Below are 115,343 nucleotides of genomic sequence, written 5' to 3' on the forward strand. Positions count from 1 at the left end.
TTGTTGAAGATAAATATAGCCTGTTGAGGTTTCTCAACAGGCTGCGGCCGGATCCGTGATCCGGCCTTATTTTTTTTGTCGCAGAAAGCCGGGCAGGCTTTACAATCCTTCCGTTCTTGGGCACAATAAGGACTAGTTTGCAGATGGAGGACGAAGAAGATGCGCTTACGTGGGAGAAAAGGAATCCGGGAAACGATTGAGGAACAAAAGGATCTTGTTGTGCTGGACGCCGGTCCATTGAAGGGGAAGTGGCATACTTTCTTTGGTAACGACCGGCCGATTTATGTTGAGCTCGGGATGGGTAAAGGCAAGTTCATCAGTGAAATGAGCGGAAAATATCCGGAAATTAATTTTATTGGCGTGGATATGTACGATGAGCTGATCCGCCGCGCCAGCGAGAAGGCCCGCCGCGTATGGGAAGACAAGGGAGAGGCTTCCCCGCCGAACCTTGCGCTGCTCAGAGCTAATATCGAGTTTATTGAAACCATGTTCGAGCCTGGTGAAATCGAGCGGATTTTCCTGAACTTCAGCGACCCTTGGCCGAAGAGCAAGCATGCCAGAAGACGGCTGACGCACCATCGGTTCCTTGAAAAATACAAGGAGCTCCTGAATGAACGGGGAGAAATACATTTCAAGACCGACTCGAGGTCGCTGTTCGAGTTCTCGCTTAACAGCTTCGCCGATATGGAGATCGTTCTCCGTAATATTTCCCTGGATCTTCATAAAGATGGGTTGCGGGAGGACCTGGTTCTGACGGAATACGAATCGAAGTTTGTCGAGAGGGGAATGAACATACACCGGCTGGAAGCGGTTATTGGAGAGGAAGCTCTAAGGATCCACAGGGAGAACAAAGCGGCCGAGCTCGCCGGCATAGGCGGAGCAGCAGCCGCTGAAGATGAAGACGTTGATACGGATACGGATGAAACGGAATAGATTAAGAAATGAGATTGTCATGAACGTATAAGCTGGTGGAGCCGCTGCTTGATACCTGACAACCTGTGCGCTCTCAGGGCAGCCAGCCGATATAGGATGTCCCAAGCGCTGTGGCGGTGCCAAGCAGTCCGCCGACAGCAACGTCTGACGGATAATGCAGCCCCAGGTACATGCGGGACCAGGCGACAGACGTGCCGATGATAAAAGCCAGCGGCAGGAGCAGGGGCATCAGGCTTGCCTCAGCCATCAGCAAAGGAATCATCCAGGCGAAGACAGCCGTTGTGTGACCGGACGGAAACGAAGGGTCAACCAGCGGCTTTCTGCCTATATTGACCTTCTCGAGCTTCTGATAAGGCCTGAGCCGTTTGAATTTGCGTTTTACGATGAAGACGGGAATATGGCTGATTGCGACCGCTGCTAGGCTCTGCCAGCCTGCGGTATTCCATGGGGACGGCGCAAGCAGTCCCAGCAGCAAGGCGGTCACAAGCGTAAAGGTTGCTCCGCCCATATGCGTTATGGTGCCAAGCCATCTTCCAAGCCAGGTATTAACCGAAGCGTTCATTGAGCGGCGGTTCGCCCAGAACAGCATCCGTTGCTCGCCGGTTTGCAGCAGGTGGCGGATTCGCTCCATTAATGTCCCCCCGATATTATTCTTCATGGTCACCTCCATTATAGCCGGCATGTGTTCTCGCCATGTTAACGCCGAATTAAGCGATTTACAAGCCCCGTTTCTAAATCGTATTCAGATGCCATGGCTTCATTATGCAGAGGGCGCAATTTACAAATCTTTATGATCTATTCACCGGAATTTGATCTGCCTCTAACACATACCCATTACAATACGATAGAAAATGGCTTAGGGTTGCGGACGGCTGTGCTTGTCTGAACAACCGAAGCGAGGGAGGCGACAGGCATGCGATTGGCGTTGTTCACCGACACCTTCGAGCCGGATGTGAATGGTGTAGCGCGGACACTGGGCAGATGGACCGATTATTTACGCAGGCAGGGCGTCCAAGTCAAGGTGTTCGCTCCTGATCCTGTGAGCAGATCCGAAACGTCACCTTCCCACCAGGTAGAGAGATTTATCAGTCTGCCTTTCTTCCTTTACCCCGAATGCCGGCTGGCGCTTCCTAATCCTATACATCTTCGCAAAACGCTTGCATCATTCCAGCCTACCCTAATTCATGTCGCCACGCCTTTTAATATGGGGCTGTGCGGCATTCACTACGCCAAGAAGCATGATATCCCTCTTGTAGCATCATACCATACTCATTTCGACCGCTACCTGCCGTTTTATAATCTGCAGTGGATGGTTAAGATGTTATGGAGATATATGAACTGGTTTCATCAAGACTGCCGCAAAATTTTTGTTCCATCCCGATCGACGCTGAATGACCTGCTTGACAAAGGCTGGCCTGCTGATAAGCTCGAAATATGGAGCAGGGGCATGGATACACGGTCCTTTCATCCCAATGTTAACCGGAAGGCATGGCTTGAGAGCCACGGGATTGATGCCGACCGGTTCCTCGTTATGTATGCCGGAAGGCTTGCACCCGAGAAAAATGTCGGTACTGCTTTGGAAGCCTTCGCGGCTTTCCGCGCTAACACCAATGCAGATGCCCAGATGGTTGTGGCAGGTGACGGTCCTGCTGCCGAAGCCCTCAAGGAAAGATGCGAGCAGGAGCAGCTGCCGGTTAAATTCCTTGGCTTCCTGAAGGGCCCGGAATTGCAGCAGTGGTATGCCTCTGCCGATACCTTCCTGTTCCCGTCGCCTACAGAGACCTTCGGCAACGTTGTCCTAGAGGCCATGGCATGCGGTGCACCCGTAATCGTGGCTGATGCCGGAGGTGTTACCGATACCGTGGAGCACATGGTTAACGGTATCCGCTGCCCGGCGGACCAGCCGGCTGCCTTTTCGGCGGCACTGTCGGAGCTATATCATAACCGTGCGCTCCGGCTAAGTCTAGCGGCCAGAGGCCGTGCGTACAGCCTACGCCAGTCCTGGGATTCTATATTTTCTAGGCTGCTGGCCCAGTGCAGGCAGGTGGAAGCGGGTGGAGGAAGTTCAGTATTTTGTCACATTGGCAAGTAACTTTTTTGGGGGCTAATTCGTCTAACTGGGTAAAGAATCTAAAAAGCTCAAAAAAGCGTTTAATTGGTGCAAACAACACCAAAAAGGGATTGCTAGCCGTTAGTATAGAGAGATAGCTGACGCTACCTGCTTCAAGCTGACGCTGCTGCGGTTATGCGGCTTTTGACAAAACGGCGGATTCCATGGAAAATCAGAAGGGCCGTATGGAAATATAGAGAAATAGCTGCCGCCGTTTGGACAAAAAGAGCAATACAAAACAGAGAGAATAAAAAATGGGGTCTCAAGGGGGCACAACCGAATATGGTCAATGTTTTTCTAGTTATAGCACAGATTGCGATGGCGTTTGTTGGTGTGTATCAATTCGCGATATCAATGTTCGGCATCGCAAAGCGAAAGCTTCGCAAGGAGCATGCGCCAGCCAAATCCTTTGCCGTGCTGGTAGCGGCGCACAATGAGGAAGAGGTAGTCGGCGCGCTGATTGAAAACCTGCAGAAGCTGGACTATCCGCAGGAGCTGTTTGATATTTTTGTCATCTGTGATAACTGTACGGACGGAACGGCAGAAGTCGTGCGCAGCTACGGCGTGCATGCATGCGTCAGACAGAATCCGCATTTGCGCGGCAAGGGCCATGCAATTGAATGGATGCTCAAGGAGCTCTGGAGCATGCCGAAATCCTATGATGCTGTTGTTATGTTTGATGCAGATAACCTGGTTAACCGCGATTTTCTTAAGCTGATGAACAACGATCTTTGCGAAGGACATCAGGTCATCCAGGGTTACCTGGACACGAAGAACCCTTCGGATTCCTGGATAACAGCGGCATATGGCATTACCTACTGGTACTGTAACCGTCTGTGGCAGCTGTCCCGGACCAACCTTCGCATGGCGAACTTCCTGGGCGGCACGGGCATGTGCTTTGAAGCGAAGCTGCTGAAGGAAATGGGCTGGGGAGCCACGAGTCTGGTGGAAGACCTGGAATTTACGATGCGCTGCATCAAACGGGGCATTAACCCCGTACTGAATTACGACGCGAAAGTGTATGATGAGAAGCCGCTCACGTTCCAGGCTTCGGCCCGTCAGCGCCTGCGCTGGATGCAGGGGCATTTCAATGTTGCCCGCCGTTTCTTCTTTCCGCTGCTATGGCAGAGCATCAAGGAACGGAACTTTATCAAGTTTGACGCAGCACTCTACTCGGTAACGGTATATAATGTGCTGATCGGATTTGTGGCAACTATACTGCTCTGGGCGGACAACCTGATTCCTGCCGATAACGTGTTTGTCTCCATCTATGAGTATTTACCGTCATGGATCATGTTCATCGCGATCTTCGCGGCACTGATTCAGTTCCCGCTGGCGCTTGGCCTCGAGAAGGTGAAGAACTGGAAAATGTACGCTCATTTGTTCACACTTCCGTTCTTCCTGCTGTCTTGGTGGCCGATCACGTTTTATGCGTTCTTCACGCAGAACAACAAGCAGTGGAGCCACACGAAGCATACGCGGGTTATCCGGCTTGAGGAAGTGCAGAGCAAGCAGGTATCCTAATATAAAAGTGTTGACTTTCTTTTGGGATGCTGGTAATCTATATCAGTACGTGATGAGATACTCTTCATCAGCACAAGCAGAAGCGCCCCGCTTCTCACCTACCCGGCCTTGCCGGATGGTTTGCTAGGATTCGAAGAGGCCGACACAATCTGTTTTTACAGATTGAATGCCTAACTACGATGATTGGTAATGGAATGCGGGCCGGATGCGGCTCGCATTTTTTTATTTTAAGTGAGACAGGGTAATAGGTTGAGGAATGTGCTCAAACCATTTTTGGAGGTGGAGAACTATTAGCAGAGATCATCAGATTAATGACGAGATCCGGGCAAGAGAAGTACGCCTGGTGGGTCCGGAGGGCGAGCAGATCGGTATCAAGCCGATCCGCGAAGCGCTGCAGATGGCTATCGACGCGAACATGGACCTTGTCAATGTAGCTCCGACGGCCAAGCCGCCGGTATGCCGGATTATGGACTACGGTAAATTCCGCTACGAACAGCAGAAGAAAGAGAAGGAAGCACGCAAGAACCAGAAGATCGTCGATCTGAAGGAAGTTTGGTTCCGTGCTAACATCGAGGAGCATGACTATCAGGTGAAATTCCGCAATGTCGTGAAATTCCTCGGTGAGGGCGACAAGGTGAAGGCATCGGTCCGCTTCCGCGGCCGTGAGATCACTCATGCGTCCATCGGCCAGCGTATCCTGGACCGTCTGTCCAAGGAAGTCGCCGATATCTGTACAGTTGAACGTGCACCGAAGCTGGAAGGCCGGAGCATGATCATGATTTTGGCGCCGAAGAACAACGCCTAGTATTGACAAGAAAGCCAATGAAGATGGAGGATCATTCAAATGCCAAAGATGAAAACACATAGCAGCTTGAAGGACCGTTTCAAAATTACCGGAACTGGTAAAGTGAAACGTTACAAAGCATACAGAAACCACCTGCTTTCCGGTAAATCCGGACGTCAGAAGCGCGTTCTGGCTAACCAGCCGCTGATGGCAGCTGGCGACGTAGCTCGTCTGAAGCAAGGTCTTGCACAAATTAAATAATTTCGTTATTTGCACGTATATAGCAGATTCCACAGGAGGGTTTACACATGGCAAGAGTTAAAGGCGGTTTCGTCCGCACACGTCGTCGGAAAAGAATTTTGAAGCTGGCGAAAGGTTATTTCGGTTCCAAACATAGACTGTTTAAAACTGCAAAAGAGCAAGTGATGAAGTCCTTGCTGTACGCATACCGTGACCGCCGTCAGCGGAAGCGTGATTTCCGCAAGCTGTGGATTACGCGTATCAACGCTGCAGCACGCCAGAACGGCCTGTCCTACAGCAAATTCATGTACGGCCTCAAGCTTGCGGGCGTTGAAGTAAACCGCAAGATGCTGGCTGACCTGGCAGTGAACGATTCGAACGCGTTCAACTCGCTGGCCGGTATCGCCAAAGAAAAGATCAACAACGCTTCTTAATTGAAGCGCTGACCAATACAAGAAGAGATTGCCTTGCACTGAGCAGGGCAGTCTCTTCTTTTTGTTTCGGCTGTGCCTCTAATCTGTCTATCTTACCGCCCGATAGTAGAACAGGGGGCAGAGGTACAAGAAAATAACCTTATTCCCGAATAGCCTGTAACATTCGAGGATAAGGAGGTTGCAGGCATGGCTAAAGTAAGTGTGAAGCAGGTGCGAAGCCTGGTGGGTAAAGATATCGTCACCGTCTTGAGCAGCGGAGCGAAGGTGAGCGGCAGACTGGAGAGGGTTGATCGCGGCCGCTTATACGTTATACCGGCCGGAAAAGGCAAGAAAGTGCGGGTAAAGGCGCTTCTTCCGCTTCTGCTGTATGATCTGCTGGCTATAGGTGCCCAGCCATACGGCGGGGCCGGATATGGTTATGGCGCCTATGGCGGATATCCGAATGCTTACGCCGGTTACCCGTATGGCGGCGGTGCACTGCCTTACGGCGGTTATCCATATGGCGGGGCAGTTCATCCGCTGTATCCCTATTCCTATTAATTAGCGGGCAGTAAGCTGGCAGCCAGCTCGGCAAGCGCTGGCAGGGTCTTGGCCAGCTCGAAGCAGGCGAGCTGAGGGTGATAGCGGATGGTCTGATAACCAAGCTTGTCGTAAAAACGGTGAGCACGCTCATTCCCGAAGTCGACAAGCAGTCTGGCTGTCCGGCAGCCCTCTGCAATACCGTAAGCTTCGCCGATGACCATCAGCTTTCTGCCGATCTGTCTTCCTTGGCTGGCTGCGCTGACTGCCAGCATATCAACATGCAAAGTATCATTCACTGCAACGATGTGAATAAAGGCATCCGGCATTTCCGGTCGACCTTTACTGCACGAGACATAGCACTTGCCTTCCGACAGCCTCGCAGCCAGCTCGGCGTCAGTTGGAATATTCTTCTTTTGGACCGTGTGGGACAGCGGAATGAGCTCATTACGTATAAGTCTGGCAACAGCTGTGAAATCCTTGCCGGGCTGATAAGCTCGGATCACAAGGCATCCCCCCTAGTCAGTAATCTTGTTGGCTGAACAAAATGCAGGTTATGATATACTATGTAGCTGCTGGCGGGCTTGCGCGGATTAGGATGTATAACTTTTTGAAACAGTGCGGATATTATCCTTGACGAACATACAGGCAGAGCTTATAATTATTCACAAGCAACTATATTGATATCGGCAATGATGAGGACGAAGTGTTAAGGGCTCTTTTGCTCAGAGAGTGGACGGAACCTGCTGAGACCGTCACCAAAATCCCTTTTCTACGAGCTCACCTCGGAGCTGTTTTCCTGAAAAGCTGTCCGCCTATTAGGGAAAATCGCAAGGCATGCGTTACGATGCCAAAGGTAAGGACGTTTTGCGTGCACGCCGTTCTTATCCTGCTGAGGTTATGCATTGCGAGATGTATAACAAATTTGGGTGGTACCACGGAAGCGATAACCTTTCGTCCCTCAACACAGTGATGTGTTAGGGATGGAAGGTTTTTTTGTTGTTTATAACTTAGCTTGCTTTAGAGGAATGGCTTTACGATACGAAAGGAGGATGACTATGAGTGCGCAAGGTGCAACACTACGGTCAAAACAAGAAATCATGGAGAGGCTGTCGAAGCCCGAGGTCATAACCGGCTCGGAAATTTTGCTGCGGAGTCTCGTGCTGGAGGGCGCGGAATGCGTATTCGGTTATCCTGGTGGCGCTGTTCTCTATATATATGATGCCATGCATGGCTTCTCGGATTTTAATCATCTTCTGACCCGCCACGAGCAGGGGGCAATTCATGCGGCTGACGGCTATGCGCGTGCAAGCGGTAAGGTCGGCGTCTGTATCGCTACCTCGGGCCCGGGAGCAACCAACCTGGTTACGGGTATCGCGACTGCTTTTATGGATTCCGTGCCGCTGGTCGTTATTACGGGTAATGTGGTACAGAGTGCAATCGGAACGGATGCGTTCCAGGAAGCGGATATTATCGGTATTACGATGCCGATTACGAAGCATAGCTACCTGGTGCGTGATGCGGCTGAGCTGCCAAGAATTATTCATGAGGCATTCCATATCGCGAACACGGGACGCAAGGGACCTGTTCTGATTGATATTCCGAAGGACGTCTCCGCTGCAACGACTATGTTCCAGCCTGTTAATGAGGTTAGTATCCGCGGCTATAATCCAACGGTTCAGCCGAATTTGAAGCAGGTTGACAAAATGGTTAAGGCTATTGCGGAAGCAGAGCGTCCGGTTATTCTCGCAGGAGGCGGAGTTGTATACTCCGGAGGGCATGAAGGGCTGCTGGAATTTGTAACGAAGACAGAGATCCCGGTTACAACCACACTGCTTGGCTTGGGTGCTTTCCCGAGCGGTCACGAGCTGTGGATGGGGATGCCAGGTATGCACGGAACCTTCACGGCCAACAAGGCGATTCAGGCCTCGGACCTGCTGATCAACATCGGCGCCCGCTTCGATGACCGGGTAACGATGAAGCTTCAGGGCTTCGCCCCTCATGCGAAGATCGTTCATATAGATATTGACCCGGCGGAAATCGGCAAGAACGTACCGACCGATATTCCAATTGTTGGCGATATCAAGACTGTTCTGGAGCTGGCCAACCAGTCAGCCAAACGGGCGGACAAGGCGGACGCATGGCGCGCTCAGGTTCAGCAGTGGAAGAAGGACGTGCCGCTCAGCTATGTAGATTCCGATGCCGAGCTTAAGCCGCAGTGGGTTATTGAAATGATTCACGAAACGACCAAAGGGGAAGCCATAGTCACAACGGATGTCGGACAGCATCAAATGTGGGCCGCGCAGTATTACCGGTTTAACCAGCCGCGTTCCTGGATCACCTCGGGCGGTCTAGGTACGATGGGCTTCGGATTCCCGTCGGCAATCGGCGCACAGATGGCTCAGCCCGACCGGACGGTTGTATCCATTAATGGAGACGGCGGCATGCAGATGTGTGCCCAGGAGCTGGCGATCTGCTCCATTAACAACATCCCGGTTAAGGTCGCTATTATTAATAACCAGGTGCTTGGCATGGTCCGCCAGTGGCAGGAAATCATCTACGACAACCGCTATAGTCATATCGATCTTGCTGGCAGCCCTGATTTCGTCAAGCTTGCGGAAGCTTATGGGGTAAAAGCGTTCCGTGCTTCCAATAAGGAAGAGGCACGCACAGCGTGGGAAGCGGCTCTTCAGCATGATGGACCTGCTGTCGTCGAGTTTGTCGTCCGCAAGGGCGAGAATGTGTATCCGATGGTAACTCAAGGGAACACAATCGATGAGATGATACTGGGGGATGCATAAATATGAAGAAGCATACGATCGCAGTTCTTGTGAACGACCAGCCCGGCGTTCTGCAGCGTGTATCCGGCTTGTTCGGACGCCGCGGCTTTAATATTGAGAGCATTACGGTAGGAACCAGTGAAGAAGAGGGTCTCTCCCGTATGGTCATTGTGACACACGGAGATGACAAAACCCTTGAGCAGATCAGCAAGCAGCTGTATAAGCTGATTGATGTCATCAAGGTAGTGGATCTGAGTGCAAATCCGATGGTAGCCCGCGAGCTTGCCCTTATTAAGGTGACAGCGGAGCCGGCGGCACGACCTGAAATTCTGGGAGTTGTAGAAACCTTCCGTGCGGCTGTCGTCGATATTGGCACCAGCACGATGATGGTTCAGGTGGTTGGCGACACAGATAAGATTGATGCCATGGTCGAACTCCTCAAGCCTTATGGCATCAAGGAGCTGTCCCGAACAGGCGTGACGGCGATGACGCGGGGAAATGCGGCCATCCGTTAACAGGACGGATCCAAAAGCAGCATGCGTTGGGGTTGTGGCTCTGCTGCACAGCTCCAACGATATATTCATAGACTCGTAGACTTGCTTGCTTCAACGCTGTAAACTATAAATGTTTAGCCGCAAGCTTGGAAATAGTGTAAGATAGAACAAACAGATAACGGCTTGTCTTCTTGAAGCGGACGCTAAGCCGTACATAACAACTGGATGAATCCCGTTTTGAGCGGGTGCTCCAGCGGGGGATAACGGGCTGACTGCTGGCACGCTGCTCCCCCTCTCGATCACCCGTTCAAAAGGGTTTAAACTAAAGGAGGCTTTTATTCTCATGGCAGTTAAATTATTTTACGAAAAAGATGCGGACCTCGGCGTTCTGCAAAACAAAACGATCGCAGTAATCGGATACGGAAGCCAGGGCCATGCCCAGGCGCAAAACCTGCGTGACAGCGGACTTAAAGTCGTTATCGGTCTTCGCGCCGGCAAATCCGCCGACAAGGCGAAGAACGACGGATTCGAAGTTCTGCCAGTAGCAGAAGCGGTAAAAGGTGCGGATGTAATCCAAATCCTGATGCCGGATGAAACCCAAGCTAAGGTTTATAAGGAAGAGATTGAGCCTAACCTGAAGAAGGGTGCAGCTCTTATGTTCTCCCACGGCTTTAATGTTCATTATGGACAAATCGTACCTAGCAAGGACACGGACGTTCTGCTGGTAGCGCCAAAATCGCCGGGTCACATGGTTCGCCGCACGTATGTAGAAGGCTTCGGCGTACCTGGACTGATCGCAATCGAGCAGGACGCAACAGGCAATGCTCAAGCAATCGGTCTTGCTTATGCAAAGGGCATCGGCTGTACACGTGCAGGTGTTATCGAAACGTCCTTCCGTGAAGAAACCGAAACCGATCTGTTCGGTGAGCAGGCAGTTCTCTGCGGCGGTGCCAGTGCACTGGTTAAAGCCGGTTTCGAAACCCTGGTTGAAGCCGGTTATGCACCGGAGATGGCTTACTTCGAATGTCTGCATGAGCTGAAGCTGATTGTTGACATGATGTACGAAGGCGGCCTCGCTTCCATGCGTGATTCGATCTCCAACACAGCGGAGTATGGTGACTATGTAACGGGACCTCGCGTTGTGACAGAAGAGACCAAGAAAGAGATGAAGCGTGTTCTGGATGATATCCAATCCGGCCGTTTCGCACGCGATTTTATCCTGGAGAACCAGTCCAACAAGGCCATGATGACGGCTACCCGCCGTCGTGAAGCCGAGCACCCAATCGAACAGGTTGGCAGCCAGCTTCGTGAACTGATGCACTGGATTAAGAAGTAATTAACCGGACAGCTGACTGCCGGCTGAACACATAGTAACGCGATCAATCCCGGAGCGGCGGATGACAGCGCATCAAGCTTGTTACAGAGCCTGGTACCGCTGCGCCTGCTGGTCCGGGATGTCCGCTTTTTAAGGGGTCGCCCAACGTTTCATCCACAGCCACTCGGGAGGTGTTATTCATGCGTAAAATTTATATCTTCGATACCACACTGCGTGACGGGGAGCAATCGCCGGGTGTGAACTTGAACAAGAAAGAGAAGGTTGAAATCGCACTTCAGCTCGAGAAGCTGGGCATTGACCGGATTGAAGCCGGTTTTCCGGCTGCCTCCCCCGGAGATTTGGAGGGAGTCAGTGCGGTAGCGCGTGCGGTCAAGAATGCCACGATTATCGGTCTGTCCAGATCCCGGATTCCTGACATTGATGCGGTAAGGGAGGCGCTGAAGGATGCGCAGGACCCGTGCATTCACCTGTTCCTCGCCACCTCGCCTATCCACCGCAAGCACAAGCTGCGGATGGAGAAGCAGCAGGTTCTGGAAACCGCAGAGGCGGCAATCCGCTATGCCAAGCAGTATTTCAGCAAGATCGAATTCTCGCCTGAGGACGCCGGCCGTACCGAGCTTGATTTTCTGTGCGAAGTGACGGATATGGCTATCCGTGCAGGCGCTTCGGTGGTGAATATTCCGGATACGGTCGGCTACATGACACCAGCTGAGTTCGGCAATATTTTCAAAACACTCAAAACCAATGTACCGAATATCGAATCGATTCAGCTGAGCGCACACTGCCATGATGATCTGGGACTGGCAACAGCGAACGCGCTGGCGGCCATTCAGAACGGGGCAGATCAGATTGAAGGTACGATCAACGGTATTGGAGAGCGTGCAGGCAATACAGCTATCGAGGAGGTAGCCCTTGCCCTTGCGACCCGTTCGGAGTATTACCAGGCCCAAACGACGCTTAATCTGAAGGAGATTGCCAAGACCAGCCGCCTTGTGAGCAAGCTGACTGGTATGGTGGTGCCTGGAAACAAGGCGATTGTAGGCGCGAATGCTTTTGCGCATGAATCAGGTATTCACCAGGACGGGATGCTCAAGGAGAAGACGACTTACGAAATTATTTCTCCAGAGACGATCGGTCTTGTAGAATCGAAGCTTGTACTCGGCAAGCACTCTGGGCGGCATGCTTTCAGGGAGAAGCTGATTGATCTGGGCTATGATTTGGGTGAGGAAGAGCTGAATGCGGCATTTGCCAAGTTCAAGGATCTGGCGGATAAGAAGAAGACCGTCGGAGACGAAGACATCAGGGCCATGCTTGAAGAGAAGCTCGTGGATACACCTGAAGTATATACGCTGGAGCAGATTCAGGTCCATTACGGCAACCAGTCCGTGCCTCATGCCACGGTGTCCATAGCTGTTGCAGGAGCGGGCGTGAAGGAAGACCGCGCCGAAGGCAACGGCTCTGTTGATGCAATCTATAATGCGATTGATAAGGTGACAGGCGAAGCGGTAGAGCTTGAAGACTATTCCATTAAATCGGTCACCCACGGCAAGGATGCTCTCGGCGAGGTGCATGTTGTGCTTAAACAAAATGGCGTAACGGCTTCCGGGCGCGGCGTACGGACCGATATTCTGGAGGCGAGCGCACGGGCTTACGTGGATGCCCTTAACCGGCTGATCGATAAGAGGAACTCACCTGGACGACGGGATAATATGAGCCTGATCTAGACTTATTATGAGGGAGTGTAAGTACACGATGGCAGAAGTGAAAAAAATCGCAGTTATTGCCGGGGACGGAATAGGCCCTGAGGTTGTTGAAGAAGCGATCAAGGTAATGAAGAAGACGGAAGAGCTGTATGGCCTCAGCTTTGAATTCGAGCATGGTCTCTTTGGCGGCATTGCTATTGATGAGAAAGGTACGCCGCTGCCGGAAGAGACACTCGACATCTGTAAGCGTGCGGACGCCGTTCTGCTTGGTGCCGTAGGGGGGCCAAAGTGGGACAGCAATCCAAAGGAGCTTCGTCCGGAGACAGGTCTGCTTGGTATCCGTAAAGCACTGGGTCTGTTCTCGAACATCCGCCCGGCGACGATCTTTGACTGCCTGAAGGAAGCTTCGACCCTCAAGCCTGAAGTGCTGGAAGGTACTGATTTGATTGTAGTGCGTGAGCTGACCGGTGGCATTTACTTCGGTGAGAAGTTCCGCCGTGAGGGAGAGCAGGGCGAGGAGGCAGTTGACACTTGTGTATACAATGCGGTCGAAATTGAGCGTATTGTACGCCAGGCGTTCGAGATTGCGCAAAAACGCCGCAAGAAGCTGGCTTCTGTCGATAAAGCCAACGTTCTGGAAACCTCCCGCCTCTGGCGTGAGGTCGTAAACCGGATTGCACCTGAGTACCCGGATGTAGAGCTTGAGCATGTGCTTGTGGACAACTGTGCGATGCAGCTGCTTCGCCGTCCGTCCAGCTTTGATGTTATCGTAACGGAGAATATGTTCGGTGACATTCTATCTGATGAAGCGGCGATGCTGACCGGTTCGATCGGCATGCTGTCATCCGCTTCGCTTGGAGAAGGCGCATTCGGCTTGTATGAGCCGGTACACGGTTCTGCCCCTGACATTGCAGGTCAGGGAATTGCAAACCCGATCGCTACTATCCTTTCCGTAGCATTGATGTATCGCCTGACCTTTGGTTATGAGGAAGCGGCGGCTTCCATTGAAGAGGCTGTCAAGGCTGTGCTTGATGCCGGTCACCGGACGGGCGATATCGCAGTGGATAAGAGCCAGGCTATCGGAACAACTGCGATGGGCGATCTGATCGTTGCGGCAATGAAATAAGAAATCTGCAGTGTTAAAGGCTGTCCGCAGGAAGCTGTTCCTGTTGGACGGCCTTTTTGTCTGCCTGCTGCCGGGGTAATGAATATTTATAAAGCAGGTTGGATACAGCTTGAATTAAATCGGGAATGCGCAAGCAGGAATTTAACCTCCTGTACTCGAATAGAGTATCGTATGTTTCGTTTCAATCCGGACTGGTTAATAGTATGGAGGTGACGTATATGAGCTTCTGCTGTGGAGCAAGCATGATCGGTACGAATGGCACATTAAAGCATTACCGGACACATATTCATAACGTTCCGATTCTGCTGTGCCCGGTATGTCATCGTGTTGATATTCATTATCTTGTTGAAAGCGAATATGAGATACTAGCGGAATATGCACATGGAGACGGCGCCCCGGAAGTAGATTTCCACGATTATGTGGATCAGGAAGGCTTGGAACTGCTTGAGAACTGCGTTAACCATGAGAACGAGGATCCCATGGAGGTCGTTAAAAGCCAGATTGACATGGCACTTGATCTGATGAGCGTAGCCAAGCAGCTTGGTGATGCGCAGTGGGAGGATCAGCTCAAGCAAAGGCTTGGGGTTCTCAGCCGCCGGCGAAGCCGTTTAAAGCAGCGCCGTCCTTCCGAAAAGTATTGATTTAACCGGGACAACCATGCTGACATGGGTAATAGATGCCTCCTGCGGGAGGCTTTTCTCGTTTATTGACGGTTTTGCAGTCTGCAGCCTGATTTTTATAATTCTGGTACCCCCGAATCAGTGCTGCAGCTGACGAATGTATATAAGAGGTGGAGCGGTTGTTACTCCTTATGATAAAACGCTTTTTCGTAAAAAGTGCCAGCACGAAAGCCGCGGAACGGGCGCATCTTTCTCCTGAATCCATTGTGGAGCGGATCAGATTGGGAGAAGCAGGCCTGCGAGACACCTTTATTGCGGATTACCGGCCTTATATAGCCAAGGTTACCAGTAAGTTTTGCAAACGATATATTGATCCGGAGAAGGACGATGAGTTCAGTATTGCAATGATTGCTTTTAATGAAGCGATTGAACAATTCTCACCCGAGTCAGGCCGTTCTTTTCTGGGCTTTGCCGAGACGGTGGTCAGGCGCAGACTGATCGATCATCTTCGAAAGGAACAGCGTCACCGGATGTCTGTACCCATAAGCGCATTCGAGAAGCCGGAAGAGGAAGAAAGCACCGTTAACCCTATTGAGGTCTCTATGGCCATTGAGCAATATGAGCAGGAGCGTCAACGTGAACGGCTGCAATTTGAAATTGAAGCATTCAGCAAGTACTTGAAGACGTATGATATTACGTTTGCAGATCTGGCCGATAAATCACCGAAGCATGCCGATTCGAGAAGCACGCTGTACCGTATTGGGCGTTTAGTGGCCTCTGATGAGGGATTATTTGGAATGCTTGAAGCAAAGCGCAAGCTGCCGGTGAAGGAGCTGCTTGACATCTGCGGTGTCTCCCGAAAAACCATCGAGCGCAACCGGAAATTTATTATAGCGGCGGCGCTTATTGTTAACGGAAATTTTCCGCATTTGCAGGCTTATTTAAAGCTGCCGGAAAGCCTGCCGCTGCAGGGGGCCAAGGAAGAGGAATATGCGGAAGGAGTAGGATCATGAGGCGCGGCATAGTAGTTGAAGTAAATCCACGATACAGCATCGTGCTTACTCCTGATGGGGAATACAGGAAGGTTCCGGCAGGAAAATACCAGGTTGGTGAGGAGATCAGCCTGCAGGCGGCGAGAAGAAGGAGAAGCAGAGGGGCACTTTGGTACAGTGCGGCAGCAGTGATGGTTATTATGGTCCTGATCATACCTAATCTCTGGCCCGCCGCTTCCGCTGAACCGGCCGTCTACGTCACCATGGATATTAACCCGAGCGTTGAATTGGGGATAAGCCTGCAGGGGAAGGTTGTCTCGCTGAACGGACTGAACGAAGACGGCCGGCGGATTATAGACGGTATGTCGTACGAAGGGCAGCCAGTGCAGCAGGTTACCGCTTCTATCATGAAGCGTGTACGCGATCTGAAGTATCTGTCGGATACGGATAATACGGTGCTGATAACGGGTATAGCGGTTGAGGGCAGGGACGGCGGACAAGTTGAGGAGGAGCTGACAAGCCTTGTTGACTTGGCAGTGAGGGCTGCTGCTGGTGATTCACAAGGGGGGACTGAACCCGGGATAACAGATGTGCAGGTCACCCGGCTGATGGCGCCTGAAGAGCTGAGGGATGCTTCCATTGAAAGTGGACTGAGTCCTGGTAAATTGGCGGTATTCCTGCTTGCTGAAGCTAACGGTTATCCACTTGATCTGACGGATCTGAAGGAGAAATCCATCTCTCAGATCGTGACGGGGCTTGGCGGCTTGGATAAGGTTGTAGGCGGCGATACGGACGGCAGCCACCATCTTAATGACTTGAGAAAACTGCTGTCCCTTCCCAAGCATGATAACGGGACTACTCCTGACCCGGAAAATCCTGAAGCTGTTGTGAATTCATTGGAAGAAAGCATCGATGAGACGGGGAAACAGCAACCGGACAGGGCATTGGATCAGGAGAAGCGGGATAAGAAGGATAAGAAGGAAGATAGTAACAGTAGAGAAAATAGAGACAAGAAAGAGGGTCAAGCCAGTGGGGCGGGCCCCGGCAGTAAGACTGCAGAAGACATAGAGCCGAATGAGACTGGCAAGGCAGCCAAGGCTGAGAAGGAAGCGAAGGCCCAGAAGGAAGAAAAGACAAGCAGGGATGCCGGCAAGATGAGGTCAGAACAAACCGGCAAGTCAAGTCAGTTGACTAATTCAGGCAGCAACGGCAATACGGATAATGCGGTGGATAATACTCAGGACAAACAGAGTAAAGCAGCTGGCGCAATGGGGAAAACGGGACAGACAGGCAATGAGGGACCCGGGAACCCGGAGGATGAGGAAGAGGCCGGCAGCAGCAGCAAGGTGGTATCCCCCGGCCCTCCAGGCAAGGAGGCCCGGGAAGGGAAGGAGGCTGATGCCGGCAGTCCTTCTTCCTCTGCTAAGCCAGAATCAGCCCCTGCGGAACAGAAGGCCGGTCAGGGAGAAACCAAGAAACAAAACCAGAATGGAAAGGAGAGCACCAACTCTAATATGAGCAGCGAAACTGCTCCGTCTCCAGCTGTGCCATCCGGGTCATCGTCAGCTGGCGAGGCAGACAGCTCTACCTCAACTATAGGTCCTGCTGGAGCGGGCGGCAGCCCAGGCAGCGCCAAGGAGCCCGCGGGTAAAGCTAAGATGGAAGGCAAGGGCAGGGATAGATGAGAATCGTGGTTATGAGCAGCTCCAGCGCTTGTATGTGCACGTCAGCATGACAAGCGCTGCTGCATGTTATCAGATACTGCCGTACCTCTTCCCTTTTTACCCTAATCGACAGGGTTATAAGACTTTTAGCACAAAGCCTGTCTTATTACTTCTCGATTCCCGCCTGTTCGACAAAGTCTCCCATTGACACTATATCTCATCCCTAACTATGATTATATTATGTCTATTTGAAACCGTTGAGAAAACGCTTGCAGAAGCGGAGGCGAAAGCAGTTGGAAACATTCCTTATCACCAAGCCTTCTGATGCCATACGTGCGAGGCAGCGTGTACGGGAGATGGCCAGAACGCTCGGATTCGGGCTTGTAGACCAGACGAAGATCGCTTTCACGGTCTCGGAATTTGCCTTAAAGCTGATATCTAGGGCTGATCAGTGTCGCATGAATCTTGATTATGCAGGCAAAGAAGAAGGAAAGACAGGTATTGAAGTGAGATTGTATGAACAGTACCGGTCCCGCGAGAATGTGGATGCCGATTGGGCTGCTCAGCTGGTAGACGACTTGGACGTGAACCGTAATTGTTCGGATGAGACATTTATCACGTTTCGCAAATGGCGGACTCCTGCACTCGCACATGAATCTATCATGTCTTCTCCTGTTTTTGCAGCAGGGGAGGAGCAATAAAATGCAGGCAATCCGCAAGCGGTATTTTCCGGCACTCGCGGAATACATACGCAACGGCAATGAGGCTTCTCTCTATGAGGCAACAGAGCTCGGCAAGATGCTGCATGGCATCCATCCGGAGGAAATCGTCGCCTTGCATGAGGAGACCATGCAGACGCTGGTTTCTAACGTAGAATCGGAGGAAGCACTGGAGCTGTACAACCGCTCGTTTATCTTCTTGATTGAATTAATGGTAGCCTACCGCTTTCGGGTACAGCCTGATGAACCGGAGGACAAGCGTTATTCGGATATGCGCGAGATGCTGTTTCGCTCTCACCTTTCATTCCAGAGTGTTAAGAGCAAGTATGAGAATGTGCTTCAGCATATGGATAGCGGAATCGCCCTGTTCGACAGTGAGGGACTGCTGTCCTTCATAAATCTGCAAATGGCTAAAATTCTCGATATACCAAGAAAAATGCTGCTGGGCTGCAGCCTGAAGGAAATTTTGTATCATCCGCAGCTGCGTAAGAGCGTGAAACGGATGATTATCAGGGTCTGCAAGGAAATGATGCTGCAACGCAGCCGGTATTATGAAATTCAAGACTCGGCGGGCCGGCATTTGCTAATTACGATTACCTACGGTGACCAGCTTGATGGCGACTATTTGATCAGTGTGAAGGACGTATCGGAGTACAAGCAGATTGAACAGACCGCTTATCAGAACGATAAGCTAGCCATGCTGGGGAAGATTGCCGCCGCAATCGCCCACGAAATCCGCAATCCGCTGACTTCCATCCGCGGGTTCATTCAGCTCCTGCGTCCCCATCTGATGCAGCTCGGCAAGGAGGAATATGCTCGCATTATTCTGGCCGAGATCGACAGGGCTAATGATATTATTTATGAATTTCTCAATTCATCGAAGCCTTCCGCACCCATGGCACAAGAGGTCAGAATTGCATCCCTTCTCAAGGAAGTGATCCTTCTGTCGGAGAGCGAGGCGCTAATGCGCGGATGCCAGCTGCAGTTCGAAACCAGCGATGAATCCCTCTGTGTGTCCATAGATGTCAAGCAGATTAAGCAAGTCATCCTGAATTTGGTCAAGAATGCGATGGATGCTATTGGAGAATTGAACGGGGAGCGGCCGGGACTTATCACCATCAAGACATTGCGGAATGAGCAGTTTGTAGAGATCTCGATTCGTGATAACGGAAGGGGCATGGATCGGTTGACGATGAACAAGCTGTTCGACCCCTTTTTCACAACGAAGGAAGCGGGTACAGGGCTGGGGCTGTCGGTCAGCTACCGGATCATCCGCAATCATGGCGGCACAATCCGGGTTGACAGCACCCTCGGTGAGGGAACGGAATTTAATATCTATTTGCCATTGGTGTTATAAATGATTAGAATCGGGATAGAGTCCGATTCTTTTTTTTGCGGCCAGCGGCCGCTGAGGAAGAGCGGATTAATCAGCCCTGCATGCTTGGCGTGTAATAGAAGGAGGACTTACATATATGATTCAATTTCGAGTGGAACCGTCAGCTGTCCATGCATTGGAGGCAGATGTCGTTATTCGTCTGGTAGATGCCAGCACGTTAAAAACCGGTACATTACAAGCGATACCTGGCCTGCCGGCTGTTTTGGACCAGGCTGTGGGCTCATATGTGAATAACGGGCTTTTTAAAGCGGAGCCGGGAGATGTACAGGTTATTCCCACCCTTGGATTAGTAACGGCGGCTCATGTTGTCTATATAGGCTATGGCGGCGAGCCGCTAGGGATGGAAGGGCTCCGCAAGGCAGGGGCTGCAGCGGCCAGAACGTTGAAGAAGCTGAAGGCGGCGAGCGCATCGGTCCTGGTTGAGGTAGGTCTGTACGGAGGCTCGGAGAGCTGCAGCACTGAGCGTGCGGCCCAGGCCTTGACCGAGGGTATTATTCTGGGACACCGCACCCGCCAGCCGCGTCTTAAGGAAACACCTGCCGAGCAGGTTATTGATATTGCCTTTACACCGGTACAACACGAAGGAGGCAGCCTCGCTTCAGAGAGAGCCGACGAATGGGAAGCGGGTATGAACCGCGGCCGTATCTTTGGCGATGCTGTAGCTTACGCGCGGGGGCTTACAAATCTGCCGGGCAATATGCTTACGCCAGAGATGCTGGCCATGGAGGCAGAGGCGCTGGCGGGTGAAATGTCGCTTGATATCGAAGTTATAGATGAGTGGTCAGCGGCTGAGCAGGGCATGGGCGGACTGCTGGCAGTCGGCCAGGGAAGTGCTAATCCGCCGCGTATGATTGTTGTCCATTATGAAGGCGCCCCTGAGAGCAAGGAAAAGCTGGCGCTCGTTGGAAAAGGCATCACCTTCGACACAGGCGGAATCTCGCTGAAGCGCGCTGACGGAATGGAAGAGATGATCTCGGACATGGGTGGCGCGGCAGCTGTACTCGGTGCTATGCGTATTATTGCTTCGCTGAAACCAGCAGTAAACGTAATTGCCGTTATTCCGGCAGCTGAGAATATGCCTTCAGACCGCGCCCTAAAGCCAGGAGATGTCATCACCACGATGAGCGGCCGTACGATTGAGATTGTTAATACGGACGCAGAGGGCCGTGTGGTGCTTGCTGACGGTCTGACAACAGCGATACAGCGCGGTGCTACCCGCATCATTGATGTGGCTACATTGACTGGAGCGGTCATGGTTTCGCTTGCGGATGTGGCGACAGGAGCGGTTACCAATGATGAAACCTTCCTAAATCAGCTCGTGCAGGTCAGCAATCAGACAGGCGAGCGTATATGGCCGCTGCCTTCCTATCCAGAGTTTCGCAAGCTGCTGGACAGTGATGCGGCAGACCTCAAGAACAGCGCTGGACGCTATGGCGGCGCATCGACAGGCGGTCTGTTCATCGGGGTGTTTGCTGAAGAGCTCCCTTGGGTACATCTGGATATAGGAGGCACAGCCTGGTTGTACAAAGACCGTGGATGGGAGACAAAGGGAGCTACAGGTGTGATGACCCGTACCCTCGCGGAATATGTCATTCAGCAAGGCTGATGCGCCCGATAGGACATACTTGAATTTTTACACCATAAGGGGATACGACAGAGATGCCTAAGAGGCCGTATTTCAAGCCATTCATTCTGCGGAAGAACTCCTCCGCGCAGCGCAAATCGATGCAAATTGCCGTAATTGAGGGAATTTCGGCGACTATCATTGCCAATATATTGGGCGGTCCGATCCTGACCGCCTACTTGCTGTTCCTGCACGCCAATTCGCAGCAGGTCGGGCTCGTGCTGGCCATTCCCCCGCTTGCCAATATGATTCAGATTGCAGCTGCCTTCTTTATGCAGAAGATGGAGAACCGCAAGCTGTGGATTCTGGTTACCAGTATTATTCACCGGTCCTTATGGACCATGACAGGTCTGATCCCTTTTTTTGTACCGGATCATCTCCAGGTAGCCGTATTTATCGGCATGTTTCTGGTTTCCTTTATATCTACTTCAATCAGCGGGGTCATCTGGTCGTCTCTCATTTCGGATCTAGTTCCCGCCCAGGTTAGGGGAAGATATTTTGGTATCCGGAACACCATACACTGGGCGTTTGCAAGCGTTACACTGCTGGTTGGGGGGCAAATTCTGGAGCGGGCGGCGTCCGAACAGACAGCTTTCATTATCTTGTTCTCAATTGCGGGTATCTCCACGGTTTGGAATGCCTTTGAGCTGGCCCGGTACCCGAATCCGCCTTTTGAGAAATCACAGGCGGCAACCGGCGCCGAGAGGCTGCTCAAGCCGCTAAAGGACCGGTCCTTTATGCTCGCTACGGTGTTCATTGCCGGCTTCATTCTGCTGCAGAATACCGCGGTTCCCCTGTTCTCCTTCGTTATGCTTGACGTACTGGAGATCAGCTACACGCAGTTGACCGTTGTAACGGTTGTTCAGATGATTGTCATGATGATCAGCTATTATTACTGGGGTACGCTTAATTCGAGAATTCCTACCATTACTCTGCTTCTATGGAGTCTGCCGATCATTGCGCTGTCTTGCTTAATTTGGATTGGAATGGAAATCATCCCTGTCCTAATTATACTTGTGCTGGTGCATATTCTGCTTGGAGTCGGACAAGGTGGCTATAACCTGCTTGCCTTCAACTTTATGATCGGGGAAACTCCGAAGGCAGACCGTCCGATGTATATCGCAATGTTCTCGGCTTTTACCGGCCTGACAGGCTTTATCGGTCCGATGATTGGGGGAGCGCTGTACGAGTGGAGCGATGGAGGCGCCGAATGGATTCAACGTTATGGCATTTCGTTCTTCACCGGTGCCGCCATGCTGATTGTAGCGGTAGGTATCGGACCTTTCATTCTGGGGCGGACTAAGCGCCGGCGCTAAGTGATTTCTCCAGAATGCCATGCTGCTGTAGAGCGGGTTTGTTGCTAACGGATTAAGGGAATGATATACAGCCATAGGAAGATTTTTGAGCTTGAAGGAGCGTGTATTCCATGTCTGAGGCTAATACGGATCGTGTACCGCCGGGACAGACCGTTACGGAAGGGTTCCCGGTGCTGCATTATGGCAGTGTCCCGATATACCGGGATATGGACAAGTGGGATTTGCGGCTGTTTGGGCTAGTCGAAGAGGAAATTAGAATCGGTTATCACGAGTTTATGAAGCTGCCGCGGCAGGAGTTCCGGAATGACATCCACTGTGTGACGACATGGTCGAAGCTGGATAATGTATGGGAGGGTGTTGCTGTTCGCACCATCATGGAGCTGGTGAAGCTGAAGCCTGAAGCGGCTTATGTCATGCTGCATGCGGAGGAAGGATGGACTACGAATCTTCCGCTGGAGGACTTTCTGAAGGAGACATCCTTTCTGGCCGTCAAACACAATGGTGAGCTGTTGACACCCGAGCATGGATATCCGGTGCGCATGGTCGTTCCCCACCTGTATTTTTGGAAAAGCGCGAAATGGGTGCGCGGGATTGAGTTTCTGGCTGCGGACAAACCGGGCTTCTGGGAGCGTAACGGCTACCATATGTATGGGGATCCGTGGCAGGAGCAGAGGTACGATTTTGACTAAACACCCCCCTCGGTTATCCTTCGATTAAAATCAACGGGCACGGATTTACCGGGGCCGCCGACGCGACGTTCTACAGGGGCATTAAATGCTCGAACTGTCATCCGTGCATGTCGCAGCAAAAGGATTAAATATGAAAAAGCCCCCAGTAAGGGGGCAGAATGGTATAATAGAGTTAAGTACATAGAATGGCTTGCAGGGGCGGTCGGCTAATCTCCCGGAAGGGAGGTGAGGCCATGGAGGTATATCAAGCTCTGACGTTGATGATTTCATTCGCAACGCTGGTTGTGTTGATACTTTCCTTCGATAAAAAGAAATAGACCGCCCTCAGCAAAGGAATACGGTCTATTTCTGGCTGTTCTTCCGTAGTCACCGCCCTTAAAAGCGGCTGTGTACCCGGACCGTGGATGCTACCAACATCTGCGGTCCTTTCTTATTGTTATCTTATCACAGTGGATTTAGACCTGCAATAAAATAGACCGCCCCGTCGCAAGGTGATGAGTCTTTCAGCTTGTTTACGGTCCGCGGACGCTGGAACATCTGCGGTCCAATTCCTTACATAGCGGCTGTGTACCAAAGACATAGCGAAAGATTCTGCTGTTTGGATCTGTCATTGATGGAGAAGGGCCTGCTCTTGTACATTGATACAATGTAATGGTTGGGAGGTGAGAACAGTGGAGGTTGAAAAGGAAAAAGACTCCAAGCGTTCGCAGCGCTTGAAGTCCCGGAAGTAGTTCCACAGGAGAGCGATAATCGCTCTCCTCTCCTAACACCCATTATATAGCGGAAAGAACGTAGATTCAATGGCGGATCTGGCGCTCATTCGTATGAATAATGGTTAGGCCTTTCCACGTTTCGTGCCACTTCTTTGCGGCGATACGCCGTTCATAGAGGGCAGCCAGCTTATGTGAGTCCCTGAAGAGGGGAGTGGGTCTGATAGTGAGCGAGAGGGCGTCCTGGAGGCCGTGAGGGGCTGCCAGAATGATCCGGCCTTCCCTGGCAAGAGATACACCGAGAGCGGTGGCTGTTTCCGGGAATTTGGACATTGCATCCTCTGAGGACAGGTAGGGAGGCATTGCATTCAGCAGATGCATTCGGGCTTGGTTCTTTACAGACCATGGTACATCCAGCTTGATGGACCGGAGCCTGGCCTCAAGCTGCTTCTCGACAGCCTCATCTAGATCAGACGGGTCGAAATAGATAACATCCACATCTGGAAGGGGTGTTCTGCCGGGAATGCCAAGCTGGACATCCCAGATTTTTGACCGGACAAATCCCGCACATATCCACCAGTCAGGCAGGCGAAGTGATGCCGCTGCTTCCAGTGTCTCCACCATCCATTCATCCTTTTGAATTAATGCAATAAGCTCTTGTTCGTTACGAATGTTCATTATGTGATCACCTGACTTCGCGTTTTGAAGGACCTCTTGCATCCGTACCTTCTCTTATTTCGTATAGTAGCATAGATAGGCTCGCTCGAGGGTAATGAATGGACAAAGGGAGGAGTGGAAATATGGCGACATTAGCAAAAGCAATTGCTCTTGCAGCGAGTGCGCATGAGGGTCAGACGGACAGAGGGGGAAGCCCATATGTTTTTCATCCAATCCGGCTTATGCTTCGTGCGGTGACAGGGGAGGAGCAGATCATCGCGGTTCTTCATGACACGATTGAGGATACCTCACTGACATTGGATGACCTGCGGAAGGAAGGATTCAGCGACAGTGTAGTGGAAGCTGTGGACAGCTTGTCCCGGCGGGAGGAAGAGGATTATGACACCTTTATTCTGCGCATCAAGCAAAATCCGCTTGCAAGCCGGGTAAAGATACTGGACCTGCTGGACAACATTGAGCAGACCAAGAAGAAGAAGCCTTCCGACAAGACTCGGAAGAGGCTGGACAAATACAGCCGGGCGCTGGATACGCTCCTGACTTGAAATGCACATAAGGCTGGATACAAGCTGATAGCAGCTTGTGTCCAGCCTCTTCATCATGGCTCGGATTACAGTTTTTTGCCGTGCTCGATAACTTCGTCTACCAGCAGGTTAGCGGATTTGATGCCCCCGGAGAGATTCCAGATGACTTCATCTACTTTGAAGGTCATGCCCGTTTTGGCTACATTCAGTCCTGCGAAGAGCGGATCATTAAACCACTCCTCCTGCATCTTGGTACCGCCCTTTTCTTCGTCATAATCGGCATTGAAGTAGAACATAATGTCGCCGTCCATGTCAGCCATGCGTTCCTTGCCAATGACCTCCATGAATTCGTCCTTGTTCTGGGAAGCCGGACGTGCAAAGCCAATGTCCTCCAGAATAACGCCGGCAAACGTGTCTTTCATATAAAGACGGACAGCCTGCGGCAGGAATCGGACAAGCGATACCTGCTTGGAGAGCTTGTCGCCGAGTTCCGTCTTGGCTTGCTCAATATGCGCATGATAAGCAGCCATAGCTGCTTCACCTTCTGCCGTCTTGTTGAGTGCCTCGGCATAAAGCATGAAGTTTTCCTTCCAATTGCCCGCAAGATCCTCAGAGAGTACAGTTGGTGCGATCTCTTTCAGCTGGGAGTAAATTTCCTCATGGCGAACCTTGTTGCCGAGAATAAGATCCGGCTTGAGGCTGAGGATCAGCTCAAGATCAGGCTCAGTTTCGTCACCCAGCTCTGTAACACCTTCCATCTGGCTGCGAACGTGCGGGAACCAGTCATCGCCCAGTCCGGAGTTGACGGCGCCCACTGGCTTGATACCGAGTTCCAGGACAGCTTCCGTGCCTTCCTGTGTCAGAACGACAACCCGTTCAGGCGTACCTGTGAGGGTTTCTTCCCCCATGCTGTGCTTAACGGTGCGCGTCTCCGGAGATTGCGACTGGCCAGGCGCTGGCTCGCTGCCTGTATTTCCAGCATTGCCGCCGGTGGATGTCTGATCAGCTGCAGGCGTGTTGGTGCTGCTGCCTCCGTTACTGCCGCCGCAGGCGGAAAGGACGAGCGAGAGGGACAGGATCAGCATGAGGATAGACAGGACTGTCTTGTTGGAATGTGTACGTGACATGATTAGCAATCTCTCCTTGATTCTTAAGTTAGAATAATAATAAGTACACTTATTGAAGTGTTGCGGTTAACCTGCAGTCTTGTGACTGCGCTTTAGCAGCAGATAAAAGAAAAACGGTGCGCCGAAGCCGGCCGTAAATATACCCGCGGGCAGGGCGTGGGGTGCAAACAGGGTGCGTCCCGCCAGATCGGCAAGGACCAGCAGAATAGCTCCAAGCAGCGCCGACACAGGAATAATGGCACGGTGACGAATGCCGGCGAAGCGGCGGGCCATGTGCGGGGCCATCAGGCCGATAAAGGCAATGCCGCCGGCAATGCCGACGCATGCGCCAGCGAGGGATACGCCGATTATTAGCAGCAGCAGCCGGGTACGCTGTACGTGGCTCCCGACGCCGGTTGCCGTCGCATCGCCAAGAGCCAGCACATCAAGATGCCTGGACATACCCCAGGCGAGCGGGATAAATACGGCCACCCATGGAATAAGCGCATAGACATGTTCCATGGATTTGCCGTAAACGGTACCGGTCAGCCAGCTGACTATCTGTACCGCCCTGTACGACTCCCCGCTGATCAGCAGAAACGTGGTCAAGGCGGAAGCGGCAGATGAGATTCCGATACCGATCAGAATCAGCCGGAAAGGCGCAGCCCCCTTCTTCCAGGCCAAGGCATAGATCAATGCCGCTGTTCCGGCAGCACCGGCAAAGGCTGCCACCGGCAGCAGATGGATGCTGTAACGGCCGCTCATGAAGAGCAGAAAAGCAACAGCAGCTGCTGATGCACCGCCATTAATGCCGATGATGTCGGGAGCGGCCAGGGGATTGCGGAAGATGCCCTGCATAATGGCGCCGGCGACGGCCAGCCCTGCTCCGACTAAGGCTGCGACCAATATCCGGGGAAGCCGGAGACTGAAGATCAGCTGACGCTTCATCTCATCCCCGCCGCCGAGCAGAGTGGCGGCCGTCTCAAGAACCGTAAGGTGCATTGATCCCACGGAGATACTCCATGCTGTTATGCCGAATAGGAGGGCGGCGAGCAGAATGCAGAGAGTCGAAAGTCGCTTATTGCTCACTGACACCCCTCCTGGCAAGGTGGATCAGAAAAGGGACGCCAAGCATCGCTGTCGTGACGCCGACCGGCACTTCCTTCGGCATCAGTACGAACCGGGACACTAAGTCCGCTGTTACCAGCAGCAGTGCCCCGTAAACTGCGCAGTAAGGAATCAGCCACCTGTGATTGCCGCCGGCCATATACCGGCATATATGAGGCACGATCAGTCCCACAAAGGCAATCGGCCCGGCGACGGCTACGGCTCCGCCAGCGAGCAGTACGACTGCCGCTACAGCTGCTGCTCTTGCAACAGCCGTCCAGTGGCCGAGCCCCTTGGCTACCTCATCATCCAAGGCCATCATGTTCAGCGATCTACCCATGCCAAATGCAAGCAGTAAACCCGCGCCTATGTAAGGGAGCACAGCCGTAAAATGCTCAACCCTGCGTCCTGACACGGAGCCGACCAGCCAGAACAGCGTCTCGCTCAGTGATTCCTCTCTCAGCAGCATGACACCCGATGTAATGGCGGTAGCAAAGGCTGCCACTGCCGCTCCTGCAAGTGTGAGCTTAAGCGGCTGTAGTCCGCCTGGCCCGGCCGAACCGCTAGCATACACGAACAGAGTCGTAAGGGCAGCTCCTGCAAAGGCAACCCAGATCAGCTGACCGGTACCGAGATCAACCCGGCTGAATGATAACGCGAGTACAATCGCCAGGACGGCTCCCGCATTAACACCTAGCACAGAGGGGGATGCGAGCGGATTACGGGTCAGCACCTGCATCACGGCGCCGGCAGTAGCAAGAGCAGCTCCGACAAGCGCACCGATCAGTACGGTCGGTGTCCGGACAGACCGGATTAGGAGATGCTCCGTTGATCCGTCGAAATGCAGCATAGCATCGGCAAGCTGGTTCAGCGTGAAGCGGTGATAACCGAACAGCAGGGCTGCAAGCATGCTGAGCATGAGAAGCAATACACCGCCAGCCAGTCCTGCAGCTTTCCGTTTAGGGGTGTCCAATAAGCTTTTCATCGTGTACTGCAGACCACCTGTTCGTCTAATTGTGACGGTATCCGACATGAGCTTTTTTACTGTTTTCAGGCACATCTGCCTGAAAAATTTTACCTGGCTCAAATCAGCCCTTTCACTAATAATGATTCTCATTTACAATATAAAGAATAAGTGAAGCGCTGACTATGGATGCCATTATCTCTTTTGCATGGACACTATTGTCCCAGGGGGTGACAGATGAGCACTTACTGCCCTATTATTTACAATCTTCATTCGGTGAAGCGGCACCTGCTTCGCGAGAGGGTTTCCTTAAGGACCTTCAGGCCGGCCAGTGATGCCCTGTGCCTCGTAACCGAGGGCAGGGGGACGGCTCGAATCGGGTCGAACGAATATGCATTAAAGCCGGGCACGTGCCTGCGGTTGAGGCCGGGTGAGAAAGTCTGCCTGATGACCGCTAATAAGCAGGTCAAGCTGTTTTATATTCATGCTTCCGCGGTCATGCTGGATATAGGTGACTCCGAAGCGGCGGTTGCTGCTTCAGGACTGCCGCTGATGGATTGCGGCATTGTCATGCTGCCGGCTAAAGCGAGGACAGAAGCGGCGGCTTTGCTGGAACAGATGTTGCCTATCGCGGCGAGCGGTGAGCAGGTGGACAGGCACCGCTGTCTCAGCCTGTTCCATGGGCTTCTACATTTGCTGGCTCTGTATGCGGGAGCGGGCAGGATGCCGGCCGATGATGCAATTTTGCGCACGATGAAGTGGATGGATAGAAGCTTTAATAATCCTGTCTCGCTGAGCATGCTGCCTGAGCTGGCAGGACTTACCCCCAGCTCATACTGCAGGGCATTTAAGCGGGTAACCGGCCTAACCCCCGGTGCGTATCTGACAAGTGTAAGGCTGAAGGAGGCAAAGCGGCTTCTAATCGACCGGGGCCGTACACTGAAGGAGATCGCGAGAAGCGTCGGGTTCCAGGATGAGCTTTACTTCAGCCGTACCTTCAAGAAGCGGGAGGGTATATCCCCATCGGAATACCGCAGGAAGGGTAACAGGCGGATTGCGATTGTGAGCCAGCTGTTCCTTCAGGATCATATGCTTGCGCTGGGCGTTCAGCCCATTGCCGCACCGTCTTTTCCGAGCATGTTTCCCGGACAGGGTGTGCCCGGTTACCTGAGGCAGATGCTCAGACAGACGATTCCTCTCAACGCAGAACGGAGAATCCGTTACAGTGAGCTGTCGGCCCTGTCTCCGGATATAGTAATTAAGACGAGCTTCCGGCATGATCCGTTCGATCAGGACTGGAGGAGCCAGAGCAATACGGTTGTGCTCGATGGGGTTACGAAGTGGACAGGCTATCTTGAAGCCTTCGCCACGCTGCTGGGCAGGGAGGCAGAGGCCGAGCAGATTATAAGGAATATAGAAGCTCAGCAGCAGGCTGCCAGAGATGCCTTAAGCGGGAAGACAGGCACGGCCAAGTGGGTGGTGATCAGGATATTCGAGAATGAAGTCCGCCTCTATACGGGCCGTAATCATGCCATGACCGATCTTCTGTTTCAAGATCTGGGGCTGGAGCCGCTTCTTATAGATGATGTCAATCCGTATATTCCCGATGCGATCGGCAGGCTGGCAGAGCTTGATCCTGAGCGGATACTCGTGCTCTGGAGTGACCGTGATGCTATGGACAGATTGAGTACCAATCCGCTTTGGCTGAACCTGCGGGCGGTGGCAGACGGGCATGTATATGTGCCGGACAGCCGGGAATGGGATCCATGGGGACCGCTCGGCAGAGCTTTCACAATCAGGGAATGTGTACGGTATTTCGGTCAGCTGCCGCTGCAGGAGCATCTAAGGAGCAATCTGCATCACAATTAAGAAGGGGGCGGCAGATGTGAAACTCTGGAAGAAGATTCTACTTATGCTTGGCAGCATCTGGATGCTGGCCACTGCAAACCATCAAGCCATTATCCATGCAGAAGAACGCTTTGACGATTTGAAGAAGGTCAAGTGGGCAGAGGCCGACATTTATTATCTGGCCGACCGAGGCACAGTTGCGGGTTATACCAACGGATCGTTTGCCCCTTTGCATCCTGTCACACGCGCACAGGCGGCAGCCTATCTCGTTCGGGAACTGTATCCTGCAGCTGAGGAGCTTACAGGCGGGAGCAGCTATACCGATGTGTCAGAGAACCATTATTTCTACAAAGAGATAGAGGCTGCAACCCGTCTTGGATTAACAGGCGGGTTTCCCGACGGCTCCTTCCGGCCGGATTCCCCTGTCAGCCGTGCGGAAACAGCTGTCATGCTGATGCGCGCCTATACAATCAAGGCTGCCGGAGACAAGCTGGAGCAGACAGACACAGCTTTGACAGATATAACGGCTCATTGGGCGGAGGGACCCATCCGCATATTGGCTTCCGGCAGCCTGATCGGAGGTTACCCCGACAGAACCTTTCGTCCTGACCGCCAGGTGAACCGGGCGGAGTTCGCCTCCCTGCTGACACGGGTTATCCGGTCCGAGCGTGAGAAGGCCATAAAGAAGCATGATTGGGACCGTCTTCTGGAGCTCATGAGCCTGCCGGAGAAGGCGGGACAGATGCTCATGCCCGACATCCGGATGTGGGAAGGGAAGCGTACGACAGCTGTGAACGACGGGGTTCGCAAGCTAATTCAACAGCAGCATGCAGGCGGGCTTATTTTGTTTGAGAAGAATATTGACAGTGACTCGCAGCTCACGGCATTTACCGATCAGCTTCAGCGGACAAGAGGAGATATTCCTTTATTTCTGGGCATTGATCAGGAGGGAGGAGTGGTGCGCCGAATTCCCGGCGGCACTAATCTGCCCGGCAATATGGCCTTGGGAGCTGCCCGCAGCACCAGTCTGGCCTTCGATGCCGGTAAGCTAACCGGTGAGGAGCTTAGAGTGCTGGGCTTGAATGTCAACTTTGCTCCAGTAATCGATATTAACGTAAATGCCGATAACCCCATTATAGGAATACGTTCCTTTGGGTCTGATCCCAAGCTGGTCACCGAATTAGGGCTTTCCTTCATGAAGGGTCTTAAACAGGCGGGTGTTGTTGCAGCGGTTAAACATTTTCCGGGTCATGGCGATACATCAGTGGATTCGCATCTCGGCCTGCCTGTGCTTCCTCACGACATGGAGCGGCTGAAAGAGGTAGAGCTTAAGCCGTTCAGTGCTGCTATTGCAGAGGGGGCTCGGATGATCATGACCGCACATGTTGCTTTCCCTGCTGTTGAGCCTGCCGAGGTTCGTTCCAAAAAAGACGGCAGTATGGTGCCTTTGCCGGCCACACTGTCTCAGAAGGTTTTGACGGGTCTCTTGCGGGAGGAATTGGGTTATGAAGGGGTATTGATTTCCGATGCTTTCACGATGAATGCCATAGCCGGGCATTTTGGTGAAGAGGAAGCAATCAGACTGGCCGTCGGGGCAGGTGTTGACATTGTCCTTATGCCGCAGAACGCGGAGAGAGCTCATAAGGCCATTGTTGAAGCCGTACGAAGCGGACGCATCAGTATAGAGCGGGTTGATGATTCTGTGCGTCGTATTATCCGCCTGAAATCAGAATACGGCTTGTTCGAGCAGGAGCTTGATCTGGCGGACAAGCTGAAGAGAACAGAGGAGGTTGTGGGTGCTGATGCCCACAGGGATGTTGAAAGGCGCATAGCCGAAGCGGCCGTGACGAAGCTGGCCGATAAGGAAGCCATGCTGCCATTTAAGCTGAAGAACGGTGACAGGATAACCATAATTGCCGGCACCCGAGACCAAGCTGAGCTAATATCAGAGCAGCTGGCTATTGCGGGAGCTGGAGGGAAATATACGGTCCAAACAGCTTCAGTAGAGCAGCTAGGGGGCAGGCAAGCTGCGGATCTGATAAGCGGGGCTGACTATGTTATACTGGCCTCTTATCAGTTCCGGAGCCCGCTTAAGGATTATAACTGGAAAGACTATCAGACCCTTATTGACGCGCTGAACAAGCAGTCGAAGCATTACGTGCTTATGTCACTCGGGAACCCGTATGAACTGAGCTATGTTGACAATGTTAAGGCGGGCATTGCCGTTTACGGTGCACAGGCGCCAAATATTCTTGCCGGATTAAGGGGGCTTCTGGGACAAATCTCCTTGGAAGGGACGCTGCCGGTGCAGGGTATGGATGCACAAGATCAACCTTGACATTATAAACTGTATCCTTTAATATTACAGTGTAAGTGTAATTCAAATGGTTACAGTTAGCTGGCTGGCATTTGCGGACAATTGGTGCATGGGTGTAAGCAGCAGCAAAGCATGGCGAGAGCGGAATAAAAGCCGGTTACGGCAAATTTAATGAGGTGGTGGATAACCATGAACAATGTTCAAACAGCCGATTGGGTACAAGGGTATACACGAAATGGCGAACTGGTCCATGGATTTGTGGAAGCCATTGATATAGAGAACGGAACAATCCAGATTCATGTTGTTGCTTCCGATAATGAGGAGGCGGTTGGAACCGCAGTGGAGCTGAAGCTCCGCCGGGTGAAGGGGCTGCCGGAATCGGAGATTGAGGGACAGGGATCGCTGGCGAACTTGATTGATTTGGCACTGGCTACACGGGATAAGGAATGGTTTGAACAATTAACGGCAAGACTGAACGTTATGCGGTCCAGAAATTCACAGCGAGGTCAGGCTTTTGGCAAAGAAGACGCTGCAGGTCCAAACAAGCCTGGCTTATATGGGCTGAGATAACTAAGCGAAAGACGGATAATCAGGGTATTGTTGAGAGAAGACTGCTGCGGATTTGGCTCTGCGGCGGTCTTTATTTACGTTTAAAGGCGGCTGAAGGCTTGCACCTTTCGTTTATTCGCAAGATATGCTAATGTCAATATTTGCAGAAGAAATTTAGAAACGAATAGGAGGGGACAAGATATGTTCCGGAAACAGAAGACATTTCTGGTATTAACATGCTTGCTCCTTGTTAGTCTTATTGCAGCAGCTTGCAGCAGTAACAGTGGACAACAAGGTGATCAAGGGGAGACTGCAGGGGAAGCGAAGGAAGAATTCCTGATCGGTATTATTCCGGCGCAGGGCAGCAGCCAGATGAAAGAAGGAGCGGACAAGCTGGCCGACCTGCTGGAGCAGGCGATGGGGAGACCGGTACGGGCAGAAATATATCCCGATTATAACGGTGTTGTGGAGGCCATGGGCGCCGGCAAGGCGCATATGGCTTACCTCGGGCCCTTAACTTATGTAGAGGCGCACGAGCGTTATGGCGTAGAGGCAGTTGTTACTCAATTAATTGACGGTCAGCCATTCTATTATTCTTACCTCATTGCACCGGCGGATTCGCCCTATCATTCGCTCGAAGATGTAGCGGAACATGCCGGGGAAATCCGGTTCGCATTCGGGGACATCAGCTCGACCTCGGGCAGCCTGATCCCGGGAATCACTCTGAAGGAGAAGGGCTTATTTCAGTCCCAGCAGGACCATCAATTCAAGAGTGTCGTATACACAGGTGATCATACCGCGACGGCACTGGCTATCCAGAACGGATTGCAGGACGTCGGTGCCATCGACAGTGCCTTCTATAATAATCTGGTGAAGCAGGGTAAGGTGGACGGGGACAAGATCAAGACTATATGGCAGTCCGAAGAGCTGTTCCAGTATCCATGGGCCGTGACTAAGGATGTAACAGACGAGGAAATCAGGCTTATCCGGGAAGCTATGCTCGGGGCGGATGACCCGGAAATTCTAAGTGCCTTCGGTGGAGCAAGCGGCTTTACGGAAGCCAGCAATGAAGACTACGCGGCGATTCGCCAGGCGGCTATTAAGGATAACCGCCTGAAGCCGAAGCAATAACCCGATGCGGAACCTGCCGGCATTATTTATCGTGCTTATTCTGCTGGTGTGGTCCGGATATGGAATCGGTATAGAATGGTCACTCTTCAAGGATCTTGGCAATTCCGTGCGATTTGTCAGTGAGCACTGGTTTCCGCCAGACTTGTCGAATAGCGGGGCAGCCTGGAGAGCGATGATCGACACGCTTCAGATGGCATTGTTCAGCACGCTGGCGGCACTTGTCATCGCCTTCCCGCTCAGTTTCCTTGCTGCGCGTAACTGGAGCCCGGGCCTGTGGCTGTACAACGGAAGCCGTGCCGTATTCAATTTTATCCGTTCCATTCCGGAAATTGTCCTCGCGCTTATCTTTATTCCGACGCTTGGACTTGGACCTTTGCCTGCCGTCATGGCACTTATCATCCATAATATTGGCGTATTCGGCAAGATGATCTCCGAGATGATTGAAGCCATGGATGACGGCCCTTTGGAGGCTGTCAAGGCAGTAGGGGGCTCAAGGCTGCATGTTGCGGTTTATGGCATCCTGCCGCAGATGCTGCCGCTAATCTTTTCGCAGTACTTCTACAGGCTGGAGGTGGCGATCCGTACTTGTCTGGTGCTTGGTATTGTCGGGGCGGGAGGGCTCGGCCAAATGCTCTATAATGATTTCAAACAGTTTATGTATCAGAAGGTCACCTACGAGGTGCTGCTGATTATGGTGCTGGTAACAGCAGTTGATTATACGGGCGCATTCATCCGGAAGAGGGTGAAGTAGATGCTGGAAATTACAGGTTTAACGAAGCAGTATTCAGGAGAGAAAGAGCCCGCTTTGCAGAATATTAGCCTAACGGTCAGGGAAGGCGAGTTTGTGGCAGTGCTCGGCCGGAGCGGCGCTGGAAAATCCACAATGATCCGCTGTATCAACAGGCTGGTTGAGCCGGACACCGGCAGCATCGTATGGAAGGGCAGGAGCATAACAGGGATGAACACCCGAGAGCTTCGCAGCCTGCGCCGGGAAATCGGTTTTGTGTTCCAGCACTTTAACCTGCTTCCAAGGCTCTCTGTCTTAACCAATGTCATTGCAGGGCGTTTCGGCATGATGCCCAGCTGGCGAAGCGTGACAGGGCAGTTTACAGAGGCGGACCGCAAGCTTGCGCTTGAGGCACTGGAGGAGGTAGGGCTTGGCAGCCTCGCTGCCAAGCGGGTGGAAGACCTCAGCGGCGGACAGCGGCAGCGAGTAGCTATCGCCCGTGTGCTGATGCAGCAGCCTTCTCTGCTGCTCGGGGACGAACCGATATCCAGTCTGGATCCCGTAACGTCAGAACGGATTATGCGATATATTGGCGGACTTCACCGTGAGCGGGGTATGACTATTCTCCTGAATCTCCATGATGTAAACAGCGCCAAAGCGTTTGCTACCCGGATTATCGGTTTAAGCGGCGGGCGGATTGTGTTTGACGGGCCGCCCCAGCAGCTTGGCGATCAGGAGCTTCTCCAGATCTATCCCCTTGATTAACAGCAAATCAAATTATTATTTCCCGGGAAAGGATGATAGGAACATGGAATCTTATGAATCGGTCAAACTGACCAGTCTGTCAAGCAAAGGAGGCTGCGGATGTAAAATTGGCCCAGGCGAGCTCTCTCAGGTGCTTCGCAGTCTTCCTGCAGCTGTACCTGATCCGAATCTGCTTGTCGGGCTAGACACCAGTGATGATGCGGGAGTGTACCGCCTGAATGACGAGATGGCACTTGTCCAAACGGTTGATTTCTTCACCCCGATTGTTGATGATCCTTATGATTTTGGCCAAGTGGCTGCCGCCAATGCGATAAGCGATATATATGCAATGGGCGGAAAGCCCTTGACTGTGCTGAATATTGTTGCCTTCCCAATAACGAAGCTGGACAAGCGAATACTGGCAGATATCCTGCGCGGTGCTTCAGATAAGGTGAAGGAAGCGGGTGCAGCGCTTGTGGGAGGGCATTCCATTGATGACAATGAGCCCAAGTTCGGCCTTGCGGTTACCGGACTGGTCCATCCGGATAAGGTACGAACCAATGCAGGCGCCAAGCCTGGAGACAAGCTGATCCTGACCAAGCCGATCGGCGTTGGCATCCTGACGTCTTCCATTAAGCGCGACAAGCTCAGCTCGGAGGAAATTGCCCGGGTTACGAAGGTAATGACGACGCTTAACAGGACAGCAGCTGAGGTTATGGAGCCATTCGAGGTACATGCCTGTACGGATGTTACGGGCTTTGGACTGCTGGGGCATGCGTCCGAGATGGCCAAAGGAAGTAACATGGGAATTCGCATTAACGCCGGGCTCGTTCCGGTTCTGCCGCGCGTCCGCGAGCTGGCTGAAGAGGGTGTAATACCCGGCGGGACAAAGAATAATTACGCCCATCTGGAAGGTGCCGTGACGTTCCCAGAAACGATGGATCAAGTTGGCCAATACATTCTCTGCGATGCCGTTACTTCAGGCGGACTGCTGATTGCAGTCTCTGGCACGCAGGCAGAAGAGCTGCATGGACGGCTGCGGCAGGCGGGCGTCGATGCTCACATGATCGGCGAGGTAGTAGAGGAGCATCCGGGCCATATTATTGTCACAGACTAAACGCTACATGAGGAGAGGGGAACAGAAGGCATGTTTCAGGATATTACGGTTGATGAGCTGCTGGAGCTGCACCGCAAGGGAAACATCGCGCTTATCGACGTCCGGTCGCCTTCGGAGTTCAGCGATTCGACGATTCCGGGCAGCCTGAATATTCCAATATTCAATGACGAGGAACGCGCCGAGATCGGCACTCTGTATAAGCAGGTAAGTGTGGATGCAGCGAAGGATAAAGGTCTGGAAATCGTATCAGCCAAGCTCCCGTCCTTTATCAAAGCGATTGAAGCGGCAGGATCCGGCCGCAAAGCTGTCTTCTGCTGGAGAGGCGGTATGAGAAGCCGAACGTCAGCAACATTGGCTTCGCTTATGGGATTGAGAATGTACCGGTTGAACGGAGGCTATCGTGCTTACCGGAAGTGGGTCGTTGAAACTATTGAGCGCCTTACGGAGCTTCCGCACTGCTACGTCATTAATGGGTATACGGGCAGCGGGAAGACTGAGCTGCTGGACAAGCTTGCAGAACGGGGCTACCCGGTCATTAATCTGGAGCGCATGGCTCAGCACAGGGGCTCCATCTTCGGGCAAATCGGACTTAAGCCGAATAATCAGAAGACCTTCGATTCCCTGCTCGTTCAAGAACTGATTCGATGCGCAGATTCTCCTTATCTGATATTGGAGGCGGAGAGCCGCAGGATTGGCAAGGTAATCGTTCCTGAGCCGGTAATCGCAGCCAAGGAAAAGGGTACCTCCTTATTCATTGAGATGCCGGTGCATGAACGGGCACGCAATATTGTTCGGGAGTACCGGCCGGGAGAACACAAGGAGGCATGCTTGGAATCATTTGAGCGGATTGAAAAACGGATTCATACGCCTGTAGCCGCAGATATACGCACGGCCCTTCAGGAGGACCGCTTTGAGGAAGCGGTGGAGCTGATGCTGGTCCATTATTATGATCCCCGTTATCAATTTGCTGCGGACCGTTATGGACAAGGTCACCTCACCATTCGCAATGATTCGGAACAGGGAGTGCTGGATCAGATCATCGCCCAGCTGCCGCCCCCTGTATTCCCTGCAAAGTGATGTCTGAGTCCGGCAGAATGAGAACATAATCGCAAAAAAATCTGTCTCATACGGGACCGACCATTATGGGACAGCAGATATGATAGCGGCCGGGACGGAAGATTATTCCTATTCCGGCCGCTTGCTGCGGCAGCAGCACGTGAAATAGGGGTTGTCCTGTAAGTCATCTGTGATGATTTACAGGACAACCCCTTCTGTGTATACCGTCGTGTGCTTGACTTTCGCATGTACGGCTGCGATACCAAGACGGCGCTCACATCAATATGGTATCGCACATTTATGAAAGACATGAGGAAGCTAACCAAATGCCCTATACCTGCCGAAATAATGGTATAGGTAATGATTAGCATCTGGTGCCAGTGTTGACGGTTGGAAGATGACCCGCCTGGCTGGCCGCATGAGGAAATTTATTTTTAGACAAGGTGGGAAAAGGCTTGAATAGGAACAAGAAAAAGAACAGGCTGCTCAAATGGAATTTACGTAATAAGCTGATTGCGGCGATGGGTTTACTTTTGCTCATCCCTTCAATTGTAATCGGTGTTATGGCTTATGGGAGCGCAAAGAGTGAGATGGAGGACAATATTGTTCTTACCGCTGAGCAGAATGTGAAGCTGCTGGATGCTATGATTAGCGACCTGGTGAAGCCGAAGCTGCATGATGCGGATTTCTTCTCCTCGGTGCTGGATCAATCGCTGGTAGAGGGTGAGGAAAGCCCGCTGCTCAGGCAGAAGCTGGCACAATATGTTGGCCTGCATCCAGAAACCGTCAGTATCTATGTGGGGACGACAGAAGGCCTTATGATCCAGGAGCCTCGGAAGGAACTGTCAGCGGACTATGATCCGCGTAAACGGCCATGGTATGAAGAAGCGACGGTCAACCCGGGTCAGGCTGTCTTAACTAGCCCTTACAAGACTGCATCAACAGGCGAGATCGTGGTCACCATCGCGAAGACGCTGGACGACGGCTCCGGGGTTATGGGCATTAATCTCAGGATGGATAGTATGATCAGCCGTGCATCCTTGGCGAAGATTGGCGAGAACGGTTATGCTTTTATTATGGATAAGGACCGCAACTACATAGCGCATCCAGCCCGGGAGATCGGAACAGCAGCAGCAGAGGAATTCATTGGGCAAATTTATGAAAGTCAGCAAGGCGGGTTCTCCTACACCTTCGAGGGTGCTGCAAAGCAAATGGTGTTCGCCACCAACGAGCTGACAGGCTGGAAAATAGCCGGCACAATGTTTCAGGATGAGTTCAGCGAGGCGGCCAGGCCGATCTATGTAACGACAGTTGTTGTAGTCATAGCTGCGCTGCTGGTAGGAGCACTTGTGACTACCCTGGTGATTATCTCGATTACACGCCCGCTTAAAGTCATTAGCAGAACGGCGCAGAAGATCAGCGAAGGAAATCTGACTGAGCGCATTAACATCAGGTCCGATGATGAGATCGGTGACTTGGCAGATGTATTTAACCAGATGACGGATAATTTAAGACAGCTGATCGGAAACGTAAGCATGAGTTCCATGCAGCTTGCGGCTTCTGCTGAGGAGCTGACAGCGGGAAGCGAGCAGACCTCCAGGGCGACCGAGCAGATTGCCGGCATTGTGCAGGATGTCGCTGAGGGCAGCACAGCTCAGGTGAGGAGCGTAGCCGAAAGCTCGGCCTCAATTCGCGAGATGACAAGTTTGCTTCAGCAGGCATCCGCAGATACACAGGCTGGCGCACAAGCCGCACAGAGGACACTGGTGGATGCAGCGGAAGGAACGGCTGCTGTAAATGAGAACATGACACAGATGGGCGGCATCCATGAGAACGTTCACGGTCTGGCGCACACGGTTCAAAGTCTGAATGAACGCTCACAAGAAATCGGAAAAATTCTGTCTATGATTACCGCCATATCAAGCCAGACGAATTTGCTGGCACTCAATGCCGCGATCGAAGCGGCGCGGGTGGGCGAGCACGGCAAAGGCTTCGCTGTTGTGGCAGCGGAAATCCGCAAACTGGCAGAGCAGACTTCTAGTTCGGCACAGCAAATCGCAGACATTATCGGCTGGATTCAGAATGAGACCGCTGAAGCGAACCATGCGATGACAGCGGTTGTCGAACAGGTCAGCAGCGGAATCATCTCAGTGGAAGACACCGGACGCAAGTTCAAGGCGATTAACCGGTCAATTAAAAATCTCGTCGGGCAGTTTGAGCATACGAACGAGAAGCTTGGCGAGATCGCCGGGGCTGCCGAGCAGCTGAATGAATCGGTGAAGCTGGTTGAGGAGATCGCCGGATCTACAGCAGATGGTACACAGAATGTGTCCGCGGCCGCGGAGGAACAGCTTGCCTCCATGCAGGAAATTTCTTCATCAGCTGAAGCACTCAGCAAGCTTGCTGAGCAGCTGCAGGAGCAGACAAGTAAATTTAAATTGTAATCCATGCATGTGGAGCAGCCCTGATATCTTATCAGACAGGGCTGCCTTTTTTATATAGAGCCAATGGATCTTCGGTTGACACCGGAAAATATCCGGCCATACAATGGAGGTTATATGGCTGATACAATCCGAGGTGAGCATAGATTGAACAATTATTCAAGGGAACAATCGGGTGTCTTCAAGTCGGTGTGCCCGCTTGATTGTCCGGACCAGTGCGGCCTGCTGCTGCACAAGGAGGAAGGCCGCATCGTCCGCGTTGAGGGAGACCCGGAGCATCCGGTTACAAGAGGTGCCATCTGCAATAAGGTACGCAATATGGCGGAGCGTATTTATGACGACAAGCGTCTGCGTACGCCTCTGAAGCGGGTAGGACCGAAAGGCGCTGGACAGTTCGAGCCAATCGGCTGGGATGAAGCGGTAAGCACGATTACGGCACACTGGAAGCAGCTGATAGCGGATAAAGGGGCAGAGGCTATCCTCCCTTACAGCTTTTACGGAAACATGGGACGTCTTGGGACAGAGGGAATGGACCGGCGATTCTTCAATCGGCTGGGGTCCAGCAGGCTGCTGTACACGATCTGCCAGATAGCGGGAACGGAAGGCTATAAGGCGACAATGGGCGGCAGCGTAGGCATCGATCCGGAGGATACCCTTCACTCAAAGCTTATTATAATGTGGGGGATTAATGCGGTAAGCACGAATATGCACCAGATTATGCTGGCGGAGAAGGCCCGTAAGAACGGGGCAAAAATTATTACCATTGATGTCCATCATAACCGGACGGGCAAATGGGCGGATTGGTTTATACCGCTCAAGCCGGGCACGGACGCCGCGCTGGCGCTGGGTATCATGCATGTGCTGTACGCGGAGGAGCTTGTGGATGAGGATTTCCTTCAGGCGTACACTGTGGGCTCCGAAGAGCTTCGTGAACATGTGAAGGCGTACGACCCGGTGACTGTTTCGGATATTACAGGAGTACCTGCTGATGATATTTACAAGCTTGCACGGATGTACGGCAGCACGCCGGCATCCTTCATTCGAATTGGCAACGGGTTGCAGCATCATGACAATGGGGGCATGGCGATCCGGTCGGTCTCCTGCCTCCCGGCATTGACGGGGGCGTGGCTGCACAAAGGCGGCGGAGCTATTAAGAGCAACAGCGGTCATGTCCAGCATAATACGCGTGCGCTGCAGCGGCCGGACCTGCTGGAGCAGCCGACCAGGCAGATTAATATGAATCTGCTCGGAAGTGCGCTTCTGGAGCTTGAGCAGCCGATTTACTCGCTCTTTGTCTATAATTGCAACCCGGCTTTAGTTGCTCCGAATGCAAACAAGGTTAGAGAAGGCCTGATGCGCGAGGATCTCTTCACGGTGGTGCATGACTTATTCCTTACAGAAACCGCTATGTATGCGGATATTGTACTGCCCGCGACTTCGTCTTTTGAGAACACGGATTTGTATCTATCCTATTGGCATCATGTCGTGCAGATTCAGGAGCCGGTAATAGAGCCTTATGGTGAAAGCAAATCCAATGTGGAGCTGTTCCGGCTTTTGGCCCGTGAAATGGGCTTTAATGAAGATGCTTTCTTGGACACGGAGGCTGATATGATCCGGCAGACGCTTGATAACGAGTCTAACCCGAATCTGGAAGGCATTACGTATGAGGTGCTGTCTGAAGAGAAATTCCGGAAAGCTTCTGTCAAGCCGCTCTTCCCTGGCCGGCTCGCGACGCCGAGCGGCCGCATTGAGCTGTACTCGTCCTCGATGAAGTCTCGCGGTTTACCGCCACTGCCCACCTATATTCCGCTGCCTGATGAGGGAGCAATGTTCCGGTTCATTCCGGCACCTAATCACAATTTCCTGAATTCGACCTTCTCCAATAATGGCAAGCATGTCCGGATGGAGAAGCAGCCAAAGCTGGTTATGAACGTCGAAGATGCGGCCCGGCTTGGAATCGCAGATGGTGATTATGTGAGGGTATGGAACAGCAGAGGCTCATGTGAACTCGCTGCATCGGTGGGTGAAGATGTGCTGCCGGGTGTTGTCGTGAGCCAGGGACTATGGGCAGACGACACTAATGGCGGAAAAGCGCTGGTCAACAGCCTAACCCCTGACCGTGAAGCGGATATGGGGGGCGGAGCCACCTTTTTCTCCGGGCAGGTGAATGTAGAAAGACTGGAAAAGCAGCCAGAACAATCTGCTTGACCTGACTACTAAGATAGTTGGCAGAGAATAACAGAGTCACTTCCATTCTGCAGGCGTTAGCTGCTGATGGAGGGGCTCTGTTTTTTTTATTTTCAGATAGTAATTAGTGTCGGATGTTGGTCATGGATCTTTTGCCTCAGATAAAGAGCATGGATGCCATTGTGAAGGAAGATAATTGTCGAATGTATATCAAATAATGGGACTAAGTAACTACGCACCTAGGTTTATTGCCATATTTCAATATATAAAGTAGCATTAATGATAAAAAAAGGTTGTACATCCGAATATTTTTTACATAATTCATGGTAAACAAACATTACTTAAAGATTTATTAAAAACAGTGAGAAAAAAAACATTTTGTTTAAAAGACAGGTATAATTTTAAACCATCAGAGTGCTATCGTTATGGAATGCTACCAACTTGAACAAAGGAGTTCAAGCACATGACCTTTAATCCTAAAGTCGGCGACGAAATTGTAATAGACGGCAAAATTTATCGAATTGCTCCGCATCCTGCCTTTTACGATATGCCTTATGGGCAGGAAGGCAGGCAGGGTACGGTATATAAGCTGATCTCGGTTCAGGACGGACAGTCCAAAGCTCTGAAAGTGTTCAGGGCAGCATTCCGCCACCCTGCCAACGTGTATGTGTCGGAGCAGCTTGCGTCAATAGCCAGAGTTGAAGGGCTTCAGGTATGTGAGCGGACAGTGCTTACCCCGCAGAACAATATGGAGCTGCTCGGCACCTATCCGGATCTACTCTATGCCGTACTGATGCCCTGGATCAAGGGGCCGACATGGACGGATATATTGCTGGAGCAGGGAGATTTCGGAGCTGACACATCACTTCATACAGCCCGTTCGCTGGCCGAGGTGCTCTCTTATATGGAGCAGCGGGGACTGGCGCATTGTGACCTTTCAGGACCCAATGTGATGATACCCGGTCTGCTTCATGATATCACCCCAGCGGTGAAGTCCTGGGTACAGCTGATTGATATTGAGCAGATCTATGCCAGCCAGCTCGACAAGCCAGAGCATCTCTCTAAGGGCTCACCCGGTTACGCATCCATCCGCCCAGGCCATCAGCCGGTATGGAATAAATATGCGGACCGCTTTGCAGGCGGCGTACTGGTCGCAGAAATGCTTGCCTGGTTTGATCCGGACATCCGCTCGCTTTCATGGGGGGAGAGCTATTTTGACCCTGAACGGATGCAGGAGGATGAGGAACGGGCGGAGCTGCTGACAGAGGTGCTGCGGCGGACATATGGCAGCGAGGTTGCCGCGCTGTTCCGGCAGGTGTGGGACAGCGATGATTTACTCCGGTGCCCGACCTTCGGTGAGTGGTATATTACGCTGTCACTGATTAAAAGGCCGGGAATGCAGCAGCTTACCGGGGGGATGCCGGCAGTTGAGCGTTCACCAGATGCTGCGGTTTCAATGGTACCAGGAGGCGGCCCAATGCAGGCTGAAGAGGATCCGCAAATTGATGCGGATAGTCCTCCGATAACTGCAGGTAACAGGCCTCAAGCGGGGACTGGCGGTCCCCGGACGGGATTCCTGGGAGACGACAATTCTACAGCTCTGGAAGATGCCAGAGCTATGGAAAGCAGGGGGGAGCTGGCTTCCGCTCTAGCAGCTTATAACAACCTGTTGGATAAAATGCCTGGGGCCTCACCTATCCGTTATGAGATTGAGATGGCGGCGCGCGGGGTGGCTGAGGAGCTTCAGCGGCTGGAAGCGATCCGGTTAGCGGAGGCAGCCTCCCGGAAGGAGCCTTCAAAGAGCAAGCTCAGGTATGCCATAGCAGCAGCAGCAGCTGTTGCCATTGTTGGCGGAGGGATTGCAGCCTATTCAATGCTAGGCAGTAAGGATGACGGCAAGCTTATGGCGGCAGCCGAGCCCATTGAAGCCGTTCAAGCCACGAAGGAACCGGTGAAGGCAGAGCCAGAACCCGAGCCTGAGCCGCTTCCAGAGCCAGAACCCAAGCCTATCGTGAAGGAAGAGCCTCCAGAGGAGGTACCGGTCAAGAGTGAACCGGTAAGAGCAGCTGAGCCGGAGAGCAAACCTCAGCCGTCGAAGGAACCGGTTAAAGAGACGAGGAAGCCGGCTCCGGCAACACAGCCACAACCCAAGCAAACGAAAGAGCCTGCTGCGGCCAAGCCGGCGACCAAGCAGACGACGGCGAGCAGCCAGGCGAAGAAGATTAAGCAGCTTGAGGAGAGCATCCAATATGCATTCAATGTTGAGGATGATACCGAGAAGGTCATTCGCTTGTCCAAGCAGCTGAAGTCTATTGATCCGAATAATGCAGTTGCACGGCAGATGCTAAGTGATCTGACAGGCGAATAAAACAACAACATGAATCAGGAGGTTTTTACTAGATGAAGAAGTTTATTGCAGGTGTAGTTGTAGGCGGTATGCTGTTTGGCGGGGTGTCCGTATTCGCGGCGGAGCTTAAGAATGTCATCTTCAATATAGACAGCGTTGTGGTGGATGGCCAGAGTATAGGGGTTCAGAGTAAGAACAAGCCCTTCACCTTCCAGAATTACGGTTACTTCCCAAGCTATATGCTGTATGAGCTCGGCTATAAGCCTTCTCGTTCGGCAGACGGAAGAACGGTGTACCTTGAATCAATAGGTAAGAATTATTACCCCCTTCTATCCACAGCAGGCGGTCCGGCCGTTGATGGACGAATCCCAACGCAGCAGTTAGTTAATTATTATTCGACAACCAAAATCGGGCATGAAGGCAGCGCGCCCATTAAAGCTCCTGGCGGTACCGAGCACTTCAGCTACATACTAACTTCATTAAACAAGGCATCTGATGGCACTCGTCCTCAAACGGAAATAACATTCCAGCCAGATGAGAAGTTCGTGTATTTTAAGGCAACTGCTGCGCTAGTCACCCATGAAACCAAGAACTTGCCTGAAGGAACTGTGACTTTACGTGTCTATGTAACCAGCGAAACTGGCAAAGAAGTACTATTCAGCACGCATGCGGTGAGTGCCTCCAAGAAGACAGCAGAAGTGGCTGTCCCGCTTCGTTATGTTAGCAAGATAAAGTTCTCGGTGACAGGACAGCCGAGCGAGGAAGCAGAATTTGCTCTGCTTGATCCGGTGTTTGTAAAGTAATCGGCATTAGAATGAGATTTTGCCGGATACCTTACCGGCGCTAGGGGTAGTAGAATGCAGCTGTCATTGCTAACAGAGACAAGGATATATTCATCCGTTCTGCCCGCTAAGCAGAAGGGGCAGTATTGGGTAACCCATACGAACAGCAAGGGCGAAGAAGAGCGAGTTATCAGCGTGGAGGGGCTGGAAGGCAGCTGGATTCTAAAGTCCAACCGCCACGCTGTCATCCTCGACAGCCAGAACCGCAAAGTGCGGGAAGTGGCTGTCGAGCCGATGAACATCTACAACATCAAGCTGACCAGGACGGAGGAGCATGTCGTCCTGTTTGCCGAGCCGTTATCTGATGACCGGAAGGTGTTCCGCAAGCTATTGCTGCCGACCGAAGGGCGGCTGACGATCGGCCGGAGAGAGGGTTGCGACCTGCGTTATGACAACCCCTACATGTCAACCCGGCATGCTGAGCTGATTCTAAAGGACGGCACGCTCTCCGTACGGGATTGTGAGAGTGCGAACGGCACCTTTGTGAATGGCGTTAACGTGACGGATAAGCTGGTAAGCCCCGGTGATACGATTTATATGGTTGGCCTGAAAATTGTGATTGGGCGCGGCTATATTGCTGTTAATAATCCGGATGGTCAGCTTACATACAAGGAAGGCGTCTTCGAGCCCTTCCTCAAGCAGGAGCCAGTTCCCTCGGATGAGGAGGATGATGATTTCGGGGATGAGGACGCCTCGAAGCAGCTCTTCTACCGGTCGCCGAGATTCAAGCGCGATATCGAGAAGAAGGAGTTCAAGATTGACCCTCCGCCCTCGATGGGCAATATGGAGCAGATGCCCCTCATGCTGATGCTTGGACCGTCGCTGACCATGGGGATGGCGGCGATGTTCACCGGTCTTTTTACGCTCTACAACGTGATGTATAACGGCGGCAGCATGATGAATTCCATGCCGATGCTGGTCATGTCCTTCAGTATGCTGATCGGGACAATTCTGTGGCCGATCATGACCAGGCGTTATGAGGGGAAGAAGCGGCGGGAGAAGGAGAAGGAGCGGCAGGACAAATACCGTAAGTATCTGGAGCAGCTCCGTCAGCAGTTCACCAATGAGGTAGAGCATCAGAGGGAGATTTTGCACGAGAACCACCTTCCCGTTGCCCACTGTGTGACCCGTATCCGCAACCGGGAGCGCAATCTTTGGGAGCGGACACACCGTCAGAATGACTTTTTAAAGGTCAGGCTTGGTATTGGGCGTCTGCCTCTGGATGCCGACTTCCGGTTTCCGGAGAAGCGTTTTTCGTTGGAGGATGATGTTCTGCAGGAGGAACTGCAAAAGATGGCAGATGACCCCAAGGTACTGGAGCAGGTTCCAATTTCGCTTGCGATGACCGAGGATTGGGTCAGCGGCCTGATCGGCAGCAGAGAGCTTGTTATGGAGGCGGCCAGGGGACTTATCCTGCAGCTCGCAGCTCTTCACAGCTATGATGAACTCAAGATGGTGTTTCTCTACGATCCCAAGGAGCAGGGGCAGTGGGGGTTTGTCAAATGGCTTCCGCATGTGTGGAACAATGAGCGGGAGCTGCGTTTTATTGCTAATTCACCTGCTGAAGTCAAGCAGCTGTCGGCCTTCTTTGAGAAGGAGATCGCTGCCCGTGAGGAGCTGACAGCGGATGAAGACCTTAAGGATATCAGCCCTCACTACGTGATTTTCTGTGCCAGCAAGCAGTTGGCCGATAAGGCTGAGATGGTCAGCCAGATCTTGAAGCTGAAGCAGAACTTCGGCTTCAGTCTTGTCCACCTGTACGACGAGCTTATGAATCTTCCGAAGGAATGCTCGCTTGTCGTGGAATATGACGAGGGCATTTCAAAAATTTATGACAAGGATGACATCTCCGGCAGCTATATTGCTTTTCAACCGGATGAATATGACCGCCGTGATGAGCTTGACCTGGCGATCCGCCTGGCCAACATCCAGCTGAATTCATCGGCCAGCCTGTACAAGCTGCCCACCATGTTGACATTCCTTGAGATGTTCGGGGTCGGTAAGATTGAGCATTTGAACGCGCTCACCAGATGGCGTGACAACGATCCGACCCTATCACTGGAGACGCCGATCGGGATTGATACGAATGGGGATATTTTCAAGCTTGATTTGCATGAGAGATTCCATGGACCGCATGGCCTGATTGCCGGTATGACAGGCTCGGGGAAGAGTGAGTTCATTATGACGTTCATACTGTCGCTTGCTGTCAACTACCACCCGCATGAGGTAGCATTCATTCTGATTGACTATAAGGGCGGCGGCATGGCGAATGCATTCTCCACGCTTCCCCATCTGGCCGGGACGATTACGAACCTGGACGGCGCGGCTGTCAAGCGGTCACTCATTTCCATACAGAGCGAGCTGAAGCGCAGGCAGTCCATCTTTAGTGAGACTAGCAAGTCGCTCAGCATGAGCAATATGGATATTTATCAGTACCAGAAGCTGTTCCGCGAAGGCAAGGTAAGCGAGCCGCTTCAGCATTTGTTTATTATCTCGGATGAGTTTGCAGAGCTCAAGACACAGCAGCCCGAATTCATGGAACAGCTAGTCAGTGCTGCACGGATCGGGCGAAGCTTGGGGGTCCATTTGATTCTGGCGACACAGAAGCCATCGGGCGTTGTGGATGACCAGATTTGGAGTAACAGCCGCTTCCGGATCTGCTTGAAGGTTCAGGAGAAGGCGGACAGCATGGATGTGATTAAGCGGCCCGACGCCGCCAGTCTGTCGGTAACCGGACGCTTCTATGTCCAGGTAGGCTTTAATGAGCTCTTTGAGCTTGGCCAGTCGGGATGGGGCGGGGCGCCGTATTATCCGTCGGACAGGCTGGAGAAGAACGAAGATGATAGTGTAGCGGTAGTTGATAACTTGGGACGCATCGTCAAGCAGGTCAAGCTTGATAAGCGAAAGGCAATGTTCCGGAATCCGCCGAAGCAGATCGATGAGGTGAACAAGTATCTGGCTTCTATTGCAGCGGAGGAAGGGATTACAGTCCGTTCACTGTGGCTTGAACCTATTCCTGCTCTTATATACAGGGATGAACTGAAGCAGAAGTACGCTGCATCGAAGGCAGAGCCGTTCGTGCTGAATCCTATTATCGGCGAGGTGGACGATCCGGTTAACCAGCGGCAGATGCCCATGACATTTCCCCTCACGCAGGAAGGCAATGCGGTCATCTACGGTTCGGCAGGCAGCGGGAAGACAACATTCCTTACAACGCTTGTAACCGCCATGCTGGAGGAGCATACGCCGGATGAGGTTAACTTTTATATGCTTGATTTTGCATCGGAGACACTGCGTGCTTTTGAGAAGGCTCCTCATGTCGGGGATGTGCTTGTCTCGCATGAGACGGAGAAAATCCATAACCTGTTCAAGATGCTGATGCGGGAGATGGAGCAGCGGAAGAAGCGGTTTGCTGACTATGGCGGAGATTTCTCCTCATACCGCAAAGCCACGGGAGAAGCGGTTCCGGCCATTATCCTGATCATCCATAATTTCTCGGCATTCACCGAGCTTTACGATGATCTAGAGGAGACAATTGCGCTGCTTACGCGGGAGGGGCTGAAGTACGGCATCTACTTCGTGGTTACAGCACTCAACACAGGGGCTGTTCGCTACCGCATTTTACAAAATTTCAAACAGTTGTTCGTTCTGCAGTTGAACGACCAATCTGATTACTCAGGTGTTCTCGGCAACGTGGACGGAGTCTATCCGTCCAAGCTTAAAGGCCGTGGCATATATAAAACAGACCGGGTGTACGAGTTCCAGCTCGCCCATCTGGTGCGGGGCTCCGATCAGCCGTTTGACGCCATCCGTCGTATAAGTGCCAAGCTGGCAGCGGATTGGGGTAAGCCAGGGGCTGTGCGGATACCGATTCTTCCAGACCGTGTAGATTCGGCTTATCTGGCTGATGAGCTGGGCCGTCAGAGCGGCTCTAGGCTTCCGGTGGGTATCGAGAAGAGCAGTCTGAAGGTGGCGTCAGCTGACTTTGATTCCGCTTATATCAGCTTGGTATTGTCCCAGAGCAATGACAGGGCAGATTTCGCCCAGGGTCTGGCTGAGCTGTACGCGCTTCGGGGCAGCGGAAGCTTAATGGTTCTCGATCCCGAGGAGCAGTTCATTGAAGACCCGGCTGCCGGTTACCATCTGGTCTCCGGCGCGGCAGACCTGGAAGAAGCGGTTGTTGAGCTGTTCCAGATGCTTGTAACCCGCAACAATACGTACAAGGATGCGCAGGAATCCGGCGAGCCGGTTCCGGTATTCGACAAGCAGACCTGCCTGATTGTCTCGTTGTCGGGACTGTTACTGCGAGTCTCTGCAGATGCCCAGGATAAGCTGAAGGTGCTGCTGGAGCGCGGCGAGCGTGCTTATAATGTGCAGTTCATAATATGCGACAGTGCTCCTCAGATCTCAGCCGTAGCCTATGAAGCCTGGTACAAGAACAAGGTGTCGCTGGACCAGGGTATATGGCTCGGCAACGGCATCACCGACCAGTATCAGTTCAAGCTGGCTAAGATGTCGGGTGATCTGTATCAGGACATTGGCGATGACTTCGGCTATGTCATTCATAAGGGCAGGCCGACCCTCGTCAAGCTGCTGACTTCCGTTCACTATCATGCGGAGGTGGCGGAGGATGGATAAAATCTTGATCGAGCTCTATATCCCAGCCTCCGGTCAGGTCTATGACGTGTTCATACCTGTCCATCTGAAGGTGTTCGAGGTTGAAGCGCTGCTGATTAGTGCTGTAACAGATCTGACTGGCGGTTATTTTACCGCAGCTGAAGACACCGTGCTCTGTGACAGGGCAACCGGTGAAGTGCTTGATATTAACTTGTCAGTGCAGGAGCTTGGTCTCCAAAACGGCTCCGCACTGATGTTAATATAAATTCAATTTTGCTTAAACATGGAGAGGAGTTTGAAGGATGTCCAGAAAAATTGTTGTTGAACCGTCCAAGCTGGAAGCAGCAGCAGCCAAGATGGAAGCGCAGGCTGCCGACTACGAACGCCAGTACAAGCAGATGTATACGGAAGTTGAGGGTATGGGCGCTGCCTGGAAGGGTGCCGATAACCAAGCATATGTAACTCAAATCAAAGGCTTTACCGAGGACTTCGATAACATGGTGAAGCTGATGAAGGATTATGTTGAATTTCTTCGCCACAGCGCGAAGACGTACCGTGATACCCAGACCGAAACAGTTAATGCCGCTAAACGCCTGACGAACTAATTCTCAATACCTAAATCCGTAAATATAGGAGGAACTAACCATGGCAGATGGAATTAATATTTCGCTAGCGGAAGTAACGAAAACAGCTTCCACGATCAAAACGCTGAACGAGGGCCTCGCAGCCAAGCTTGATGATATTAAGAAGGAAATGAACAATCTGGCCTCTACTTGGCAGAGTGATGCTTCCGAGACAATCCGCGGCCGCTTTAACGCTCTGGCGCCACGTTTTGAGGAATACAAGAATATCGTAAATTCATACTCGGTTTTTCTTGATAATACCGTGACGAACTACAACGCTGCAGAAACAGCGATTAACAGCAACGCAAGCGCGTTCAAGTAATAGCCATAGACCGGAATGGGCAGAGGGAATTAACCCGATGCCCTTCCTTTATCGTTGCCGGTCAAGCCGGAAATTATTGGATTTTTAGCAAGAGAAGGGAACAGGATTACCATAACTATGAAAATAATTTTCTTTTATACATAGAAGCAGTATCGAACAGACGCCGGTTATCTAACTTACAGCTTGAGCGGGAGGGAGTGGGTGTCCGCATGGGAAGAGCATGGCCGGGGTGGCTGTTCCTTATATGCCTATTAATTACCTTGCTGGGAGTGACCGGTTGTATGAAGAATGACAAGAAAACGGCAGCTGACATGCTGGATTATGTGCAGTTGAAGTACGGCGGGGCTTTTGCTGCCGAAGCTTTTGAAGAGAGAGGTCTGATGCCCGAGCTTTACGGCAGTGACAGAATGCTGGTACACCCGGCGGGACAGCCTGATCTTCCGTTCTATGTGTATAAGAAAGGGAAGACCGACAGCTACACGGACAATTATATCGAAGCTTCCTTAAGTGTCCGTTACACGGCTAAGCACCAGAGAGAAGTCATGCAGCTTGATCAACGTGATATAGCCGTCAAGTTTCGCATCGGCTTTGCCGGTGCCCTGGATGATAAGAGCCTGCTTGATGCAGACCCGGACTCGGCGCTATCTGCCATCTCCCATCCTTCTATGCTCTACCTTTATGCGGGTGTCAAGGGCAGCAAAGGGGATAACCGTACGGAATCAGAATTTCTGCACCGTCTGTATCAATACATGATGGAGCTTACAGACCGTGACTTCACAGTCGTAGTGGGCTACATCGACGAAGAGGATTACGAGAAGGCTGACCAGCTCCTCCGGATCGCGCACACGGTCAACTTCAGCTGGGCTATGCTGGATGATCCCGACCTTCCTGTGGCTTGGTTCGAGCGAAGGGACAACGTGCAGGATGCTTCCTTCTTTCTACAACGTTTGGGTGGTGAACAGGAATAATGTCCATTCAACTTCAGGATCTGACCGAAGAGGAAAAATATTTTTTGGCTGAGTTTTCCTACGTGGATCTTCAGCATTCCGTACCGTATTCGCAGGGTAACTCGCACAGCATCCGTGAGGCGCTGGACAGGGCACTGATGTCAAATAATGACCCGGCTCAGGTTGAACGTATTCAATCGCTGCAGGTGCAGTATACGAAGCTTACCGAAAAGTTTAACGGCAGGCTGGAGGATGTCCATATTGTCGGCTACCAGAACACCAATCCGATTGGGAATGCGACGGAATCCTCTAAGACCGGCTTTGTCGGCTACGCTCTTGAGGATGCAGATGGCAATCAGGGCTATCTATTCCGCGGCAGTGAGCCGAATCACCTGGTTGACTGGACGGATAACGCTGCCTCATCGTTTACGGGCAATTCAACCCAGCTGAAGCAGGCGAACGCATTCTTCGAGGAGCATTCGGCCGGCAGGAGCGGGACGATATCGATGATTGGACATTCCAAAGGCAATAACCTGATGACCAGTGTCTATCTCAATAACCTGGATAAGGAAATATATGCTTATGGTATTAATGGCCAGCCCATCTACTGGTATGATCTGACGAATGAGCAGAAGGCCGCGCTTCGCGGCGACCGGTATACATTTATTATTCATGAATACGATTTTGTCAACACGCTTGGCTATGTCGATTATGTGGATAAGGTTATTGAGCTAAAAGACCCGTCCAAATTTGTTGATCCGCAAAACTTTAAAGCGGACCCCTTCCATCCGCATTCACCGGGAAGTGTAGCCTTTGACAAGAACGGTGATTTTGCCGATGTGAAGCCCCATGACCGGATTGGCCGCCAGGTTCTTAATACCGGGATAACCGTTGTCCATTGGGGAGAGCTGCTCACGGTTGAGCGAATTCGAACGCTGTTCAGTGATCCGCTCGGGATTGAAATCGCAGCCCAAATCTCCAAGGACGCTTATTATCTGCTTATCGATACGGTCAAGGTAATTGTGAGCTGTACAGCCGAGCAGCTGCATGCAGTGGCCAACTTTGTTAAGGATCAGACGGTAGCATTTATTGCCAGAGTGGAAAAACTGGCCAGGGGCATTCATGAAAAGCTGAAGAACTGGTTTGATGATGCGACCGCTGTAGTTAGAGGCGTATTAAAAACAATCAGTGACTTGCTCTCTGGAGTGGGTGGGGGGCAGGCGATAGAACCCTGCTTGTCCGTTAATCCGGCCCGGCTTGCCTATTATGCAGGCCGGATTTCATCAATCCGCAACCAAATCGCCGATATTAATGACCGGATCGACGGCTTGTACCGGAGGGTGAGCATTTTTAGCTGGGGGCATCTGTTACGGGCCGATCTTCTGACAACAAGCAGCCGCTCGCTGCAGCAGAATGTCGACTATCTGAACAACAGCGCCCAGCTCGTAAACCGTACGGAATCGCAGATTAACCGCAGAGCCCAAACCTTTTGACGGAGGATGAGCCATGAACGAAATAGATAAGCAGAAGGAAAGAGAAGAAGCGGAGCGCAGGGAAAGATCCCGGACACGTGCGGAGATTAATGAAATCATCAGGCAGCTGAACGCGGTAAGCCGGGAGCTAGATCAGCTGGCCGAAGGTGTGGCTTCAGAGTTTAGGGGGATCGGGTCGCAGATGTGCGCGTCGAGCCTGAAGAGCAATGCGGACAAATACCGCCAGGTTGCGGGTCAATTAAGCCGCATTTAACGACTTAGCTTAGGGTTCATAAACACGAATAAGAGGGTGCGTAAGATGGGGATAAATGTGGGTCTCGCCAGCTCTCAGGCCGGACAGCTCAGACAGCAGGCTTCTGAGCTGAGCGCCAGCCTGAATAACCTCGCTCAGTTTAAAGCGCAGCTGGGCCAGGGTTGGAAAGCAGAAGAAGTGGCCTATATCAATCAGGCCATCGACTCCATTCATAAGGAAATTACGCAGCTGGCCGCTGCCTTGAACAGTCTGGGCGGCGATATCGTTCAGACTGCTCAGGAAATCCGGGAAGAGGAATTAAGGCGGGAAGCTGAAGCACGGGCGGCTGCCGAAGCCGCGGCCAAGGCTGCCGCTAAAGCCCGGGCCGCCAAATAGGTACGCTGTGCCGGGCGGAATTATGCGAGTACTAGGAGGTGCCTGAGAATTGTCACGTATTTCTATTCAACCGGGTACTGTGCTTGACAGTACTGCTGCATTAAACCGTGTTTCATTGACGATGTCTAATGCCGCCTATGTTATTTCCGCTGTAAAGTCAGGGGTAGACGGACAAATTCAGGCGCGCAGAGGGATCGGCGGGCGGCTGTCGCAAGCCAGCAGAGCGGCCTCCAACCTGAACACGATGCTGAATGAGCTGTCTGATTTTGTTAAACAGTCTGTGAACCGATATGTTAAGACCGACCAGTCGATCAGCCGCAAAGCGCAGTATGTCGGATTGCTTACCGGCAGCAGTGTGTCAGATGTGAGTATTCATGCATACTCACTGCTTCTCGGAGACAGAAGGCCGTATATCGCGGCCCGCAATGCATTGCTTCTTTATGCGGCCAACGCGCTAAATTCGGGCAAAAGGCTGAAACTAGCCAAGGACCTTGGCCTGAAGTTTGTCCGAAACGCGGACGGAAGTATTTCGGTGCGGATGACCAAGGCTAATATAACAAGTAATCAGGATTATATCCGATACCGGAATATGATGAGCGAAGCGCTGGGCGGCACAGCCAAGTGGAACCGGGAGTTTCTCACACGGCTTGCGAAGGAAGGGGTGCCGATCTATGATCCCGAGAGAGGCTACTACCGGAGCAATGCGAACAAGCTGTCCAACACGCGCTTTGGTGATTTGAATCGTTACGTAGAGAGTGTTCAAGATTCCCGCGGCCAAGTGATGCGCAGCGCCACCAGGGCAGCATTTATTGATAATTTAAAGGTATGGGAGAGCTTTACCGGTTGGAAGGATGCATCGGCCATGACCAGAGTCGGTAAGGGAATTGGCGCGGCTGGTGTAGGGTTGACCGTATTCGACAATGTGGTGGATAATTTCTATGTCCAGCAAACTGGCGAGTGGCGGGCTGAGCCGGGGAAGGTAAAGGAATTTGTCGTAGATACAGCTGTGGACGTCGGTACTGCGGCCGGATCTGCGGCGGCCGGCGCGGTGGTCGGCTCGTTCTTCCTGCCGCCGGCAGGTACGGTAGTGGGTGCAGCAGCCGGAGCAGGGATTAACTTTGTTCTGAATACCAAAATGATCGGTGACCCGCCGCAGAGCGTGGTCGATGTCACCAAGAATGCGGCTAACGCAGCTGTCGACAAGATTGGCGATGCTGCCGACAGTGTCAAGAAGAAGCTGGACAAAATCTTTTGGTAGGAGGCGCTATGCTTAACCGTCTGAAGGAAGAGGATGTAATCAAGCTGAAGGCGGCTGCCTGGGACCGTCTGCATCCCGAGCGGATCGTCTTCTTCTTCTGGGGTGTCTTCATACTGGGCGCAGCAGCAACAGGTGTTGCGGCAATGGCTGCATACAACAGTCCGCAGCCTGTCAGCGGCGGATTAATGCTGACCGTTCAAGCTGCTATAGCAGTTCTGGCCATCCAGTTCATTGTATCGCTGTTATTCAGTATCGGAGATACAGCTTACAGGCTTCAGAAGCTGCAGGCGGTTTTATTAAATGTCGTGACCGTCAAGGCTTCCGTTGATATGTATGTCGTATTTTTTGTTTTATGTGAAATTCGCGGTGTGCCCGGCTATGTATCAGCTGCAGGAGCTGTAATGCTCGCCGGCGGCATTCTGTTCTTCATCCTCTCTTTGTTCCGCGGAATGAAGAGAGCGGGGAGCGGGGCGTTCCGTGCGAGCGGGCAGGGGCTGTACAATTTTAAGCAGTCGGCTGCTTATGTCAGTATCCCGGTCATCTTTGCGGCTTCCGTATTTGGGGGGTTGATTGCAAAGGCTTCCTCTGACCTGCTCCTGGTAACGGGCCAGCCTGTTGATGCCTATATGCTGCTGCTGCTGGCTGCTATATTGCAGTACAGCATTGCGGTAGCGTGGCCAGAATTCTTCTTGTTTGCTTATTGTAAAATGAGATTCCCCTCCTTCACAATGAAAAAGGAACGGCCGGCAAGAAGAACGCTCCGATAACGTATCTCAGGGCAGATGTCCTGTCCGCAACTTGCAGGGCGGTTCGGGCGTCTAATATAGAAATATGATTCTGCGAGATGACGACTAAGGTAGGGGCTTAGAGATGAAAATAAAACGCAAACCGCTTGTGTTTCATAATGTGATCAGTACGACGGCCACATGCGGGGAGAACGAATGGCACCAAATCGCCCAGGAGCTTCGCAATGCTGTGCTCCAGAACGGGCTGTATGGAACAGGACCGGTTATGTATCAGATCGGAAACGTTAACCCGCTCAGCGGGGAGGCGGAGTACAGCTTCCATATCCCAGTGAATTCACCGGTTAGTATGCCGGCGAATAATAAGTACAGCTTCACCAAGCTGCTGCACATCCCTGATGGCCTCGTATTCCGGCATGCTGATTTGGAGGAAGAGCTGGATCCGTCCTACGAGCTGCTGAGGCAGACTGCCGGGACGAGCGGGCTCACACTCCAGGAGCCATTTTACCATATTTATCTGGATGTGTACGGTGGTGGAATGATTGATATTTTTGCACCGATATCCGGGGAGGCGTGAGCATTATGTCCGTATTAACCGGAGATTTCATTCGGTATACCAATGTCCTGTCACAGGTGCACCGGTTCCACTATTCGGAAATGGATGGTTATATCCGCCGTTTTTTGCGGGATGTGATGTGGACACAGGCGACAATGAAAGGGCCGTTCTTCTACTCGCTGCTTAATGTACCGATGGATGAAGTGGCAAGTGTGGAGTTCTTCATGCCTGTGGAACAGAGTGATATACCGGTGCCTGAAGGGTTGAGATTCCACAGTTATTTTGCAGTCGAGAACATGATGACTTACTGTGTACATACGAATATTGAAACCAGCACGGAAGCGGCTTACAAAATATTGATGGATGAAGCTGAGCACAGACAGCTCCATCAAGTCACGCCATTCTTTCATGTGTTCTCGGGAGACCGGTCGTTACCTTATATGATGATTAAGATCGGCGTTGCGGAAGGCAGCGGGCAGGCAGGGTGATAAAAACATGCTGAAGAACGGACATCTGTTGGGTGGACGCTATGTAGTAGAACAAACAATCGCCAAGGGCGGCATGGGAGCTGTGTACCTTGTGCGTGACCGCAGACTGGGAGATAAGGCCTGGGCAGCCAAGGAAGTGGCGCACTATGATGCTGATGAGCGGGATTTCATTGAAGAAGCGCGCCTTCTAACCGAGCTATCCCACCCTTATATTCCTAAGGTGGTAGATTACTTCGAACCGGATTCACGGGGCAACTGCTATCTGATTATGGAGCATGTTGAGGGACGTAATCTGCATGAGCTGCTCAGCAGCAGCGACACATTGCTGACGCTTTCCAAAGCGGTTCATTATATGGTAGAGCTTTGTGACGTTCTGGCTTATCTTCATGAACGGAGCAGACCGGTCATCTTCCGCGACTTGAAGCCCTCCAATGTGATGGTGGATGAACACGGGCATATTAAACTGATAGATTTCGGCATTGCCCGCAGCTTTAAGAAGGGCCAGATGACCGATACGGTAGCGCTTGGCACGGTCGCTTTTGCGTCACCCGAGCAGCTTGAGAACAGACAGACCGACGGGCGCAGCGACCTGTACTCTCTTGGTGCAACCTTCTATTATGTTCTTACTGGGGGCAAGCACTACTATCAATCGGAAGCATCCTTCTCGATGCTGCCCGTTGGCATTCCCGGTGAGCTGAAGGAGCTGCTCGCGAGGCTGCTGGCCCGTAATCCTGAGGATCGTTTTGAGACGGCAAGGGATGTGAAGGCAGCGCTTCTGGCCGTATCATTGCCGGGTGGCTTCTTATTGACAAGGCCCGAGGAAACGCCAGTGCCAAGAACGATTCAGCAGGCAGATCCGACCGTCGCGCTAAATCCATACATTGCCCGGCGGGAACGGCAGTATACGGTGCTTGCAACGCAGTCTACCCCGGCGCTCATTATTTATCTGATTGATGTCAGCGGCTCTATGGGCATGGAGATGGAAGGCGAGCGGCGTATTGATATCGTTCGGACAGCGCTGCTTACTGCAATCAAGCAGATGGTGTTCCGCTCCACAAAGGGCAGCCGGATAGCCGGCCGGTACCGTCTTGCAATACTGGCTTACAGTGACGATGTGTACGATTTGCTGGGTGGAGTCAAGTCCATCGATGAAGTGGCGAGGACTGGCGCGCTGCCTGAGCTTGTACCGCTGAAATTTACGGATACAGCCAAGGCATTTGCCAGGGCAGAACAAATTTTGCTTGAAGAGCTGCCCGGAATGGATAATTGTCCGGCACCGCTGATCTGTCATATGACAGACGGTGCCCACACAGGAGAAGATCCCGAACCGATAGCAAAGCGGATCATGGAGATGGCTGTTCCTGATGGCCATGTTCTGATCGAGAATATATTCATTACGGATACAGTAGCTGACGAAGCATTGAAGGATGCGAAGAGATGGAAAGGCTATCTGCCCGATACGCCGCTTCAGGATGAGTACCTGCGCAAGCTCCGTAATATGTCATCAATTTTGCCGGAAAGCTATCGCGATATGGTGCTGGAGTCATCCTACTCCTTGGAGAGAGGCACCGTTATGCTGCTGCCGGGAACGAGTACGGAGCTGGTAGGGCTTGGTCTCCAGATGTCGGCTGCCACGCCGATTCGATGAGCGGGAGGATGTGTTTTATATGGAAAGGTTTCACACCGACCAGCATACCGAGATACCGGTTACCAGCCGGGAATACGGTTCTCTTCGCCTGAAGTATTCCTATGCGCGTTCAAGGGAAACCCAGCTGGATGGGGAGGCCGGGCAGGATTATTTGTCCTATCTCGTTAAGGATGGCCAGTTGTCCTTTTGTATATGCGATGGAGTCAGCATGTCGTTCTGCGGCCAGCTGGCGTCCAGATATTTGGGGAATGAACTTGTCGCTTTTATGGAGCACGCAGACAGCGGCGGCTCGGACGGGGTTAGTCTGCAGCGCCAGCTGCAGCAGTATATGAAGGACATTACCGTACCTGCTACCGATATGGTTAACCGTTATGAACTCCCTTCAAGTATTGGCGGTTTATTCCGTGAAGTGCTGGAGGAGAAGCGGCGGATTGGCAGCGAGACGACCTTTGTTTGCGGCAGGGTGCGTACTGTCACTGGGGAGAAAGGCGGTCTGGAGATTGTTCTCGCCTGGATGGGAGATACGAAGATCCGGCTGTGGCATGATATGTTAGAGCGGACCAGCCGGCTGGAGGGTGATTTTTCCAAATGGAATCGCTGGTCTACCTTAAAGGGCGGCATAGGGGAGGGACCCTTCATTTACAAGGCTACCCTTAATTCACCGCCTGCGGCAGCTTTCAATCGTATACAGATCTATACGGACGGCTTGCATGCCTATGACGAGTGGACACGTCCTCTGGAGGATCATGAATTGATGTATCTGGTAAGAGAGGCATATACAAGTCCGGACAGCGATGATCTGACATTCCTGGAGCTTTCCTGGTAACGGGTAGTAGCTTATTAATTTCATTTGTACGTTTAATCGTAGCGCCTTCAAGCGACCAGCATGAAGGCGCTTTGCGTTCCGATTATGTTATGGATATGCAACAACTGGAAGCTCTGGGTCGTCTTGTTTAATAAAAGGCGGTGACCGCAGGATGTTGAAGAAACTTCTGCTGTGCATAGTTTGTGCACTGCTGCTCCTTAGTATCACATTCGTAGCTGACTACAGAAAGGCACAGGCTTGCTCATGTGCTTCTCCAAGGGCCATGGATGAAATTATGCAGGGAGAGGACGAGGTGTTTACGGCAACGGTAAAGGGAATATCCAAGCCGGGCGGCAGACTTTTGTCAAGCATGGACCCTATAGAGGTAAGAATGATTGTCAACAAGGTTTGGAAGGGAAATATAGCGGCCGCGGTAGTCGTCAAGACGGCTCAAAGCTCGGCAAGCTGTGGTTATGATGGTTTCAAGGAAGGCGGCTCTTATCTGGTCATTGCGGAGGAGACGCCGAACGGACTATACACCGGGCTTTGTTCCGGCACTAAATCGCTGGCATCCGCAGGTAAGGAGCTTGCTTACTTGGGAGAAGGATATGCCCCTGGTCCAGCTGCGGCAGAACCTGTGGAATCGAAGCATGATATACAAGTCCGGCAAGGTGAAAATAGCGGTTATGGCCACTATATACTGCTGGCTGCTGCTGTCATGCTAGCGGCTGTCCTCTGGGCAGCTGTCATCTTGAGTAGAATGAAGGGCTAGGTTGACAGCTTATATGCCGAGGGTTGTCTCGGCCGCTTCCCGTATATGGGATGCGGTTTCTTTTTGCATGCATACAAATGGATTCCGCGAGGGGATGTTACCTGTAGAGTGTTGACAATATTAACGGATCGGCGTATATTATACTTCATTGGTAAAATGTTTAGTACTAAACTAAAGGGACGTGCATTAGGAGAAAGAAGGGGATAAAGTGGCAGACAGAGATCAACTGCTAGAGCTTACCGCATTGTTCAAAACCGTAATCAAGCGCTTCAGGGCGGAATGGGCCAAAGGTATTGAAGATGATATGACGGTTACCCAATTCCGGCTGCTCCAGCTGCTAAAGACTGAAGGGCAGAAGAAGACGATGGATATCGCCGAAGCGTTAATGGTCACACCGGGGGCTGTTACTGGTATGGCTGATAAGCTGATTGCGGGCGGACTTGTTGTCAGGAAGAAGAGTGAGCTGGATCGGAGAGTAGCCTATCTGGAAATAACGGAGAAAGGCATGAAACGGGCGGATGAACTGCTGGATAAACAGATCCAGACAGTCGGCAATTTGTTTCGGGACTTTCCCGATGAGGATATTGAGCATCTTAAACGGATCTATAAGAATCTATTAAAAAACCTGGGTGAGAAGGAGTAGAGAGGGCTATGGAGCACTTATCAGAAAAACGCAAATTGACTATCATGATGGCCATTATAGCCGCGATGTTCTTCTCGGCAATAAACCAGACCATTGTCAGTACCGCTATGCCGCGCATTATCTCAGCGTTGAACGGCATGGATTACTACACGTGGGTCATAACTATTTATATGCTGACCTCTACAATAGCAACTGTACTGGTCGGCAAGCTGTCAGACATTTATGGGCGTAAGCCTTTCATATTGGGCGGTATCGTGCTGTTTGTGATTGGAGCACTCATGACCGGCTTCTCAGAAGATATTTTCCAGCTGATTACTTACCGGGGTATACAGGGTGTGGGAGCCGGTATCATTATGTCCTCGGCATTCACTGCGGTTGGCGACTTGTATGCGCCTCGTGAGCGCGGCAAGTGGACTGGTATTATGATGGCGGTATTCGGATTCTCCAGTATCATTGGCCCTACACTCGGCGGCTGGATTGTCGATCATATGGACTGGGAGTGGGTATTCTGGATCTTCCTGCCGCTTGGGGTTGTGGCATTCATCATGATTTTGTCGCTGTTTCCGAAGGTGCCCCGCAAGCAGGCAGAATCGATTGACTATCTGGGCTCGCTCTTCATTACGCTGGCGATTGTCCCGCTGCTGTTAGCCTTCTCCTGGGCTGGCAAGGATTACGAATGGGGCTCGCCGGAAATCCTGCTGCTGTTCGCAGGGTCGGTTATCAGTGCCGTCATCTTCCTGGTTGTTGAGACGAAGGTGAAGAGTCCGATTCTGCCGCTGCCGATTTTGCGCAACCGCATTGTAACGCTTTCCAATCTGTCCGGCTTCCTGATGAATGCCGGTATGATGGGTGCGCTCATATACCTGCCATTCTTCATTCAAGGTGTCAAAGGCATTGCACCTACTTATTCGGGTTATGTTACCATGCCGATGTCAATCAGTATGGTTGTCATTAGTGCTGTCACAGGACGTCTGATTACGAAGACAGGAAAATACAAGCGCTTTGCGCTGCTGGGAACCCTTCTAATGATTGCCGGTATGCTGATTATGGCTTATATGACGACAATTTGGGTTGCGGTTATCGCCATGGTTGTGTTTGGGCTCGGTCTTGGACTTGGTATGCCGGTGTTCAGTCTCACGGTTCAAAATGCCGTCAAGCCGGCAGAGCTTGGCGTAGCAACGGCGTCCTCTCAGCTGTTCCGTAACCTGGGTGGGACAATCGGCATCTCGGTTATGGGTACCATAATGTCCACCAGCCTGGCAAATAATATGAAGGAAAAAATGGCGTCCGCCGAAGCCGCGGCTGACTTAACGAAGCTCGATCCCGTGACAGCAGAACAGCTGTCGGTGCTTCAGGATCCCACAGTGCTGCTGGATCAACCGAAGCTTGAGCTGCTGCAGCAGTCGCTTCCTGAGCAGATTCAGCCAATCTTTACAGGGATTCTTGAAACGCTGCGCAGTGCGCTCAGTGCTTCACTGACCACTGTATTCCTGGCCGGAACAGCCCTGCTGGTTGTCGCGGTCATACTGGTTGTCTTCCTGGAGGAGATACCACTGCGAACTTCCAACAAGATGCCGGAGACGACAGCCGGCGCTTCGAAGGAAGAGCAGGACCCGGCAGGCAAGCCGGCTTTAGGATAAAAATGTATTCATCCGCTGAACAGGTTGAATTAAGTTAAGTTTATATGAATGCAAAAAATCGCTCCAAGGCTTACGATGGAAGTGACCATCCAGCCTGTGGGGCGATTTTTGTGCAGTTAACGTTAATTCGTGAATAGGATACATCGGAGGGACGACTCAAGTACCCGTCTTGAGAAGGATTTCCTTCATCCGGTTCATGTGTACAATCATATCATTAAGGTCTTCCTCTTCAAGACCGCTAAGCATATCCTTAACTCTGCCGGCAATTACGCGGTGGAAGATGCCGCAAATTTGATCTCCCTTAGGGGTGATTTCAATATAGGTTACCCGCCGGTCCTGTGTGCATGGCTTGCGGCAGGCGAGGCCCTCCTGAACCAGCTTGTCAATCAGCGGAGTCATGTTCGGCCGGGAGATGGAGATCTGCTGGGACAAATCGGACACGGTAGCTCTGCGCATCTCGTTCAGAATGATCAAGAGGCGGCCGTTGGCAGGTGTCAGATGAAGGGCTGGCAGGTCTTCCTCAGGTATACGGTCGAATATCTTCTTATGAAGAAGGGGCATCAGCACCATAAATTGTTGGGACAGTTCTTCAATAAGCTCGTCTCGCATGGTCACACCATCCTTATACATTCACGTAGCTTCAGTGTAGCATAAACAATAAGCAAATTGTGTATTGATTCATAATAGTTATTAAATTATAATCATATAGGCGATCGTAAGAAGGGTACGAAAGCCGCAAGTCCAGAAGTACAGAAAGATACATATAAGGAGGAACCACACTTGAATACTGCAAGTACTGGCCTTAACCCGCAGAAGCTGGATTTGGCTAATATTAAGAGGCTTCCCATCATGATCTCTTTGATCATCGGCGCATTTTTTTCTATTCTGAATGAGACGCTGCTGAACGTCGCTTTTCCCGAACTGGTTAAGGAGCTTAATGTCCCTTATACGACGATCCAGTGGCTGTCAACCGCATACATGCTGGTGGTGGGGGTACTGATCCCGGTCACGGCACTGCTGGTTCAATGGTTCTCGACCCGGCAGATGTTTCTTGGGGCCATGTTCCTGTTCTCACTCGGCACACTGGTATGCGCAATCGCACCGGGCTTCGAAGTACTGCTTGTCGGGCGGCTGCTGCAGGCGTGCGCAACTGGTCTGATGCTGCCAGTGATGATGAACACCATACTGGTGCTATACCCGCCTGAGAAGCGGGGGGCCGCTATGGGAACGATGGGACTTGTCATCATGTTCGCTCCAGCGATCGGGCCTACCTTATCCGGACTTATTCTGGACACGATGAATTGGCGCTGGCTGTTCTATCTGGTGCTGCCGTTCGCCATCTTTGCTTTTATCTTTGCCTTTATCTACTTGAAAAATGTCAGTGTTCTGACTCGTCCGAAGGTCGATATTCTCTCTATTATTTTGTCGACACTCGGCTTTGGCGGAATTGTGTTCGGATTCAGCAGCGCGGGAGAAGGTCACGGCGGCTGGAGCAGTCCAGAGGTCTATATTTCGCTGATTGTCGGCGGGATCTCGCTGGTGTTATTCATCATCCGTCAGCTCGCATCCAAGAATCCGATGCTGGATCTGCGGGCGTTCAAATCACCGATGTTCTCGCTGGCGACGGTGCTTATTATGATCGTCATGATGACCTTGTTCTCCACCATGCTTCTGCTTCCTACCCTGTTCCAGCAAGGTCTTATGCTCACGGCCTTCACTTCCGGCCTGCTGATGCTTCCAGGTGGTATTCTGAACGGATTCTTGTCCCCTGTAACAGGGAAGCTGTTTGACAAGTTTGGCCCGCGGGCGCTTGTTGTGCCTGGTGCGGCTATTCTGGCGGGCGTGATGTGGATGTTCACACAGGTATCCGTGACCACTTCGAAGGGTACGTTCATTGCGCTTCACTGCGTCATGATGGTGGCGCTCTCGATGATTATGATGCCAACGCAGACCAACGGTCTGAACCAGCTGCCGCGCAGGTATTACCCGCACGGCACGGCGATCATGAACACGCTGCAGCAGGTAGCGGGTGCGATCGGCGTTGCCTTCTTCATCAGCCTGATGCAGTCGGGAATGAATGACTACCTGGCGAGTCAAGCAGCTAATCCGTCTGGACTATCCGAACAGGATCTTGCAGCAACTGCGCTGAATGAAGGGGTCACTGGCTCCTTCCAGGTCGGCTTCTACTTTGCAATCGGTGCGCTTGTTCTGTCCTTCTTCGTCAGACGTGCTGAAGCCCCGCAGGAGGAGCAGGGGGAAGCGGCCGCTCCTAGTCCTGCCATGCATTAATCCTTACTCATTTGGCGAATAACCGTCCGGTTTCGGACGGTTTTTTGCTTTTTCCCAAGTTATATATGAATACGCTTTCAATTTTCGTTGAATAGTATCATTTTTCGTTGCTCAGGCAGATATCCGCGCTGTCTTCCCTCCCGTACAATAAGAACATAAGAACGAAGCAAGCTGCAAAGGAGAAACGCCTATGGTACAACTACCGCTTGGGAAGGAAGGCAAGCAGCTGCCGGTAAGGCCCGGCAAGCACCCGGATAGGTCCGGTAGGAACGGTCTGGTCCGGTTTGTGAAGCAGCTCGACATTCAACTGATGGTTCTGCCGGCGATGCTGCTTATTCTGGTATTCAGCTACATCCCGATGTACGGTTTGATCATGGGATTTCAGGACTACGATATCTTCCTTGGAGGCTTCCGCGGCTTCTTTGAGAGCCCATGGGTAGGACTCAAGCATTTCGAGATGTTCTTCGATTCGCCGGAGTTCGTCCGCGTAATGCGCAATACGATCGTGATCAGCTTATTGAAGCTGTTCATCGGCTTCCCGGCGCCGATCCTGCTGGCGCTGATGCTGAATGAAGTCCGGCACATGGTGTTCAAGCGGTTTGTCCAGACGATCAGTTATCTGCCTCATTTTCTCTCGTGGGTAATCGTAGCGGGCTTCGTCATGTCCATGCTTACGACCGATAATGGAAGCGTTAACATCATGATGCAGAAGCTAAATTTAATTGAAGAGCCCATTAATTTCCTCTCTATACCGGAATACTTCTGGGGCATTCTCGTCACGACCGGCGTCTGGAAGGAAATCGGCTTCGGTTCGATTGTATACCTGGCGGCGATCGCAAGCATTGATCCTCATCTGTATGAGGCTGCTTCAATGGACGGCGCAAGCAAGTTCAAGCAGATGTTCCTGATTACGCTGCCGTCGATTATGCCTGTTGTTATCATCTTCATGATTCTGGCGATCGGCAACCTGCTCAGCGCAGGGTTCGAGGATATCCTGCTCCTTGGTGTCAATCCGGTGCTGCGGGATGTCTCGGATGTTATTGACACGTATGTTTACAGGGTCGGTATTCAGAACTCCCGGTACTCCTACGCCACCGCAGTCGGATTGTTTAAAGCCGTAATCAGTGTAGGCTTGCTTACAATGGCCAACTATATCGCACGCCGATCCGGCAACAGTCTGTGGTAGAGTCCATTACATTTCACCCAAGGGAGGCGATCGGGTCGTGCTAAAATTAAGCTTCGGCGATCGAGTGATGCACGTAACGATTTATATTCTGCTTGCTCTCCTGGCGTTCACAACGTTCTATCCGTTCTGGAATGCCGTCGTCATTTCACTTAACAGCGGCATGGACACCGCCCAGGGCGGCATCACGTTCTGGCCCAGATCATTCACCTTTGAGAATTATGGCGTCGTTCTTAACGATTCGCGCCTGGTGAACAGTTTCTTCATCTCGATATTGAGAACAGTCGTTGGAACGTTCGCGTCCATCATGGTTACGGCCATCTTCGCTTACGGAATTTCGAAGAAGGAGCTGATGGGACGCAAGTTCTACATGGTGCTCTGCATCATCACGATGTACTTCAGCGGCGGACTGATCCCATCCTATCTGCTGATCCGTGAGCTGGGCCTGATGAACTCCTTCTGGGTGTTCATCATTCCGTCGCTCGTAAGCGTCTGGAATATGATTATCTTCCGCACCTTCTTCCTCGGCCTGCCTGCAGGTCTGGAGGAATCCGCGAAGATGGACGGCTGCGGCAGCTGGGGGATTTTCTTCCGGATCGTTCTGCCCCTGTCGGGACCGGTCGTGGCAACCTTGGCGCTGTTCACCGCCGTGTATCACTGGAATGACTGGTTCCTGCCAAGCATCTACATCACCAATGAGCAGCTGCTCCCGATTCAGACGATGCTTAAGCAGATATTGAACTCGAACATTATGTCGGAGCAGATGTCCCAGCTGGATTCAGCCGCTCAAGGCCAGATGGCCAAGATGCGCAGCGTCACCACGAAGTCCCTGTCCATGGCAACCATGGTCGTCGCTACACTGCCCATCATTATGGTGTATCCGTTCGTTCAGAAATACTTCGTCAAAGGTGTGCTTGTCGGCTCCTTGAAGGAATAGTACCGGGTTCTAAGCGCAAGCTTTGACCATAGATGCAGGTCTGCTTCATCCTATCATTTTCGATTCAACGATAAGAGAGGGGTATTACGGTATGAAGATGAGTAAGAAGTTTATCACGCCGATCGTATCCGCAGTTATGGCGTTATCGCTGCTCGCCGGCTGCTCCGGCAATAATACGAACGCACCTCAGAACTCGGGAAGCACGAATGACGGCAGCGAGACTGTAAGCCAGAGGGTCGAGCTTGGAACGCAGCCGCTTGATTTTAGCTTCTATGGTCATTATGACTGGTACACCATGCCTCCTTGGGGAGAGGATGCTTCTACGAAGTGGATTAAAGAGAATAAGCAGGTTAATATCAAGGCGATTCATTCAGGCGGAAGCGCAGCACAGAAGCTGAACACGATGATCGCAACGAACGATCTTCCGGATGTCATCTGGTTGGAACGGGGGGCCGATGTTGAGAAGCTGCGCCAGGCCGGGATGCTGGTGTCTTATGATGAATACCTGGATAAATATCCGAATTTGAAAAAATGGCTCGGAGAGGCGGGCATTAACATGCTGCGCTCTGAGGATGGCAAGCTGTACCAGTTCCCTAACTGGTATACAAGCCAGCCGAACGGCAACGCCGGTTATGTAGTCAACAAGAAGATCTACGAAGAGCTGGGCTCCCCGAAGCTCGAAACAACGGATGACCTGTACGAGTACCTCAAGCAGGTAAAGGCCAAGTATCCTAATGTCACACCGTATGAGCCTCATCTGGCCAAGGATGGACAGGGACTGGATGTTCTGTACTCTGCCTTCAAGGAAGACAATCAGAAGTTTCCGTCAATCCGTGCGGTTCCAAGCGGCAGTGAGCTGACTTCCATCTTTACGGATGCTGCTTTCCGCGAATCGATGCAGTATACGGCCAAGCTGTTCCGTGAACGTCTGATTACGCAGGATGCCATGACGCAGACTCTCGACCAGGTAACGGAGAAGGTAATGACGGGCAACGTTGCGGTGTTCGCAGCGGCAAGCCCGACTGAAATGGCGATGCAGGCTCATGCGGAGCTGGCAGCGAAGGATCCGGATGCTGGGTACTTCATGATATGGCCAATCCGCAAAGAAGGTCTTGATAAGAACAAAATCTTCCCTGGCACTTATACACAGCTGGGCTGGAACGTTATGGTCATTACGAAGAAAGCCAAAAATCCGGAAGCGATCTTCGCCTTCATGGATTGGTATACAAGTCCGGAAGGGCAGAGTGTCCTGATGTGGGGACCACCGGGACTGTACTGGGATGGTGTTGAAGAAGACGGCTTCACACCGAAGTTCACCGAGAAGTATGTAACGGAAGCGGATGAGCTGGCGAAGCTTCAGGGTACAACGATTAACATGAACTGGCTAGGCAACACCGTATTCGTGGATGGCACGAAAGCGAAATATGAAAGCACGCTTCCTGAGGAAAAGCGCAACTGGTCCACTCGCTGGCAGAACGAGATTACTTGGAAGACTCAGTCCGATGCTACGGAATTCATCAACCTGGACCCGATGCCGGAGAGCGAGGAAGGTATTATCCGCCAGCGCATCGAAGACATCTTCCTGGAGGCCCGTGCGAAAGCATTGTTCGCGAAGAGTGACGAGGAGGTTCTGTCTATTCTTGACCAGGCACAGAAGGATGCCGAATCAGCGGGCTATGATAAACTCCTGAGGTTCAAGACGGAGAAGTGGCAGGAGAATTTGAGCAAGATGGCAGGCAATTCGTAAACCGGGTTGGCGGCTGGAATTTCGTAACAATAATTTTACACACAGTTGGAATGCGAGGGTATACTTTCAGAGTATACCCTCTTTGTGCAGTATGTTCGCACTGCTGGCCTGATAAATTCGGCCGGATATAAGAAGGGGGTTCGGTTGATGTATAAGGTGCTTCTTGCAGACGACGAACGGCTGGATCTGGAGGGGATGAAGGCGTTTATCCCCTGGGAGAAGCTGGGCATGGAGGTAGTGGAGGGCGTTACCAACGGTTTTGCTGCTTGCAGGGTATTGGAGGAGCAAGCTGTCGATATTCTTGTTACGGATATCCGGATGCCGCATATGAGCGGCTTGGAGCTGGCGCAGCGGGCGTCGGAAATCCGCAAGAACATAAAAATTATATTTGTCAGCGGTTATCAGGATTTCCAGTATGCGAAGCAAGCGCTCAAGCTGAATGCATGGAACTATGTCCTAAAGCCGATGGACGATCAGGAGCTGATCGATTCACTGAGCCAGATCAGGAGCCATCTGGATGAAGAACGGACCAGGGAAGCCGCCTATTCACAGATGGAGCCGCTGATGAGGAATGAATATCTGCAGCAGCTGTTAGAGGGCACATATTCAGACACTGCGCGAATCAAGCTTGAACAGGACTACGGGCTGGGCTCGTTCGCATGGCCCGCACGCGCAGCGGTGCTGGAGATGGATGATCTGGCCTGGAAGCTTATCCCGGCGGGTGGCCGCGAGGGTATGGACAATCCCGACTGGATGCACCAGGTAGTTGCACTGTGCATGACGCATGGAATTGAATGTGTCTGCAGGCTGAGCCGCAAGCGTGCGGCGCTGCTTCTGCAGGAGCAGGCCGCGGTGCCGGTCGTTAAGGGCTTACTGGATGCAATCAGGAACAATTTCACCTTTACGCTGACAGCGGGCCTCGGGGGTCCCTGCACCGGGCTGGAGGAAGTTCAAAGCTCTTACCGGCAGGCGGTTGAAGCGCTCGATTATAAGATCTTTCATGGCAAAGGGCAGCTGATTGAAATCGGAGATGTGCGGCGGTCCGAGAAGGAAGATATCAAACATCTGGATGAACGTCTTGGAGCGCTCTTCTCGGCTATGACAAGATATGATCTGGTAGCAATTCATGATGAGATTGAAGCCTTGTTTCAGGCCGCCCGCAGCCTTAAGACGGGTTTTACGATCCGCAGCTTCAGTCTGAATATCCTCATGAAGTTGGATCAGCATCTGCATACGATGAATGAAGACCTGTTTAAGCTTCTCGACATTGAATTTCATAAGCTGGACATCATTATGCAGTTTGAGACGATTCAGGATATTCAGTCCTGGTTAAGGCGTCAGGCATATGAGCTGTCCGAGCTGCTCCACAAGAAGAAGCAGAAGAAGAACTGGAAGCTGGTTCAGGATGTGCAGCGCTATGTGAAGGATCGGCTTTCTGTTAACATGACGCTGAAGGATGCGGCAGAGCATTTTTCATTCTCCCCTAACTATCTGGGACAGTTGTTCAAGGAGGAGACTGGGCGGAATTTCAGTGAATACCTTATAGCCCTCCGGATGGAGAAGGCAGGTGAGCTGCTGCGCCAGACGAATCTCAAAATCTATGAAATCGCAGAGCAGGTCGGATATCGTTATCTGCCCTATTTCAGCAGGCAGTTCAAGGAGACCTATGGCATGACACCGATGGAATACCGCCGTTCCTAGCGTTCTGACAGATAGGAGGGGGACAGCTGTGAAACCAAAGAACAGACGCGAGTATGTCCCTTTTGGCCATAAGCTCATGATCACTTATTGTGTGTTTATTGTTATTCCGGTCCTGCTGGCTGCTTACATGGCTAACAAGATCTTCGTAGAGTCGGCGCGGGAGAACGCCCGGGAGAACTACCAGGGCACGCTGAGCCAGGTGAAGGATAATATTAATTACCGGCTGGACGATGTAGCCAATGTCTCAAGCATGCTGTACTTTGATAGCAGACTGGCTATTCATCTGCGCCAGAGCAAGGGCGGTTATGAGAGCTACGCTTCAATGACAGAGTATGTGCTGCCGAGAATACAGAGTACACTGGAAGCGGCACATAACAAGATGCATTTGACTGTCTATATGCATAATGAGAAACTGCCGGAAATCTACCATGCCTACCCGGGCGGCAATGCGCTTAGCGGGATGGGCTCGGTTTATGATTTTTACCATATTGACAGGATTCGGGGAAAGTCATGGTATGAAGCATTTCCATCTGAACAATACGGGGCAACGGTAGAGTGGAGACAGGTTGAACGTGATGCAGCCTTGGGGCAAATTTCCCTCCTCCGCCGCCTTATTGAGCCTAATGATCCTTTCCGGCTCAAGGAAATCGGATTTCTGCGGATTACGATACGAATCAGCGACTTGTTCGAAAGTCTGGAAGCCGGCCAGCTTGCGGAAGGGTCAAGCATAATGATTGTGGACGAACAAGGAATGATTGTAACGTCCTCGGGCGGAACAGTTCTTCAGCCGGGCCAGCCGTTCTATGAGCGGAGTCTGGATGACTATATGATAATTGAAGAAGACCTCACCCGGCTGAATTGGAGGCTGATCGGTCTGCTGCCGGATGATATAACGAGGGCAGCCACAAGGCAGGTTACGGCCTGGACGATCCTGATCAGCATGCTCTGTTATTTTATATTCGCCATGGCCGGACTCTACATATCCCGCTCCTTCGCCCGCAAGGTTTCCAAGATTGTAGCTGTGCTGGATGCCTTTCGGGAAGGGGATTTTCACAAGCGGATTCATTTTAAGGGCCGGGATGAATTTACGCGTATTTCTCTGGCTTTGAATGATATGGGCCATAACATCCAGGAATTGATTGAGGAAGTCTATTTATCGAACATCCGGAAGAAGGAGGCGGAGCTTGAGTCGCTGCAGGCGCAGATCAATCCGCATTTTCTCTATAATACGCTGTCCTCTATCAGCCGTCTTGCCAAGTTTGGGGAGGTGGACAGGCTGCACCGGATGGTGCTTGATCTGGCGAAGTTCTACCGGTTGTCTCTGAATGAGGGAAGAACGGTCATTCCCATCAAGCATGAGCTTGAACAGATTGAAGCCTACATGAACATTCAGAAGACCAAATTTGGCGAGGGGATGACTGTCTGGTATGCAATTGATCCGAATATTCTCGGTTATGAGACGATCAAGCTTATTCTTCAGCCGTTTGTGGAAAATGTTCTGGAGCACGCATGGTATGGTGACCGGATCAATATTCGGATCACAGGCGCAGTCAGGGAAGGCTGCGTTGTGTTTCAGGTAATCGACGACGGACTCGGTATGCACCCGGATACGCTGCGGCAGCTGCTGGGCCCCCCGGGCACCGTGCCGATTGGCTACGGAATCAGCAATGTCGATCAGCGCATCAAGCTGCATTACGGCCGGCAGTATGGTGTGCAGATCATCAGCAGGCTTGGCGCTGGAACAACTGCCGAGATTACAATTCCACTGCGGGGACCGGGAGTACAGCCATAAACTTGCAGCAGCTGCGACTGATCCTGTTTAATAAGGGGTGATAACTGATGCTGAAGGAAAGGGTTTGATCAGGTGACTCCGGTACTCGAGCTACACCAGCTTGCCAAGCTGCAGTTTGATGAGAAGGAAGAATATCTGTTCCGTCCCATAACCTCTAAGGTGGCAAAAGGGGACCGGATCGCTGTTGTTGGAGCCTCCGGTCAGGGGAAGAGCACGCTGCTGCGCATCCTCGCCAGACTGGAGCGTCAGGATGAAGGCTATATGTCTCTAGGCGGTGTGCGGGATACGGATTGGAAGCCGGCGGAATGGCGGAAGAAGGTCTGCTACACGGCCCAGCATCCCGTGATGCTGCCTGGAACCGTGGAGGATAATCTGCGGACGGTCAGCAGGCTCCACAGCCTCCCGTTCGATGAATCGGCAGCCAAGGAATACATGAGCCAGATTGGCCTTGGGGATATGGATTGGCGGAAGGAAGCTTCCAGTTTGTCGGGAGGGGAGAAACAGCGGGTAGCACTTGTGCGCTCACTTCTGCTGGAGCCGGAAGTTCTGCTGCTGGACGAATTCACCGCTTCGCTCGATCCCGGCAGCAGAGAAGGAGCTGAAATGTGCGTCCGCCAGTGGGCAGATACAAGGAACTCAGCCGTACTGCTGATCAGCCACGATATGGAGCAGGCAGAGCGTATGTGCCGTACGGTATGGTTCATGTCGGGGGGCGAGCTTCTTGAAGCCGCGGACGCAGGCCGCTTCTTTGCGGCACCTGAGACGGAATCGGCCAAGCAGTTTCTGCAGCGGAGCTTAGGGGAAGGGAGGGCCGGGAATGTCTGATTATGCATTGGCTCTAACGCTTGTGTTCGTCGGGATCACCATGCTGCTCTCCATCCGGCAGAAGCTGGGGCTGGAGAAGGAGATTGTTGTGGGTACTGTCCGATCAGCTCTGCAGCTGCTTCTGGTCGGTTATATTTTGCATGTCGTATTCGGCAGCAGGCATCCGCTGCTCATCATGCTGATCATCACGGTTATGATCGGAGTGGCGGCCTGGAATGCCGGCGCCCGGGCCAAGCGTGTTCCCCGGATACGCCTTGCTGTAGCGCTGGCACTGCTCTGTACGGAAACCGTCACGATGGCCGTCCTGCTGGGGCTTGGCATTATTGATGCGACCCCGAGGTTTATTATCCCGGTCAGCGGCATGACCATTGGCAGCTCTATGGTTGTATCGGGTCTGTTTCTCAATCAGATGAAACGCGAGACAGAATCATCAAGGGGAGAGATGGAGGCCTATCTCGCTCTTGGAGCGACGGTTAAGCAGGCGCTTGCTCCCTCGGTTAAACGGGCAGTCCGCAGCAGCATGATCCCGACCTTCGACAGCATGAAGACGATTGGGCTTGTGCAGCTCCCGGGCATGATGACCGGCATGATTGTGGCGGGCGCAGAACCGATTGAGGCGGTCCGTTATCAGATTCTGATCGTGTTTGTACTGGCTTCGGCAGCTGCGATTACGGCTATGCTGCTGGGATTTATGAGCTACCGGTTATGGCTGGACACGGAGGGGCGGCCTTACGGATGACCGCTTGACTGCTTCGCCTTGAACAAGGGCGGGGCAGTTTTTTATTTTTACGAAATATTTAATAGACAAAAATCGACAATCCCATTACTATTAGTACACATTAGTTATTTATAATAGGTCTAATTTACCTAGGAGCCGTCCCCGGCCAGTATGGCTGTGAAATGCTGCCGGCTGGCGCAGCCCCTAGGATTAGAGAATAACAGAAGTCTTGGTACAAGACATGAAGGTGAGTGGGCTTATTGAAACGTCTAAGTTTAGGCATCAAATGGAAATTGATTGGTTTCATCATGCTGATTGTGCTGCTGGGCAGCAGCGCAATCGGCTATTACGCCGTTACCCATGCGAGGGAAGAGCTCTTGGGTGCGGCTCATCAGAAGCTGCAGTCCGATCTTAATACAGGCAAGCTGATGCTGGACACCCTTTACCCGGGAGCCTGGAGTGTTCGGGATGGGCTGCTGTACAAGGGCGATGTGCAGCTGAATGATAATTTTGATTTTGTTGACAGGTTTGGGGAAGAGACGGGTGACACGGTGACGATTTTCCTGCACGATACCCGGATCGCGACGAACGTTAAGAAAGAAGACGGTTCCCGAGCCGTCGGAACTCAGGTGTCTGAGACGGTTGCTGACGTCACCCTGACCAAGGGAGAACTATATGTCGGAGAAGCCAATGTGGTCGGTCAGATCAATCAGGCGGCATATGAGCCGATCCTTAGCGAACAGGGTGAGATTCTGGGGATATTCTATGTTGGGGTACCGAACAAGCCTTACGATCAGGCTATAGATGAATTTAAAAACCGGATCGTCATCTTTATTCTGATTCAGCTTGCCGCTGCTGTTGCGATCGTGTGGGTTGCTGTAGCCCGCCGCGTTAGACCGCTGGTGAAGAGCACGTACATAGCGGAGGAAGTATCGAAGGGGAATTTGCGGGTGGAGCTGCAGGAGTTCAAGTCATCCGATGAAATCGGCCGTCTGTCTTCAGCTATAGGGACCATGACGATGAACCTTCGCCAATTGATGCAGGATATCAATGGACAAGTGGTTTCATCTGCTGACCAAGTAGCTGCATCTGCAGAGGGGATGGCAATGTCACTGGAGGAGCTGACCCAGTCATACAACGAGGTGGCGGGCAGCACCAGACTGGTGGCGGGCCAAGCAGAAGCGGGCAACCGGGCCGTTCAGGAATCGTCGCAAGTGCTGCTGGAGCTCAACTCGCTGGTTCAGATAGCGAATAACAAAGCGTTAGAGGCGCATGCGGACTCAGAGCGGACACTGGAGTCTGCCCGTCACGGGGCCGCAACAGTCAGGTCTGCGATTCAGCGTATGAGCGCTATTCAAAGCCGGACATCAGATACAGAGGAGCATGTCCGAGCGCTGGCCGACTATTCAAACCAGATTGCAGCGATTGCTTCTACGATTACCGAAATTGCAGGCTCAACCAATCTGCTTGCCCTCAATGCATCAATTGAGGCAGCCAGAGCGGGCGATGCAGGCAGAGGCTTTGCTGTTGTCGCGGGTGAGGTGCGCAAGCTGGCAGAGCAGTCCAATAGGGAAGCGGCTGAAGTGAATGCTCTGACAGGAAAAATAACGGCATCCATTCAGGCAGCAGTTCAGTCCATTAAGGAAAGCCGGAAGGAAGTCGAGCAGGGCAGCGGTTCGGCCGCGGCTGCCGGTGAAGCGCTTGAGAGCATCCTTCGTGCGGTTGAAGGAACGGTTGCCAACATTTCCGACATCATGAATGTGACGAATGAGGAAGTGGAAAGCTCCGAGAAAATTATTAAATTGGTCAATGATGTAGCAACAACATTGGAGATGACCCTCGAACGTTCCCGGGAAGTGATGAATGTGACGGAGGTTATATCCGGTGAAGTGGAGAACCTCGCAGCAGGCTCCGAAGAACTGACAGCTATGGCGGGGGAACTGAAGGCGAGCCTTGCAAAAATTACGGTGTAATCCAAGTCCCGATTATAAAGAGTTAAATACAGAGACAGCTAGAATGGACAGGGGAATTGGATAAGATGAAGAGAAACATACTGAAGCAGTCTCGCAGTAAGCTGGGGACGGCAAGCTGGCGGGCGCATTTGGCAGCATGACGAACAGCCTGCGACAGCTTATCCGTGACATAAGCGGCAGCGCGGTACAGCTGGCGGCATCCGCCGAGGAACTTACCGCTGGAAGTGAACAGACGGGCAAGGCGACTGAATCGATAGCATCCGTTATGCAAGATGTGGCGGCGGGGACAGACCGGCAGATGGAGAGCGTCAGCTCCAGCTCGAATCTGATCACCGAGATGGGTGCTGCCGTCCGTGAAGCTGCCGATTCGGCAGCTCATGCAGCAGGAACAGCTGCGACTACGCTGATCCAGACGGAGGAAGGGAAGAATGCAATCGGCTTGTCGGTAACCCAAATGGAATCAATCCATCAGAAGGTACTGGGTTTATCAGAAGTTGTGAGCGGCCTTAATGAGCGGTCAGGCGAGATTGGGAGCATCGTTAGCCTGATTTCGGATATTGCTGCCCAGACGAACCTGCTGGCGCTTAACGCTTCCATCGAAGCAGCCCGGGTAGGCGAGCAGGGTAAAGGATTTGCAGTTGTAGCCGGAGAGGTGCGCAAGCTGGCGGAGCAGTCGGCTGAGTCCGGCAAGAAGATTAGCGAGCTTATCGCTTTTATTCAGAAGGAAACGGGCGGAGCGGCCGCAGCCATGGATGAGACGGTTCGCGAGGTATCCGACGGAATCCGCTATGTTCATACTGCAGGAGATAAGTTTACAGATATCCATGAGGCGGTACATGATGTATCCGGACACATGGAGCGTGTCTCCGCAACCGTAGCGCAAATATCGGCGCATACTTCACAAGTGGCGGAATCCATTGAACTGGTCGTTGAGGTTGCAGGAGAGACTGCACAAGGATCACAGAACGTATCGGCTGCGACTGAAGAGCAGCTTGCTTCCATGGAAGAAATATCGGCATCGGCGGCTTCACTGGGTCATATGGCGGAGCAGCTGCAAGGGCTGATCTCGAAATTTAAAATCTAGCTGCCTTCCTGGTATAATGGACCGGAGATGGGGAGGGTGGACATATGGCAAAGAAGAAACAAGCCGCCGGGTCTCAGCGTCCAAGCGGGGATAAGCCGGCAACGCTTAAGGATCTGCTGAGTGCGGATACGATAAATCAGTTAAAAGTACAGGCTGAAAGGCTGCAGGAACAGGCTGAGCATAAGAAGCAGGAAGCGCTCAAAGCGGCTGAGGAAGCCAGGAAAGCCGAGCAAAAGCGGCTTGAGAACGATTTTGAGTATCTGCTGAACAACAGCAAGATGGATTGGAAATCGCATAAGTAGCGGAGGTGCACAGCGTGGAAAATGGAGTACAGGGCTGGCCCGACTCGGAAGAGGAAGCGCGTGCAGCGCTTGAGGCGAATCCGGACTATGTATTTGAACCGCGCCTGATCGTGGAGATTGAGCCGGAGACAGCCGGATTTTGGACGAGTTTCAGCTCGGAATGGGGCGGGGCGCTCTACCTCATGGATGAGACAAACCGCAAACGGTATGAGAACGGGATGATTGATGAACAGCACTATGAATATGCCAAACGCTCTTACCGGCTGGGTCTGATTGGCCTAACCGAGCTTCATGACCGTCTGGCGGCTTGGCAGTCCGGGAGCGGAGAAGGCGCCTATCCGTTCCAGATGCATACGCTTGACTGCTTCTTCATTCCGGCTTACCTGCAGGATTATGGCAAGATGCATCCCGGCAAGAAGGAGCAGTGCGGGCAGATCGTGCAGCTGATCAGAGACAAGCTGTCAGAGAAAGGGACACTGGAAGAGACAGCCCGGTCTATCGAGATATTGGCTGTAACCTATATCACGCACTTACATGAATACGCTAACCAATCATAACCATTAAGCTGACGGCCGGGAGACCGCCTGTCTGCAGAGCAGGGCAGCATGCTGCCTTGTCCGCAGGCAGGCTCTTTTTGTTAGGGGGCAGGTAAGCTGATTTTGAAAGCCGATTGCATAAAAACGACCCTAAGGGAAAAAATGGTACTGACTGATAAGTCAAACCGTTTAGATGGAGGGCATAACATGGATTACGATAAGCTTACGGGCAGTCCTGTGGCGGGAACCGGGGGGCCTGGAGACGGGCGCATGGGTACGGGAGAAGGGGAACTGACACTTACGAACCGTCAAGGCCATCCAATCAAGGATAACCAGAATGTAAGAACGGTAGGCAACCGCGGTCCGACCACTCTGGAGAACTATCATCTGCTTGAGAAGATCTCACACTTTGACCGTGAGCGGATACCCGAGCGGGTTGTGCATGCACGGGGGGCAGGCGCGCATGGTTATTTCGAATCCTACGGCAAGGTTGGCGATGAGCCGGTATCGAAATATACACGGGCCAAGCTGTTCCAGGAGCCGGGCAAGAGAACGCCAGTGTTCGTCCGGTTCTCAACGGTTGTCCATGGCGGCCATTCGCCTGAAACGCTTCGGGATCCAAGGGGCTTCGCTGTTAAATTTTATACCGAGGACGGCAATTGGGATCTGGTCGGAAACAACTTGAAAATATTTTTTATACGCGATCCGCTTAAGTTCCCGGACATGGTCCATTCGTTCCGGCCCGACCCGGTAAACCAGCTGCAAACTCCTGAGCGTATGTTCGACTTCTTGTCCAATACACCGGAAGCCACCCATATGGTGACCTTCTTGTTCTCACCTTGGGGCATTCCCGCGAATTACAGGCAGATGCAGGGCTCTGGAGTCAATACATATAAGTGGGTGAATCAGAATGGTGAAGCCGTACTGGTCAAATACCACTGGGAACCGCTCAAGCAGGGTATCAAGAACCTGACCCAGAAGGAAGCGGATGCCATTCAGAGCACAGATTTCAATCATGCAAGCCAGGATCTGTATGATGCCATCGAAAACGGAGACTATCCGGAGTGGGAGCTGTGTGTGCAGATTCTGCCGGACGGGCCCAATGAAGAGCTGGATTTTGACCCGCTTGATCCGACCAAGCTGTGGGATCACGAGAAGTTTCCGTTCTTGAAGGTCGGGAAGATGGTGCTGAACAAAAATCCCGAAAATTACTTTGCCGAGGTTGAGCAGGCGGCGTTCGGTACAGGGGTTCTGGTAGATGGTCTGGACTTCTCGGATGACAAGCTGCTCCAGGGTCGTACATTCTCTTATTCGGATACCCAGCGGTACCGTGTGGGGACGAATTATCTGCAGCTGCCTGTCAATGCGCCGAAGAAGCGTGTTGCAACGAATCAGCGTGACGGACAGATGACTTATTTTGTGGATAAGGCGCCGGGCCAGAACCCTCATGTCAACTACGAGCCATCCACAATTAACGGGCTGAGGGAAGCGGAGCCCAGCGGAGCTGAACATGAGCCGCATTACGATGCGAAGCTGGTCAGACAGAAGATTGACCGCACGAATGATTTTGCCCAGGCAGGGGAGACGTACCGCCGATTTGAAGAATGGGAACGTGAGGAGCTGGTTACGAACCTTGGCGGAGTGCTGAGCGTCTGCCGGCCGGCTATTCGCGACAAGATGATTGAATACTTCACCAATGCCGACGCCGATTATGGAAGGCGGGTGTCGGAGGCGCTTAAGAAGGCCTTAGCAGAAGCTGGCCAAGGCGGTAATGCGGCCGATGGCAAGGGCACACGTACCGACGGTTATTAACAGATAGAGAGTAGCAGATAGGAACAAGAAGAGGCTGTCTCCCGGTTAACCCCGATGAGGCAGCTTTTGCTTAGATAGGTTGAGCAGAAAAAAGCCGCAGCCCCTTGTTCTTATAGAACATGGCCTGCGGCATATCTGGATAAGAACCAGCTGCTACAGCAAGCTCTTGATCTCACTCTCAAGTGATTCCGGTGCGTCTGCTGGAGCAAACCGTTTTACAGTCTTGCCTTCGCGGTCTACGAGGAACTTGGTGAAGTTCCATTTGACAGCCTTGGAGCCGAGGAGCCCCGGGGCTTCAGCGGTCAAGTGCTTGTATAAGGGGTGCTGGCCGGAGCCATTGACATCCACTTTGGCAAACATAGGGAACGTGACGCCATGATTAAGCTTGCAAAACTCCGCTATCTCCTCTTCGCTCCCTGGCTCCTGATTCATAAATTGGTTGCAGGGAAAGCCGAGGATTTCCAAGCCTTGTTCACGGTAAGCTTCATAGAGCTTCTGCAAGCCTTCATACTGAGGCGTATAACCGCACTTGCTTGCGGTATTGACGATAAGCAGCACCTTACCTTTAAAATCCGCCATAGATTGCTGCTCGCCATTAATCCGGGTAACCTCGATATCATAAAATGACATAGCTAATCCTCCCTTACGTTCATGGTTTATTCAAATTAAATTTTATACAACCAAAAATGGAATGTCAAATCTCCTGAAGATGCACAGTCCAACATAATTTGATACAATTATTTCATCACACGCGCTTGATCATATAATGGAGGTTCTAATGGACATAGATGAAGTACTGAAGCTGGAGAACCAAGTATGTTTTGCCGTGTATGCCTGTTCCAGAGAAATCACTAAGCTCTACAGGCCTATTCTCGAGGAGTTTGGTCTGACCTATACGCAGTATGTCACCATGCTTGTGCTGTGGGAGCAGGATGGTATTACGGTGAAGGAGCTCGGAAGAAGACTGCACTTGGATTCCGGCACGTTAACACCGCTGCTGAAAAAGCTGGAAAGCGCGGGCTTGGTGACCCGTACACGCGACAAGGCCGATGAACGGAATGTCGTTATTACATTGACGGAGAAGGGTCACAGGATGAAGAAGGATGCAGCTACCGTTCCTGGGCGCCTGTTCAATGAGACGGTGGTCGACGAAGCTGAGGTCAAGGCGCTGCGCGATTTAATTACACGAATGCTGGCCCGAATCAGTCCGCAGGAAACGGAGTGACCGGGCCAGCTGTAATATATACTAGCAAGATATTAAAGCTTGAACTTTTCCACAATGGAAGACAGCTCTTCCGCTGTCTCGGAGAGATACGCGGCTGAAGCGGCTATCTCCTGCATGGATGCGATCTGCTCCTCCACCGATGCGGAGACGGCTTCCGTACCGCCCGCATTAGTTCCGGCGATCTGAATAACATTGTTGATGGACTGAGCCATAACGCCGGCAAGGGCTGCGATTTCAGCCGTGATGCTGCCGAGTGTGCCGCTCATGTCGTCGATCGGAGCGACAGCCTGCTCAATGCCTTTGAAATGACGGTCGGTCTCCTCGACGATCCGGATTCCTTTACCTACCTCGCTGACGGTCTGTTCCATGGATGATACGGCTTCAGCCGTTCCGCTTTGAATTTCGGTTATCAGCTGCTTGATGGAGCCGGTCGAATTGGATGTCTGCTCAGCCAGCTTGCGGATCTCGGAAGCAACAACGGCAAATCCCCGTCCGTGCGCACCTGCACGGGCGGCTTCAATGCTGGCGTTAAGCGCAAGCAGGTTCGTCTGGCCGGCGATCTCCTGAATCACCTTGACGATGGCTTCAATCTGCCGGGACTGCTCGTACAGGCGGGTGATTGTTGAAGATTGCTGCTCGGCAAAGGTGTTGATTACATCCATCTGACGAACGACCTCCTGAACGCTGCCCGTTCCTTCGTTAGACCTGCTTCTGGCCTGCTCGGTCAAGCTCGCAAGCTGCTGGATATAACCTTCAATCTCGCCCATCCGTCCGGTTATAACGGCGATCTGCTCGTGGTTATAGCTAAGCATCTCTTCCTGCTTGGTGGCGCCTTCATGAATTCCCTGGGCTGAATCCGCTATATGCTCAGTCGCCTGGGTCGCCTGTTCGGCGCTTGCACTCAGCTGCTGGGAAGAGGCGGCGAGCTGGATCGCGGTCTCATTAATCCGTCCCATACTTCCGTGTATGCTGTCAGCCATGCTGTTAAAGCTCCTGCCGAGCTTGCCAAGCTCGTCATTGCCGGTTACCGGTATACGTGCCGATAAGTCACCCTGGCTAATCGTTTCTGCTGTTTGGATCATGGTGCGGAGTGTCTTGAATAATCCATACAAAATATATACGATCAGAAGCACAGCGACTAGGATCGCCGCCGTCACGATGACAACAGTCTGATTAAGAATCGGACTTGCTTCCTCAGCATACTCATCTGTTAACATGGTGCCGGTTATTTTCCAGCCGGTCAGCGGGTTGGTGACATAAGCAAGTGCCTTAGGAGTTCCTTCGCTCTCGTAGTTAAACCCGCCTTCATCCCCGCTGAATAGTGTTTCAATATAGGACTCTTCGGCCAGCTCTCCTTCGGCTAGCGAAGGATGGTACACGGCCTTGCGCTCACTGTCGAAGATCATGGCATAACCCTCATTGCCGATGTTTACGGAATGGGTAAGACCTGTCAGTTCCTCGATCTTGACCTCACTGCGAATGACTCCACTTCCATCAGCTACAGCCTTCGTGATACCGATTACAAAATCGCCGGTGATCAGGGAAACATAAGGCTGCGAGACCAGTGGTGTTGTATTTTCCATGGAGGCTTTAAACCATACCTGCTCGCGCGGGTCGCCTTCGCCGGCCCACTCCTTGCCCTGGACATTGCGGTAATAGCTGTTGGTTCCAACGAATTCAAGACTGGAGATCATCGGATGCGTTCTCCAGAACGGTTCGAGAATATTACGCTGCAGAGTTGCGCCTGCTCCTGTGTACGTTTCCTGTGTAATAAGAGAAGCGATGTAATCGACGTTGGCCATTTCGGCGCTTGTAAACTGGGTGATGGTGGCGTTCAAAAGCCGTACATTCTCATAAGCGGCATTAGCCATCTGCTGGCCGATCTCGCTCTTGGCTGTCTGATAGGACAACGTGCTGATGGTTAATACCGGGACTAGCAGGATGACAGCAAAGGTAAGGCTTAACTTGGTGCGCAAGGACAAGTTGCGGACGGGTGAATGCTTGAAATTTAAACCGCTTACATCTGCAGGCTTATTTTTTAAGCCCTGCTGTTTTGCCTCCTTCTTTTTTAACAGTTTCATAAGGTTACCTGTCTTAGAGATTAATGTTTTTGTTATTTTTCTAAAAGGAATTTCTCTTTTTTTCATGCTGCTTTCCCCCCTGTGAGCTGTCTGTCTGAAAACGCTATATCCATTTTATCGACCGTTGTCAGGGAAGAGTTAATAGGATTTGGAAAAATAAAGCCCTGTTTTTTTCTCTATAAGACATTGACATTTTCGCATACCAATTAATGTATTTACTAACAATAAAGTCCCACAATATGTGCTGTAGGTCCGATAGCCGCAGCCTGGTTCATTTGGTACAATAGTATGCGAACGTACATTCCTTGTTCATTTGACTGCTTGCAGGACCCGCCGTCGTTAGCAGGAAAACTTTAAAGCACAGCATGATAGGGAGGGAATCAGCTTATGCAGCCATTTCAATTCGAGCCGTCCCGTTATCCTGAACTGCCCGGCTGCTACATCATGCGTGACGGAGACGGGCGCATATTATATGTAGGCAAATCCAAGAAGCTGCGAAGCCGACTCCGGTCGTATTTTCATCAGAAACATGAACGGAAGCGGATTAGGCAGCTCGTAGCCGAAATTGCATCTATTGAAATTATACTGGTCAATAACGAAGCGGAAAGCCTAATGCTGGAGAACAATCTGATTAAGCTTCATAAGCCGCCTTACAACCGGGCGCTGAAGCGGGATAACAGCGGTTATGCGTATCTGCGGCTGACAGACGGCCCTTATCCCAGACTGGATGTATATTACAGGGACCGCCGAACTGCGAAGGAAGAGCTAGTGGAGCCTACGAAACAGGTACAAGGTCTGGAGGGGGAGGGAGAAGCAGACGGGGAGACGCGATTCGGTCCTTTCGCAAGCGCCAGGTTCCGCAATGAGGTTCTTGCCTTTATTAATGATCATTATCGCCTTCGGACCTGTGTGACGATGCCCAAGCGTGTTTGTCTGCTCTATCATATTGGGCGCTGCAGCGGTATATGTGAGGGTATGATCAGCGATGAAGCTTATCAGGAAGCGGTTCGTTCGGCGTCTTCCCTCCTGGCTGGCGGGGGTGCGGGGTTAATTGAAGCGATGGAGAGGCAGATGCAGGAGTATGCCGGGCGGATGGAGTATGAGAGGGCGTCGGACATGCTGCGGCATATCCGTATTTTGCAAAAGAATCCCGACAAGCAGATCGTGGACCGCGAATCCGGGAACAACCAGGATATCATCAGCTTTGGCCAGGGCAGCGTGCTTATTGGACGAGTCCGGAAGGGTATGCTGATCGGATTCGGGCAGGCCGCTGCTGTTCCGGAGGGCCCGGGTGAGTACGACCGGTTCGTGCTTAAGCATGCGCTGGAGAATCCGTGCGATGAAATTATTGTGAACTGGATGGATGATGTGAAGAGCATAAGGAGCGCGCTGCGGAAGGCTGGCGTCAGACCCCCTCAGATCACAATGCCGAAGAGAGGGTTGAAATATGATTTGCTCCAGCTGTGCAGGGGCAACCTGGAATACCAGCTGGCATGTGCCGCCGCAGAGGACAGGAGAGTACCAAAGGAAGTTCCGCTTGCCGCCGGACAAGAAGGTTCGTAGGCAAGCGGAACATTTTTCGCTGGGAATACGTTTATAACCTGAATGAAGAGATAATGAAGAAGGAGAGGGTTGTATGCTGATGATCAGAATGCGCCGGGCAGCCCTAACGGGTGTAGTTGCTGCAGCGGTCGTGCTAAGCGGCTGCAGCAATAATACGACAGACCAACAAGCAGATACGGAGGTGGTGGAGCCGGCTGAGAATAGTAACGCTGCGGTGAACGCAGAGTTGGCCTCTGAAGAGCTGCTCCAAGAGTTTGACAAGACGGTCGGCGAAGCGGACACAGCCCTGCATGTCAGGGAATTTATTGATGAGCATATCGAACAGGCAGCAGGGGAGGATGCCGATATCATGGTACGGGGGCTGCTGGATTATTATAAGAAGAATTTACCGGCAGCTGAAGCGTCTGTAAGTGAATCATCTCTGCAGATGGCTCTTCTTCAAGCGGATTGGCCGTTTGAGGGTGAGAGTCTGGAGCAGCTCGAGCCTCCCCACAGAAAGCTTGTTCAAGCCCTGCTGGACGGCGGCTATAAGCTGGAAACCCAGGAAGGCTATATCTACCCGATGGTGGATTACGGCTCGCTGCGGAAATATGAGACCTACATAACGGATGCATTAAGTGATTATATCGAGTTGAAAGCGCTGGAGTCGGACCAGCGGACCGCGAGCGATGCGGCCATTGTTATCTCGTGGGATGAGCTGGCCGGCCGTGCGCTTGCCGCAGAAGAATTTGTAAGGAAGCACCCGGATTCTCCGGAATACGAAGAAGTGCTTACCCTCCTGGAACGCTACATGACGGTCTATCTGCAGGGCCTGGATAATACGCCAATCTATGATTATCAGACGCTTAGTCTTGAAGAGGATGTGAAGTCAAGCTATGCCAAAATCGCCGGTGAGAAGCCTGAAACAACGGTAGGCACTATCGTGAAGGGATATCTGGACGTACTGGAGGCGGCTAATTACCAGGTCATGACCGGCAGCGGGGTTGATCAGCAGATCTTGCCCGGTGTGAGAGAGTATTTGGATAGCTTGAAGCGGAGGATATGGGACCATCTTCCATCGTAACGCAGGTTACACAGGGACGGAAGGGCGCGTCAGAAGGAATTGGACAGGCTGGCAAAATTGCTTTGCGTTCATGGCTTGTTTCAAGTATGATGGATAACAAATAATTGATCCTAAAGGAGTTATTCCGTATGCACGCAAAGACAAGCCATTGCAAGATAGTCGATTGCACGATCCGCGACGGCGGGCTCGTGAATAATTGGGATTTTAGCGTGGAGTTCGTACAGCATCTCTATAAGACGTTGAACGAGGCCGGCGTTGACTATATGGAAATCGGATATAAGAATTCGCCGAAGCTGCTGAAGGGTGCCGACTCGGCAGGGCCGTGGCGTTTCCTTGATGATGAGTTTCTGCGTACGGTTATACCCGAGAAGAAGAATACCAAGCTGTCCGCCCTTGTTGATATTGGCCGGGTGGACGAGAATGATATCCTGCCGCGTGAGCAGAGTCTGCTGGATCTGATTCGGGTAGCCTGCTACATCCAGGATGTTGATAAAGCGCTCGAGCTGGTCAGATTATTCCATGAACGCGGTTATGAGACTACGCTGAACATCATGGCGCTGTCCAATGTAATGGAAAACCAGCTGGTCGAAGCATTCGAGCTGATTGAGAAGAGTGTTGTGGATGTGGTCTATATTGTTGATTCCTATGGCAGTCTGACGCCGAACGATTTCAGCTACCTGGTGGACAAGTTCAAGCAGCATGTGCCGAGCAAGCGGCTTGGTGTCCATACCCATAATAATATGCAGCTTGCATTTGCGAACACGCTTATTGCAGCCGAGAAGGGTGTCGAACTGCTCGATGCTTCCGTATACGGTATGGGACGGGCGGCAGGCAACTGCCCGACAGAGCTGCTTGTCGCGAATCTGAAGAATCCCAAGTATGATCTTCGCCCTGTGCTTGATATGATTGAGAAGTACATGATCCCGCTTCGTGAGAAGGAAGAGTGGGGTTATATTATCCCTTACATGATTACCGGTATGCTTGATGAGCATCCTCGTTCCGCGATGGCACTCCGTGCCTCAGATAACAAGGATAAGTCGGTCGACTTCTATGATACGCTGACTACACCGGAAGTTTCGCAGGGCAAGAGCAAGGAATAATGCAACTGACACCAATGGCGCCACGGGATTTAGACCCTGTGGCGCCATTGGTGCGGTTAGTGCTGATAAGCCCAATGTCAGTAGCCTGCAAGCTCGCCATCGCCCCGGATAGCGGCAGCCTGAACATTAATGTTCGGATGCAGATAACCTGTCCCCTCAAACCGGCGGCCGCCGGCCGTGACGGCAGACAGTTCCACCCGTATATTGTCGCTGGTAAGGAATTGCTGCAGCAGGTCAGTCTGTCCCACCCCGTTAATATCAATGTACCAGAGCCTTGACCCCAGGTCGGAGACAACGGCCAGGTAGGCGGAAGTGAACGAGAGACGGCAGTTCAAGCCTTCCTGCCGAACCGTAAGCTCCGCGAGCTCGAACGTATCCATATCCTCATCTCCCTTTTGCATCTATGCAAGTACCCTGATTGTAAACATGCCTGCCGGGGATTGCAACCTCACGGCCCTGGAAGCAAGTGCATCCGGTTTTAGGATGTGCGCGGCGTATTCTGAAGCCGGGAACGGATGAAATAGGCATCCTCCAGCGTGGGGAGCTGCTTCTCGAATGAGGAGAAAGGGGCAGCCGCTGACATAACTCGGACCCGGAACGAATGGCCGTCCGCCCGAATATAGATGATCTGCTCTTCTGGCAGTGTCTTTAGCTGATCCGGCGTGACGCTGCCCTCGAAGACAGCTGCGTCCAGATTACTTGTCCAGGCTGTCAGTGTCCCGTGAAACCGGATCATCCCGTTATCGAGCCAGATGAGCCGGTTAGCCCACGCTTCCCATTCATTAAGCTCATGAGTGGAAACCAGAATGGTTCTGCTGCGTCCTTCAATGGACAGCTGGCGGATAAAGGACAGCCGCTCGAGGCTGTCCAGCGCATTCAGCGGTTCGTCCAGAAACAGATATTCTGGACTTCCAAGCCATGCTTGCGCAAGCACGATCCGCTGGCGAATGCCCTGCGGAAGTGTCTTGATCTTGCGTTTCCTGTAGGCCGTAAGGCGGAAACGCTCTAGATGCTCCGCGAGCTGCGCGGGAGAGAGACCTCCCTTCAATTCAGAGAGGTAGTGAAGCAGCTTCTGAACCGTCATTTCCTCATACAGCGAGACGCTTGTCGGTACGAAGCCGATGGAGGCCCGGACGGAGGCGAGGTTCCGGTCGGTAGTCAGGCCGCCGTAGCTGATCTTGCCCTGATTCGGCAGAACGGCGGTCCCCAGCAGGTGCATCAGCGAGGACTTGCCTGCTCCGTTCCGTCCGGCGAGCAGGGTAATGCCTTTACCTACAGCCAGTCTGGGGATATGAAGGCGGAAGGAGGAGCCGCTCCGCGACCAGGTCAACTTATCAATTTCCAGCATTGCTGCGCACCTCTTTGACTTATTTCATGATTCGGATTCCAAGACTTTTGCGATAGGCGAGCAGAAGCAGCGTTAACCCGGCGGCAAGAGACACATACTGCACCGTCTGCTCTATCATCATGGTATAGCCGGGACGGGAGTGGCCCTTGAAATCGGCCATGTTCCAGATGAACCAGACGATAATAGCTGCACCAATTCCTGTTTTGATCCCCCGCCGCATCATCAGATAAGCGGTAAGCCCGCCGGTTAGGACAAGCAGGGAAAACCACTGCAGAAGAAAAGGCATAAAGGGAAACTGCTCCATTCTTGCAGCCAGATAGACCGAGGCCAGCAGACCGAGCAGCAGGTTCAGCACGATCACGATCAAAAAACGGCAGAGCAGCAGCAGGGCCGGCGGATAGGGCGTAATGCTCTCGATCAGCCGCATTCCCTTATCCCACGTTCGGAAGCTGTACAACATCCCGGCAATCAGAATAGCCGGCGTCAGCATGGTAAACAGGTCGGCAACGCCATTATAGGGAGGCACAGACATTGAGAGCATAAGTGTCATCATGGTGAATACGGCCAGGCTGGCAAGCCAATATGCTTTGGGATAGGAGGATAGCTGCGAGAGCATCAGACGAATTAGAGAGGGCCTGTGGTTCCCCGTCCCGGCTAATTCCCGGATAGCGGTCTGATTCACTTCCTCTTGAAGAGCGTCAAATTCGGGCTGCAGGGCGCTGAGCAGCTTTGCTGTATCGGTTGATGTCACGGGCTTAATCATCCAGCCGGACAGCGGTTTTCGCATTTCATCCTCCAGCTTGCTGCGTTCTTCATCGGTTGGTATGCTCATGACGCGTTCCTCCTTTCGCAGATTTGCTATCTGTCTTCGCTGAGCCTTCACCTAACAGTTTTTTCTTTAACCTGCTTAGTCCTTTATACAGATGAGTTTTGACGGACCCGAGCGGAAGCTCCAGTACATTTGCAATATCCTGAAGCTTCATATCCTGATAGAACCGCAAGGTAATAATATCCTTCTGCACCTCCGGAAGCTCGCTCATGGATGCAAGAATCTCCTTGCGGGTTTCCTGCCGCTCGGCAAGCTCCACTACGGATGGACGCACATCGACCTGCTCGGGCGGATCGGTAATCTGCTTTTGGCGGGACTGATAGTAGCCGCTCTTCCAGTAATCCCGGCACAGATTCAGGGCCACCCGGTAGAGCCATGCCTGTGCATTTTCCGGTATTTTGCCCAGCTTAAGCTGCTTCAGCAGTCTGACAAATGTCTCCTGGACAAAATCTTCTGCCTTGCCGGGGTCCCGCAGCTGCCGCTGCAGGTACCCGGACAGCGGGGCGTGATAACGATGAACGAATGCTTCGAACGACGCCTGGTCGCCCCGCATCATCCCATGCAGCAGTTCTTCATCCGTCATGTCAGGCTTCTCCTTTCCTGGCTGCAGAGTCTGGCGTTACCGGCCATAAGATTCCCATACCCGATGCCAGTCCTCCAGCGTAATTTTCCTGTACTGCCTGCTGTTATATTCTTCTTCTCTATAACTTCCACCGTATTCGTTCAGTTTAATATGAAGTCCTCTCTCATAAAAATGCTTTAACGTGTCCTTCAGCCGCCCAATCTGGCCTTCTGCTGCTGCCGCAGACAGGAAGTGAGACAGGTACTCTCCTGCGGACCCGCCACGGTTATTGCCCGGTCCGGACAGCGGAGTGAAGGTCATCCCCTGCCTGTGCCAGAAGCGGGAATTGCCGGGATGCTCGATATTGTAAATATCCAGTATCGTCTCTCGTAACTCATAGACGATTGACTGCGCAGAATCGTTTTTGTCCGCGAAGGAAACCTCCGAACGGTCGCCGAACAGCATATATCGCAGCACCGTATGAAGGCGGTAGGCGTCCAGGTTGTTGTGGAGCATCTCACCGAGGAAGACGGTATTTCCCGTTCTTTCGTTGATCCACTGTTGATAGCGGCTGCCAAAGGCATCCATCGGGAAGTAGGCGATATACCGGATCCTGTCCAAAGAAGTCCCGAGCCATTCCTCGTAATAGAGCCTTCTCTTGTGAAGCTCTTTCAAAAAGCGTTCGCTCTCACGCCGGTTGCCCCCGGTCGTTATGATGGTAATCGGCTCGCCTTCGATCCGCACTTCCTCAAACAGGCCGCCGTACAGCGTAAAGGCAGCCGTATCTAAGCCGGAGTAATGCTGCACTCCATCTGGAGCCGCCGGATCAGGATTGAGAGTAGCATAGAGCGGCAGATTGCCGAAGCCGCTAACCGTTACGTCAAAGTCGGCGCTCAGATATCGTGTAGTGTCCAGACGTTCAAATAACTGATCACCATTAATATGGAACAAACTGTGGCCACCAGGAAGCGGGTACCACCCGATGCTGCCTGGAAGCATGACAGCATCCCGGCTGGCAAAAGCAAACATAAATTCCCGCGGGCCATTGTACCCCCAACTCGTGATCTGGCCCTCATAGATGACGCTCACGGACTGAATCTCCTGATTAGGTTCGAGCAGCTTTTCATCAATGCTGAAACGGTCGCCCGTTCTTATATAGTCTACGGGCTTACCGTTAACGGCAGCCTGTTTAATCCGCATGCCCGGATGAAGCAGGAAGGTTAACCGTCCAGGCTCCCGGTATTCGGGCGGCTGAGCGGCATTCAGCACGGACAGCGGCCGCCCATTACGGACAGGGAACTCGATGCGGGCCTCGACAGCCAGCGATTCGTCCTCCTGCAGCCTTACATCCAGCTTGACGCGGCTCACTTCAAAGGCAAAGACTTCATTCGCACGAGAGAGATGCTGTTGCGGTGAAGTCTCCATAAGCATTTGACGGCTGCTGTACCGCTCCATCCACATCTGTCCGTAGGGGATATAACCGGCTGCCGCAATCAGCAGGGCTGACAGGCAGATTATCCAGCCCGTACGGCGCGGGCGTTCGGGCCGTTCGTGACCGAGCACCGCCCAGCTGAGGGAGAGCAGAAAGACACCAAACAGCAGGACGAACGGGAACAGCCTTTCAAGCTCTGCTCCAGCTAGCGGCCCGAGCCATCCTTCGTTGAGGAGAAACGGGTTATCCAGCAGATGATTCAGGTAGAAGGCCTTGAGCGGATAAAGGCTGTAGTTGCCCACAATGAACAGCTGAATAAAGACTGAGCCGAAAACCCAGGCACAGAAGCCGACAGGCAGGGCGAACCTCGAGGGCAGCAGGACGCCGAGCGTAATGCCTAGCAGCAGGGATATCGCATGGGCGCCCAGCATGTGGACGGTGACGAGCGATATCTGAGACCAGCTGTACGAGAGCGAGAGCCCTTGTCTCCAGCATGCCAGAAGATAAACCAGGTCAATAAACAGCGGGATGAGTGACAGATACAGAATGCCTGCCGAAGCCTTCGACAACAGGAATGTATGGTTAGTTATTGAAGCTGCCCGCAGCCACTCGTATGCATAATGCAGAATATCGCGCCGCACGAGTAGGATACCGAGCAGCACGGGAAGACCAATTGCAAATGTATGAAGCCGTCCAAGGGCATACAGCATATGAAGATATAAGTCCTGTGAACCGGTAGGAGAAATGTTAATCAGCTGCAGCCACATATAGGCGCCTGCTGCCGGAGGCAGCAGGAGCGGCCAACGCATACGCACAATCAGTATAAGCTCCAGGGCAGTTTGCCTCATTAGTGTTCTCACAGGAAAGCTCCTCCCCCGGACGGGAGGCCGATCAGGGCCATATAACCGTCTTCCAGGCTTGGTTCGGCCAGACGTGCATAGCGGTTTGGCGGCTCTTCGGCCAGTGTCCGGCATATGAAGCCTTCCTCAGTCCGGCGGGCGGACATCAGCCGGCTTGGTCCATATCTCCGCCATTCATCCTGTGCCGCTTCCCAGGTCCATACCTTTCCTTCAGCGAAGCTTGCGAGCCCTGTGAGGTTGCCCTGATAAGCAGCAGTTCCCTCCTTCAGCACAAGCACACTGCCGCAGCTTGCCTCTATATCGCTTAGAATATGGGTGGAGAGCAGAATAATACGGGTAAGAGAGGCCTCAGCCAGCACGTTGCGCAGCCTCAGCCGCTCTTCCGGATCCAGACCCGCGGTCGGCTCGTCAACAATGATGACATCCGGATTAACGACGATCGCCTGGGCGATGCCAAGCCGCTTCATCATGCCGGTAGAGTAGGTGCGTGCGGGCCGGTCTGCATGGCTGGTCAGATTGACATCCAGAAGCACCTTATCAACCTGTTCGGAGGCCTGCCTCCGATCTGGGAAAGGCTTGCCTGGAGTGCTCATGACCCGGTGCATCAGCCATTCTCGGCCTGTCAACGAGGGATACATCTGGAATGTTTGCGGTACATAACCAATTCTCCGGCGCTGCCGCGGATGAATGACATTCAGACCGTCCAGCTCTGCTCTGCCTGTGGTGGGACGGAGCAGTCCTGCCAGCAGGCGCATTAACGTTGTCTTGCCGGCGCCGTTCGGGCCCAGCAGGCCGTGCATTCCGGGGCCAAAATGCAGCTCTGCGGGACGCAGTCCCCATTCGCCTCCGTAATATCGTTTGCCAAGCTTACTGGCGGATAATTTCATAGGTGTACCTCCTGCACTCAATACGAGCGAACGGAACGGAAAGTTTGCGTCAATTTTACACATTTCAATAAGCCATTATAATGGGAATAAGAGGATTAAGCGAGCATGTACGCATTAGAGAGGGGAGCACTTCAATGAGTATTCCGCAAATAACACCGCTGGGAGACTCCGGATTGCTGCTGCTGTTTGATAATCCTGGTGAGGCAGCAGCGGCTGCCGGCTGCCTGACTCGCGCAAAGCCTGACTGGCTGCTGGATGCGGTGCCCGCTTACGCTGCGCTGACGGTGGTCTATGAACCGTATCAGCTGAACAGGCTGCTGCGCAGCGGCAGGCTTCGGCTGCCGGCTGAACGCGAACAGGAGGGCCTGCTCTACGCTGCCGCTGCGGCCGCTGTACGGCAGGTGCTTGGCAGCGATATTTTGAGGTCAATTTCGGAACAGAAGCGCGTAGTGGAGGTGCCGGTCGTATACGGCGGTGACAGCGGTCCTGATCTTGACAGCTGTGCGGCCCGGGCGGGTATGCGCCCGGAGCAATTTATTGAAGCCCATGCAGAAGCGGTCTATACCGTGGCAATGATTGGTTTTATGCCTGGCTTTCCTTATATGACGGGTCTCCCCGAACGGCTGGCTCAGCCGCGCCGGACAACCCCTAGACAGCGGATACCCGCGGGTTCCGTGGCGGTTGCCGGTAATCAGACCGGGATTTATCCATTTGAGTCACCCGGCGGATGGCAGATTATCGGCCGGACATCTATGCAGCTGTTCAAATTTCTGGCTGACTCGCCGACACGGCTGCAGGCAGGCGATACGGTGAGATTTGTACCTGTTCCTGCAGCTCAAGCAGGCAGAGATGAGGTGAGCGGACGATGAGTATGGCAGTAGTGAAGCCGGGGCTGTTTACGACAGTGCAGGATAGCGGACGTCCGGGCTGGCGAAGCCTTGGTGTAACGGCAGGGGGCGCTATGGACAGCTATGCGCTGCGGGCAGCGAATCTGCTGGCAGGCAATCTTCCAGGGGCAGCGGGGCTGGAGATGACGCTCAGCGGAGCAGAGCTCGAAGTGCAGGAGGACCTGCTGATTGCGATAACTGGCGCCAATATGACGCCAAGCGCGGATGGGGAGGAGCTGCCGATGTGGCGTCCCGTCTGGATCAGAAGGGGCACCTGCTTGAAGTTTGGCTCAGCAGTGGAGGGCTGCCGGACTTACTTGGCGGCAGCTGGCGGTATTAAGGTGCCCAAGGTGCTGTCAGGCAGAGGGACGGACGTGCGTGCGGGCTTCGGAGGGCTTGAGGGACGCCCGCTTATAGCGGGCGATCTGCTGTCAGCTGGTAAAGTAGAGCCTGAGCGCAGCCAATGGGCCGCCCGCTGGACGGAGAAGCTGGGCAAACAGGCGGCGGCCGAAGGGAGACGGTGGGCTGCCCCTTCCTGGTATGCCCTTCCGGAAGCTTACGCAGGCGGCGGCAAAATCGAGGGATGCCACATACTGAGAGTGATAGCAGGTGCGGAATATTCAAGCTTTACGAAGGCTTCCCTGGAGGCATTATTCACCGCTCCGTACCTCGTTTCCAGCTCTTCGGACCGGATGGGCTGCAGACTGACTGAAGGCGCAAGGCTGGAGCGGACTGTGCAAGGGGAAGTATTGTCACGGGGAATTGTGCCCGGTACTGTACAGGTGCCGCCAGAGGGACAGCCGATTGTGCTCGGGGCAGATTGTCAGACGACGGGCGGATATCCGGTAATTGCCCATGTTATCTCGGCGGATCTGCCGCTGCTTGCACAGCTGAAGCCTGGTGACAGGGTTTGTTTTAAGGATACGGGACTAGAAGAGGCGCACTCCGCACTTCTGATACAGGAGGCCGCTTTGCGGATGTTATCAGCCGGGCTAGGCGCAAGGCTTTAGGAGGAGGTACAAGTCATATGCATATGGATGATTGTAATACGGATAGACAGAAGCCGCTGCAGGTTGATCTGAACTGTGATATGGGCGAGGGCTTCGGCGCATATGCTTTTGGTCATGATGAGGAGCTCCTGCCCTTGATTACATCGGCTAATTTAGCCTGCGGCTTCCATGCCGGAGACCCGTCTGTCATGCGGCTGACTGTCCGGCTGTGCCTGGAGGCGGGAGTGGCGATCGGAGCGCATCCGGGCCTGCCGGACCGCCAAGGCTTCGGACGGAGAGTGATGGCGATGAAGGCGGAGGAGATCTACGACTGTACGCTCTATCAAATTGCCGCGCTTGAAGGCTTCGTGCGGGCTGCGGGCGGCAGGCTGCAGCACGTTAAGCCGCATGGAGCGCTCTATCATATGGCGAACAGCAGCCGGGATGCAGCTCTTGCCATTATCCGTGCGGTTGCTGATCTGGATGACAGGCTTTATCTGTACGCCCAGTCAGGCAGTCTGCTGATTCAGCTTGCGGAGCAGCGCGGATTAAGAACAGTGGCGGAGGCGTTCGCCGACCGGCGGTACCATGCGGACGGCACGCTGATGCCGAGGCATCTTCCCGGCGCGGCAGAGCTGTCCGAGGAGGAAGCGGCTGCGCAGGCCTTGAGATTGGTCCAGGAAGGGGCTGTGCAGGCGGCGAGCGGGGAGGTCGTTCCGGTACGGGCGGACACGATCTGCATCCACGGGGACAGCGGCACAGCCGTGCGTACAGCTCAGGCCGTGAGACAGGCGCTCGAGGCAAACAACATTAACGTTTGCTCCCCTCATCGTAATGACTGAATGGCATCAGGTCTTTATATATGGCTCTCTGCTTCCGGGGCTTGCCAACCATCCCGTTGCAGCACCCTATATCCGGGGCCGCCGGGCCGGCCGCGTGTATGGTCAGCTGGTGGATGCTGGGGCTTACCCCGCCTTGATTCCGGCACATCCGTCCACAGGACAGCTTGTGCAAGGGCTGTGGATTACAGTGTGCCGGCATGGACTTGCGGCTCTGGACAGGCTTGAGGAGTTTTACGGTTTGGAAGAATGTAATGACTATGAGAGAGTCTGGGTGCGTGATGCGGTGGTTCCGCAGCAGCAGGGCTGGGTGTATGTCTGGTCCAGCGCGCGAGGCTGTAGGTTAATAGAGGGGGGCAGCTGGCCCTCGTACTACAGGTCTAAGAATACCTGCTGGTAATGACCATGCCAAGAGGGGCTCCCGACCGCTACGGGAAGACGGTCGGGAGCCCCTGTATGTGCTGGCCGGTCAACCGGCGTGATTGCGAACGATACGAGAGTCAGCCGGCGGTTGGTATCCCGATTGAGGCGGGGTGAGCAGCTCCCTGCGCACGCCCGGATGCTTCGTACTGATGTAAGCCTAACGGGAGCTGCGGCCTGCCGAAGACCGCCCCGTTAATTTGAACCCAGCCATTCTCTATGGACGGTATGCTGTTCTTCGTCGTACTCGGCTGGCTGCCCCGTTCTCCCAGGGAAAATTGGGAGGAAGAGGATGAGCTTGCCGCCGTGCTTAGCCCGGCTGCCGCAAGTGCATGGAATACAACATCATTCTCTGCAAGCTCAAGCTTGATGGCCTGCCGTCCTTCGCGGAGAGCAGTGCTTAGCAGTCTGAGTTCATTCAGCTTCTCGTCGGCGAAGGACAGGCTGATGCCGTATAACCCTTGCAGTCTCTTCTCCATCTTGACCGACACAGGCAGGTGGAGAAGACTGCAGCATGGCTGCAGAATGAGCCGTTCATCGGAAACCTTGCTGCACAGCAGCTCAAGCTTCTCCAGTGCTGCTGTCAAGTTCGTACGCCAAACACGGAGTCCGTCCACGATGCCTGCGCCGAGCACCTTGTCTGCCGGGAAGCCGGAGCGGGCAAGGTGGAGACCGTTTCTGCCGCCGTCATGGACGAAGTCCAGCCCGATTCCCGCGCATGGCAGGTCAACCAAGGCCTCATAGTTATCGACAGCGCCAAAATAGGTCTGCAGCATAAGCTTAACGCCTGGAGCGGCCAGCTGCAGAACCGTATAAACTTCATTTACCAGCTTCCAGTCACCAGCCTGTATGCCGTTAACTAGTGCCGGTTCATCCAGCTGAACCCATTCGGCACCAGCAGCCTCGAGTGCTGCGAGAATTTGGCCATAGAGCGGGAGCAGGGAGCGCATGGCGTCATCCCGCTTGCCGCTGTCAATACCTTTAGACAGGCTGACGAATGTATAAGGACCGATCAATACGGGCTTGGTGATTAGACCAAGCTCGTTCTTCGCTTCTTCAAAGGCTTTAAGCCACGGGTTTGCTGTGAGCTCGGGCAGCTGGCCAGGGGTCCATTCGGGAACCGTGTAACGGTAAGCTGTACCGAACCACGCGTTCGTGTCGCAGGGTGAAATCCCGCTGCAGCCGCGGGCCAGCGCAAAATACAAATCAAGAGAAGAGCCGGCAGCTAAGGCTGCGAAACGTTCCGGTATGAGCCCGAAGGCAGCGGTATGATCCAGCACATGGTCGTAACAGGTGAAGTCTCCGGAAGGAATCCAGTTAACCCCGGCATCCCGCTGCTTCTGCAGATGGCGGAGCCTCAGCCGGCTCATCTCCTCATGGAGTTGAGTCTCGCTGTACCCTCCCTGCCAATACTGCTCGAGTGCATGCTTCCACTCGCGCGCTTCACCGATTCTCGGGTAGCCCAGATTGGAGACCGTTCCAATTATGCTCTGCGTCATCTGCTTACTTCCCCCCAGCATATTTATATTAAGATAATATCGTTTAGTTAACAGAATAATTATAAATATACACCGCATTGAATAAAGATACAAGTTTTCTTCTGGTAAAGATCCTTCCTGTAAAGCGGCTGTATTTGAACGTTCTGTGTTCCTGCAGGCATTCTCTTGAGAGGCGACCTGATTTGGAATACACTTAAGATTACTGAAAGAAGGGAAGTGAAATCGTGTATTCCTCGCTGGCAATATCTGCAACACGGCTCGCCCGCAGACATGCTCTAACCATGTGTGCCCTGCTTCTGCTGGCAGCCGCGGCATTAACGGGCGGGCTGCTGTTCCCGCAGCATGCTTCCGCTCATGCTTCGCTGATCGGTGCAGCTCCCGAGCCGGACTCGCGGCTCGAAGCAGGACCGGAGCTCATCAAGCTTACGTTTAACGAACGGATCGAGGCAGGCCTCGGCTCGCTCGAGCTATTCGATTCCAACTCCAGGCCGGTAACTGACCGCAAGCCGGAAACCAGCCAAGACGGCCGTTCACTGTCGCTGACACTCCCTAAGCTGGGGGAAGATGTGTACACCGTAGCATACAGGGTTATCTCGGCGGATGGTCATCCGGTCGAAGGCTCTTATGTGTTTGTGGTCGGAACTCCCCCCGCTGGGAGGGACGCCTCATCCTTCGATCCGCTGAAAGAGCTCGGACATGCCGGACATCATGAACGGGTATCGACGCAGCTGTCGGTTAAGGAATTTATTAACTATACAGTCAGAGTGCTCTATTATGCGGCGCTGCTGCTGGCCTCCGGTTATTTCCTGTGGATGGCGCTGCGCCGTGGCAGGGTAGACAGCCCGTCCGCGCAGGAGTGGTATGCCAAGTGGGGGCTGTGGACGACACGGGGACTGATCGTGGCTGTTCTGCTCTATGTTTTCTTCCAATCCACCGCATTAATGGAGGGACAGCCGGGCTCGCAGTGGGCACAGCTGTTCACGGGGACAGCTGTCGGGCTGGCCTGGTCGGGAGCTCTCGTGCTGTCGTTTACCGGTCCGCTTGTCCGCTCTGCCGGGCATTTAGTGGGCGTAATCTGGGCTGTCTCGCTGCTTGCTCTGGAAAGCTGGAGCGGTCACGCGGCGGCTTACGATCCGCAGTGGCTTACCATAACGCTTGATTTCGTCCATCTTGCTGCTTCTGCCGTCTGGGCCGGCGGACTTGCCCTGCTGCTCGGCCTCTGGTTCAAGGACCGGAAGGAAGCAGGCCGGTTTGCTTCTATATTTACTGGCCCGGCATGGGTTTCCATGGTTCTGCTGGTGCTGACAGGGGTGGCGGTAAGTTTGCTCTACCTGCCCAAGCTGGACTATCTATTTTATACCAGCTGGGGGACGCTGCTGATTGTCAAGACGGCTCTCGTACTGCTGGTGCTTGTAACAGGCACCCTGCTGAGATGGCGCGTGCGCAGGGGGGAGCTTCCCCAAGCCCTGCTGCTCAAAGCCGACGGGGTGCTGATGACGCTTATTATCATCATAGTCGGCCTGTTCACATATATCAGCCCGCTTCCGGCTAATGAGCCGGTTAACCACCATAAGATGGGGACAGATATGCATTATACGCTGCGTATTACGCCGAATGTGCCCGGTACAAACACCATGATGGTAAAGGTGTGGCTGCCTGAGGAAGCAGGCTCCCCTAAATCAGTCGTGTTAAGGCTCTTCTCCGAGGACCGGCAGGAGCTTGGACCCATTGATGTGCCGCTCGAGCCTGCTGACGAGGAAGAACTCACCCCCTTTGAGGGCTACGAGATGGCAGCATACCGTGCGGAAGGTCCGTATATTCCCTTTGCAGGGAGCTGGAGGGCGCAGATCAGGGTGATGACGCCTGACGATGATGAGCTTGTTAATGAGTATGTATTCCGGAATTATTAGCCGTAAACCCGGCTTTCCGGCTGCCGCCTGCCGACTCTCGAAAGCCTCAGGCATGCAGTTATTGTGCGGGCGGAAGAGTGCAGGAGGGTGGAGCAGCCATGACCTATAAACAAATTAAATACCTCATTTTGTGGACGCCGACCGTAACAATCGGGGTTTGGGAGTATCTGAGGCATACGGTACTACTGCCCTATATATCAATGGAGCTCGGCAATTTGCTGGCTCCGGTTCTTGTCCTGCTTGTGACCGTGACGCTGCTGCGCAAGCTGTTCACTATTTTGGAGGAGACCCAGGAGGCTCTGCATCGGGAAAGACTGACTAAGGCAGGGCTTGAGGAGCGTGAGCAGCTTGCCCGGGAGCTGCATGACGGGATATCGCAGTCGCTTTTTCTAATGTCAGTCAAGCTGGATAAGCTGGAGCGGGCGGAATCTGATGAGGACCTGAAGCAGGTTTCAGAGCAGATCCGGTCTACGGTGCGGCGGGTTTATGAGGATGTCCGGCAGTCTATTGCCAATCTCCAGCATCCTCCGGCGGCGGTGAACAGCTCTTGGCAGCAAACCATCGAGGCTGTCATTGCCGAGGCCTTGAACGGCAGCGGCCTGAAGGCTGACCTGGACTGGCGAATCCCTGATCACTTGCTGACCAGCAGGGAGAAGGTAGAGCTGGTTGCGATCGTCCGTGAAGCTCTTCTTAATGCGCGCAAGCATGCGGAAGCAGACACTGTCTGTATCAGCTGTGAACCGCTCGGCTTCAAGGGAGGGTTTCGCTGTATGGTGGCTGATGACGGCAAAGGCACGGAGATGCAGCGGCTGCATTCTGCGGGATGCTTCGGTATACGCATGATGGAGAGCCGGGCAGCGGAGATGGGCTGGTCCTTTGAGGTGAAGACGAGCCAAAACGAAGCCGCAGCAGCGGGCGGTACGGTGGTGACAATTGTGAAGAGAGGAGATGAAGGGGCGGATGACGGAAGGGAAGAAAGGGAAGAAAGGTACGTTCAGAGTGCTGATCGCTGATGATCATCCGGATGGCCGTGAAGGGATGCGGGATATTTTGTCTCTTGACCCGGATTTTCTGCTCGTCGGCGAGGCTCAGACGGGGGAGGAGGCAGTTGAGGCTGCGTCGAGGCTTCGGCCCGATCTGGTTTTGATGGATGTAAGGATGCCGGGCATCGGCGGCTTGGAAGCAACACAGCGGATCAAGCAGGAAAATCCGGCCGTGAAGGTCGTCATGGTAACCGTATCGGGTGATATTACTCATCTGTTTGAAGCGCTGAAGAGAGGCGCGCAAGGCTATCTGCTTAAGAACCTGACGCCATCCGCGTGGCATGAATACCTGCGTTCGGTTGCATTTGACGAAGCACCGATGACCAGGGAACTGGCTTACCAGCTGCTCCGGGAATTTGATACAGCGCCGGGGCAGCGCCCCGGACCAGGCGAAGGACGCAGTCCTGGCGGGAGTTCCGCCGCCTTAGCTGCTGCGGGAGAGTTGAGAGCCCGTGAGCATGTGAAAGCTGCCGAAGACCGGTATATTACACCGCTTACCGGAAGGGAGCGTGAAATACTGGAACGGGTGGCTATGGGGGAATCGAACCGGGTTGTGGCCGAAACGCTCGGCATCTCGGAGCATACGGTAAAGAACCATCTGAAGAATATACTGCAGAAGCTTCATCTGGATAACCGGGTCCAGCTGGCCCGTTACGCTCTGCAGCAGGGACTTGTAGAGCGCAAGGAGTAGCTGCTGCCCTTTAGCAAGCACCAGGGGTGTTCACATATTCGACATGTTCTTCTAGCCCTTTTGAGTCATGCCTTGAACCAGCCGCGGAAGTATACTTCTAGAATGATAGCTTCAAAGCATGGAACGAGAGAGGGCGAAAAAACGATGAAAAAATTCACATTTAGTCTAATCGCAATTGTATCAGCTGTGCTGATGCTTGCGGGTATGGCTAGTGCGCATGTTACAGTCTGGCCCAAGGAGGTCAAGCAGGGTTCCTATGAAGTGTTTACGGTCAGAGTTCCAAGTGAGGAGAAGGGAACCACGACTGTAGGCGTCCGGGTAACAATACCGGAATCGGTGAACATTACGCGTGTGGAGCCGAAAGCCGGCTGGTCCTATGAAATTGAGCGCCGTGCCGATGATACCATAGGCAGTGTGGCCTGGGCAGCGGAGGGAGACGGTCTGAAGCAGACCGAGTTCACGGAGTTCAGGCTGTCCGGCCGTGTTAATGACGATGCGGAGACGATTGTCTGGAAGGCTTACCAAACCTATTCCGACGGCAGTGTGGTGGAATGGGTCGGGGCGCCTGACGCGGATAAGCCGGCATCCGTAGTGACGGCCGTGCCGGGAACGGGCGAAAGCGACGGCCATGGACAGAGCCATGGTCAAGGCACAACAGCGGAAGAGGCTGCTGACAGTGCGCCGGCAGATCAGACGGATGGTGCAGAGGGAGAAGCAGCAGAAACCAGCTTAACCGGTTCTGAGTCATCTGGTAACAGCCAGCTGCCGCTTGTACTGTCGATTATAGCTCTGGTCCTTGCAATGGCTGCTTTCATTACAGCGCTGATTAACCGCAAGCGGAGAGCCTGAATACAGGCTGCTGCCGGCCGAAGGCTGACCAGGAGCTGCGCACTTGCGCATGCCAGACGAATTGCATATAATAGACAATAATTAATGTGAGCATATGCATAAATGCAGGGACGGAGACAAGTAAGCAGTGCTTTCCGACAGGGAGCGGATACCGGTGATTGAGAGTGTCCGCGGGAAATCAGGCTGGTGAAATTCACTCCGTAGCAGGCCTTTTGAACGGATGATCTTGGCCATCCAACTAGGAAGCGCCCGGTAAGCGGTCCGTTAACCGCAAGAGGAACATCTTTAATCCGGTATTGGACTGCTTTTGCAGCAGTTCTCGGCAATACGGGTGTTCGAATTAGGGTGGTACCACGGTCCTTTCGTCCCTTATGGGGAGGAAGGGCCTTTTTGTGTATTTAGGCACGGCAGTATACTGTTTGGAGGCGAAGAGTATGAAGGAGCGTTTGGAAGAGCTGCGGGATGAAGTCCTGCAGGTATTGGAACAGGTTAATGATCCGCAGCAGCTTAATGATGTGAGAGTTAAATACCTGGGCAAGAAGGGTGCGCTTACCGAGGTGCTTCGGGGGATGGGCTCATTGTCGGCAGAGGAGCGTCCAGTCATCGGGCAGGTTGCCAACGATGTCCGGGGTGCCATTGAGGCGGTCATTGAAGCCAAGCAGCAGCAGTTTCAGCAGCAGGAGACCGAGCGCAGACTGCAGCAGGAGACGATTGATGTCACGCTGCCGGGACGCAGGCTGCCGGCAGGCGCTGTCCATCCGCTCAGCAAGGTGCAGCAGGAGATCGAGGATGTATTCATCGGCATGGGCTACTCGATTGCGGAAGGCCCGGAGGTTGAGACGGATTACTTCAACTTTGAAGCGCTGAACCTGCCGAAGGACCATCCTGCGCGGGATATGCAGGATTCCTTCTATATAACAGATGATATCCTGATGCGCACGCATACTTCACCTGTACAGGTTAGAACGATGCAGGCGATGAACGGCAAGACACCGGTCAAGATTATCTGCCCTGGGCGAGTATACCGGCGTGATGATGACGATGCGACACATTCCTTCCAGTTTAACCAGATTGAAGGCCTAGTCATTGGCAAGAACATCCGTATGAGCGACCTGAAGGGAACACTGCTGCAATTTGTTCAAGAGCTGTTCGGCAAGCAGACTCAGATTCGTCTTCGCCCGAGCTTCTTCCCGTTCACGGAGCCAAGCGCTGAAGTGGATGTGACCTGTGTGCAATGCGGGGGACATGGCTGCCGGATGTGCAAGCAATCAGGGTGGCTTGAGATCCTCGGCTGCGGTATGGTGCACCCAAGAGTGCTTGAGATGGGCGGTTATGATCCGAACGAGGTGAGCGGTTTTGCCTTTGGGCTTGGGGTGGAACGAATTGCATTGCTGAAATACGGCATTGATGATATCCGGGCTTTCTATACGAACGATCTGCGCTTCCTGAGCCAGTTCGCGAGAATGTAACGGGGAAGGAAGGAGAATAGGCATGAATGTATCTTATCGTTGGTTAAGTGACTATATCGATTTGTCTGGAATAGAAGCAAGTGAGCTTGCCGAGCGGATTACGCGCGGCGGTATTGAGGTAGACAGTGTTGAATCGCTCGACAAGGGCGTCTCCAAGGTTGTGGTCGGATATGTGACTTCGAAGGAGAAGCACCCGGATGCGGACAAGCTGAATGTGTGCAAGGTGGATGCCGGGCTTGGCGAGGAGCTGCAGATCGTCTGTGGCGCGAAGAACGTGGATGCAGGCCAAAAGGTACCGGTAGCGCTGGTCGGCGCCCAGCTTCCCGGCGGTCTCCAGATCAAGCGTGCTAAGCTGCGGGGCGTTGAGTCCCAGGGCATGATCTGCTCCGCTAAGGAGCTTGGCCTGAACGACAAGCTGCTGCCGAAGGAGCAGCAGGAGGGTATTCTCGTACTGCCGGAATCCGTGGAGACGGGCGTGCCGATCGAAGAGGTGCTCGGAATCCGGGATGAAGTGCTGGAGCTTGATCTAACGCCTAACCGGTCGGACTGCCTCAGCATGCTTGGCGTAGCCTATGAAGTAGGGGCGCTGACGGGAAGACCGGTTAAGCTGCCGGATACGACGGTTGCATCCGCTGCCCTGAAGGCGGCCGATCATATTTCAGTTACGATTGGTTCCCCGGCCCACTGCAGCATGTACACTGCGCGGTATATTAAGGGCGTTAAGGTCGGACCGTCTCCGCAGTGGATGCAAAATCGCCTGATGGCTGCGGGCATTCGTCCGATTAACAACATTGTAGACATTACAAACTATGTGATGCTGGAGTATGGACAGCCGCTTCATGCATTCGACGCTGATAAAATTGATGGCGGGCGTATCGATGTCCGCCTTGCCAGGGAAGGCGAGACGCTGATTACCCTGGATAGCCAGGAACGCAAGCTGGAGCCGCATATGCTGCTGATTACAGACGGCGCGAAGCCGGTCGGCTTGGCTGGTGTGATGGGAGGGGCCAACTCCGAGGTTACGGAGCAGACTGTTAACATCCTGCTGGAATCCGCCAAGTTTGACGGGGCTACGATCCGCCGTACATCCCGTCAGCTGGGGCTTCGTTCGGAAGCAAGCATCCGGTTCGAGAAGGGCGTTGATGCGGCACGCGTCATACCGGCCCTAGACAGGGCTTCGGCTCTGATTGCCCGCTATGCGGACGGACTTGTGGCGGACGGAATTGTCGAGGTATCAGGAGAAATTCAGACTCATACCGATGTTGAGGTCAGCTATAGCAAGCTGAACCGTTACCTGGGTACCGAGCTTTCGACACTGGAGCTTCGCACGATCTTCGAACGACTGGGCTTTGAGAATGAATTTGACGGGAAGGACAGCTTCAAGGTTCGCGTACCGAGCCGCAGAGGCGACATAACCCGTGATGTGGATTTGATTGAAGAAGCGGCCCGTCTGTTCGGCTATGATTCCATTCCAACCACACCGATTGAAGGTCCGACGACCCCTGGCGCATTGACAAGGCCGCAGCAGATTCGCAGGGAGCTGCGCAGAAGGCTGGCTGATGCAGGACTTAATGAAGTGATAACGTACTCTTTTACACATCCGCAGCGGACGGGATTGTTCATGCATCTCAGCGGTGAAACCAAGCCTGTCCGGCTGTCCATGCCGATGAGCGAGGACCGCAGTGTGCTGCGCACCGGTCTTGTTCCGAATCTGCTGGAGATCGCAGCTTATAACCGGAACCGCAAGAATGAGGATGCGGCGATCTTCGAGATCGGCAGCGTCTTTCTGACCGATGAGGAAACGCTGACTCGTCTGCCTGAGGAGAAGCAGCGTCTTGCGGGTCTGTTGACAGGCAGCCGCACGACAGCGCTCTGGAACCGCAAGGCGGAACCGGTTGATTTCTTCGATGCCAAGGGCGTGCTTGAGATGCTGTTTGCGGTTCTCGGAATGGAAAACCGGATCAGCTACGAAGCAGCGGCGCTTGAGCAGCTTCATCCGGGACGGACTGCCGCTGTGATGCTACAGACCGAACGCGGAAGCGAGAGAATCGGATATGTCGGGCAGCTGCATCCTGAGCTCCAGCGTGCAGAGGATCTTGGGGACACCTATGTTTTTGAACTGGACCTTGAGCAGGTATATGAGCATGCCGACTCTTCCATCGCTTATCAGGCGCTTCCCAGGTACCCGGCTATTCAGCGGGATATTGCGGTCGTCTTGGACAGCGGCATAGAGGCGGGCAGCCTGCTTGCTCTTATCCGCGATACAGCCGGCGAGCTGCTGGAATCGGTTCGTGTGTTCGACGTGTATACAGGTGAGCGGCTTGGAGCCGGCAAGAAGAGCGTTGCGGTGTCGCTTGTATACCGTCACGCAGAGCGCACGTTGACGGACGAGGAAGTAACGGAGCTTCATGCAAAAGTAGTCAGTCAGCTGGAACAATCTTTTCAGGCTGAATTGAGAAAATAGGCAGGAAACGCGGGGAGCCGCATCGAAATAGTTCCGGGTGGAACACTCGATGCGGCCTTTGTGTGTCTGCGGGGAAGAATGATTGCCCTTTTAGTGGAAGTGCCGCAAGGAAAGGAAGACTCTGGGCCGGAGGAATGGAGCGCCGCCAGAGACGGCAGCAGGATTTTCTAAGCATCATGTGCGAAGTGCAAGTGGGGAGGACTATACCTGATATGGATGCTGAAAGAGCCCGGGTAACGGTTGATATATACGGACATCAATACCGTCTTACTGGTCACAATAGTATAGATTATATGAAGCGTGTAGCAGCGTTGGTAGATGAGAATATGCATAAGCTTGCCAAAGGCTACCCGCATTTGGATATGCCCCGTCTGGCTGTGCTTTCGGCCGTTCACATGGCAGATGAAACAATTCGTCTGCGCCGGGAGAATGAGCGCCTGCTGGACGAGGAAGTCAGACGCAAGAAGCTGGCTGAAGAGCTGGAGGAGTCTGTCCGGCTGATTGCTAATCTGCAGGAGGAGCTGGCTGTTGTACGGCAGGGAGCTCAAGAGGAAGCGGCTAGGGTGCAGGTTGAGGCGGAAGAACGTCTGGCGGCTGCTGAGGCTATGTGGCGGAAGGAGACGGCTGAGCGGGAGGCGGAGTGGCTGGCGGAACGCGAGTCGCTGGACGCTGCTGTGCAGACTGAGCTTGCCCGCGTGCAAGCAGAGCGTGAGGAGAAAATTCGTGAAGCGCAGGAGGAGCTTCGGCTGGAGCGTGAAAAGCGGGAAGCGGAGCTTGCCGAGCTTGAAGCCCGCAAGAACGCTGAGCTGGAGGAGCAGCGCAGCAGCCGTCTTGAAGCGGAGGAGCAGCTGCAGCAGCTGCAGCTTGACCGCGAGAAGGAGCTGGCTGAGCTGGACGCCGAGAGGCAGTCTGAGCTTGCCGCTGAGCGTGAGCGTCTGGAGGCGGCTTTTGCCGCTGAACGGGAACGGTTTGAGGCAGAACGGACCCGTATGCTGGAAGCCGCTAAGGCCGAGCTGGCAAGCCGTGAAGCAGCGTTTAAAGAGGAACGTGAACAGCTGGAGGCCAAGCTTAGAGAACAGCTGGAGGAGCTGCAGCTAGAGCTCCTGATGGAACGTGAAAGCCGGGAGCAATCTGCCGCTGAGCGGGAGGAAGCCTTCCGGAAGGATAAAGAACGAGCAGAAGCGGAGTTTCATCAGGAACGTGAGCAGCTGCGGGAGGCTTATGTACAGGACAAAGCCAAGCTGGAGGAGATTTGGCAGAGCAAGCTGAATGATCTGTCTCAAGCATATGAGCAGGAGAAGCAGCGGATAGCACAGCAGGCCGCGGATGCGGAAGAGCAGGCTATGCGTGCGTATGAACAGGAAGAGGCGCTTCGCTCAATGCTGGAGAGTGTTGAAGAGCAGCTGCGCGACCGCGATGAACGGCTAGTCCGTGTAACCCGGGAGCTGAAATCTATGGAGGAGCAGGCGAAGAGCCGGGCGGAGCAAGCTGAGGCGCTGCATAAGCAGGCTGAAACACTGCAGTCGCAGCTCGCCGAGGCTCAGCAGGCGGTCAGCCGTTTGGAGGCCGACAAGCATTCGTTAGCAGACAGATTGTCCGAGCTTCAAAAGGAGGCCCAGCAGCGCGCGGCGGATGAACAGCAGCTGAAGGAGCAGCTGTCCCTGGTCAGGAGGAAGGCTGAGGAGGCCGACCAGTGGGTAGCTTTTGCAGAGCGGGCGGAAGAGGAGCGTAAGGCCTCCGAGCACAGGCTGGGTGAGGAAATTGCCAAATGGCGGGACGCCGCGGAAAGCTACCGCAGCGAATTGGACCAAATCCGGAGCCAAATCGAAGCCGGACAAATGGAAGCTGCCGGCCTGCGCGAACAGCTGGAGCGCCTCAGCCGGGAGCGTGAGGAAGAACGTACTGAGCTGGAACGGAAGGCGGCAGAGCTTCGCGAGGAAGCCGAGCTGGCGGAGCTGCAGGCAGAGGAAGAACGCGAAGCAAGAGAGCGGCAAGCGGCGGAGCTGCGTGAACAGCTGGAGCGCCTCAGCCGGGAGCGCGAGGAAGAGCGTGCTGAGCTGGAGCGGAAGGCGGCAGAACTTCGCGAGGAGGCCGAGCTGGCGGAGCTGCAGGCAGCAGAAGAACGTGAAGCAAGAGAAGCAAAAGAGCGGCAAGCGGCGGAGCTGCGTGAACAGCTGGAGCGCCTCAGCCGGGAGCGTGAGGAAGAGCGTGCTGAGCTGGAGCGGAAGGCGGCAGAGCTTCGCGAGGAGGCTCAGCTGGCGGAGCTGCAGGCAGCACAAGAGCGTGAGGCGAGAGAACAGACAGCCGCTTCCCTCAGCGGTCAGCTGGAGCAGCTTGAGCAGGAGCGGATCAGGGAGCGGAAACGTATGGAACAGCAGTATGCAGCAAAGCTGACGGAGCTGGAGGGCACCCTCGAACGGCTGCATGAAACGCTGGAGCAGCATAGACTTGAGCGTTCCGAGGAGCGTATGGCCGCCGAAGAAGCAGCTGCAGCAATGGAGGCTGTCTATAACCGTCTGGTCCGGGAGCATGATAAGCTGAAGGATGAATACACCAAGCTGCAAAATGAATACAATGAGTGGATTGAATTAATGGAGCAGAGCTGAATAAATACCCGCATCGGCGGCATGACGTTGCCTGCCGATGCGGTTTTTTTGGCTGTTATGCGGGCAAAATAAAAAAGCCGTCCGCCACTTTGCTGGCAGACAGCTGCTGATTCATACCGTGTTATTGAACAATTAGCTTGGAGACCATCTTGACATGCCCGACGCCGCAAGGGATGCTGCAGGCGATCTGGTACTCTCCGGGTTTGTCGAAGCTTACCGTCTTTGGCTTGCCTTCGACAAGCTTGATCTGGCCAGCTATGTTAACGCCATGGACGCCTTGGACATTCTCAAGCACGATGGTAACAGGCTCTCCCTGCTTGACTACATATTCTTCTTGATCGAATTGAAAATTGCTTGCTTTGATAACAAGCTCGGATGCTGCTGTATCTGTCGTTTCTGTTATCCCGCCAGCTGTATTGATTGAACCGCTGTCGCTGCCGCTGCTGCCGCACGCTGCGAGTGTCAGCGCGAGAACGGCTGCAGCTGCGATGACGCTAAGTCTCTTGGCCATATAGGAAGCCCTCCGTTCATAGCAGTGATTTTTTCTATCATGCTCATCTATTGTAGATGATTCTGAAGGAAAAATCAGTGACAAACTATTGAACGCCTGGCTGACAATGACGTATGTAATCCTGTTGATCCATTAAAAAGTTAGCAGCCGCCTCTCATGACGGAAAGCACGGCTGCTGTTTGAGGCTCATCTGCTCCGGCTGCGTTCACGACGGCCGGCGTCGTAAGGCGAGCTGACTGGAATGAACAGGTCGATGATACCTACGGCCAGCGCAGCCAGGATGGCACCAACCATCGTAACACGCACGTCTCCGACGATAAACTGGGCTACCCATATCACAACGGCGCTTGCCAGGAAGCCGACAATCCCACGGCCAAAAGGCGTGACCCGCTTGCCGAATACTCCTTCAATGATCCAACCGAGCAGGGCAATGACAACGGCGAGGAATAAGGCACTCCAGAAGCCGCCGACAGAAAAGCCGGGCACGAGAAACCCAACGATCATTAACACCAGTGCTGCAACAATAAAACGGATAATTGTTCCAAGAAATTGCATGGCTTGAGCCCCTTCCTGTATTGGAATGATGGATACGTCCGCATCCAATAGCTTCACCCGAAACCGGCTGGAGCATGTTTGGAAGGTTTCGTCAGCTCACGTGGCGCACGCGCGCGGCTTCGGCTATAATAAGGGACGAGAGGAGTTGTCGGTTTTGGACGGCAAAATTTTAACAACGCTTGAATATTTCAAGATTATCGATAGATTAACGGCACACACTGCTACACCGCTGGGTGCTGCCGCTGCGGAGGCGCTGAGGCCAAGCTCCGATCTGGAGGATGTGAAGCGGATGCTTCAGGCAACGGATGAGTCCTACAAGGCCGACCGGCTGAAGGGCGCGGCGCCGTTCGGCGGCGTCACCGACATTACAGCGTCCCTTCAGCGGGCGCGCATTGGCGGGATGCTGAATGCGGCTGAGCTTTTGGATATCGCATTAACGGTCAGGGGAACCCGCCGCGTGAAGCGGCACATTGTTACGCTGCATGAACAGGATCCGGTGCCGCTGCTGAATAAGCTGGCTGAGCAGCTGTCCGAGCATAAGGCCTTGGAAGACGCTATTCTGGACTGCATTGATGAGCAGGCTGCTGTCATGGATAAGGCGAGTGCCGAGCTGGCGGCGATCAGGCGTGAGCTGCGCAGCGGGGAGTCGCGCGTCAGAGAGAAGCTCGAGCAGATGATCCGGTCGTCATCGGTGCAGAAGATGCTGCAGGATGCCATAATTACGATTCGGGGAGACCGGTATGTTATCCCGGTCAAGCAGGAATACCGCGGTAATTTTGGCGGTATTGTTCATGACCAGTCAGGCTCGGGGGCAACCCTGTTCATTGAGCCGGAAGCGATCGTGCAGATGAACAACCGTCTTCGCGAGCTCCGGCTCTCAGAGGAAAGGGAAATCGAGAAAATTCTCCGCCGCCTTACAGCTTTGACTGCTGAATATGAGGGCGATCTGCGGGCGGATCTGGATGTGCTTGGACAGCTGGACTTTGCGTTTGCCAAAGCAAGGCTCGCCCACGAGATGAAAGCGTCGCTGCCGAGAATGAATGACCGGGGCTTCATTAAGCTGAAGAAGGGCAGACATCCGCTGCTGGCAGCAGACGCGGTTGTCCCGCTAGATGTGGAGCTTGGCAACCAATATACGGCGATTATTGTGACCGGTCCTAATACCGGGGGTAAGACGGTATCGCTTAAGACCATCGGTCTGCTAAGCCTGATGGCCATGGCGGGCATGTTTGTCCCGGCTGAGGATGGCAGCCAGCTGTGCGTCTTTGATGCCATCTATGCGGATATAGGCGATGAACAGAGCATCGAGCAGAACCTGAGTACGTTCTCCAGCCACTTGACGAATATAATCCGTATCCTGCGGTCGATGACGCCTAAGAGTCTGGTTCTGCTGGATGAGCTGGGAGCGGGTACGGACCCGGCTGAAGGCTCGGCGCTGGCTATTGCAATTCTGGAGCATATTCATAAGCAGGGCTGCCGGTTGGTAGCCACCACACATTACAGCGAGCTTAAAGCTTATGCCTATAACCGCAAAGGCATTATTAACGCGAGCATGGAATTCGACGTGCAAACCCTGAGTCCTACATACCGGCTGCTCGTTGGCGTACCGGGACGCAGTAACGCATTCGCGATCGCCGAGCGTCTAGGACTTTCACGGGACATCATCGAACACGCACGCGGAGAAGTAAGCGAAGAAGACATGCGCGTAGAGAACATGATCGCTTCTCTCGAGGAGGACCGTCTGGGTGCCGAATCCGAGCGTCAGTCAGCCGAGCGGCACCGGGAAGAGATGGAAAAACTAAAGGCTCGGCATGCGGCAGAGCTCAAGAAGTTTGAAGACCAGCGTGACCGGATGATGGCCAAGGCGGAAGAACAGGCCCATGAGGCTGTGGCCAAAGCCAGACGTGAGGCGGAGCAGATTATTGCGGACCTCCGCAAGCTCGCTCTGGAGGAAGGTGCTTCAGTTAAGGAGCATAAGCTGATTGAAGCCAAACGCAGGCTTGATGAGGCAGCGCCGAAGACAGACAAGCCGAAGAAGCCTTCCGCCGCCAAGACAGACAAGCCGCAGAAGATTGAGCCTGGCGATGAAGTCCGGGTATACAGCCTGGGGCAAAAGGGCCACATCGTGGATGTAGGCGCGTCTGAAGCTACTGTACAGTTAGGTATTCTGAAAATGAAGGTTAGCTTTGACGATCTGGAGCTTGTCAAGGCAGCCGTAAAGGAGCAGCCCAAGCAGGCGGCGAGCCTGAAGCGCTCCCGGGATGACAGCGTCCGGACGGAGCTGGATTTGCGCGGCTCGAATCTAGAGGAGGCCCTGCTGGAGGTGGACCGGTTTCTGGATGATGCCTTTCTGTCAAATATGGGCCAGGTCTACATTATTCACGGCAAAGGGACGGGAGTCCTGCGCTCCGGAATTCAGGATTATCTTCGCCGCCACAGGCTGATCAAGGGATTCAGGCTCGGTAACTATGGTGAAGGCGGCGATGGTGTTACCGTCGTTGAACTGAGCTAAGAGAGCCTGCAGGCAGAGGCTTGCGAGAGGGGAGATAGGAATGGTTCACGCCGTAGATTCACTGCTCGATAACCCATATTTTGAGACGCTCGCTTACTTATCGGTTGCTGTGCTTGCTCTGATTGTTTTTTTGTACATCTTTGAGGTTGTCACCCGGTATAACTGCTGGGAAGAGATCCGCAAGGGCAATCTGGCAGTAGCCATGGCAACCGGCGGTAAAATATTCGGGATATGCAATATCTTCCGTTTCTCAATAGAAGCGGGCGATTCCGTATACGAGAGCATGATCTGGGCCGCATTTGGCTTTGTTCTGCTGCTTGCAGCTTATTTTCTGTTTGAATTTATGACCCCCGTTTTCCGGATTGATGAGGAAATCGAGAAGGACAATAAAGCGGTAGGCTTTATTGCCATGATTTTATCGGTATCGCTTTCCTATGTGATCGGGGCTGCCGTCATTTTTTAACCTTCATAAAAGGAGTAACAAGGCATTGAAGTATTTATGGGGAACGCTGTTTGTACTGGCACTTCTGTTTGTAATAATCGGAGTTGTCTATTGGGTTGGAATGGAAGAGGAAGGGGAGAACGCAAATGGAAGAACCGGTCATTTGTCCGTGGTGTCACACGGAAATCGTCTGGGATGAGGAGCTCGGTCCTGAGGAGCACTGCCCGCACTGTGAGAATGAATTAAATGCGTACCGCACGATCAGCCTGGAGCTGGACGGGGAAGAAGAGAACGAAGATTCCCCGCAGTCGCAGGTTAAGGAACGGAAAGCGCGATATGGCAGGGATGAGGAGCAGGAAGATACGCTGGATGAGTTTCCATACGGCGGATACCGGGAGATTAGTCCTGCGCAGATGATGCTTCAGGGAAAAGTGGAAGCCATCCTTGACGGACAGGATGAAGTGCCGGAATGCCCTTCCTGCCGGGAATACATGCTTGAGGCTGGTGTACAGGCGATTGGGCCTGAAGGCTTCACGGCCAAGGTTGATAAGCAGAGCGGCGAGCCCCTGCTGGACGCCTCCTTCGGGGTCATCTGGTATGTATGCCCTTCGTGCTTCCAGACGTCCAGCCGCCTTGCTGGGGCGGACAGGGAGAAGCTGCTTCGGCGCATAGCGGCTAGAGAGGCAACGGAATAAACGGCTCTGCCAGTTACTGGGCAGCATGCCTCCCTTCCTGCCGGGGTATCTTACCTGAGGTATACACGGAACGGGAGGCATGCATATGGAGCAGGGAAAACATACGGTACGTTCCCGTCTTGCTGCTGCGGCTTACCGCTTGCCGAGAACAGGCGGAGGAGCCGGCTCGCAGGAGGGAAACCCGGAAGCGGCCGGGAGGCTGGATAAGCAGGCTGTTCTTCTATTAATTGTACAGAGCCTGCATGGCATAGCAACAGCGCTTTCAGGTACTTTTGTACCCGTATATCTGTGGAAGGCAAGCCAATCCTTCAGCGCAATCGGATGGTTTACCCTCAGCCAGCATCTGATTTCAGGCCTGACCTTTTGGCTGGTGGGCAAATGGGTGAAAGAATATAACAAGATGAACAGTCTAAGGGCGGGAGTAGTGCTATCCGGCCTTTTCTATTCCAGCGTCCTGCTGCTCGGCAAGCAGGCTGCGCAGTATGTCGTGCTGCTTGGCATGCTGAATGGAGTCGCACTTGGATTTTTCTGGATGGCTTATAATGTCGTTTATTTCGAGATCACCGAGCCGGATAACCGGGACCGGTTCAACGGATGGGCAGGCCTGCTTGGCTCGGGAGCCGGGATCGTGGCCCCGTGGCTGTCCGGTCTTGTGATCGGTCTGATGAGCGGAGACCGGGGTTACCGGATTATTTTTACGGTATCGCTGGTCATATTCGGTATTGCTACGCTGCTCAGCTTCTTCCTGGCCAGACGGGAATCAGTAGGCAAGTACGAATGGCTGTACGGGTTCCGTGAGCTCGGCAGGGAGAGGAGTCTGTGGCGCAGTGTTACACCTGCTCTGTTCATGCAGGGGATGCGCGAAGGGGTGTTTATGTTCCTGCTCGGTCTGCTGGTATTCCTGTCAACCGGAAGGGAGCAGAGTCTGGGGAACTTCACATTCTGGACCTCACTTGTGGGGCTAATGAGCTTCCTGCTGATCGGCAGACGTCTGAACCCCCGCAACCGGAGCAAGGCCATGTTTGTTGGTACAGCCATTCTTGCAGCTTCCACGACATTGCTGCTGGCAGGGACAGAATTCTATACGCTCCTGACGCTCGGTGTGGCGATAGCGGTATTTATGCCGCTCTATGTCATTCCAATGACATCGGCTGTATTTGATATGATCGGATCAACGAAGGAAAGTGCGGTACACCGTGAGGAACTGATTGTGCTGCGGGAGGCCGCGTTGATTACGGGACGGAGCGTGGGGCTTATCATCTTCCTCGCTGTTGTTGCAGCAACCGATTCCAAGACAGCGTTAACCTGGCTGCTTATAGCTATTGGCGCTGCGCCGCTGCCCGCCTGGCTGTTCATGCGCAAGCTGCTTACCCGTTCTGCCGGCAGACGGCCGGTTTGAAGACGAGCACAGGCATTGGTGTAACGCCGGGGAAGGAGAATCTTAACATGGTACGTGTAGTGAACAATATTGCAGAACTAATTGGAAATACTCCTGCGGTGAGGCTGCATTCGACGGCCCCGGATTCAGGCGAGGTGCTGGTAAAGCTCGAGCGCTTCAATCCAAGCGGTAGCGTTAAGGACCGGGCGGCTTTCTCGCTGATCCGGGCAGCGGAGGAGAGCGGCCTTCTGCAGCCCGGGGGCACGATTATTGAGCCGACAAGCGGCAACACGGGTATCGGTCTGGCAATGAATGCGGCAGTACGGGGCTACCGGTTAATTCTTGTGATGCCGGATAATATGACAATTGAACGGATCCGGCTCGTCCGCGCTTATGGAGCGGAGGTTGTGCTGACGCCCGCCGCAGAGCGGATGCCGGGTGCCATCCGTAAAGCGCTGGAGCTGCAGGCAGAAATTCCCGGAAGCATCATACCGAATCAATTCGAGAATGAAGCCAACCCAGCCATTCACCGCACGACCACGGCAGAAGAGATTATTCGGCAGACGGGAGGCAGGCTGGACGCCTTTGTTGCTACGGCTGGTACGGGGGGGACGATCACCGGAACCGGCGAGGCTCTGAAGGAACGCCTGCCGGAACTATTTATTGCTGTTGTCGAACCGGAAGGCTCACCCGTTCTGTCCGGGGGCTGCCCGGGCCCGCATAAGCTCGTTGGTACGAGTCCGGGATTTGTACCCGCTATCCTCAATACCGGCATCTACGATGAGATCATCCGGGTAACGGATGAAGCTGCGCTGGATACGATGAAAATGCTGGCCAGGCAGGAAGGTCTGCTGCTGGGTCCGTCGTCAGGAGCATCTGTTTGGGCCGCTATGCGGGTAGCTGAGAGGCTTGGCACAGGCAAGCGAGTTCTCTGCATCGCCCCAGATACCGGTGAACGTTACTTGAGCATGAATATTTTCTAGAGCCAGCGCTTCAGCTCATATAGGATAATACGCCGCCTTTCCCGGATGTACTGACGGATGAAGGACGGCTCTTTTTCAAATTCGTGATAACTGAAGGGTCTCGTACGATCCAGGCGAACAGATGGACGGATAGTCCGGTACATGCGTTCTATAACAGAGCTTATGGCGACAGTG

General features: G+C 53.1%; 103 protein-coding genes and 1 pseudogene (1 of these 104 running past the window's edge). 85 read left to right on the forward strand and 19 right to left on the reverse strand.

The window, feature by feature from the left end:
- The first annotated feature begins 159 nt into the window (after window positions 1–159).
- On the forward strand, window positions 160–933 hold the full coding sequence (gene trmB, locus L1N82_RS04355) for a tRNA (guanosine(46)-N7)-methyltransferase TrmB (RefSeq protein WP_235286163.1): 774 nt from the start codon (window positions 160–162) through the stop codon (window positions 931–933).
- A gap of 73 nt (window positions 934–1,006) precedes the next feature.
- Here the strand turns inward: trmB and L1N82_RS04360 are convergent, their stop codons facing one another.
- On the reverse strand, window positions 1,007–1,591 hold the full coding sequence (locus tag L1N82_RS04360) for a phosphatase PAP2 family protein (RefSeq protein ID WP_235286164.1): 585 nt from the start codon (window positions 1,589–1,591) through the stop codon (window positions 1,007–1,009).
- A gap of 255 nt (window positions 1,592–1,846) precedes the next feature.
- Between L1N82_RS04360 and L1N82_RS04365 the strand changes: the two genes are divergently transcribed.
- The 6 genes from L1N82_RS04365 (at window position 1,847) to L1N82_RS04390 (ending at window position 6,565) form a co-directional block, all read left to right on the forward strand.
- Window positions 1,847–3,025, forward strand: coding sequence for a glycosyltransferase family 4 protein (locus L1N82_RS04365; protein WP_235286165.1), 1,179 nt, complete (start codon window positions 1,847–1,849; stop codon window positions 3,023–3,025).
- A gap of 300 nt (window positions 3,026–3,325) precedes the next feature.
- Window positions 3,326–4,567 (forward strand): glycosyltransferase family 2 protein, encoded by a 1,242-nt coding sequence (locus tag L1N82_RS04370; protein WP_235286166.1) that lies wholly within the window; start codon window positions 3,326–3,328, stop codon window positions 4,565–4,567.
- 256 nt (window positions 4,568–4,823) lie between these two features.
- Window positions 4,824–5,372 (forward strand): translation initiation factor IF-3, encoded by a 549-nt coding sequence (gene infC, locus L1N82_RS04375; RefSeq protein WP_235286167.1) that lies wholly within the window; start codon window positions 4,824–4,826, stop codon window positions 5,370–5,372.
- Between the two features lie 39 nt (window positions 5,373–5,411).
- Window positions 5,412–5,612: a 50S ribosomal protein L35 gene (gene rpmI / locus L1N82_RS04380; protein WP_111147834.1), complete on the forward strand. Its 201-nt coding sequence runs from the start codon at window positions 5,412–5,414 to the stop codon at window positions 5,610–5,612.
- Between the two features lie 47 nt (window positions 5,613–5,659).
- Entirely contained in the window at window positions 5,660–6,025 is a 366-nt protein-coding gene (gene rplT / locus L1N82_RS04385) for a 50S ribosomal protein L20 (protein WP_111147833.1), read from the forward strand.
- A gap of 186 nt (window positions 6,026–6,211) precedes the next feature.
- The gene (locus tag L1N82_RS04390) at window positions 6,212–6,565 is read left to right on the forward strand and encodes a hypothetical protein (RefSeq protein WP_235286168.1); all 354 of its coding nucleotides are present in this window, start codon (window positions 6,212–6,214) and stop codon (window positions 6,563–6,565) included.
- Here the strand turns inward: L1N82_RS04390 and L1N82_RS23395 are convergent.
- Window positions 6,562–7,050 carry a GNAT family N-acetyltransferase gene (locus L1N82_RS23395; RefSeq protein WP_235286169.1) on the reverse strand — a complete coding sequence of 163 codons (489 nt, stop codon included), beginning with the start codon at window positions 7,048–7,050 and terminating at the stop codon, window positions 6,562–6,564. The two genes, L1N82_RS04390 and L1N82_RS23395, sit on opposite strands and share 4 nt — an antisense overlap.
- A gap of 552 nt (window positions 7,051–7,602) precedes the next feature.
- On the opposite strand from L1N82_RS23395, the gene ilvB reads away from it, so the two are divergent.
- The 14 genes from ilvB to L1N82_RS04465 all read left to right on the forward strand — a co-directional run bounded on the left by ilvB (window position 7,603) and on the right by L1N82_RS04465 (window position 23,320).
- Window positions 7,603–9,345, forward strand: a complete 1,743-nt coding sequence (gene ilvB, locus L1N82_RS04400; RefSeq protein WP_235286170.1) for a biosynthetic-type acetolactate synthase large subunit — start codon at window positions 7,603–7,605, stop codon at window positions 9,343–9,345.
- 2 nt (window positions 9,346–9,347) lie between these two features.
- Window positions 9,348–9,839, forward strand: a complete 492-nt coding sequence (gene ilvN, locus L1N82_RS04405; protein ID WP_235286171.1) for an acetolactate synthase small subunit — start codon at window positions 9,348–9,350, stop codon at window positions 9,837–9,839.
- 322 nt (window positions 9,840–10,161) lie between these two features.
- Complete coding sequence (gene ilvC, locus L1N82_RS04410; protein ID WP_111147828.1) at window positions 10,162–11,154, forward strand: ketol-acid reductoisomerase; 993 nt, start codon at window positions 10,162–10,164, stop codon at window positions 11,152–11,154.
- A gap of 179 nt (window positions 11,155–11,333) precedes the next feature.
- Complete coding sequence (locus tag L1N82_RS04415; RefSeq protein WP_235286172.1) at window positions 11,334–12,878, forward strand: 2-isopropylmalate synthase; 1,545 nt, start codon at window positions 11,334–11,336, stop codon at window positions 12,876–12,878.
- 28 nt (window positions 12,879–12,906) lie between these two features.
- On the forward strand, window positions 12,907–13,983 hold the full coding sequence (gene leuB / locus L1N82_RS04420; protein ID WP_235286173.1) for a 3-isopropylmalate dehydrogenase: 1,077 nt from the start codon (window positions 12,907–12,909) through the stop codon (window positions 13,981–13,983).
- A 218-nt stretch (window positions 13,984–14,201) separates the two neighbouring features.
- Entirely contained in the window at window positions 14,202–14,624 is a 423-nt protein-coding gene (locus L1N82_RS04425; RefSeq protein WP_235286174.1) for a hypothetical protein, read from the forward strand.
- A gap of 170 nt (window positions 14,625–14,794) precedes the next feature.
- The gene (gene sigI, locus L1N82_RS04430) at window positions 14,795–15,616 is read left to right on the forward strand and encodes an RNA polymerase sigma factor SigI (protein WP_235286175.1); all 822 of its coding nucleotides are present in this window, start codon (window positions 14,795–14,797) and stop codon (window positions 15,614–15,616) included.
- Window positions 15,613–17,280 (forward strand): anti-sigma factor domain-containing protein, encoded by a 1,668-nt coding sequence (locus L1N82_RS04435; RefSeq protein ID WP_235286176.1) that lies wholly within the window; start codon window positions 15,613–15,615, stop codon window positions 17,278–17,280. Before sigI ends, L1N82_RS04435 begins: the two co-directional genes overlap by 4 nt.
- A 272-nt stretch (window positions 17,281–17,552) precedes the next feature.
- The gene (locus L1N82_RS04440) at window positions 17,553–17,960 is read left to right on the forward strand and encodes an ATP-binding protein (protein WP_235286177.1); all 408 of its coding nucleotides are present in this window, start codon (window positions 17,553–17,555) and stop codon (window positions 17,958–17,960) included.
- 1 nt (window position 17,961) lies between these two features.
- Window positions 17,962–19,335: an ATP-binding protein gene (locus L1N82_RS04445; RefSeq protein ID WP_235286178.1), complete on the forward strand. Its 1,374-nt coding sequence runs from the start codon at window positions 17,962–17,964 to the stop codon at window positions 19,333–19,335.
- 115 nt (window positions 19,336–19,450) lie between these two features.
- Window positions 19,451–20,980 (forward strand): leucyl aminopeptidase, encoded by a 1,530-nt coding sequence (locus tag L1N82_RS04450; protein ID WP_235286179.1) that lies wholly within the window; start codon window positions 19,451–19,453, stop codon window positions 20,978–20,980.
- Window positions 20,981–21,033: 53 nt separating this feature from the next.
- Window positions 21,034–22,314, forward strand: a complete 1,281-nt coding sequence (locus tag L1N82_RS04455) for an MFS transporter (protein ID WP_235286180.1) — start codon at window positions 21,034–21,036, stop codon at window positions 22,312–22,314.
- A gap of 110 nt (window positions 22,315–22,424) precedes the next feature.
- On the forward strand, window positions 22,425–23,003 hold the full coding sequence (locus tag L1N82_RS04460; RefSeq protein ID WP_235286181.1) for a sulfite oxidase-like oxidoreductase: 579 nt from the start codon (window positions 22,425–22,427) through the stop codon (window positions 23,001–23,003).
- Between the two features lie 233 nt (window positions 23,004–23,236).
- On the forward strand, window positions 23,237–23,320 hold the full coding sequence (locus L1N82_RS04465) for a putative holin-like toxin (protein ID WP_268821822.1): 84 nt from the start codon (window positions 23,237–23,239) through the stop codon (window positions 23,318–23,320).
- Window positions 23,321–23,800: 480 nt separating this feature from the next.
- On the opposite strand, the gene L1N82_RS04470 is transcribed toward L1N82_RS04465, so the two are convergent.
- The gene (locus L1N82_RS04470; RefSeq protein WP_235286182.1) at window positions 23,801–24,391 is read right to left on the reverse strand and encodes a nucleotidyltransferase family protein; all 591 of its coding nucleotides are present in this window, start codon (window positions 24,389–24,391) and stop codon (window positions 23,801–23,803) included.
- Between the two features lie 122 nt (window positions 24,392–24,513).
- Between L1N82_RS04470 and L1N82_RS04475 the strand changes: the two genes are divergently transcribed.
- Window positions 24,514–24,933, forward strand: a complete 420-nt coding sequence (locus L1N82_RS04475; protein WP_235286183.1) for a GTP pyrophosphokinase — start codon at window positions 24,514–24,516, stop codon at window positions 24,931–24,933.
- A gap of 65 nt (window positions 24,934–24,998) precedes the next feature.
- Here L1N82_RS04475 and L1N82_RS04480 read toward each other — a convergent pair whose 3' ends face one another.
- The 3 genes from L1N82_RS04480 to L1N82_RS04490 form a co-directional block, all read right to left on the reverse strand.
- A complete protein-coding gene (locus L1N82_RS04480) occupies window positions 24,999–26,039 on the reverse strand; it encodes an ABC transporter substrate-binding protein (RefSeq protein ID WP_235286184.1) in 1,041 nt (346 codons plus the stop codon).
- Window positions 26,040–26,105: 66 nt separating this feature from the next.
- Window positions 26,106–27,107, reverse strand: a complete 1,002-nt coding sequence (locus L1N82_RS04485) for a FecCD family ABC transporter permease (RefSeq protein ID WP_235286185.1) — start codon at window positions 27,105–27,107, stop codon at window positions 26,106–26,108.
- Window positions 27,097–28,110 carry a FecCD family ABC transporter permease gene (locus tag L1N82_RS04490; protein ID WP_235286186.1) on the reverse strand — a complete coding sequence of 338 codons (1,014 nt, stop codon included), beginning with the start codon at window positions 28,108–28,110 and terminating at the stop codon, window positions 27,097–27,099. Before L1N82_RS04490 ends, L1N82_RS04485 begins: the two co-directional genes overlap by 11 nt.
- Window positions 28,111–28,326: 216 nt before the next feature.
- Between L1N82_RS04490 and L1N82_RS04495 the strand changes: the two genes are divergently transcribed.
- The 30 genes and pseudogenes from L1N82_RS04495 (at window position 28,327) to L1N82_RS04640 (ending at window position 62,578) form a co-directional block, all read left to right on the forward strand.
- Complete coding sequence (locus tag L1N82_RS04495; protein ID WP_235286187.1) at window positions 28,327–29,958, forward strand: AraC family transcriptional regulator; 1,632 nt, start codon at window positions 28,327–28,329, stop codon at window positions 29,956–29,958.
- A gap of 16 nt (window positions 29,959–29,974) precedes the next feature.
- Window positions 29,975–32,275 carry a glycoside hydrolase family 3 N-terminal domain-containing protein gene (locus tag L1N82_RS04500; protein ID WP_235286188.1) on the forward strand — a complete coding sequence of 767 codons (2,301 nt, stop codon included), beginning with the start codon at window positions 29,975–29,977 and terminating at the stop codon, window positions 32,273–32,275.
- Between the two features lie 168 nt (window positions 32,276–32,443).
- Window positions 32,444–32,824: an IDEAL domain-containing protein gene (locus L1N82_RS04505; RefSeq protein WP_235286189.1), complete on the forward strand. Its 381-nt coding sequence runs from the start codon at window positions 32,444–32,446 to the stop codon at window positions 32,822–32,824.
- A 180-nt stretch (window positions 32,825–33,004) separates the two neighbouring features.
- Complete coding sequence (gene phnD / locus L1N82_RS04510; RefSeq protein WP_235286190.1) at window positions 33,005–33,934, forward strand: phosphate/phosphite/phosphonate ABC transporter substrate-binding protein; 930 nt, start codon at window positions 33,005–33,007, stop codon at window positions 33,932–33,934.
- 4 nt (window positions 33,935–33,938) lie between these two features.
- Window positions 33,939–34,685: a phosphonate ABC transporter, permease protein PhnE gene (gene phnE / locus L1N82_RS04515; protein ID WP_235286191.1), complete on the forward strand. Its 747-nt coding sequence runs from the start codon at window positions 33,939–33,941 to the stop codon at window positions 34,683–34,685.
- Window positions 34,686–35,426: a phosphonate ABC transporter ATP-binding protein gene (gene phnC / locus L1N82_RS04520; RefSeq protein WP_235286192.1), complete on the forward strand. Its 741-nt coding sequence runs from the start codon at window positions 34,686–34,688 to the stop codon at window positions 35,424–35,426.
- Between the two features lie 43 nt (window positions 35,427–35,469).
- Window positions 35,470–36,522: a selenide, water dikinase SelD gene (gene selD / locus L1N82_RS04525; RefSeq protein ID WP_235286193.1), complete on the forward strand. Its 1,053-nt coding sequence runs from the start codon at window positions 35,470–35,472 to the stop codon at window positions 36,520–36,522.
- Window positions 36,523–36,552: 30 nt separating this feature from the next.
- A complete protein-coding gene (mnmH, locus tag L1N82_RS04530) occupies window positions 36,553–37,599 on the forward strand; it encodes a tRNA 2-selenouridine(34) synthase MnmH (protein WP_235286194.1) in 1,047 nt (348 codons plus the stop codon).
- 434 nt (window positions 37,600–38,033) lie between these two features.
- On the forward strand, window positions 38,034–40,022 hold the full coding sequence (locus L1N82_RS04535; RefSeq protein WP_235286195.1) for a methyl-accepting chemotaxis protein: 1,989 nt from the start codon (window positions 38,034–38,036) through the stop codon (window positions 40,020–40,022).
- 114 nt (window positions 40,023–40,136) lie between these two features.
- The gene (locus L1N82_RS04540; RefSeq protein WP_407946688.1) at window positions 40,137–42,227 is read left to right on the forward strand and encodes a molybdopterin-containing oxidoreductase family protein; all 2,091 of its coding nucleotides are present in this window, start codon (window positions 40,137–40,139) and stop codon (window positions 42,225–42,227) included.
- Between the two features lie 442 nt (window positions 42,228–42,669).
- On the forward strand, window positions 42,670–44,574 hold the full coding sequence (locus L1N82_RS04545; RefSeq protein ID WP_235286196.1) for a hypothetical protein: 1,905 nt from the start codon (window positions 42,670–42,672) through the stop codon (window positions 44,572–44,574).
- 32 nt (window positions 44,575–44,606) lie between these two features.
- Window positions 44,607–45,356: a hypothetical protein gene (locus L1N82_RS04550; protein ID WP_235286197.1), complete on the forward strand. Its 750-nt coding sequence runs from the start codon at window positions 44,607–44,609 to the stop codon at window positions 45,354–45,356.
- A gap of 54 nt (window positions 45,357–45,410) precedes the next feature.
- Window positions 45,411–50,033 carry a type VII secretion protein EssC gene (essC, locus tag L1N82_RS04555; protein ID WP_235286198.1) on the forward strand — a complete coding sequence of 1,541 codons (4,623 nt, stop codon included), beginning with the start codon at window positions 45,411–45,413 and terminating at the stop codon, window positions 50,031–50,033.
- Window positions 50,026–50,277: an EsaB/YukD family protein gene (locus L1N82_RS04560; RefSeq protein ID WP_235286199.1), complete on the forward strand. Its 252-nt coding sequence runs from the start codon at window positions 50,026–50,028 to the stop codon at window positions 50,275–50,277. The genes essC and L1N82_RS04560 overlap by 8 nt, the downstream gene beginning before the upstream one ends.
- 37 nt (window positions 50,278–50,314) lie before the next feature.
- On the forward strand, window positions 50,315–50,617 hold the full coding sequence (locus L1N82_RS04565) for a WXG100 family type VII secretion target (RefSeq protein WP_235286200.1): 303 nt from the start codon (window positions 50,315–50,317) through the stop codon (window positions 50,615–50,617).
- 40 nt (window positions 50,618–50,657) lie between these two features.
- Window positions 50,658–50,957, forward strand: a complete 300-nt coding sequence (locus L1N82_RS04570) for a pore-forming ESAT-6 family protein (RefSeq protein ID WP_235286201.1) — start codon at window positions 50,658–50,660, stop codon at window positions 50,955–50,957.
- 281 nt (window positions 50,958–51,238) lie between these two features.
- Window positions 51,239–51,925 (forward strand): hypothetical protein, encoded by a 687-nt coding sequence (locus tag L1N82_RS04575; RefSeq protein WP_235286202.1) that lies wholly within the window; start codon window positions 51,239–51,241, stop codon window positions 51,923–51,925.
- The gene (locus tag L1N82_RS04580) at window positions 51,925–53,397 is read left to right on the forward strand and encodes a DUF6792 domain-containing protein (protein WP_235286203.1); all 1,473 of its coding nucleotides are present in this window, start codon (window positions 51,925–51,927) and stop codon (window positions 53,395–53,397) included. Before L1N82_RS04575 ends, L1N82_RS04580 begins: the two co-directional genes overlap by 1 nt.
- A 13-nt stretch (window positions 53,398–53,410) precedes the next feature.
- Window positions 53,411–53,650 (forward strand): hypothetical protein, encoded by a 240-nt coding sequence (locus tag L1N82_RS04585; protein ID WP_235286204.1) that lies wholly within the window; start codon window positions 53,411–53,413, stop codon window positions 53,648–53,650.
- 45 nt (window positions 53,651–53,695) lie between these two features.
- Complete coding sequence (locus L1N82_RS04590) at window positions 53,696–54,025, forward strand: WXG100 family type VII secretion target (protein ID WP_235286205.1); 330 nt, start codon at window positions 53,696–53,698, stop codon at window positions 54,023–54,025.
- A 49-nt stretch (window positions 54,026–54,074) separates the two neighbouring features.
- A complete protein-coding gene (locus tag L1N82_RS04595) occupies window positions 54,075–55,283 on the forward strand; it encodes a hypothetical protein (protein WP_235286206.1) in 1,209 nt (402 codons plus the stop codon).
- A gap of 8 nt (window positions 55,284–55,291) precedes the next feature.
- Entirely contained in the window at window positions 55,292–56,050 is a 759-nt protein-coding gene (locus L1N82_RS04600) for a hypothetical protein (protein WP_235286207.1), read from the forward strand.
- 103 nt (window positions 56,051–56,153) lie between these two features.
- A complete protein-coding gene (locus L1N82_RS04605) occupies window positions 56,154–56,603 on the forward strand; it encodes a DUF5085 family protein (RefSeq protein WP_235286208.1) in 450 nt (149 codons plus the stop codon).
- A 5-nt stretch (window positions 56,604–56,608) separates the two neighbouring features.
- Window positions 56,609–57,070 (forward strand): DUF5085 family protein, encoded by a 462-nt coding sequence (locus L1N82_RS04610; RefSeq protein ID WP_235286209.1) that lies wholly within the window; start codon window positions 56,609–56,611, stop codon window positions 57,068–57,070.
- A 7-nt stretch (window positions 57,071–57,077) separates the two neighbouring features.
- A pseudogene (locus L1N82_RS04615) lies at window positions 57,078–57,806 on the forward strand (serine/threonine protein kinase); the annotation flags it as partial.
- A gap of 144 nt (window positions 57,807–57,950) precedes the next feature.
- On the forward strand, window positions 57,951–58,718 hold the full coding sequence (locus L1N82_RS04620; RefSeq protein WP_328284430.1) for a vWA domain-containing protein: 768 nt from the start codon (window positions 57,951–57,953) through the stop codon (window positions 58,716–58,718).
- A gap of 19 nt (window positions 58,719–58,737) precedes the next feature.
- Window positions 58,738–59,544 (forward strand): hypothetical protein, encoded by an 807-nt coding sequence (locus L1N82_RS04625; RefSeq protein ID WP_235286210.1) that lies wholly within the window; start codon window positions 58,738–58,740, stop codon window positions 59,542–59,544.
- 151 nt (window positions 59,545–59,695) lie between these two features.
- The gene (locus tag L1N82_RS04630; protein ID WP_235286211.1) at window positions 59,696–60,295 is read left to right on the forward strand and encodes a hypothetical protein; all 600 of its coding nucleotides are present in this window, start codon (window positions 59,696–59,698) and stop codon (window positions 60,293–60,295) included.
- Window positions 60,296–60,503: 208 nt separating this feature from the next.
- Complete coding sequence (locus L1N82_RS04635; protein ID WP_235286212.1) at window positions 60,504–60,938, forward strand: MarR family winged helix-turn-helix transcriptional regulator; 435 nt, start codon at window positions 60,504–60,506, stop codon at window positions 60,936–60,938.
- A gap of 8 nt (window positions 60,939–60,946) precedes the next feature.
- On the forward strand, window positions 60,947–62,578 hold the full coding sequence (locus tag L1N82_RS04640; protein ID WP_235286213.1) for an MDR family MFS transporter: 1,632 nt from the start codon (window positions 60,947–60,949) through the stop codon (window positions 62,576–62,578).
- 156 nt (window positions 62,579–62,734) lie between these two features.
- On the opposite strand, the gene L1N82_RS04645 is transcribed toward L1N82_RS04640, so the two are convergent.
- Window positions 62,735–63,187 (reverse strand): MarR family winged helix-turn-helix transcriptional regulator, encoded by a 453-nt coding sequence (locus L1N82_RS04645; RefSeq protein WP_235286214.1) that lies wholly within the window; start codon window positions 63,185–63,187, stop codon window positions 62,735–62,737.
- A gap of 240 nt (window positions 63,188–63,427) precedes the next feature.
- On the opposite strand from L1N82_RS04645, the gene L1N82_RS04650 reads away from it, so the two are divergent.
- From L1N82_RS04650 to L1N82_RS04710, 13 genes are all read left to right on the forward strand, one after another.
- Window positions 63,428–64,867, forward strand: coding sequence for an MDR family MFS transporter (locus L1N82_RS04650; protein ID WP_407946694.1), 1,440 nt, complete (start codon window positions 63,428–63,430; stop codon window positions 64,865–64,867).
- A 310-nt stretch (window positions 64,868–65,177) separates the two neighbouring features.
- On the forward strand, window positions 65,178–66,053 hold the full coding sequence (locus tag L1N82_RS04655) for an ABC transporter permease (protein WP_235286299.1): 876 nt from the start codon (window positions 65,178–65,180) through the stop codon (window positions 66,051–66,053).
- 37 nt (window positions 66,054–66,090) lie between these two features.
- Window positions 66,091–66,987 carry a carbohydrate ABC transporter permease gene (locus L1N82_RS04660; protein WP_235286216.1) on the forward strand — a complete coding sequence of 299 codons (897 nt, stop codon included), beginning with the start codon at window positions 66,091–66,093 and terminating at the stop codon, window positions 66,985–66,987.
- 91 nt (window positions 66,988–67,078) lie between these two features.
- The gene (locus tag L1N82_RS04665) at window positions 67,079–68,734 is read left to right on the forward strand and encodes an extracellular solute-binding protein (RefSeq protein ID WP_235286217.1); all 1,656 of its coding nucleotides are present in this window, start codon (window positions 67,079–67,081) and stop codon (window positions 68,732–68,734) included.
- Between the two features lie 147 nt (window positions 68,735–68,881).
- Complete coding sequence (locus L1N82_RS04670; RefSeq protein ID WP_235286218.1) at window positions 68,882–70,435, forward strand: response regulator; 1,554 nt, start codon at window positions 68,882–68,884, stop codon at window positions 70,433–70,435.
- A gap of 28 nt (window positions 70,436–70,463) precedes the next feature.
- Window positions 70,464–72,227 (forward strand): sensor histidine kinase, encoded by a 1,764-nt coding sequence (locus L1N82_RS04675; protein ID WP_235286219.1) that lies wholly within the window; start codon window positions 70,464–70,466, stop codon window positions 72,225–72,227.
- A 72-nt stretch (window positions 72,228–72,299) separates the two neighbouring features.
- Entirely contained in the window at window positions 72,300–73,052 is a 753-nt protein-coding gene (locus L1N82_RS04680) for an ABC transporter ATP-binding protein (RefSeq protein ID WP_235286220.1), read from the forward strand.
- Entirely contained in the window at window positions 73,045–73,791 is a 747-nt protein-coding gene (locus L1N82_RS04685) for an ABC transporter permease (protein WP_235286221.1), read from the forward strand. The genes L1N82_RS04680 and L1N82_RS04685 overlap by 8 nt, the downstream gene beginning before the upstream one ends.
- 239 nt (window positions 73,792–74,030) lie before the next feature.
- Entirely contained in the window at window positions 74,031–75,743 is a 1,713-nt protein-coding gene (locus tag L1N82_RS04690; RefSeq protein WP_235286222.1) for a methyl-accepting chemotaxis protein, read from the forward strand.
- A 136-nt stretch (window positions 75,744–75,879) separates the two neighbouring features.
- On the forward strand, window positions 75,880–76,827 hold the full coding sequence (locus L1N82_RS04695) for a methyl-accepting chemotaxis protein (RefSeq protein ID WP_235286223.1): 948 nt from the start codon (window positions 75,880–75,882) through the stop codon (window positions 76,825–76,827).
- Window positions 76,828–76,871: 44 nt separating this feature from the next.
- Complete coding sequence (locus L1N82_RS04700) at window positions 76,872–77,129, forward strand: YqkE family protein (RefSeq protein ID WP_235286224.1); 258 nt, start codon at window positions 76,872–76,874, stop codon at window positions 77,127–77,129.
- A 14-nt stretch (window positions 77,130–77,143) separates the two neighbouring features.
- Window positions 77,144–77,686 (forward strand): hypothetical protein, encoded by a 543-nt coding sequence (locus L1N82_RS04705; RefSeq protein ID WP_235286225.1) that lies wholly within the window; start codon window positions 77,144–77,146, stop codon window positions 77,684–77,686.
- A 249-nt stretch (window positions 77,687–77,935) separates the two neighbouring features.
- Window positions 77,936–79,477, forward strand: coding sequence for a catalase (locus tag L1N82_RS04710; RefSeq protein WP_235286300.1), 1,542 nt, complete (start codon window positions 77,936–77,938; stop codon window positions 79,475–79,477).
- 153 nt (window positions 79,478–79,630) lie between these two features.
- On the opposite strand, the gene L1N82_RS04715 is transcribed toward L1N82_RS04710, so the two are convergent.
- On the reverse strand, window positions 79,631–80,107 hold the full coding sequence (locus L1N82_RS04715) for a glutathione peroxidase (RefSeq protein WP_235286226.1): 477 nt from the start codon (window positions 80,105–80,107) through the stop codon (window positions 79,631–79,633).
- Window positions 80,108–80,255: 148 nt separating this feature from the next.
- Between L1N82_RS04715 and L1N82_RS04720 the strand changes: the two genes are divergently transcribed.
- Complete coding sequence (locus L1N82_RS04720; protein ID WP_235286227.1) at window positions 80,256–80,702, forward strand: MarR family winged helix-turn-helix transcriptional regulator; 447 nt, start codon at window positions 80,256–80,258, stop codon at window positions 80,700–80,702.
- Window positions 80,703–80,734: 32 nt separating this feature from the next.
- On the opposite strand, the gene L1N82_RS04725 is transcribed toward L1N82_RS04720, so the two are convergent.
- Entirely contained in the window at window positions 80,735–82,783 is a 2,049-nt protein-coding gene (locus L1N82_RS04725) for a methyl-accepting chemotaxis protein (protein WP_235286228.1), read from the reverse strand.
- A 387-nt stretch (window positions 82,784–83,170) separates the two neighbouring features.
- On the opposite strand from L1N82_RS04725, the gene L1N82_RS04730 reads away from it, so the two are divergent.
- The 3 genes from L1N82_RS04730 (at window position 83,171) to L1N82_RS04740 (ending at window position 86,509) form a co-directional block, all read left to right on the forward strand.
- On the forward strand, window positions 83,171–84,346 hold the full coding sequence (locus tag L1N82_RS04730) for a GIY-YIG nuclease family protein (RefSeq protein WP_235286229.1): 1,176 nt from the start codon (window positions 83,171–83,173) through the stop codon (window positions 84,344–84,346).
- A gap of 73 nt (window positions 84,347–84,419) precedes the next feature.
- Window positions 84,420–85,409, forward strand: a complete 990-nt coding sequence (locus L1N82_RS04735) for a hypothetical protein (protein WP_235286230.1) — start codon at window positions 84,420–84,422, stop codon at window positions 85,407–85,409.
- Window positions 85,410–85,537: 128 nt separating this feature from the next.
- On the forward strand, window positions 85,538–86,509 hold the full coding sequence (locus L1N82_RS04740) for an aldolase catalytic domain-containing protein (protein ID WP_235286231.1): 972 nt from the start codon (window positions 85,538–85,540) through the stop codon (window positions 86,507–86,509).
- 77 nt (window positions 86,510–86,586) lie between these two features.
- Here the strand turns inward: L1N82_RS04740 and L1N82_RS04745 are convergent, their stop codons facing one another.
- From L1N82_RS04745 to L1N82_RS04770, 6 genes are all read right to left on the reverse strand, one after another.
- Window positions 86,587–86,889, reverse strand: coding sequence for a hypothetical protein (locus tag L1N82_RS04745; protein WP_235286232.1), 303 nt, complete (start codon window positions 86,887–86,889; stop codon window positions 86,587–86,589).
- Between the two features lie 98 nt (window positions 86,890–86,987).
- Entirely contained in the window at window positions 86,988–87,857 is an 870-nt protein-coding gene (locus L1N82_RS04750) for an ATP-binding cassette domain-containing protein (protein ID WP_235286233.1), read from the reverse strand.
- Window positions 87,858–87,876: 19 nt separating this feature from the next.
- Complete coding sequence (locus L1N82_RS04755) at window positions 87,877–88,689, reverse strand: hypothetical protein (RefSeq protein ID WP_235286234.1); 813 nt, start codon at window positions 88,687–88,689, stop codon at window positions 87,877–87,879.
- Window positions 88,670–89,269, reverse strand: a complete 600-nt coding sequence (locus tag L1N82_RS04760; protein WP_235286235.1) for an RNA polymerase sigma factor — start codon at window positions 89,267–89,269, stop codon at window positions 88,670–88,672. The genes L1N82_RS04755 and L1N82_RS04760 overlap by 20 nt, the downstream gene beginning before the upstream one ends.
- A 36-nt stretch (window positions 89,270–89,305) precedes the next feature.
- Window positions 89,306–91,540 (reverse strand): hypothetical protein, encoded by a 2,235-nt coding sequence (locus L1N82_RS04765; protein WP_235286236.1) that lies wholly within the window; start codon window positions 91,538–91,540, stop codon window positions 89,306–89,308.
- A complete protein-coding gene (locus tag L1N82_RS04770; RefSeq protein WP_235286237.1) occupies window positions 91,537–92,427 on the reverse strand; it encodes an ATP-binding cassette domain-containing protein in 891 nt (296 codons plus the stop codon). Before L1N82_RS04770 ends, L1N82_RS04765 begins: the two co-directional genes overlap by 4 nt.
- 134 nt (window positions 92,428–92,561) lie before the next feature.
- On the opposite strand from L1N82_RS04770, the gene pxpB reads away from it, so the two are divergent.
- The 4 genes from pxpB to L1N82_RS04790 are packed head-to-tail and all read left to right on the forward strand — an operon-like array spanning window position 92,562 to window position 95,542.
- Window positions 92,562–93,296 carry a 5-oxoprolinase subunit PxpB gene (gene pxpB, locus L1N82_RS04775; protein WP_235286238.1) on the forward strand — a complete coding sequence of 245 codons (735 nt, stop codon included), beginning with the start codon at window positions 92,562–92,564 and terminating at the stop codon, window positions 93,294–93,296.
- Window positions 93,293–94,324: a 5-oxoprolinase subunit C family protein gene (locus tag L1N82_RS04780; RefSeq protein WP_235286239.1), complete on the forward strand. Its 1,032-nt coding sequence runs from the start codon at window positions 93,293–93,295 to the stop codon at window positions 94,322–94,324. Before pxpB ends, L1N82_RS04780 begins: the two co-directional genes overlap by 4 nt.
- A 17-nt stretch (window positions 94,325–94,341) precedes the next feature.
- A complete protein-coding gene (locus tag L1N82_RS04785; RefSeq protein ID WP_328284426.1) occupies window positions 94,342–95,145 on the forward strand; it encodes a LamB/YcsF family protein in 804 nt (267 codons plus the stop codon).
- Complete coding sequence (locus L1N82_RS04790) at window positions 95,138–95,542, forward strand: gamma-glutamylcyclotransferase family protein (protein ID WP_235286240.1); 405 nt, start codon at window positions 95,138–95,140, stop codon at window positions 95,540–95,542. The genes L1N82_RS04785 and L1N82_RS04790 overlap by 8 nt, the downstream gene beginning before the upstream one ends.
- Window positions 95,543–95,642: 100 nt before the next feature.
- On the opposite strand, the gene L1N82_RS04795 is transcribed toward L1N82_RS04790, so the two are convergent.
- Window positions 95,643–97,061, reverse strand: coding sequence for a hypothetical protein (locus L1N82_RS04795; protein ID WP_235286241.1), 1,419 nt, complete (start codon window positions 97,059–97,061; stop codon window positions 95,643–95,645).
- Window positions 97,062–97,285: 224 nt separating this feature from the next.
- Here L1N82_RS04795 and L1N82_RS04800 point away from each other — a divergent pair, with 224 nt between their 5' ends.
- From L1N82_RS04800 to L1N82_RS04830, 7 genes are all read left to right on the forward strand, one after another.
- A complete protein-coding gene (locus L1N82_RS04800) occupies window positions 97,286–98,971 on the forward strand; it encodes a copper resistance CopC/CopD family protein (protein ID WP_235286242.1) in 1,686 nt (561 codons plus the stop codon).
- Window positions 98,972–99,069: 98 nt separating this feature from the next.
- A complete protein-coding gene (locus L1N82_RS04805) occupies window positions 99,070–99,984 on the forward strand; it encodes a sensor histidine kinase (RefSeq protein WP_235286243.1) in 915 nt (304 codons plus the stop codon).
- Window positions 99,932–100,705: a response regulator gene (locus L1N82_RS04810; protein ID WP_235286244.1), complete on the forward strand. Its 774-nt coding sequence runs from the start codon at window positions 99,932–99,934 to the stop codon at window positions 100,703–100,705. The genes L1N82_RS04805 and L1N82_RS04810 overlap by 53 nt, the downstream gene beginning before the upstream one ends.
- 144 nt (window positions 100,706–100,849) lie before the next feature.
- Window positions 100,850–101,554 carry a YcnI family copper-binding membrane protein gene (locus L1N82_RS04815; RefSeq protein WP_235286245.1) on the forward strand — a complete coding sequence of 235 codons (705 nt, stop codon included), beginning with the start codon at window positions 100,850–100,852 and terminating at the stop codon, window positions 101,552–101,554.
- 434 nt (window positions 101,555–101,988) lie between these two features.
- Window positions 101,989–103,023 (forward strand): phenylalanine--tRNA ligase subunit alpha, encoded by a 1,035-nt coding sequence (pheS, locus tag L1N82_RS04820; RefSeq protein WP_235286246.1) that lies wholly within the window; start codon window positions 101,989–101,991, stop codon window positions 103,021–103,023.
- Between the two features lie 22 nt (window positions 103,024–103,045).
- A complete protein-coding gene (gene pheT, locus L1N82_RS04825) occupies window positions 103,046–105,487 on the forward strand; it encodes a phenylalanine--tRNA ligase subunit beta (RefSeq protein WP_235286247.1) in 2,442 nt (813 codons plus the stop codon).
- A gap of 212 nt (window positions 105,488–105,699) precedes the next feature.
- Window positions 105,700–108,093, forward strand: a complete 2,394-nt coding sequence (locus tag L1N82_RS04830) for a cell division protein ZapA (RefSeq protein WP_235286248.1) — start codon at window positions 105,700–105,702, stop codon at window positions 108,091–108,093.
- A gap of 121 nt (window positions 108,094–108,214) precedes the next feature.
- On the opposite strand, the gene L1N82_RS04835 is transcribed toward L1N82_RS04830, so the two are convergent.
- Together L1N82_RS04835 and L1N82_RS04840 are read right to left on the reverse strand one after the other, a co-directional pair.
- Window positions 108,215–108,604, reverse strand: a complete 390-nt coding sequence (locus L1N82_RS04835) for a cupredoxin domain-containing protein (protein ID WP_235286249.1) — start codon at window positions 108,602–108,604, stop codon at window positions 108,215–108,217.
- Between the two features lie 186 nt (window positions 108,605–108,790).
- Window positions 108,791–109,159, reverse strand: coding sequence for a phage holin family protein (locus tag L1N82_RS04840; protein WP_235286250.1), 369 nt, complete (start codon window positions 109,157–109,159; stop codon window positions 108,791–108,793).
- 154 nt (window positions 109,160–109,313) lie between these two features.
- On the opposite strand from L1N82_RS04840, the gene L1N82_RS04845 reads away from it, so the two are divergent.
- The 5 genes from L1N82_RS04845 (at window position 109,314) to cysK (ending at window position 115,169) form a co-directional block, all read left to right on the forward strand.
- Window positions 109,314–111,671, forward strand: a complete 2,358-nt coding sequence (locus L1N82_RS04845) for an endonuclease MutS2 (RefSeq protein WP_235286302.1) — start codon at window positions 109,314–109,316, stop codon at window positions 111,669–111,671.
- 40 nt (window positions 111,672–111,711) lie between these two features.
- A complete protein-coding gene (locus tag L1N82_RS04850; RefSeq protein ID WP_235286251.1) occupies window positions 111,712–112,134 on the forward strand; it encodes a DUF350 domain-containing protein in 423 nt (140 codons plus the stop codon).
- A gap of 125 nt (window positions 112,135–112,259) precedes the next feature.
- Window positions 112,260–112,808, forward strand: coding sequence for a hypothetical protein (locus L1N82_RS04855; protein ID WP_235286252.1), 549 nt, complete (start codon window positions 112,260–112,262; stop codon window positions 112,806–112,808).
- A gap of 85 nt (window positions 112,809–112,893) precedes the next feature.
- Window positions 112,894–114,207, forward strand: a complete 1,314-nt coding sequence (locus tag L1N82_RS04860; protein WP_235286253.1) for an MFS transporter — start codon at window positions 112,894–112,896, stop codon at window positions 114,205–114,207.
- A gap of 47 nt (window positions 114,208–114,254) precedes the next feature.
- Window positions 114,255–115,169: a cysteine synthase A gene (gene cysK, locus L1N82_RS04865; RefSeq protein WP_235286254.1), complete on the forward strand. Its 915-nt coding sequence runs from the start codon at window positions 114,255–114,257 to the stop codon at window positions 115,167–115,169.
- Here cysK and L1N82_RS04870 read toward each other — a convergent pair.
- On the reverse strand, window positions 115,166–115,343 hold the end of the coding sequence (locus L1N82_RS04870) for a CotH kinase family protein (protein ID WP_235286255.1). Its footprint extends 893 nt past the window's final position; the window shows 178 of its 1,071 coding nt (coding positions 894–1,071); the start codon falls outside the window, past its right edge; it ends in the stop codon at window positions 115,166–115,168. The genes cysK and L1N82_RS04870 overlap by 4 nt on opposite strands.

The sequence above is a fragment of the Paenibacillus tarimensis genome, assembly GCF_021532315.1.
Classification (GTDB): domain Bacteria; phylum Bacillota; class Bacilli; order Paenibacillales; family Paenibacillaceae; genus Paenibacillus_I; species Paenibacillus_I tarimensis.

Coding starts and splice junctions, on each gene's coding strand:
- L1N82_RS04855 (WP_235286252.1), top strand. CDS start 112,260: ATGGAAGAACCGGTCATTTGTCCGTGGTGTCACACGGAAATCGTCTGG.
- cysK (WP_235286254.1), top strand. CDS start 114,255: ATGGTACGTGTAGTGAACAATATTGCAGAACTAATTGGAAATACTCCT.
- phnC (WP_235286192.1), top strand. CDS start 34,686: ATGCTGGAAATTACAGGTTTAACGAAGCAGTATTCAGGAGAGAAAGAG.
- L1N82_RS04640 (WP_235286213.1), top strand. CDS start 60,947: ATGGAGCACTTATCAGAAAAACGCAAATTGACTATCATGATGGCCATT.
- L1N82_RS04810 (WP_235286244.1), top strand. CDS start 99,932: ATGACGGAAGGGAAGAAAGGGAAGAAAGGTACGTTCAGAGTGCTGATC.
- L1N82_RS04860 (WP_235286253.1), top strand. CDS start 112,894: ATGGAGCAGGGAAAACATACGGTACGTTCCCGTCTTGCTGCTGCGGCT.
- L1N82_RS04540 (WP_407946688.1), top strand. CDS start 40,137: ATGGCTGATACAATCCGAGGTGAGCATAGATTGAACAATTATTCAAGG.
- L1N82_RS04565 (WP_235286200.1), top strand. CDS start 50,315: ATGTCCAGAAAAATTGTTGTTGAACCGTCCAAGCTGGAAGCAGCAGCA.
- L1N82_RS04780 (WP_235286239.1), top strand. CDS start 93,293: ATGAGTATGGCAGTAGTGAAGCCGGGGCTGTTTACGACAGTGCAGGAT.
- L1N82_RS04610 (WP_235286209.1), top strand. CDS start 56,609: ATGTCCGTATTAACCGGAGATTTCATTCGGTATACCAATGTCCTGTCA.
- L1N82_RS04665 (WP_235286217.1), top strand. CDS start 67,079: ATGAAGATGAGTAAGAAGTTTATCACGCCGATCGTATCCGCAGTTATG.
- L1N82_RS04435 (WP_235286176.1), top strand. CDS start 15,613: ATGAGGCGCGGCATAGTAGTTGAAGTAAATCCACGATACAGCATCGTG.
- L1N82_RS04655 (WP_235286299.1), top strand. CDS start 65,178: ATGGTTCTGCCGGCGATGCTGCTTATTCTGGTATTCAGCTACATCCCG.
- L1N82_RS04650 (WP_407946694.1), top strand. CDS start 63,428: ATGATCTCTTTGATCATCGGCGCATTTTTTTCTATTCTGAATGAGACG.
- L1N82_RS04370 (WP_235286166.1), top strand. CDS start 3,326: ATGGTCAATGTTTTTCTAGTTATAGCACAGATTGCGATGGCGTTTGTT.
- trmB (WP_235286163.1), top strand. CDS start 160: ATGCGCTTACGTGGGAGAAAAGGAATCCGGGAAACGATTGAGGAACAA.
- L1N82_RS04630 (WP_235286211.1), top strand. CDS start 59,696: ATGTTGAAGAAACTTCTGCTGTGCATAGTTTGTGCACTGCTGCTCCTT.
- L1N82_RS04455 (WP_235286180.1), top strand. CDS start 21,034: ATGCCTAAGAGGCCGTATTTCAAGCCATTCATTCTGCGGAAGAACTCC.
- L1N82_RS04545 (WP_235286196.1), top strand. CDS start 42,670: ATGACCTTTAATCCTAAAGTCGGCGACGAAATTGTAATAGACGGCAAA.
- L1N82_RS04715 (WP_235286226.1), bottom strand. CDS start 80,107: ATGTCATTTTATGATATCGAGGTTACCCGGATTAATGGCGAGCAGCAA.
- L1N82_RS04790 (WP_235286240.1), top strand. CDS start 95,138: ATGACTGAATGGCATCAGGTCTTTATATATGGCTCTCTGCTTCCGGGG.
- rplT (WP_111147833.1), top strand. CDS start 5,660: ATGGCAAGAGTTAAAGGCGGTTTCGTCCGCACACGTCGTCGGAAAAGA.
- L1N82_RS04575 (WP_235286202.1), top strand. CDS start 51,239: ATGAAGAATGACAAGAAAACGGCAGCTGACATGCTGGATTATGTGCAG.
- leuB (WP_235286173.1), top strand. CDS start 12,907: ATGGCAGAAGTGAAAAAAATCGCAGTTATTGCCGGGGACGGAATAGGC.
- L1N82_RS04695 (WP_235286223.1), top strand. CDS start 75,880: ATGACGAACAGCCTGCGACAGCTTATCCGTGACATAAGCGGCAGCGCG.
- mnmH (WP_235286194.1), top strand. CDS start 36,553: ATGTTTCAGGATATTACGGTTGATGAGCTGCTGGAGCTGCACCGCAAG.
- L1N82_RS04560 (WP_235286199.1), top strand. CDS start 50,026: ATGGATAAAATCTTGATCGAGCTCTATATCCCAGCCTCCGGTCAGGTC.
- selD (WP_235286193.1), top strand. CDS start 35,470: ATGGAATCTTATGAATCGGTCAAACTGACCAGTCTGTCAAGCAAAGGA.
- L1N82_RS04785 (WP_328284426.1), top strand. CDS start 94,342: ATGCATATGGATGATTGTAATACGGATAGACAGAAGCCGCTGCAGGTT.
- L1N82_RS04605 (WP_235286208.1), top strand. CDS start 56,154: ATGAAAATAAAACGCAAACCGCTTGTGTTTCATAATGTGATCAGTACG.
- L1N82_RS04710 (WP_235286300.1), top strand. CDS start 77,936: ATGGGTACGGGAGAAGGGGAACTGACACTTACGAACCGTCAAGGCCAT.
- L1N82_RS04720 (WP_235286227.1), top strand. CDS start 80,256: ATGGACATAGATGAAGTACTGAAGCTGGAGAACCAAGTATGTTTTGCC.
- ilvC (WP_111147828.1), top strand. CDS start 10,162: ATGGCAGTTAAATTATTTTACGAAAAAGATGCGGACCTCGGCGTTCTG.
- L1N82_RS04470 (WP_235286182.1), bottom strand. CDS start 24,391: ATGAACATTCGTAACGAACAAGAGCTTATTGCATTAATTCAAAAGGAT.
- L1N82_RS04760 (WP_235286235.1), bottom strand. CDS start 89,269: ATGACGGATGAAGAACTGCTGCATGGGATGATGCGGGGCGACCAGGCG.
- L1N82_RS04745 (WP_235286232.1), bottom strand. CDS start 86,889: ATGGATACGTTCGAGCTCGCGGAGCTTACGGTTCGGCAGGAAGGCTTG.
- L1N82_RS04850 (WP_235286251.1), top strand. CDS start 111,712: ATGGTTCACGCCGTAGATTCACTGCTCGATAACCCATATTTTGAGACG.
- rpmI (WP_111147834.1), top strand. CDS start 5,412: ATGCCAAAGATGAAAACACATAGCAGCTTGAAGGACCGTTTCAAAATT.
- L1N82_RS04835 (WP_235286249.1), bottom strand. CDS start 108,604: ATGGCCAAGAGACTTAGCGTCATCGCAGCTGCAGCCGTTCTCGCGCTG.
- L1N82_RS04725 (WP_235286228.1), bottom strand. CDS start 82,783: ATGAAACTGTTAAAAAAGAAGGAGGCAAAACAGCAGGGCTTAAAAAAT.
- L1N82_RS04480 (WP_235286184.1), bottom strand. CDS start 26,039: ATGTCACGTACACATTCCAACAAGACAGTCCTGTCTATCCTCATGCTG.
- L1N82_RS04750 (WP_235286233.1), bottom strand. CDS start 87,857: ATGCTGGAAATTGATAAGTTGACCTGGTCGCGGAGCGGCTCCTCCTTC.
- L1N82_RS04685 (WP_235286221.1), top strand. CDS start 73,045: ATGTCTGATTATGCATTGGCTCTAACGCTTGTGTTCGTCGGGATCACC.
- L1N82_RS04770 (WP_235286237.1), bottom strand. CDS start 92,427: ATGAAATTATCCGCCAGTAAGCTTGGCAAACGATATTACGGAGGCGAA.
- L1N82_RS04735 (WP_235286230.1), top strand. CDS start 84,420: ATGCTGATGATCAGAATGCGCCGGGCAGCCCTAACGGGTGTAGTTGCT.
- L1N82_RS04475 (WP_235286183.1), top strand. CDS start 24,514: ATGGCGACATTAGCAAAAGCAATTGCTCTTGCAGCGAGTGCGCATGAG.
- L1N82_RS04805 (WP_235286243.1), top strand. CDS start 99,070: ATGACCTATAAACAAATTAAATACCTCATTTTGTGGACGCCGACCGTA.
- L1N82_RS04585 (WP_235286204.1), top strand. CDS start 53,411: ATGAACGAAATAGATAAGCAGAAGGAAAGAGAAGAAGCGGAGCGCAGG.
- essC (WP_235286198.1), top strand. CDS start 45,411: ATGCAGCTGTCATTGCTAACAGAGACAAGGATATATTCATCCGTTCTG.
- L1N82_RS04740 (WP_235286231.1), top strand. CDS start 85,538: ATGCACGCAAAGACAAGCCATTGCAAGATAGTCGATTGCACGATCCGC.
- L1N82_RS04815 (WP_235286245.1), top strand. CDS start 100,850: ATGAAAAAATTCACATTTAGTCTAATCGCAATTGTATCAGCTGTGCTG.
- L1N82_RS04830 (WP_235286248.1), top strand. CDS start 105,700: ATGGATGCTGAAAGAGCCCGGGTAACGGTTGATATATACGGACATCAA.
- L1N82_RS04360 (WP_235286164.1), bottom strand. CDS start 1,591: ATGAAGAATAATATCGGGGGGACATTAATGGAGCGAATCCGCCACCTG.
- L1N82_RS04465 (WP_268821822.1), top strand. CDS start 23,237: ATGGAGGTATATCAAGCTCTGACGTTGATGATTTCATTCGCAACGCTG.
- ilvN (WP_235286171.1), top strand. CDS start 9,348: ATGAAGAAGCATACGATCGCAGTTCTTGTGAACGACCAGCCCGGCGTT.
- L1N82_RS04625 (WP_235286210.1), top strand. CDS start 58,738: ATGGAAAGGTTTCACACCGACCAGCATACCGAGATACCGGTTACCAGC.
- pxpB (WP_235286238.1), top strand. CDS start 92,562: ATGAGTATTCCGCAAATAACACCGCTGGGAGACTCCGGATTGCTGCTG.
- pheS (WP_235286246.1), top strand. CDS start 101,989: ATGAAGGAGCGTTTGGAAGAGCTGCGGGATGAAGTCCTGCAGGTATTG.
- L1N82_RS04450 (WP_235286179.1), top strand. CDS start 19,451: ATGATTCAATTTCGAGTGGAACCGTCAGCTGTCCATGCATTGGAGGCA.
- L1N82_RS04700 (WP_235286224.1), top strand. CDS start 76,872: ATGGCAAAGAAGAAACAAGCCGCCGGGTCTCAGCGTCCAAGCGGGGAT.
- L1N82_RS04550 (WP_235286197.1), top strand. CDS start 44,607: ATGAAGAAGTTTATTGCAGGTGTAGTTGTAGGCGGTATGCTGTTTGGC.
- infC (WP_235286167.1), top strand. CDS start 4,824: ATGTGCTCAAACCATTTTTGGAGGTGGAGAACTATTAGCAGAGATCAT.
- L1N82_RS04505 (WP_235286189.1), top strand. CDS start 32,444: ATGAACAATGTTCAAACAGCCGATTGGGTACAAGGGTATACACGAAAT.
- phnE (WP_235286191.1), top strand. CDS start 33,939: ATGCGGAACCTGCCGGCATTATTTATCGTGCTTATTCTGCTGGTGTGG.
- L1N82_RS04365 (WP_235286165.1), top strand. CDS start 1,847: ATGCGATTGGCGTTGTTCACCGACACCTTCGAGCCGGATGTGAATGGT.
- L1N82_RS04795 (WP_235286241.1), bottom strand. CDS start 97,061: ATGACGCAGAGCATAATTGGAACGGTCTCCAATCTGGGCTACCCGAGA.
- L1N82_RS04730 (WP_235286229.1), top strand. CDS start 83,171: ATGCAGCCATTTCAATTCGAGCCGTCCCGTTATCCTGAACTGCCCGGC.
- L1N82_RS04495 (WP_235286187.1), top strand. CDS start 28,327: ATGAGCACTTACTGCCCTATTATTTACAATCTTCATTCGGTGAAGCGG.
- pheT (WP_235286247.1), top strand. CDS start 103,046: ATGAATGTATCTTATCGTTGGTTAAGTGACTATATCGATTTGTCTGGA.
- L1N82_RS04445 (WP_235286178.1), top strand. CDS start 17,962: ATGCAGGCAATCCGCAAGCGGTATTTTCCGGCACTCGCGGAATACATA.
- L1N82_RS04600 (WP_235286207.1), top strand. CDS start 55,292: ATGCTTAACCGTCTGAAGGAAGAGGATGTAATCAAGCTGAAGGCGGCT.
- phnD (WP_235286190.1), top strand. CDS start 33,005: ATGTTCCGGAAACAGAAGACATTTCTGGTATTAACATGCTTGCTCCTT.
- sigI (WP_235286175.1), top strand. CDS start 14,795: ATGATAAAACGCTTTTTCGTAAAAAGTGCCAGCACGAAAGCCGCGGAA.
- L1N82_RS04580 (WP_235286203.1), top strand. CDS start 51,925: ATGTCCATTCAACTTCAGGATCTGACCGAAGAGGAAAAATATTTTTTG.
- L1N82_RS04460 (WP_235286181.1), top strand. CDS start 22,425: ATGTCTGAGGCTAATACGGATCGTGTACCGCCGGGACAGACCGTTACG.
- L1N82_RS04425 (WP_235286174.1), top strand. CDS start 14,202: ATGAGCTTCTGCTGTGGAGCAAGCATGATCGGTACGAATGGCACATTA.
- L1N82_RS04670 (WP_235286218.1), top strand. CDS start 68,882: ATGTATAAGGTGCTTCTTGCAGACGACGAACGGCTGGATCTGGAGGGG.
- L1N82_RS04490 (WP_235286186.1), bottom strand. CDS start 28,110: ATGAAAAGCTTATTGGACACCCCTAAACGGAAAGCTGCAGGACTGGCT.
- L1N82_RS04590 (WP_235286205.1), top strand. CDS start 53,696: ATGGGGATAAATGTGGGTCTCGCCAGCTCTCAGGCCGGACAGCTCAGA.
- L1N82_RS04390 (WP_235286168.1), top strand. CDS start 6,212: ATGGCTAAAGTAAGTGTGAAGCAGGTGCGAAGCCTGGTGGGTAAAGAT.
- L1N82_RS04840 (WP_235286250.1), bottom strand. CDS start 109,159: ATGCAATTTCTTGGAACAATTATCCGTTTTATTGTTGCAGCACTGGTG.
- L1N82_RS04570 (WP_235286201.1), top strand. CDS start 50,658: ATGGCAGATGGAATTAATATTTCGCTAGCGGAAGTAACGAAAACAGCT.
- L1N82_RS04415 (WP_235286172.1), top strand. CDS start 11,334: ATGCGTAAAATTTATATCTTCGATACCACACTGCGTGACGGGGAGCAA.
- L1N82_RS04755 (WP_235286234.1), bottom strand. CDS start 88,689: ATGAGCATACCAACCGATGAAGAACGCAGCAAGCTGGAGGATGAAATG.
- ilvB (WP_235286170.1), top strand. CDS start 7,603: ATGAGTGCGCAAGGTGCAACACTACGGTCAAAACAAGAAATCATGGAG.
- L1N82_RS04645 (WP_235286214.1), bottom strand. CDS start 63,187: ATGCGAGACGAGCTTATTGAAGAACTGTCCCAACAATTTATGGTGCTG.